This is a genomic window from Streptomyces sp. NPDC102279 (genome assembly GCF_044766365.1).
GTDB lineage: Bacteria > Actinomycetota > Actinomycetes > Streptomycetales > Streptomycetaceae > Streptomyces.
The window spans coordinates 1-113405 of the sequence record NZ_JBIWLU010000011.1 but is presented as its reverse complement, the minus strand read 5'-3'; the positions used below and the strand labels follow the sequence as shown (position 1 = coordinate 113405).

Here is a 113405-nt window from a genome sequence, read left to right as displayed (position 1 = left end):
AGGCCGTCCCGTCCGGCGTCCCGGGCGGTGTCGAGGACGTCCTGGACCAGCTCCTTGGGTACGGCGTCCGCCTGCTCGGTGAAGGTGACCTGGGCGTACGCGATCTCGCCGTTCCGGCTGATCTGCGCCGCGCCCCGCTTCCCCTCGTACGGTCCCGCGACCGCGCCGACGCCCTTCATGCCGGCGATCTCGTCCAGCGCGGGCTGGATCCGGGAACGGACGGACGCGTCCCCGACCGTCCCCTCGTCGACCTTCCACACCACCGTGTCGGTGTCCCCCGCGCTCTCCGGGAAGGCCTTCTCCATCTGGTCGTACGCGCGCTTGGAGTCCGTGTTCGGGAGGGAGAACACGTTCGCGTAGTCCGTGCCCGCGGTGGTCGCCGCGAAGCCCAGACCGAACAGTGCGCCCACCCACAGCAACAGGACCACCAGCCGATGCCGATAGCACCAACGTGCCAATGCCGCCACGCTCAACGCTCCTTATCCGGTAGGTCGATCGGTCGGTCCCCCAGGTCCTGCTCACCAGGATCGACGGCGCCGCACGCCCCGGGACACGACGCGCCCATGACTCTCAAGGAACTCCAAAGGGGGAACCGCCCCCGCTGGCGTCGGCCCCGCCGATACTGGGGGCATGAGCGCACACGAGGGATCCACCGTCCTCGTCGTCGAGGACGAGCCGAGCATCGCCGACGTCCTCACGATCGCGCTGCGCTACCACCGGTTCGAGGTGATGGCCGCCGGGACCGTCCGCGAGGCCCTCGAACTCGCCGAGCGCACCCGCCCCGACGCGGCTCTGCTCGACATCATGCTGCCGGACGGCGACGGCCGGGCCCTCGGCCGTGAACTGCGGGCGCGCCGCCCCGGACTGGCCATCGTGTTCCTCACCGCGCGGGACGCGCCCGCCGAGATCGTCGGCGCGCTCGGCTTCGGCGACGACTACATCACCAAGCCGTTCAACATCGACGAGGTCGTCGCCCGCATCACCGCCGTGCTGCGCCGGACGCGGCCCGACGACGTCCTGCCACAGCGCCCGCCCCTGCGGTACGGCGATCTGGAGCTGGACGAGACGACGTACCGCGTGCACCGCGCGGGCACCACCGTCGAGCTCACCCCCACCGAGTACGCCCTGCTGCGCTTCCTCGTCCGCAACGGCGGGCGGATCGTGCCCAAGGAGCAACTCCTGCGCCACGTCTGGCAGTACGAGCACCCCGCCGAGTCCACGGTCGTGGAGACGTACATCAGCTATCTGCGGCGCAAGCTCGAACCGCTGGGGCCACCGGTGATCCAGACCCGGCGGGGCGTCGGATACGGACTCGCATGAGGCCGCCCGCACGGCCCTCGCTCCCCCGCCCGCGCCGCCGGCACGGCGTCCACTCGCTCCGCGGCCAGCTCACGCTCGCGAACGTCGCGCTCCTCGCCCTCGGCATCGTGACGGCGACCGCCGTGAGCCTGATGGGCATGCGGCACTATCTGCTCGACCAGGTGGACGCCCAACTCGCCAAGACCCGCGAGTCGCTGGGCGTATCCCGGCTCACCATGAGCCAGATCGACTCGCTGACCGCCCTGGCCTTCGTCCGGGACCGGATCGGGCCCGTTGTGGACGAGTCGCCCAAACCGGACTCGCTCTTCGCCGCCGTCGACCGGCACGGCCGGGCCGTCGAGGTCGCCGGCTTCGAACCCACCGACACACAGCGCGCGTTCGCCGCCACCGTGGACGAACCCGGAGCACTCGCCCGCGACGGTGACCCGCACGACATCACCGTCCACGGCGCCGACTACCGGGCGACCGGGGCCCGCCTCGCCGACGGCACGTACGTCCTGTTCGCCTCCTCGACCGACGGACTGCACAAGGGCATCGCGAAGGCCCTCAAGCTCGATCTGACCGTCGGCACCCTGCTGTTGGCGCTTCTCGCCTGCCTCACCATGTTCAGCGTGCGCCGCAGGATGCTGCCGCTGGAGGCCATGGTGGAGACCTCGTCGGCCATCGCCGACGGCGACCTCACCCGGCGCGTGCCCTCCAGCCACCGCCCGACCCAGGAGGTCGAACAGCTTCGGCTCGCCCTCAACTCCATGCTCCAGCAGGTCGAGTCGGCCCACCGGACCCGCGAGCGCAGCACCGCCCAGCTGCGCCGGTTCGTCGGCGACGCCTCGCACGAACTGCGCACCCCGCTGGCGGCGATACGCGGATACCTCCAGCTGTACGACAAGGGGATGCTCACCGACCCCGTCGAGCGCAGACGCGCCTGGGACCGGATGAACGGCGAGGCCGACCGCATGAGCCGCCTCGTCGACGAACTCCTCACACTGGCCCGGCTCGACCAGCGGCCGGAACTGCGCTTCCGGAGCGTCGACCTGAGCCGGCTGGTGCGGGACGCCGCCGAGGACCTGCGTGCCCAGCAGCCCGGCCGTCCGGTGACCGTGGACGCCGAAGGCACCCTGCTCGTCCAGGCCGACGAGTCCGGGCTGCGACAGGTGCTGGGAAACCTCGTGGGCAACGTACGCACCCATACGCCCGCCGACGTGCCGGTGCGGATCGGGCTGGAGCGCGCGGACGGTGTCGTACGGCTGTGTGTCGCGGACAAGGGTCCCGGGCTCGCCGAGGAGGACGCGACGCGTGTCTTCGACCGCTTCTTCCGGGCGGGCGGCGGCGCGGGCAGCGGGCTCGGCATGGCCATCGTGCACGGCGTGGTGACGGCCCACGGGGGCGGCGTCGCCGTGCGCACGGCCCCCGGCGAAGGTCTCGACGTGACGGTGACCCTGCCGGTGCGGTGAGGCGGCGGTGTCCGCGGGCGCGTCGCGCCCGCCGGGGCTGAGGCACCTCTTCGGTACTGCTGTGACCTGCGGGAACGGACTTGGGCAGATGCTGACCCGGGCGATTGAACACCGGCCCGCACGGTCCCGTACACCACGCTGAAGGCGGCATCGGTCTCCACGCCCCGGTCCGTCACGCCACCACCGCGCCGCGCACGGAAGGACCGCCGGGTTGTCGTTCACATCGAGCTCTCGACAGCTGCCGAACACGGACGGGACGCCGGAACCGGAGACGCCCGAACCGGGCGCACCCTCCCCCGGGCCCGAGCAGACCACGCCTGTCCCCGACGGCGAGCGAACGCCCTCGGCCGCAGAGCCGGCACACGACGCGACCGACACCGAGCCGGGGCCGGACGCAGCCGTCCCGGAGGGTGAGCGGGAAGCGTCCTCCCCGGCGACCGAGGAGCACACCGAAGCGTCCGGCGGCGGGGAAGCCGCGGACGACGGAGACGGCGGCGACGACGGAGACGGGCGCCGGGACGCGGACCCCGCGAGCCCCTCGGGCCCGGGCGGCAACGGGGGCGAGGGTGTGGAGAGGGATGCGGGCCCGGTACCGGCAGCTGACGGGAGCGATGGCGGGAGTGCTGGAGAGGCGGCTGCCGCGGGTGGATGGCTGCGGAGGCGGTATCCGGTCGTCGCTCGCGTCCTCGCGTGGACGGTGACCGGTCTCGCCGCCGCGCTCGTGCTGTTCGCGCTGCTCATGCCCAGCCACGCGGACCAGTTCCACCCGGCACAGTTCCTGCGCGTGCCGGTGGAGGCCGTGTTCGGCGCGGCCCTGGTGCTCGTTCTGCCGCGCAGGCCGCGGATCGCCGTCGCCGTGGTCGCCGGGCTCGCCCTCGGCGTCCTGACCGTCCTGAACCTCCTCGACGTCGGCTTCAACGAATACCTGGGCCGGGGCTTCAACGTCGTCCTCGACTGGGCGCTGTTCAGCGACGCGCAGGCCTACCTCCAGGACACCTTCGGCAGGGGCGGAGCGCTCGGCATCGCGGTGCTGGCCGTGGTGCTCGTGATCGCCGTCCTGGCGCTCATCACGCTGTCGGTGGTCCGGCTGGGCAACCTGGTGGCCCGCAACCACGAGGTGGCGACGCGCGCCACGCTGGTGGCGGCCATCGTCTGGGTGACGTGCGCGGCGCTCGGCGTGCAGGTCACCGGCGTGCCCATCGCCTCCGAGCATGTCGCGCTGGCCCTCCAGGACCGGGCGCATCGGGTCCGCGACACGATCCGGGACGAGGCCGAGTTCGCGAAGATCGCCAAGAAGGACACCTTCGCGAACACGCCACCGGACCAGCTCCTCACGGATCTGCGCGGCAAGGACATGATGATCACCTTCATCGAGAGCTACGGCCGCAGCGCCATCGAGGACCCGGTGATGGCTCCCGGCGTCGACGCGACCCTGACCGCGGAGAACAAGAAGCTCACCGGGGCCGGGTTCGCGGCGAAGAGCGGCTGGCTCACGTCGGCGACGTACGGCGGCAGCAGCTGGCTCGGCCACTCGACGTTCCTGTCGGGCCTGTGGATCAACAACCAGCAGCGCTACCGCACCGTCACCGCGGGCGATCACCTGACGCTCCCCGGCGCCTTCGAGAAGACCGGCGACTGGGACACCGTCGGCGTGATGCCGGGCGTCCAGAAGGCGTGGCCCGAGCAGAAGTTCTACGGCATCGACAAGCTCTACGACTCCCGCGACCTCGGCTACCAGGGCCCGAAGTTCAGCTGGTCCACGATGCCCGACCAGTACGCGCTGACCGCGTTCGAGCGCCTGGTGCACGGCAAGAAGCACGACAAGCCGCTCATGTCGACGGTCATCCTGACGTCGAGCCACCAGCCGTGGGCCCCCATCCCCAAGACGGTCCCCCAGGACCAGGTCGGCGACGGATCGGTCTACGACGCCATCGAGAAGGCCGGCAAGAGGCCCGGGGACATCATCACCAGCTCGCAGAAGTCGAAGGAGGAGTACGGCAGGTCCATCCAGTACTCGGTGACGAGCCTCATCGACTACCTGGTGAAGTACGGCAGCAAGGACACCGTGCTGATCTTCCTCGGCGACCACCAGCCGATCGCCCGGGTCAGCGGCAACCACGCCAGCCGTGACGTACCCGTCTCGATCGTCGCCAAGGACCCGAAGGTGCTCGACCGGATCGCCGACTGGGGCTGGACGGACGGCCTCCAGCCCGAGCACGGCGCGCCGGTCTGGAAGATGAGCGCGTTCCGCGACCGCTTCCTGACGTCGTACGGATCGACTCCGCACTCCTGACGGCCGTCCCGTGGCGACGCCCCCGGCGGCGCCACGGGTGCCGGCGGGGCCGTCAGATCCAGACCAGCCTCCAGAGCCGGAAGACGCCGGTGCCGTCGGACAGGTACTGGCCGCCGCCGACGTCCTCGCTGCTGAGGACGTAGTCCTTGCGCTGCCAGAGCGGGACCAGCGGAACGTCCTGTGCGACGGACTCCTGGAGGTGACGGAACGCGTCGGTCGCCCTGCTGCGGTCCTTCTCCTGCTGGCTCTCCCGGATCAGCCGGTCGACGTCCTTGCTGCTGTAGCCGTTCTTCATGGAGTTGCCGGTGCCGACGAGCGGTGCGCCGAAGGTGTCGGGGTCGGGGTAGTCGGCGACCCAGCCGACCGCCCAGGCGTCCAAGGAGCCCTCGGCGTACCGCTTCTGGAAGTCCGTCCACTCGTAGCCCTTGGTCGTCACCTTGAACAGTCCGCCCGCCTCCAGCTGCTGCTTGAGCTCGGCGGCCTCCTCGCCCGCCGCGCCCCGGCCCTCGGCGTATCCGTAGGTGAACCGCACGGGCAGCGTGACGCCGGCCTCGGTCAGCAGGGCGCGCGCCTTCTTGGCGTCCGGTTTCGGGTAGGCGTCGAAGAAGGACGTCGAGTGACCCGTGATCCCCGCCGGTATCAGCCCGTACAGCGCCTCGGCGGTCCCCTTGTACGTCCGCCCGACGAGCTGCTCGCGGTCGATCAGCGAGGCGACGGCCTGGCGGACCCGCGGATCGTGCAGCGGCGAGGACGCGCGCACGTTCAGGACGAGGTTGCGGGTCTCGGCGCTTTCGGCCTCCGTGACCCGCTGCTTCGGGTCGCTCGGCGAGAGACCGGCGAGCATGGCGGGCGGCAGCTGACGGGCGGCGACGTCGAACTCCTTCGCCTTCCAGGCGGCCTCCAGGGCCTGCGAGTCGGGGTAGTAGCGCAGTACGACGGGCTTGCCGAGATCCTTGACGGCGCCTTCGTAGCCGGAGTTGGGCGTGAGGACGGCCTGCTGGTTCTTCGCGTACTTCTTCAGCGTGTACAGGCCGGTGCCGTCCGCGTCGGTGCCGGTGCGCAGGGCGCGCTTGGGATAGCGGGTGTGGTCGACGATCGACCCCGCGCCGGTCGCCACCTTGAACGGGAAGGTGGCGTCGGGCGAGGACAGGTGGAAGGTGACGGTCTGCCCGCTCGCGTCCACGCTGCCGAGGGTCGACAGCAGGGAGGCGGGCCCCACCTCGGAGTTGATGCGCTTGACCCGTTCGAAGGAGAACTTCACGTCCTCGGCGGTCATCCGGCGTCCGCCCGGGAACGTCACGTCGTCGCGGAGCGTGCAGCGATAGGTCCGCAGCCCGGAATCCGAGAACGCGCAGCGCTTCGCGGCGTCCGGTACGGGTTCGGCGCCACCGGGCTCGAACGTCAGCAACGACTGGAACAGGTTGCTGAACAGGGCCCAGGACCCGGCGTCGTAGGCACCCGCCGGGTCGAGCGAGGTGACGGCGTCCGTCGTGCCGACCGTGATGGTGCGGTCGGTGTTCTCCTTCTTCGGCAGCAGCTGCCAGCCCGCCACACCCACGCCCGCCAGGACGAGTAGTACGGCCAGAACTCTTACGCGAACCGATCGCATCGGTTGCCCTCCCCAAAGGCCACCGCAGGCCACTCCCCTGGTGACGCGGATCACCTAATCACAGGAGTTTCCGGAGGGAAGGCGGTTTCGGGAGAGTGTTCGACAACGATGCGGGCAGCCTCGGCGGACGCCTCACAGCAGGCTCTCAGGCTTCTCGCGAGGCCAGCTCCACGACCGTGATGTCCGAGGGCGCGCCCACCCTGGTCGGCGGCCCCCAGGCGCCCGCGCCCCGGGAGACGTAGAGCTGGGTGTCGCCGTAGCGCTCCAGCCCCGCGACGGTCGGGTTGGCGGCGGCCGCGATGAAGTTGCCGGGCCACAGCTGTCCGCCGTGGGTGTGTCCGGACAGCTGGAGGTCGACGCCGTGGCGTACCGCGTCGTGGATCTGGACCGGCTGGTGGGCGAGCAGGACACAGGCCCGCGCGGTGTCCCGGTCGCCGAGCGCCCTGCCGAAGTCGGGACCGTGTCCCTCGCTCTCGCCCTGTACGTCGTTGACGCCGGCGAGGTCGAATCCGGCCAGCTCGGTGCGGGCGTTCTCCAGGGGGTGGATGCCCAGCTCCCGTACCTCCCGGACCCACTGCTCGGCCCCGGAGAAGTACTCGTGGTTCCCGGTGACGAAGTAGGCGCCGTGCCGGGCCCGCAGTCCGGCGAGCGGGGCGGCCGCGGGGCCGAGGTTCTTGACGCTGCCGTCGACCAGGTCGCCGACGACGGCGATCAGGTCCGGCTGCGTGGAGTTGATGGTGTCGACGACCTTCTGCGCGAAGCCGCGCCCGAGCACCGGCCCGAGGTGGATGTCGCTCACGACGGCGATCCGGAACCCGTGGGCGGACCGCGGCAGTTTGGCGAGCGGCACGGTGACCCGCTTCACCGCGGGCCCGCGCAGCACGCCGTACGTGCCGTATCCGACGGTCCCCACCGCGGCGGCGGCGACGGCTCCGCCCACGACGCGCGAGACGAAGAGGCGGCGCGACGGAGCCGCAAGGGGGCCGTCCACGGGGGCCGCCGTGTCCCCGGGTGCGACCGGCTCGGCCGGAGCGGGGGGCTCGGCGGGCTCACCGGGCTTCGTCGAGGCCGGTTCCTTCGGGACGGCTTCCTTCGGGACCGGCGCGCCCGGGGTGCGGGACGGTCCGGCCGACGTGGCATGCGACACGGCGTCGGTGTCGGTGTCGGCACCGGCTTCCGTTCCGGTGGCCCGTCGTGTCGCGGCGCGGCGGTCGAGGGCTCGTCGGAGGAGAGGCCGTACGAGCTCGCCGACCAGCAGCGCGAGCAGAAGATAGACCGCCAGGGCCATCCACAGGAACCCGGGCCAGCCCAGGGTCCGCTGCAGCCAGAAGGGGGCGCCCGCCCGCTCGCTCACCACGGCGCCGAGCATCAGCAGCGGTCCGGCGACGAAGACGGCGGCACCCAGACGGCGGGCCGTTCCGGGGCCGGCCGTGGTGTCCCGCACCAGGCGGCGCCAGGCATACCAGTGGAACCCACCGAGTACGGCCAGCGCGGCCACACCCACCAGCACGAACACGAGGACCATGGCGCCCGTCCCCGTTACGAGGTCCGGCGCGAAGCGCGTACGCCGCGCAACCCGATGCCCCCGACGACCGTCCCCAAGACAAAGGAGACGACGGCCAGGGTCAGATGCACCCAGAAGTAGGCCGTCGGATCACCCGCGTCGTCGAACGCGAGCCCGCTGCCGTCCTTGTACAGGTTCTTGATGAAAGTGACCCAAATGACCCAACTCCACACCCCGAAGGCGAGCAGGAACCAGGAGATGGGGCGGCTGAGCTTCATGGGTTCAGTATCGCCGTCGTCGACCGCGACCCGGCGCCGGGGTGTGGAGGGCGCGGACACGTCCCCGTACGGCGGTGGGACTTCCCGCCCTCAGCCATGTAATTTCTCGACCGTGCCCGCCTCGAAAAAGACCATCAAGCGATCCCTGTTGGTCACTTCAGCCACCTTGTTGACCCTGTCCCTCACCGCGCCCGCGTTCGCGGACGCCGACACGAGCCCCAAGGCCTCCCCGTCGGCCTCACCGTCCGCCACTCCGCCGGCGAACATGTCGACCGTCGGCGGCGAGCAGCTCGGCCTCCCCGGGAGCCAGGTGAACCTCGGCGACGGTGTGCCGGTGCTGCCCAAGGACGTCACCGCCCGCTCCTGGATCGTCGCCGACGCGGAGTCCGGTGACGTCCTCGCCTCGCACAACGCGCACTGGCGGCTGCCCCCGGCCAGCACGCTGAAGATGCTGTTCGCCGACACGCTGCTGCCCAAGTTCCCGAGGAGCACCTCGCACAAGGTGGTCTCCTCCGACCTGGCGGGCATCGGCTCGGGCTCCAGCATGGTGGGGATAAAGGAGAACGAGACCTACTCGGTCCACGACCTGTGGCTCGGTGTCTTCCTGCGGTCCGGCAACGACGCCGTGCACGTGCTGTCCGCGATGAACGGGGGCGTCGACCAGACGGTCCGGGACATGCAGGAGCACGCCGAGGACCTCCAGGCGCTCGACACGAACGTGGTGAGCCCGGACGGCTACGACGCGAGCCGCCAGGTGTCGTCGGCGTACGACCTGACGCTGTTCGCCCGTTCGGGTCTGCAGAAGAAGGACTTCCGGGAGTACTGCTCGACGGTGCGCGCGAAGTTCCCCGGCGGGACGGCCAAGAACGCGAAGGGCCGGACGACCCGCGAGTCCTTCGAGATCCAGAACACCAACCGGCTGCTGACGGGTGACAGCGATGTCACCACGTACCAGGGCATCGCCGGGGTGAAGAACGGCAACACGACCAACGCGGGTGCCACGTTCACCGGTGTCGCGGAACGGGACGGCAAGGTGCTGCTCGTCACGGTCATGAACCCGGAGAAGAGCGAGCACAACGAGGTCTACAAGGAGGCGGCACGGCTCCTGGACTGGGGCTTCCAGGCCTCGGGAAAGGCCCAGCCGGTGGGTGAACTCGTGCCGCCCAAGGGCGTCGACACCTCCGCGCAGCCGGGCGCGAAGGCCTCGGGCGGAGCCACCCCGGACGCCTCGAAGAAGCCCGTGACGGCCTCTTCCGCCTCCGCGAAGGGCGGTTCGAGCGGTGTCGGCATCGCGCTCGCCATCACGGGCGGCGTCCTCGTCCTGCTCGCCGCGGGCCTCTACCTCGTGAACCGTCGCTGGCCCGGACGCTCCAAGAGCTGACCCGCCGGCGCAGCCGACCTGCCGGGTACGAGGAAGTCCCGGCGCCTGACAGGCGCCGGGACTTCCTCGTACCCCGGGCGTCACGGTTCCGCCCCCACGGGGATCACGCGGTCCGGCGGCCCTCCGAGCCGGACGGCGTGCGGGGACCGGCCGCCGGTTCGTCCGGGCCGGGCTCCTCGGCCGCCTCGGCCTCCTCCACGTCCTCTCCGGACTTCCTCGGCGCGTCGGCCTCCGCGAGCTCCTCCTCCTGTCCCAGCTCCTCCTCCTTGCTCCCCGTCGCCGTCCACGCGGAGCAGAAGAGGAGCAGTTTCGAGGTGAAGTTGATCCACAGGAGCAGCGCGATCGGCACCCCGAAGGCGCCGTACATGCTCTTCGAGGCCACGCCCCGCATATAGCCGCTGAGCAGCAGCTTGAGCAGTTCGAAGCCGATCGCGCCGATCAGCGAGGCGACGATCAGCCGGCGCCGCGGCGGCTGGACACCGGGCAGCAGCGTGAGCACGTACAGCAGGACGAGGAAGTCGGCGAGGACGGCCACCGCGAAGGCGATGGCCTGGAGCAGCACGCTCCCCCAGCCGTTCTCGTCGATGCCGATCTGTCGCGACGACCAGCCCACCGCCGTGGACGCGAGCGTGGAGACAGCGATGGTGAGGAGCACGGCGCCGCCCAGGCCGAGGAGCACACCGCCGTCCTTGCCCTTGCGCAGCAAGGGGTTCTCCTCGCTGTCCGGCAGTTCCCAGACCGCGCGGAGGCACTCCCGCATCGAGCCGACCCAGCCGATACCGGTGACCAGCAGCAGGGCGCCCGCGATGAGTCCGATGGTGCCCGCGTTCTGGACGAGGCTGTTGATGTCGAGCTGGTCGGAGATTCCCGGCACCTGCTCGGCGAGCTTGTCCTGAAGGTCCTTCTGCTGCTGGGTGCTCAGCGTCGCGGCACCGATCGCGGCGGCGACGGTCAGCAGCGGGAAGAGGGCCACGAAGCTGATGAAGGTCATCGCCGCGGCGAGCCGCGTCCACTTCACCCGGTCCAGCCGCTCGTACGAGCGCCACGCGTGCGTGGTCATCAGGCGCACGACCAGAGGCCCCACGCCGGGAATCTTTTTCAGCCAGTCCATGATCCGACTCTGCCCTCGCCTCGGAAAACCAATGTGCGGGTACCCCAAAATCGCAGGACAGTGGCGATCGCCATGCCGATTCCCGCCCCGGAGACGGTGTCGGCGCGCCGCGAGGTGAACCCGAGCCCGTAGTGACTGACGGCGATGCACAGCAGCTGCACCAGCGCGCCCGCGATGTTCACGGCGAGGAAGACCGCGTACCGGCGCGACCCCCGGGCCGCGTGCCGGTAGGTGCCGAGCGCGTTCCCGGCGTACGCGACCGAGCAGCCCGCCAGGAACGAGAGCGCCTTGGCGGTCAGCGGATCCAGATCCGCGGGACCTCGCAGCCAGAGGAAGAGGCCGAGGTCGGCGGCGTAGGCGAGGAGTCCGGCGGTGGCGAAGCCGGCGACCTCGCGGAGGAACCGCGCGCGGGGGCCCGGTCCGGCCGGGCCGGCCGCTCGGACGTCCGGTTCCGCGGCGGCTTCCCCGGGGGCGGCGGGCCCGGGGCCGGCGGGGAGCTCGGCGACGCTCACCACTTCGCCACCGCGAGTCCGTACATCGCGAGCCACACGAGGCCGATGACGGCGAGCGCGCGGTCGTGCAGGACCACGTCCTCCGGCTCACCCGCCGTTCCCCGGTCGGCGAACACGGCGTAGCGCAGGACGGCGAAGATGAACGCGACCATGGACAGCTGGCGCCAGGGCAGCGCGTCCGTGCTGGGCACGCTGCCGGCCTCCAGGGCCCACAGGCAGTAGCCGAGGACGGACACTCCGGCCGCCAGCTGCCAGACGAAACGCAGGTAGCCGGTCGTGTACTCGGTGAGCAACGCGCGCGTGGCGCCCGCTTTCCCGGCCATCTGCACGGCCTCGGAGTATCGCTTCGCCGACACCATGAACAGCGCCCCGAAGCCCGTGGTGATCAGGAACCAGCGCGACAGGGGGATGCCGAGGGCCAGGCCGCCGACCATCGCGCGCATCAGGAACCCGGCGGTGACGACGACGAGGTCCACGACGAGCACGTGCTTGAGGCTGACGCAGTACGCCAGCTGCATGCCGATGTACGCGGTCAGCAGCGCGCAGACGGCCGGTGGGCAGAGCCAGGCGGCGAGGGCGGGCGCGAGGACCGCGAGGGTGCCGCCGACGGCGTAGGCGACGGGGACGGGGACCTGGCCCGCGGCGACCGGGCGGTGGCGCTTCACGGGGTGGGCACGGTCCGCGGCGGCGTCCCGGGCGTCGTTGATCAGGTACACGGCGGCGGCGCAGGCCGTGAACAGGGCGAAGACGATCGCGAGTCGGCCGAGCGCGTGGAGGGAGAACAGCCGGCCCGCGGCGGCCGGGGCGGCCACGACGAGCACGTTCTTCACCCACTGGCGGGGGCGCGCGGTCCCGAGAAGGCCCCGGACGAGACCGGTCAGGCTTCTCGGTGGCGGCGCGAGGGCGGCGGCGCGCTCCAGGAGCGCCGTGCGCTCAGCCATGGCGCACCCCGATCCACCGGGCGCCCAGTCCGGCCGCCGCGGCTCCCAGGGCGGCGCCCGCGGCGACATCCGTCGGGTAGTGGACACCGACGACGAGGCGCGAGAGGCACATCGCGGCGGCGAGCGGCGCGGCGACGGGTGCCACGGGCGCTCCGAAGGCGACGGCGGCGGCCACCGCGGAAGCGGCGTGCGAACTGGGGAAGGAGTGCCGTCCCGCCGTGCGCACCAGTGGTGTCACGTGGGTGGGGCGCGGGCGGCGCACGATGCGCTTCACCGCCATGCTCGCGAGGTGCGCGGTGGCCGTGAGGGCGCTCGCGCGCAGCCAGGCGCCTCGGCGTTCCCGGTCGACGGCCGCTCCCGCCAGTCCGGCGGCGAGCCAGAGCGCGCCGTGTTCGCCGCTCCAGGACAGGGCACGCGCGGTGGCCGCGACGCGCGGGTCGTCGCCGTAGGCGTGGATCATGGACAGCAGCCGCCGGTCCACGCCGTCGAGCCGCAAGGCCGTACTGTCGCCGCCCCGGTCCATGCTGTCGGTGCCGCGGTCCATGGCGTCACGGGAGTGGTCAATGCCTCCACGATGACGATCAAGGTGGCCAATGTCATCAAGCCGGCGATCGACGGCGTCACGCTGTCGGTCCATGCGGTCGCGCTCGTCATGGTCGTCGCGTGGTCGGTCTCTCTCGCCACCACGGTGGCCATGGCCGTCAAGCCGCCGATCCATCTCGTCACGGTCGTCAAGTTCGTCCATGTGATCTCACTCTTCTAGTGAGCAGCCGCAGAATTACGGCAATCTAGGACGACATCCCATTAATCACCCATTTCGGTGAGGAGCCGTGAGGGGCTGGGGAGATTGCCCCGGTGTGCACCCTTGGCGGCGCTACGGTCACGGGCATGCCTGCCGACACCGTCTCCGTCACGGGTTGGGGCCGCACCGCCCCGACCGCCGCCCGTCTGGTACGCCCGCGCAGCTACGAGGAGGCGGCGACCGCCGTCCGGGAGTGCGGGACCAGGGGAGGGATCGCCCGGGGGCTCGGGCGGGCGTACGGCGACGCGGCGCAGAACGCGGGCGGGGCCGTGCTCGACATGACGGGCCTCGACCGGATCCACGCCATCGACGTGGGCGGCGGCACGGTCCTGTGCGACGCCGGGGTGTCCCTGCACCGGCTGATGGAGGTACTGCTCCCCCTCGGATGGTTCGTGCCGGTCACCCCCGGGACCCGCTACGTGACCGTGGGCGGGGCGATCGGCGCGGACATCCACGGCAAGAACCACCACGGGTCCGGCTCGTTCGCCCGGCACGTGCTCTCCTTCGAGCTGCTCACCGCGGACGGGGAGGTCCGGACGGTCGGACAGGGCGAGCCCCTCTTCGACGCCACGGCGGGCGGCATGGGCCTGACCGGCGTGATCCTCACGGCGACCGTCCGCCTCCAGCCGGTGGAGACCGCGCTGATGTCCGTCGACACGGAGCGCGCGGTGGACCTGGACGACCTCATGGCCCGGCTGACCGCCACCGACCACCTCTACCGCTACTCGGTCGCCTGGATCGACCTCCTCGCGCGCGGGGCGACGATGGGCCGCTCGGTCCTGACCCGCGGCGACCACGCACCGCTGAACGCGCTGCCCCCGCGGGCGCGCCGGCACCCGCTGGCGTTCCGCCCCTCACGGCTGCCGGCCCCGCCCGCCTTCGTACCGGAGGGGCTCCTCGGCCGGACGACGGTGGGCCTCTTCAACGAGCTCTGGTACCGCAAGGCGCCCCGCGCGCGTACCGGCGAACTCCAGCGCATCCCGACCTTCTTCCACCCTCTCGACGGGGTGCCGCACTGGAACCGCGTCTACGGGCGCGGCGGGTTCGTGCAGTACCAGTTCGTCGTCGGGCACGGGCGGGAGGAGGCCCTGCGGCGCATCGTGGGGCGGATCTCCGAGCACCGGTGCCCGTCCTTCCTCGCCGTCCTGAAGCGCTTCGGGGAGGGCGATCCGGGCTGGCTGTCCTTCCCGATGCCCGGCTGGACCCTCGCCCTCGACATCCCGGCGAACCTGCCGGGCCTCGGCGCCTTCCTCGACGAACTCGACGAGGAGGTGGCGGGCGTCGACGGGCGCGTCTACCTCGCCAAGGACGCGCGGCTGCGGCCCGAGCTGCTGGCCGCGATGTACCCCCGGCTGGACGCGTTCCGCTCGCTGCGGCGCGAGCTGGACCCGCGGGGCGTCTTCACCTCGGACCTGTCCCGCCGCCTGGGCCTGTAGGGCGCGTTCCCGGCCGCCCCGCCCCCTCGTCGTTTCGTTCCCCGTCTCAAGGAGCTGTCATGAAGGACGCATTCGGTATCCCCCAGTCCCTGCTGATCCTCGGTGGCACGTCCGAGATCGCGCTCGCCACCGCGCGCCGGATGATCGTCCGGCGCACCCGCACCGTGTGGCTGGCCGGACGGCCGACGCCCGCTCTGGAGAAGGCGGCCGAGCAGTTGCGCGCACTCGGCGCGGACGCCCGTACGGTCGCCTTCGACGCCATGGATCCGGAGTCCCACGAGGAGGCGCTCGGCAAGGTCTTCGCCGAGGGCGACATCGACATGGTCCTGATGGCGGTCGGGGTGCTCGGTGACCAGGCGCTGGACGAGCGGGAGCCGGTCGCCGCGGCGCGGGTCGCGATGACCAACTACACGGGGGCCGTCTCCTCGGGCCTGGTGTGCGCGCGGGCCCTTCAGACGCAGGGGCACGGTTCCCTGGTGGTGCTGTCCTCGGTCGCGGGCGAGCGTGCCCGCCGCTCGAACTTCATCTATGGCTCCAGCAAGGCCGGTCTGGACGCCTTCGCGCAAGGGCTCGGCGACGCCCTGCACGGCACGGGCGTGCACGTGATGGTCGTCCGCCCGGGGTTCGTCCGCACCCGGATGACGGCCGGGCTGCCGGAGGCGCCGCTGGCGACCACTCCGGAGGCGGTGGCCGCCGCGATCGAACTGGGACTGCGGCGCCGGTCCGAGACGGTGTGGGTGCCGGGGGCGCTGCGGGTCGTGATGTCCGCGCTGCGGCACGCGCCGCGCGGGCTGTTCCGCCGGCTGCCGCTCTGAGCAACTCCCGGCGCGCCACGCCCCCGGAACCCTGAACCGGGGGGCACGCGCGCGTGCGGAAGGACGCTAGAGCGCCGGCAGGGTCGTGTTGGTGCCGCGCTCCGAGGGGCAGGCCTGCGGGGGCACCACGGCGCCGCCGAAGACGTACTCGCGGAGCTTGCGCCACACCGCGTCGGGGCCCTGCTCGTAGAGCGCGAACCCGGTGCAGGGCCACTGGGCCTCGTAACCGGCGAGGGCCTCGAAGGCGCGGTCCATCGCCTCGTCGTCGATGCCGTGGGCCACGGTGACGTGCGGGTGGTACGGGAACTGGAGCTCGCGGGCGCAGGGGCCGGAGGCGTCCCGGACCTGCTTCTGGAGCCAGGTGCAGGCCTCCGTGCCCTCGGCCACCCGGACGTAGACGACCGGCGACAGGGGGCGGAAGGTGCCCGTGCCGGACAGTCGCATGGGGAACGGGCGCCCGGCCGCCGCGACGTCGAGGAGGTGCGCCTCGATCGCGGGCAGCGCCGACTCCTCGACCTCGGTCGGCGGCAGCAGCGTGACGTGCGTGGGGATGCCGCAAGCCGCGGGGTCGCCGAAGCCCGCGCGCCGCTCCTGGAGCAGGCTGCCGTGAGGCTCCGGGACCGCGATCGACACGCCGATCGTTACGGTCCCCACGTCGTCTCCTGTCGTCGTTCCATGGTCCGGTCGGTGGTGGTGCGGGGCGGACAGGGACGGTTGTACGGCCTGTCCGGCTATCGACTGTACGGCGGCGAGGCCCTCAATCGGCGGCCGTACGAGTGTCGCGCTCGTCTCGTACTGACTGCCGAAGGCGCTGTGGTAGGGGCCGTCGTACGGGCGGGGGCCTCCGCCGCTGCGGCGGCCCCGTCCGTCAGTGCTTGGCGGGCAGGAAGCCGACCTTGTCGTACGCCTGGGAGAGCGTCTCCGCGGCGACGGCACGCGCCTTCTCCGCGCCCTTGGCGAGGATCGAGTCGAGGGTCTCCGGGTCGTCCAGATACTGCTGGGTGCGCTCACGGAACGGCGTCACGAAGTCGACCATGACCTCGGCCAGGTCCGTTTTCAGCGCACCGTAGCCCTTGCCCGTGTACTTCTGCTCCAGTTCGGCGATACCGGTCCCGGTGAGGGTCGAGTAGATGGTCAGCAGGTTGCTGATACCCGGTTTCTCCGCCGTGTCATACCTGACGACCGTGTCCGTGTCGGTGACCGCGCTCTTGACCTTCTTGGCGGTCGCCTTCGGGTCGTCGAGCAGGTTGATGAGGCCCTTGGGCGTCGACGCCGACTTGCTCATCTTGATCGCCGGGTCCTGGAGATCGAAGATCTTCGCCGTCTCCTTGAGGATGTACGGCTTCGGGACCGTGAACGTCTCGCCGAAGCGGCCGTTGAAGCGCTCGGCGAGGTCGCGGGTCAGCTCGATGTGCTGACGCTGGTCCTCACCGACCGGCACCTCGTTGGCCTGGTACAGCAGGATGTCCGCGACCTGGAGGATCGGGTACGTGAACAGGCCGACGCTCGCCCGGTCGGCGCCCTGCTTGGCGGACTTGTCCTTGAACTGCGTCATGCGGGAGGCCTCACCGAAGCCGGTCAGGCAGTTCATGATCCACGCGAGCTGCGCGTGCTCCGGCACGTGGCTCTGCACGAAGAGCGTGCAGCGCTCCGGGTCGAGGCCCGCGGCGAGGAGCTGGGCCGCGGCGAGCCGGGTGTTGGCCCGCAGGTCCGCGGGGTCCTGCGGAATCGTGATCGCGTGCAGGTCGACGACCATGTAGAACGCGTCGTGGGACTCCTGCAGGGCCACCCACTGGCGGACCGCGCCGAGGTAGTTGCCGAGGTGGAACGAGCCTGCCGTGGGCTGGATTCCGGAGAGCACGCGAGGACTGTCAGAGGCCATGCTCACCATTCTCTCAGGTACCGGGCCCCGCTCCGGAACTGGCTGGAAACAGCGGGGACACGAGAGGGAACCGATGGGCCCCGAGCGGTGTACCAAGAGTGTGAGGACGCGGGAGGGGGGCCGCATCGTCGTCGACGAGGCCGAGGTCATCGCCCGCGTACGCACCGGAGAGCCGGAGGCGTACGCGGAGCTGGTCCGTGCCCACACGGCTATCGCGATCAGGGCGGCCAGGGCACTCGGCGCGGGTGCGGACGCGGAGGACGTGGTGCAGCAGGCCTTCATCAAGGCGTACTGCTCGCTGGAGCGCTTTCGGGACGGCTCGGCGTTCAAGCCGTGGCTGCTGTCGATCGTCGCCAACGAAGCGAGGAACACCGTGCGCACGGCGGTGCGTCAGCGCACCCTGGCCGGCCGGGAGGCCGCGCTGACCGAGGCGGAACCGCTGATACCGGAAGCGACGGACCCCGCGCTCGCGGCCCTGGGGGCGGAGCGCCGGGCGGCGCTGCTGGCGGGCCTGGAGCAGCTGAGCGAGGAGCACCGCCTCGTCGTCACCTACCGCTATCTGCTGGAGATGGACGAGCCGGAGACGGCCCAGGCACTGGGCTGGCCCCGCGGCACGGTGAAGTCCCGGCTCAACCGTGCCCTGCGCAAGCTGGGCCGGCTCCTGCCCGCCCTCGAACCCCGCGAGCGCCGACAGGGGGGTGCCGATCATGCGTGAGCCGTACGAGGACGAGGGCGCCGGCGGCGCGGGTTCGGGCCTCGGCCGCGGGAGGCGTGAGCACGCCGACGCCGCCCGGCTGCGGGACGAGCTGCTGGCGCTCGGCAGAGCACTGGACGGACCGGGCACGGACGGCGCCGATCCGGGCGAGTCGATGGCCGAGCGCGTGCTGTCGGAGCTGCTCGCGATGGAGGCGTCCCCCGCCCCCGCGCCGCTGAGCGAGGAGACCCCGGCCGCGGTGGCGGGCCCGCCGGGGTCCGGCGCGCCGCTGCCGTCGGTGCGTCGCCGGCTGCGTGAGCGCCGGCGCGTCCTGATGGCGGCCCTGTGCGGTGCCGTGACGGTGCTCGTGCTCACCCCTCCGGTGCGCGCGGCGGTCGTCGACTGGTTCGACTTCGGCGGCGTCGAGGTGCGGTACGACCCGTCGGCCGCGCCCTCGGCCGGTGCCCGGGTGCCGGGCTGCCCCGGTCCCTCCCTGACGTCGGCTCAGGCCGCGCGCCGGGCGGGGTTCACCCCTCCCGTACCCGGCGCGCTCGGGGCGCCGGACACGATCACGGTGACGCCGGAGCCGCAGGGACGCCTGCTGATGAACCTGTGCTGGCGTGAGCACGGGCGCACGGTCCGGATCGACGCGTTTCCGGCGCGGCTGGACATCGGATTCACCAAGACGGTGCGGGAGCCGCCCGAGTGGCTGAGCCTCGACGACGGGGAGACGCCCGGCAGCCCCGCGCTCTGGTTCGCCCGCCCGCACCGCCTGAGTTTCCGGCTCCTCGACGCGGACGGCGACAGCTTCAGCCACGCCGAGCGGACCGCCGGCCCGACGCTGCTGTGGACGCACGACGGCGAGGTGACGCTCCGACTGGAGGGGGTGTCGTCCAGGGCGCGGGCGCTGGATATCGCGCGGTCGCTGAAGTAGCGAGCCCGCCTCCCGCGGTAGCGCTCGGAGGTCGACGGCTCCGGGTGGGAACTCCGAGGGGCCGAGCGGTGTACCAGAAGTGAGACGTCCCGTGCGGACCCCACCGTCCGGGGGCGGGCGTGCCGGGCGGAGGTGCGGTGCCGTGCGGACGAGGGGAGGGACGGATGACATGGGGGGACGGATGACGCGCAGGGGTGAGCGGAGCAGGGCGAGGATGTGGGGGCTGTTCCTCGTGTCCGTGGCGGTGGCCTTGTCGGCGTCGCTCACGGTCGGCGCAGCAGCGGCCCGGGCCGCGGACGGTGCCGGGGGCTCCGGCGGGGGTGACACCCCGGACCTCGCGCTGGTGATCGCCGGCGGCACCGGGCGGACGACGACGCTGCACTCCGGGGAGCGGGACTTCGGACGGCTGTGGCGGCTGTTGGCGCCCCGGTTCACGGGGACGGAGCGGGTGCCCGACGCGTGGGCGCGTGGGGATTATCCGGAGGTGCGGGCCACCGTCGTCTGGGGGCTGACCGGTGTCGGGGGCTGGCCGCAGACCAGTCGGGCGCCCGGCGGGGACGTCGCCGTCGAGCGGCAGGACCAGGTGTTCCTCGCGCGGGACGGCACACCGTGGGTGCGCACGGACGTCTCACCCGACGTGGCGGACGACGACATCCGCTGGCACCGGGCGCCGCGCTCGGTGTTCGGGCAGCTGGCCCAGGAGGGGAAGCTGTTCGGCCCGGACCGGACAGCGCCGGTGGCTGCAAAACCAGCGGCGCTGGAGCGGGCGGACTGGGCGCTGGCAGGACTCGCGGCGGGTCTGCTGCTGGGCGGCGGGATCCCGTGGTGCATACGCCGCGCGGCGACCCGGCGAGAGAACGCCGGATCGCCGCGGGAGCCACGACAGGAACTGATCGACCTGTAGGGGCCGGTCGTTCGACGGCTGTCAGCCGAGGTCGATCTCCGGGTAGAGCGGGAACGGCGCCAGCAAATCGGTGGCGCGGTGGGCGATCTCGTCGGAGACTTTCGCGTCGAGGACGTGCTGGGCCTTGGACGGGGCGCCCTTGGCGGTGGTGCCGGCCTCGGCGGCGGTGAGGACGCGGTCGATCAGACCGGCGATCTCGTCCATCTCGGGCGCACCGAGACCACGGGTGGTCAACGCGGGCGTGCCGATACGGATACCGGAGGTGTACCAGGCGCCGTTCGGGTCGGCGGGGATGGAGTTGCGGTTGGTGACGATGCCCGAGTCGAGCAGGGCCGATTCGGCCTGACGACCGGTGAGGCCGTAGGAGGAGGCGACGTCGATGAGGTTGAGGTGGTTGTCGGTGCCGCCGGTGACCAGCGTGGCGCCGCGGCGCATCAGCCCCTCGGCGAGGGCACGGGCGTTGTCGACGACGGCCTGCGCGTAGTCGCGGAACTCGGGGCGGCGGGCCTCCGCGAGCGCGACGGCCTTGGCGGCCATGACGTGCGGGAGCGGGCCGCCGAGCACCATCGGGCAGCCGCGGTCGACCTGCTCGGCGAGGGTCTCGTCGCACAGGACCATGCCGCCGCGTGGGCCACGCAGCGACTTGTGCGTGGTCGTGGTGACGATCTGGGCGTGCGGCACCGGGTCGAAGTCGCCGGTGAGGACCTTGCCCGCGACGAGGCCGGCGAAGTGGGCCATGTCGACCATGAGGGTGGCACCGACCTCGTCGGCGATCTCCCGCATGATGCGGAAGTTCACCAGGCGGGGGTAGGCGGAGTAACCGGCGACGATGATCAGCGGCTTGAACTCGCGGGCGGAGGCGCGCAGGGCCTCGTAGTCGATGAGGCCGGTGGTGGGGTCGGTGCCGTACGAGCGCTGGTCGAACATCTTGCCGGAGATGTTCGGGCGGAAGCCGTGGGTGAGATGGCCGCCGGCGTCGAGGGACATGCCGAGCATGCGCTGGTTGCCGAAGGCCTGGCGCAGTTCGGCCCAGTCGGCCTCGGTGAGGTCGTTGACGTTGCGGACGCCTGCCTTGGCGAGGGCGGGGGCCTCGACGCGGGCGGCGAGGACGGCCCAGAAGGCGACGAGGTTGGCGTCGATGCCGGAGTGCGGCTGGGCGTAGGCGTGCTCGGCGCCGAAGAGTTCGCGGGCGTGCTCGGCGGCGAGGGCCTCGACGGTGTCGACGTTGCGGCAGCCGGCGTAGAAGCGGCGGCCGACGGTGCCCTCGGCGTACTTGTCGCTGAACCAGTTGCCCATGGCGAGCAGGGTGGCCGGGGAGGCGTAGTTCTCGGACGCGATGAGCTTGAGCATGTCGCGCTGGTCGGCGACTTCCTGGCCGATGGCGTCGGCGACGCGGGGCTCGACGGCCCTGATCACGTCGAGGGCGCTGCGGAAGGCGGTGGACTCGGTGGAGAGGGGCTCTGGCATGACGGCCTCCGGACGTGGCGTTCAGCGTTCACGGGTCGGCCCAGGCGCACGGCACTCGGTTGCCGCGGCTTCCCGCCCGGACACCACCGGGCCCCCTCGTACGGCCGGATGCAGCGGCCGGGGGTCCGGGACGGTTCCCGGAGAAGTCACAGCGTGGGTGCCGCTCCCCGATGGTCGGTCCCATCCCAGCGCGCCAGTCACGGCCCCGCCGGTCAGCCTACCGGGCGCGCCGGATCACCGGGTTCCCCCGTCCACCATGCGAGCGACGATAGGAAGGGGGCCACAAGCCCACCCTTCGCGGGTCGGAGAACGGAGTTCCGGTGACCGCCATGGATGCCCTGGAGACGACGGAGGCGTTCATCGCCTCGGCCGACGCGCACAGCGCGCACAACTACCACCCGCTGCCCGTCGTCGTGACGACGGCGGACGGAGCGTGGATGACGGATGTCGAGGGGCGCCGCTTCCTCGATCTGCTGGCCGGCTACTCCGCGCTCAACTTCGGCCACGGCAACCGGCGGCTGATCGAGGCGGCGAAGGCGCAGCTGGACCGGGTGACGCTGACGTCGCGGGCGTTCCACCACGACCGGTTCGCGGACTTCTGCCGGGAGCTGGCGTCGCTGTGCGGCATGGAGATGGTGCTGCCGATGAACACGGGCGCGGAGGCGGTGGAGACCGCGGTGAAGACGGCCCGGAAGTGGGGGTACCGGGTCAAGGGGGTGCCCGAGGGGCGAGCGAAGATCGTCGTCGCGGGCAACAACTTCCACGGGCGTACGACGACGGTCATCAGCTTCTCGACGGACCAGGAGGCGCGGGCGGACTTCGGCCCGTACACGCCGGGATTCGAGATCGTGCCGTTCGGGGATCTGACGGCGATGCGGGCGGCGGTGTCGGAGAACACGGTGGCGGTGCTGCTCGAACCGATCCAGGGAGAGGCCGGGGTGCTGGTGCCGCCGCCCGGCTATCTGCCGGCGGTGCGGGAGCTGACGCGGGAGCGGGGTGTGCTGTTCGTCGCGGACGAGATCCAGTCGGGGCTCGGGCGCACGGGACGGACGTTCGCGTGCGAGCACGAGGGTGTGGTGCCGGACATGTACGTCCTCGGGAAGGCGCTCGGCGGCGGGGTGGTGCCGGTGTCGGCCGTGGTGTCGAGCGCGGCGGTGCTGGGGGTGTTCCGGCCCGGGGAGCACGGGTCGACGTTCGGCGGGAATCCGCTGGCGTGCGCGGTGGCGCTGGAGGTGATCGCGATGCTGCGGACGGGCGAGTACCAGCAGCGGGCCGCCGAGCTCGGCGCGCATCTGCACCGCGAGCTGGCGCTGCTCACCGATTCCGGGCACGTGACCGCGGTGCGGGGGCGGGGGCTGTGGGCGGGCGTCGACATCGCCCCGGAGTTCGGCTCGGGGCGGGAGATCTCCGAGAAGCTGATGGACCGGGGTGTGCTGGTCAAGGACACCCACGGTGTCACCGTCCGGGTCGCCCCGCCCCTGGTCATCGGCAAGGAGGACCTGGACTGGGGGCTGGGGCAACTGCGGGACGTACTGGGTGCGTAGGGAGAGTTCCAGGGGTCCCGGCCGGGTCGGGCGCTAGAGGATCACGTGGGGCAGGAAGCGGGCGTACTCGTCGGTGATCGGGCCGGAGGACTCGCGGATGCCGAGGCCCGCCGACGCGTCCTCGACGACCCAGGCGCCGAGGACGACCCGGTTGCCGTCGAAGGACGGGAGCGGCGCCAGTTCCTGGTAGCAGCAGGCCTCTTCGCGGACGACGGGGGCCTCGCCGGGCTCGTGGATGGTCACGCCGTCGCCCTCGCGGCCGAGGAGGGGCTTGGTGACGTACCCGTTCGTGCGGGCCAGTTCGCGGGGGCCGTCGAGGTAGGCGGGGAGGAGGTTCGGGTGGCCCGGGTACAGCTCCCAGAGGATCGCGAGGAGCGCCTTGTTGGAGAGGAGCATCTTCCAGGCGGGCTCGATCCAGAGCGTGCTGCCGGTGCCGCCGCCGTTGTCGAGGGTGTCCAGGACGTGGTCGGCGAACCGGTCGGCGGTGAGCCATTCCCAGGGGTAGAGCTTGAAGCAGCTGCGGATGAAGCGGAGCCGGTTGTCGACGAAGCGGCCGGAGAGGGGGTCCCAGCCGATCTCCTCCATGGAGATCCAGTCGGTGTCGAGGCCTGCCTGTTCGGCGGTCTCCTTCAGGTAGGCGACCGTCATCAGGTCCTCGCCGAGTTCGTCGGCGGCGGAGTGCGCGAAGTGGAGCGGGCTGCCCGGCGGCAGGAGGGCTCCCTGCTTCTTCCAGGCGGCGACGAGGCGTTCGTGCAGCGAGTTCCACTGGTCGGCGCCGGGGAAGCGGTCCTCCATCCAGAACCACTGGGGGCTCGCGGCCTCCACGAGTGAGGTGGGGGTGTCGGCGTTGTACTCCAGGAGCTTCGCCGGACCGGTGCCGTCGTACCGGAGGTCGAACCGGCCGTAGACGGAGGGGAGTTCGGCACGCCGGTGCCAGGCCTCGGCGACGGCCGCCGCGACCCGCCGGTCGTCGATGCCGAGGTCGGCGAAGCGGTCGTGCTCGACGATGTGGGCGGCGGCCGCGAGGCACATGCCGTGCAGTTCCTCGACGACCTCCTCCAGCGCCTCGACCTCGGGCAGCGAGAAGACGTAGTGGGCGCTCTCGTCCCAGTAGGGGCGCAGCGAGTCGTCGGGGTGACGGGTGAGCGGGTAGACGAGCCCCTGTTCCTCGACGGTCTGCTGCCAGCCGGGGCGGGGGGTGATGGTGCGGCGTTCCATGGGTGCGGGGTCTCTGCTCGGCGGGAGGGGACGCGGGCGGTTGTCCCGGGTCAGCCGCCCGAGCCGCCCTTGCCGCCGCCGAAGCCGCCGCGGTCGACACCGCCGCCGTGGCTGCCGCCGCTCGAACTCCCCGATCCCTTGGCGGGCTTGGTGAAGGAGCCGCCGTCCATCCGGCCGCTCTTGTTCGTGCCGCCGTAGTACCAGGTGCCGTGGGCCGAGGACTTGGTGGAGGTGCAGTTCTTGTCGGAGACGACCTCGTAGCCCTTGCCGAGCCGGTAGCTGTCGCGGTCGACGCACCGCTTGTCGGGGGCGTCCGAGGAGCAGGCGGTGAGGGCCGCCGCGAGGAGTCCCATGCCGCCGAGGACGACCGTGCCCGATCGCAGCCGGCGCTGTACGTCTGCCATTCCGTTCCCCCGTTTGTTCTGTCCAGATCATGTTTTGGCCGGAGTCCAGATTAGGCATCGGGTGCGCCGCGCCCGCGTCGGCCCCCCGCGCCGCACTGTCCCCTACAGTCGCTTCGTGCTCTTTGGAATGTTGTGCGCCCTTGGTGCCTCGGTGTGTTTCGGTACGGCGACGGTTCTCCAGGCGATGGCCGCCCGCGCCGCCGGTGAGGGCGGGACCGACAGCGGGCCCGCGGGGGCGGCGACGCTGCTGCTGCGGGCGTTGCGGCAGTGGCGCTATCTCGCCGGACTCGCTCTGGACGGTGTCGGGTTCGTGCTGCAGATCGCCGCTCTGCGGTCCCTTCCGATCTACGCGGTCGGGGCGGCCCTCGCCGCGAGCCTCGCCGTGACCGCGGTGGTGGCCTCGTGGCTGATCCATGTGCGGCTGAAGCGTGTCGAGTGGGGCGCGGTGGCGGTGGTGTGCGCGGGGCTTGCGATGCTGGGCCTGGCGTCCGGGACGGAGGGCGACCGGACGGGTTCCCTCGGGCTGAAGTACGCGATGCTGGGGATCTCCGTGGTCGTCCTGCTGCTGGGGCTCGTCGGCGGGCGGCTGCCCGACCGGGGGCGGGCGCTCACGCTGGGTCTGGGGGCGGGGTTCGGGTTCGGTGTCGTCGAGGTGGCGGTGCGGCTGATCGAGGACCTCGACCCGGGGAGCCTGCTGAGCAACCCGGCGACGTACGCGCTGCTCGTCGGTGGCGGAGCGGCCTTCCTGCTGCTGACCACGGCCCTGCAGCGGGGTTCGGTGACGACGGCCACCGCCGGGCTCGTCATCGGGGAGACGATCGGGCCCGCGCTGGTGGGGGTGATCTGGCTGGGCGACCGTACGCGCGAGGGGCTGACCTGGCTGGCGGTCCTCGGGTTCGCGGTGGCCGTGGCGGGCGCGCTGGCGCTGGCCCGGTTCGGTGAGGCGCCGAGCACGGAGACGGAGTCCGGGTCCGCCGGGTCGCCGCAGGGGTGAGCGCGGGCGCGTCCGAGCGGCGCCGGTCTCATGGCAGGGCCCGGCACAACGCGTCCAGCGCGCCGGACCACGCGTGGTCCGGCGGGGTGCCGTAGCCGACGACCAGGGCGTCCAGTGGAGGGACGGAGGCGTCGGGGTGCCGGTGGCGGGCGAGGCCGTGCACGGCGAGTCCCTGCCAGGCGGTGGCCTGGACGACCGACCGCTCGGTGCCCGGCGGGAGTTGGAGCACGGCGTGCAGGCCGGCCGCGATGCCGGTGGCGCGGACGGCGGGCGCGCGGGTGGCGAGCGCGGCGACGAGGGCGTCGCGGCGGCGCCGGTACCGCAGCCGGGCGGCGCGCACATGGCGGTCGTGGGCGCCGGAGGTGATGAACTCCGCCAGGGTCAGCTGGTCGAGCACACCGGTGGACCAACCGCCCTCCGCCTTCAGGGAGACGACCTCGTCGACGAGCGACGGCGGCAGGACCAGCCAGCCGAGGCGGAGCCCGGGCGCCAGCGACTTGCTCGCGGTGCCCATGTGGATCACGTGGTCGGGGTCCAGACCCTGCAGCGCGCCGACGGGCTGTCGGTCGTAGCGGAACTCGCCGTCGTAGTCGTCCTCCAGGACCAGTCCCCCGGTGCGACGGGCCCAGTCGACGACGGCGGCCCGGCGGTCCGGGTGCAGGGGCACGCCCATCGGGAACTGGTGGGCGGGGGTGAGGAGGACAGCTCGCGCGCCCGCCATGTCCCGTGTGTCCGTGCCGAGTTCGTCGAAGGGGAGCGGGGTCGTACGCAGACCCGAGCGGTGCAGGAGGTTCCAGTGCGCGTCGAGGCCGTACGACTCGACCGCGACCGACCGCAGTCCGCGCCGCCGCAGGACGGTTCCGAGCAGGGTCAGCGCGTCGGCGAAGCCCGAGCAGACGACGATCCGGTCCGGGTCGGCACGGACGCCCCTGGCGCGGGAGAGGTAGCCCGCGAGGGCGGCGCGCAGTTCGGGTCGGCCGCGCTGGTCGCCGTAGCCGAATGCCTCGTGGGGCGCGTCGGTCAGGGCGCGGCGGGCGGCCTTGAGCCAGGCGGTGCGCGGGAAGGAGGCGAGGTCGGGGCTGCCGGGGACGAGGTCGTAGACGGGGCGGCCCTGCTCGCGGCGGCGCTGCGCGGGCTCGGGCGCCTGCGGTGTGACGGTCCGCTCGGCCACCCGGGTGCCGGATCCCTGGCGGGCGGTGAGCCAGCCCTCGGCGACGAGGTCGGCGTAGGCGTCGGCGACCGTGTTGCGGGCGACGCCGAGGTCGGTGGCGAGCGAGCGGGAGGACGGGAGGCGGGTTCCGGGGGCGAGTCTGCCGCCCCGGACGGCCTCGCGCAGCGCGTCCGTCAGCCCCTTGCGGACACCGGATCCGGTCGGTTCCACATGGAGGTCGACTCCCAGAGTGGCCCATGTTTTTGCCATGGGAATGGACCATACCCCTGGGCTACTCCCCTCGTAGTGTCGGTGCCACGACGACGCGGGACACGACCGCGGACCACCGGGAGGAACGCCATGACCAGCGGGACGACGACGGAGACCACCACCACGCCCGGCGAGGGTGCGGCGTACGCGCCCGAGCACACGCCGCGGCTGAACTGGGCCCAGCTCGCGCCCGACGTCTACAAGGCGATGGTCAGGCTCGACGCGGCGGCCCGGCGCGGGGTGGACCCCGTGCTCCTGGAACTGGTGAAGATCCGCGCCTCGCAGCTGAACCACTGCGCGTTCTGCCTCGACATGCACACCAAGGACGCGCTCGCGGCCGGTGAGAGCGTGGAGCGGATCGTGCAGCTCGGCGCGTGGGAGGAGTCGCGGCACTTCTACACGGAGCGGGAGCTGGCGGCCGTCGAGCTGACCGAGGCCGTCACGGTGCTGACGGACGGCTTCGTGCCGGACGAGGTCTACGAGCGGGCGGCCAAGCACTTCGACGAGGCCGAGCTGGCCCAGCTGATCGCCTGCATCACGGTCATCAACTCCTGGAACCGCTTCGGCGTGACCTGCCGCATGGTGCCCGGTCACTACCAGGCCGGTCAGCACAAGTGACCGCCGCCGGAGCCCGGACCACCGCGCTTCCGGCCGGGACCACCACGTGGTGAGCGAGGTGGAGCGGTTCCGGGCGCTGCACCACGGTCGCCTGCCGGACGATCCGCTGGTGCTGCCCGGGCCGTGGGACGCGGCGAGCGCGCGGGTGTTCGCCGACGCCGGGTTCCCCGCTCTGGCCACACCGAGCGCCGGCGTCGCCGCCTCCCTCGGGTACGCCGACGGGCGGACACCGGCCGCCGAGATGTTCGCGGCTGTGGCGCGGATCGTCCGGGCGGTCGACGTGCCGGTGTCGGCCGACGTGGAGGGCGGCTACGGGCTCGCGCCGAAGGAACTGGTGGAGCGGCTGCTGGAGGCGGGCGCCGTCGGCTGCAATCTGGAGGACTCCGAGGGCGGTGTCCTCAAGGACGCGGACCGGCACGCCGCGTGGCTGGCGGAGGTGCGGAGCGCGGCGGCGGACCTGCTGTTCGTGAACGCCCGCGTCGATGTGTTCGAGTACGGCGACGGGGACCCGGAGCGCGTCATCGAGCGGGCGGCGCTGTACGTGTCCGCGGGGGCGGACTGCGTGTACCCGATCGGGGCGCCGGCCGGCGTGCTGCCGCTGCTGCGGTCCGGCATCCGCGGTCCGCTGAACGTGTTCGCCCGGCTCGACGGCGTACCGACGGCCGAACTCGGTGCACTCGGCGCCACCCGGGTCACGTTCGGGCCGGGGCTGCAGCGCAGGGCGGCCGAGGCGCTGGGGGACATCGCGGCGGGGCTGAGGTAGTCCACTGCGGGCCGGCGCAAAGGGTGGGGGGGCGGGGCCGCGTCGGTCGGCCCCTCCCCCCACCCCTCACACGTCGGCTACGAAGGCAGCCACGCCCGCCACGTCGACCGGTGCTCGTCGACCCACTTCTTCGCGGCCTCCTGCGGCGACAACTTCTCGTTGGCGATCATCAGGGAGACCTCGTTCTGGTCCTCGGTGGTCCACTTGAACTTCTTCAGGAAAGCGGCCGCCTTCCCGCCCGTCTTCGCGAAGTCGGCGTTGAGGTACTTCTGCAGCGGGGTGTGCGGATAGGCGCAGGCGACCTTCGCCGCGTCCGCGTCACAGCCCTCCTTGTAGGCGGGCAGCTTCACCTCGGTCATCGGGACCTTCTCGAACAGCCACTGCGGGGAGTACCAGTACGTGAGGAAGGGCTTCTTCTCCTTCGCGAACTGCTTCATCTGCGTGATCTGCGCGGCTTCCGAACCGGCGAACACCACCTGGTAGTTCAGCTTCAGGTTGTCCACCAGCGCCTTGTCGTTGGTGACGTACGACGGGGACCCGTCGAGGAGTTGTCCCTTACCGCCGCTCTCGGGGGTGCGCAGCTGGTCGGCGTACTTGTTCAGGTTCTTCCAGTTCGTGACGTCGGGGTGCTGCTTGGCGAAGTACGTCGGGACGTACCAGCCGATGTGCCCGGTCACTCCGAGGTCGCCGCCGGGGGCGATCGTCTTCTTGTCGTCGACGTAGCGCTTCTCCTGGTCCGGGTGGCCCCAGTCCTCCAGGATCGCGTCGACACGCCCCTGGCTGAGCGCGTCCCAGGCGGGCACCTCGTCGACCTGGACGGTGTCGACGCGGTAGCCCAGCTCGTGTTCCAGCAGGTACTGCGCCACGCCCACGTTGGCCTGGGCGCCGACCCAGGACTGCACGGACAGGGTCACCGTCTTCGCGCCCTGGGCGTTCGCGAAGGGCGAGGCCTGCTTGGTCATGTCGGCGGCGCCACAGCCGGTGAGCAGCAGCAGGGCCGATGTGCCGGCGACGGCGGCGGATGTCGTACGGAGTCGCATGTCAGGCTCCCTTCCTCACGCGGCGTTCGGTGGGCTGGGTCACCCGGTCGAGCATCAGGCCGAGGCAGACGATCGCGCCGCCGGCCACCAGGCCGGTGGCCAGGTCGCCCTGCGCGAGGCCGAACACGACGTCGTAGCCGAGCGCGCCACCGCCGACGAGGCCGCCGATGATGACGACGGCGAGGACCAGGACGACGCCCTGGTTGACGGCGAGCTGCAGGGCCGGGCGGGCCAGCGGGAGCTGGACCTGGCGCAGTTGCTGCGTGGGGGTCGCGCCGAGGGAGCGGGCGGCCTCCATGGCCGCCGGGTCGACGGCGCGCAGTCCCTGGGTGGTGATGCGGACGACGGCGGGCAGCGCGTAGACCACGGCGGCGGCGACGGCGGGTGCGCGGCCGACGCCGAACAGCGCGACCACGGGGATGAGGTACACGAACTGCGGCATGGTCTGGAAGACGTCGAGGACCGGCCGGAGCAGTCGCTCGAAGCGTTCGCTGCGGGCGGCTGCGATGCCGACGGCGAAGCCGATCACGAGGGTCACGGCGACGGCGGCGAGGACCTGCGACAGCGTGTCGAGGGACGGCTTCCACACACCGAGCACACCGATCGCGGCCATGGCGAGGACGGCGGTGATCGCGGTGCGCCAGGTGCCGATGAGCCAGGCCAGGGCGGCGACGATCAGCAGCACCGACCACCAGGGCAGCCACTGCAGGCCGTCCCGTACGGGGTCGAGGACCCACGTGGTGAAGTGGCCGGCCCAGTCGGCGGTGCCGCCGATGTAGGGGACGCCCGAGTACAGGTGGTCGGTCATCCAGTCGACGGCGTTGTTCACCGGCTCGGCGATGTCGACGACCCACGCGTCGGGCCAGTCCAGCCGGCCGACGAGTCGGCCGGCGACCGCGACGACCACCGCGGCGGCCGCCCCGAACAGCCAGGGGGTGCTCGTGCGGGCCTCGCCGAGGCGTTCGCCGGCCGCGCCCGTGACGCGGTCGAGGACGACGGCGAGGAGCACGATCGGGATGCCCGCGGAGAGGGCGGCGCCCACGTCGACGGAGGCGAGGGCCTGGTAGACGCGGTCACCGAGACCGCCGGCGCCGATGACGGAGGCGATGACGGCCATGGACAGCGCCATCATGATCGTCTGGTTGAGGCCGAGGAGGAGTTCCTTGCGGGCCAGCGGGAGGCGTGCGGTGAGCAGGCGCTGGCGGGCCGTGGCGCCGAGCGAGGCGACGGCCTCCATCACGCCCTCGTCCGCGTCGCGCAGACCGAGCGCGGTGAGGCGGGCCATGGGCGGGGCGGCGTAGACGACGGTGGCGAGGACGGCCGCGGGGACGCCGATGCCGAAGACCAGCACGACCGGCAGCAGGTACGCGAAGGCCGGGAGCACCTGCATGGTGTCCAGGACGGGGCGCAGCGCGCGGTGGGTGCGGTCGGAGAGCCCGGCGGCGAGGCCGAGCAGGGCTCCGAGGACGACGGAGGCGAGGACGGCGACCACCATGACCGCGAGGGTCTGCATGGTGGGCACCCACATGCCGAGCAGTCCGCAGGCGAGGAACGCGGCGCCGGTGCCGAGCGCCAGCCGGACACCGGCCGCGCGCCAGGCCACCACGGCGGCGACGGCGGCGACTCCGGCCCAGCCTGCCGCGAGGAGCAGCAGGTAGACGCCGTGCACGGAGAGGACGACGGCGTTGCTGACGTAGCCGAAGAAGTAGAGGAACAGCGGGTGGCTGTCGCGGTTGTCGATGATCCAGTCGCTGGCCTTGCCGAGCGGTTCGGTCAGGTCGACGGTGAGGGCGTGCGGCCAGCTGCCGCTGGCCCAGTGGGCGTCTGCGAGCGGTACGAGGACCGCGGCGACGACGGCGAGCAGCAGGAGTTTGCCGACGGCGGGGTGCCGGAGGCGGGCGGGCAGGACGGTGCGGGGAGCGGACGCGGTGACTGTGGCCATCACACCGCCTCCTTCCGCAGGTCCGCCCCGCCGCGTGGGTCCGCGCCGGTGCGGGCGTCCGCGCCGGCGGTCAGGTCCGATCCGGCGACGACGGCGAGCAGCCGCTCGTGGTCGACGACGCCGAGGCAGCGGCCGTCCTGGACGACGCAGGCGGCGCGTCCGCTGCCGGAGACGGTCCGGATGGCGTCGGCGACGACGGTGCCGGGGGCGAGGGCGTCGGGGTGCTCGGTCGCGCCGCAGTCGCCGGGCCGCATCGCCGTGCGCACGGTCATGACCTGTTCGCGGGGTACGTCCCGGACGAACTCGCGGACGTAGGCGTCGGCCGGGGAGCCGACGATCTCCTCGGGGGTGCCGAGCTGGACGATCCGCCCGTCGCGCATCAGGGCGATGCGGTCGCCGAGGCGCAGTGCCTCGGAGAGGTCGTGGGTGATGAAGACCATCGTGCGGCCCTCCTCGTGGTGCAGCCGGACGACCTCCTCCTGCATGTCCCGCCGGATCATCGGGTCGAGCGCGCTGAACGGCTCGTCGAAGAGCAGGACCTCGGGGTCGACGGCGAGGGCGCGGGCCAGCCCGACGCGCTGCTGCTGGCCGCCGGACAGCTGGCCGGGCCTGCGCTGTTCCATGCCCTCCAGGCCGACCTTGGCGACGACCTCGGCGGCCTTCGCGCGGCGTTCCTCACGCGGGACGCCCTGGATCTCCAGGCCGTAGGCGACGTTGTCGAGGACGGAGCGGTGCGGCAGCAGGCCGAAGTGCTGGAAGACCATGGCGGCGCGGTGGCGGCGCAGTTCGCGCAGCCGGCCCTTGTCCATGGCGAGGACGTCCTCGCCGTCGATGGCGAGCCGGCCCGAGGTCGGCTCGATCAGCCGGGTGAGGCAGCGGACGAGCGTGGACTTGCCCGAGCCGGACAGGCCCATGACGACGAAGACCTCGCCCTTGCGGACGTCGAAGCTGACGTCGCGGACGGCGGCGGTGCAGCCGGTGGCGGCGCGCAGTTCGGCGGCGTCGAGCGAGGCGAGTTCGGGGTCGCCCGGTACGCGGTCGGCCTTCGGCCCGAAGACCTTCCACAGGTTCTGTACCGAGAAGACGGGCTCGGTCTCGTTGCCGCTCATCTCGACTCCTTCGGCGGGCGGGGTGGTGGTGGTGCCGACTGCCGTGCTGTCGTCCGCGGCGGACGGGTTCACGTCGGTGGTCGTACTCATCACGCACCGCCCCCGATCAGCTCGGCGGCCTTCTCGCCGACCATGAGCACCCCGATCATCGGGTTCACGGCGGGCATGGTCGGGAAGACGGAGGCGTCGGCGATCCGGATGCCTTCCAGACCGCGGACCCTCAACTCCGGGTCGACGACCGCGTGTTCGTCGGACATCCCGCCCATCCGGCAGGTGCCGGCCGGGTGGTAGACGGTGTGCGCGACCTGGCGTGCGTACGCGCCGAGTTCCTCTTCGTCCGTGACGGCGGGGCCGGGGCAGACCTCGCGCTTGAGCCAGCCGGCGAGCGGCTCGGCCTTGGCTATCTCCCGGGCGATCTTGATGCCGTCGACGAGGGTGCGTCCGTCGTAGTCGTCCTCGTCCGTGAAGTACCGGAAGTCGAGGGCGGGCTTGACGGCCGGGTCGGCGCTCGTCAGGTAGAGGCGGCCGCGGCTGCGCGGCTTGGGGATGTTGGGGGTCATCGAGACGCCGTGCGCGGGGCGTTCGTAGCCGAGGCGCTCCGGGTTGTCCGTGAACGGGATCTGGTAGAAGTGGAACATCAGGTCGGGGCCCTGCTGTTCGGGGTCGCGGCGCACGAACAGGCCCGCGTCGGAGTCCATCGCGGAGTTCTCGGGGATCGGCCCGTTCGTCTCCCAGACGATCACCGACTCGGGGTGGTCGAGGAGGTTCTCGCCGACGCCGGGCAGGTCGTGCACGACCGGGATGTCCAGCTCCTCCAGGTCACCGGCGGGGCCGATGCCGGAGTGCAGCAGCAGGCGCGGGGAGTCGACGGCGCCCGCGCAGAGCAGCACCTCGTTCTTCGCGCTCACGAGGACCTCTTCGCCGTCCTTCGTGCGGACGTGCACGCCGGTGACGCGGGTCCCGTCGAGTTCCAGCTTGTAGGCCCAGGTCTCCAGCAGGAGGGTCAGGTTGGGGCGTTCGTCCATCACGGGGTGCAGGTACGCGACGGAGGCGCTGGAGCGCTTGTTGTCCTCCGGGTGGTACGCGAGGTCGAAGAAGCCTACGCCCTCGGTGAACGGCTTCTGGTTGAAGCCCTCGACGCGGGGCACGTCGAGCGCGGTCTGCGCGGCGTCCACGAAGTCGCGGGCGATGGCGTTCCGGTCCTTCTCGTCGACCGGCACGATGTTGTTGAGGAGCCGCGCGTAGTACGCCTCCATCGGCACCGCGCCCCAGCCCTTGGCGCCGGCCGCCTCCCACTCGTCCCAGTCGGACGGCAGCGGCTTGAACGCGATCAGCGTGTTGTGCGACGAGCAGCCGCCGAGCACCCGGGCACGGCTGTGCCGGATGTGGGAGTTGCCGCGCGGCTGCTCGGTCGTCGGGTAGTCGTAGTCGAGTTCCCCGCCGAGCAGGCCCATCCAGCGGCGCAGGGTCAGGACGTCGTCGCGGCCCACGTCGCTGGGCCCGCCCTCGATCACGGCGACGGTGACGTCGGGGTTCTCGGTGAGGCGGGACGCGATCACGGAGCCCGCCGTGCCGCCGCCGATGACGACGTAGTCGTACCTGTTCTCGTGCTGGGACATGAGGGGTGCTCCAAGGTGCCTTGTGCGGTGGGGGGTTGGGGAGGGGGGACGGGGACGAAGCCGGGGACGGGGGACGGCGGGGTACGGGTCCGCGCCGGGCGGCGGATCGGGTCGTCGCCCCCGGGGGCGGTGAACCGGCGCCCGGCGCCGTGCCGTCGGCCGCCGGGCCGGCGAGCGGGGCCGGCCCTGCGGGGTTCAGCCGGCGAACCAGCGCACGGGCTGCGGCGCGAGGTTCTGGTAGACGTGCTTGGTCTCGCGGTACTCGGCGAGTCCGGCCGGGCCGAGTTCGCGTCCGACGCCGCTCTTGCCGAAGCCGCCCCACTCCGCCTGCGGGAGGTAGGGGTGGAAGTCGTTGATCCAGACCGTGCCGTGGCGCAGCCGGCCGGCGACACGTCGGGCGCGGCCGGCGTCCGCGGTCCAGACGGCGCCGGCGAGGCCGTACTCGGTGTCGTTGGCGAGGGCGACGGCCTCGTCCTCGGTGGAGAAGGTCTCCACGGTCAGGACGGGTCCGAAGACCTCCTCGCGGACGACGCGCATCTCACGGTGGCACTGGTCGAGGACCGTCGCCTCGTAGAAGTAGCCGGTGGCGGGCCGGACGTCGGACGGCTCGGGCCGCTTGCCGCCGGACCGCAGCACCGCTCCCTCGGCCAGCGCGGAGGCGACGTACGCCTCGGTCTTCTCGCGCTGCTGCTCGGAGACGAGCGGGCCGCACTCCACGCCGTCCTCGGTGCCGCGGCCGAGCCGGATCGCGCCCGCCCTGCGGGCGAGTTCGGCGACGAAGCGCTCGCGCACGGACTCCTCGACGATGAGCCGTGAGCCGGCCGAGCAGACCTGGCCACTGTGGATGAAGGCGGCGTTGAGCGCCTGGTCGACGGCGGTGTCGAAGCCCTCTTCGGTGGCGCAGGCGTCGGCGAAGACGACGTTGGGGTTCTTGCCGCCGAGTTCGAGCGCGACCTTCTTGACCGTGTCGGCGGCGGCGTGCGCGACCTTCGTACCGCTGACCAGTCCGCCGGTGAAGGAGACGAGGTCGACGTCGGGGTGCTCCGCGAGGCGGGCGCCGACCGTGTGGCCGGGGCCGGTGACGATTCCCGCGACCCCGTCGGGGAGGCCCGCCTCGGCGAGCAGACCGAGCAGGGCGACGGTGGTCAGCGGGGTGATCTCGCTGGGCTTGACCACGAAGGTGTTGCCCGCGGCGAGCGCCGGAGCGATCTTCCAACTGGCCTGGAGGAGGGGGTAGTTCCAGGGGGTGATCAGCGCGCAGACCCCGACGGGTTCGTGCACGACGACGCTGTGGATGTCGGCGGAGCCCGCGTCGACCACGCGTCCGCCGCCCTCACCCACGACGAGGTCGGCGAAGTAGCGGAAGGCGTCGGCGACACAGTCGATGTCGACGCGCCCCTCCTCCACGGTCTTGCCCGCGTCCCGGCTCTCCAGCAGGCCGAGTTCCTCGCGGTCACGGACGAGGAGGTCGGCGACGCGGCGCAGCAGAGCGGCGCGGTCGGCGACGGGGGTGTGCGGCCAGGGGCCCTCGTCGAAGGCGCGGCGGGCCGCGGCCACCGCGAGGTCGGTGTCCTTCTCGTCACCCTCCGCGACCACGGCGAACGGCTTGGCATCGGCGGGGTCGAGGATCTCGCGCGTCGCGCCGGAGAGCGCCGCGCGCCACTCGCCGCCCACGTGGATGGTCTGTTCTGCCTGTTGCTGTCCGGCCATGATCGGTGTTGCCTTCCGTTCCTGTTCGACGCCCCTGAGTCACACAGGTGTGACCCCCGGGGGCCGTGAGCACATGCCCCTCGGCCCGGGATGCATGCACAACCGGACACCGAAAGTGCGCCAGGTCACGGAAAAACCCACCAAAACAGGATGAGAAGGGACGAATTACAGGTCAGCTGGTGGTGATCAGCTGCTGCAGGCGGTCCCGGTCGGGCAGAAGGAGTCCAGGGCCGTGGTGAGCTGGTCGCTCATGTCCGTACCGGCGGGGCCGCTGGCGACGATGGCGTACGGCGTGCCGTCCGCGGCCTGGAAGCGGTGGTCGATGGTCCCGGTGGGCCCGAACTGCCTGCTGTCGTAGCGGTAGCTGAACTCCGTCCAGTCGGCGCCGCTCCGACGGTTCAGGTACCGGTAGCCCTTGAACCCCTCCGCGATGTCCTGGGCCTGCGCCGAGGAATCCGTCACGGAGACCTCCTTGACCTCGAACACCATGAGCTTGCGATCGCCGCCGGGGGCCGTGTAGGTGACGACGGGCGCCAGCTTCCCCTGCGTCTGGTCGCGCGCCCAGCCGGCGGGCACGTCCACGGTGTAGCCGAGCGGATCGACCGCCCTGGTGTACCCGGGGGACGGCGCCGGGGCGGTGGGCGAGACCGGGTCGGCGTAGGCGCCCTCGTCGCCGGTGCCGTACGGGCCGTCCGAGGGGACACCGGTGGTCGCGGTGACGGTCACGGCCGGTCCGGCCGATCCGCCCTCCGTCCGGCCGCCCGCCTCGTCGTCCCTGGTGAGGGCCCAGAGCCCGCCTCCGACACCGCCCGCGAGAACGGCCACGGCGACGATCACCAGCAACAGCCGGCGCGAGTCCCCGGGCCCCTGCCCCCGGCCCCCGCCGGGCGCGGGAGCACCACCCCCGGGCCATGGCTGGACGGGCGGCGACCAGGCGGGGGACTGCTGCTGGGGCGGCCAGGACTGCGGCTGCGACGCCGGCGGCCCGCCCGGCGGCCCGGGCGTCCCGGTGGGCTGGGGCCGGTGCAGGTCGGGCCGCACGGCACCGGCCTGCGTGGCGGCGGCCCACCACTGCTCGCCGTTCCGCTGCTCCCCGTCCCCTTGCCCCCGGCCACCGTCGGAAGGGTCCGTACGGCCGCGGTCCTCACGGCCGTCACCCTCGTCACCGTCGTCGACCCACTGTCGACGGTCCGCGTCCCATCGCTGCGCCATCCCGTCACCCCCGCTCCGTCACGGCCACGCCCGTCGGCCGGGCCCCGGCGCCTGATCGCCGGCGCCTGCCGCGCCCCTGTCCCCGGCCGGACCGTAGGGACGACGATAGTGACGTTCGCGCCCAACGCACCCCTCTTTATGGCGACAAAGCACGTCCGTTCGATGCGTACTTTCCGTACGCCCCACCAGCCCCGCCCGCCCGCACAGCACTTCGCGCGCTGCTCACACGTGTCCTGCACCGGCCGGTGCCCGAGGGCACGGTCACCGAGGCCGAACCGGTGGCCGCGCGCGTGCGGCGTCCGCGCGTCGAGGCCCCCCGGCCGGGCGATCCCTTCCGGGACAACAGGCGCGGGTCCTGGTGGAGGGCACATCGACCCGGCGTACGTACGCGGTCCGGCGGCGCTACGACCCGGTGGGCGCCGTCGAGTTGTGCGTGCTGGACCACGATGGCGGGGGCCCGGGGCGCGCCGGGGACGGAGCGTGCGTAGCGCCGACACGGGCCGGTTCGGCAGGTCCGAGGGGTCGTTCGTGCCGTGTCCCGATGCCGCGCACCATGTGTTCGTCGGGGACGAGGCGGCGTCGGTCGCGTTCGGGTCGATGCCGGCGGCGCTGCCCGGGTCGACGGCCGTCTCGGGCTGTCCGGAGACGCGGATCCCCGAGGACAGGCTCCTGCACGCGGAACGCCCCGACTGGACGCTGCCCGGCACCGGTTCCCTCGCCGACGCGGTACCGGGCCGAACCCGCCGCCGGACGGCGTCGCGTACGTGGGGGCGCGGCCCGGAACGTGCAAGGCGTGAACGGGATCCTCGTCCAGGGACCGGGCGGGACCGCCGCACGGTGGTGACGAAGCCGTTCTCGGCCGCCGGGAAGCGGGAGTTGGCGTAGACCCGTCGATCAGGGACCCCGACACGGCGACGCCCGGACGGCTTTCGCCGTCCGGGCGTCGTGGTCACCGCTGGGGACCGGCCTCGGTGGAGGCGGTCCGGGCGGGTCAGATCAGGCCGAGGCCGCGGACCGCCTCGCGCTCCTCCTCGAGCTCCTTGACGGAGGCGTCGATGCGGGCGCGGGAGAACTCGTTGATGTCCAGGCCCTGGACGATCTCGTAGCGGCCGTCCTTCGTGGTGACGGGGAAGGACGAGATGAGACCCTCCGGGACACCGTACGAACCGTCCGACGGGATACCCATGGAGGTCCAGTCGCCGTCCGCCGTGCCGTTGACCCAGGTGTGCACGTGGTCGATGGCGGCGTTGGCCGCGGAGGCGGCCGAGGACGCGCCACGGGCCTCGATGATCGCGGCGCCGCGCTTGGCGACGGTCGGGATGAAGTCCTCGGCGAGCCACTTCTCGTCGTTGACGACCTCGGCCGCGTTCTTGCCGCCGACCGTGGCGTGGAAGATGTCGGGGTACTGGGTGGCCGAGTGGTTGCCCCAGATCGTCAGACGCTGGATGTCGGCGACCGTGCTGCCGGTCTTCTTCGCGAGCTGGGTCAGCGCGCGGTTGTGGTCCAGACGCGTCATCGCCGTGAAGCGCTCGGCGGGTACGTCCGGGGCGGCGGCCTGCGCGATGAGCGCGTTCGTGTTCGCCGGGTTGCCGACGACCAGGATCTTGACGTCGTCCGCGGCGTTGTCGTTGATCGCCTTGCCCTGCGGCTTGAAGATGCCGCCGTTGGCGGAGAGCAGGTCGCCGCGCTCCATGCCCTTGGTGCGGGGGCGGGCGCCGACGAGCAGGCCGACGTTGGTGCCGTCGAAGGCGACGTTCGGGTCGTCCGTGATGTCGATGCCCTGGAGGAGCGGGAAGGCGCAGTCGTCGAGCTCCATGGCGGTGCCCTCGGCGGCCTTCAGCGCCGGCGTGATCTCCAGGAGGCGCAGCTTGACCGGCACGTCCGCGCCGAGCAGCTGGCCGGAGGCGATGCGGAAGAGCAGGGCGTAACCGATCTGGCCGGCCGCGCCGGTGACGGTGACGTTCACGGGAGTGCGGGTCATGGCGTTCTCCGTATGACAGCAGGCGGTGGGGCGTCCCTGCCCCGGGTGCAGGATCGTCCTCGGCAACCGCCGCAATGATCGATCAAGGGTTTCGATGATCGATCTCTCGGCGTCAAGAGAGATCCGCCGTCAGGCTATCGCGCATCCGGGACCCCGTACGTCCGGGTCCGTGTGGCCCACCCCACAGATCTCGGGGGGAGGCGGTCGCCGGGCCCGGGAGAGGGGGTGAGCTCGGCGACCGCCATGAGGGTGCCGGGGGTCGGGGGAGGCTGTTCTCCCTCTCCCGACAGCACCGGATCCCGTGGGGGTACGGTCCGCCTGCCCCCTTCGCGCGAACTCATTCCCCCCACCCGGGGGATTTCTCAGGCGTCCCCCGGCAGACCTTCTTTCGGCCCCGCCGCCCCAGCCTTTCCCACCCCTGGCGCCACGAAGGGTCCAGCTCCTCACGCGGAGGAGCTGGACCCTTCCCGATAGAGGACGCCTACTTCGTGCAGCCCTTCTGCCCGGTCTTCAGCGTCGCGCAGGCCCGCGCGTCCCCCGCGTCCTTCACCGCGACCATCGGCGTGTACGCGTCCGCGTCCGCGTCGACCGCCCCCGTCTGCTTCGCCGCGGTCCCGGACGACACGTCGACCCGATCCCCCCGAGCCGCCTGCGTGATCCGTGCCCACGCGGCCCCGCACGTCTTGCTGTAGCGCACCTCCACCAGCGCCGTGCCGACCGTCACGCTGGTCGTGGTCGTGGCCAGTTCACCGCCGCACCCCATGTTCTCCGGGTCCTTGCCGGTGCACGGGGCCCCGGCGCACTTCACGCCGGGCGGCAGATCGGGCTGGGTGCTCGCGGACACCGCCGGGGCCTTGCGTGTACCGCCGGCCTCCTCCTTGTCCCCGCCGTGGGTGAGGTACACGGCCACCGCGACGACCACCAGCGCCCCCACGACCCCGGCGAGGAACATCGTCAGCCGCCGCCTGCGCCGCGCACGGTCCTCCCCCGCCCCGACGGGCCGCGCGTCCTGCGGCGACGGCCCCCCGGCCGCACCGCCCGCGCCACCCGTATCACTCGCACCGGGCGCACCGGGCGCACCGGCTGCAGCCCCGCCGCGTGGCGGCGCGACAACTCCCCAGCCACCACCGCCACCGGGGCCCGCTCCCGAGCCCGAGCCGGACCGGGACGACGACGTCCCCCCGTACGACGGTTCGCCCCCGTCCCGCCCGGTCGGCTGGAGCGGCACGGACGGCGACACCGAGGGTGTCGTCGCCGGTGTCGCCCTCGGCGGAATCGTGGGCGAGACCCCCGCCGGCCCGGCGATCCCCGGCGTCGCGGTCGCGCTGCCGGCCCGCCGGCCGGACGCGATTTGCTGCCCGCCACCCCCGCTCGCGGCGCCCCCCTTGGCACCGGCCGCCGGCCCGAACTCCCCGAGCGCGGCGCGCGCCTGGGATATCCGGATCGCCTCCATCGTCATGTCGTGCCGCATCTCCGAACGGCTCCAGGCGCGCTCGGCCAGCTCCCACATGGTCGTGAGGTGAACGGGACTCGCCCCGGTCACCTCGGACAGCGCGACGATCGCCCCCTTCGGCGCGAGCAGCCGCCCGTTGAGATAGCGCTCCCAGGACGTCTTGCTGTAGCCCGTGCGGTCGGCCACGGCGGCGATGCTCAGCCCGCTCCGGTCGACGAGCCGTCGCAGTTGGCCGGCGAACTCCTTGACCTGCGGATCGAGTTCATCCGGCAAGCCTTTCCAACGAGGCATTTCTTCCCCCCTCTTCCCCCGTTTCGTGCACGACGTTTCCCCCGCGTGCGACTCCCCCGGCTCCCGGTTGCCGTGTCCGGCGGAGACGACACCGTCTCCGCCGTGTCCCCGTTCTGGCTACCCACAGGGATGCGCCCGGTCCGGCTTCCAGTTCCCGGAAAGGGGGCGCACGGGTGCATTCAGGCCGGGGCGGGCACCGTCGTGCGCCACCCGGACCACGATCCAGTGTTCCATCGGCAGCCCGTACGAACAGGCCGTTCGGCGCACATCACCAAACTTGTCAACACATCGACACAACGAGGACACATGGGGGATCTCAGAGGCCACAGAAGCGGTCAGGAGTCGCAGGGCGGCCGACCGGTCCGGGGAGAAGGCGGCGTCCGCGCGAGGTACCCCCCGGCCGCGCGGCGGGCGATCCCGCGGAGCACTTCCCCGCTCGACCCAACTGCCTCTCGACCGGCCGAAGTCGGGCGGTTCCCGCGGCAGCGCGCGGAGACCGTACCGGAACGGTCACTTCCGTGCCACAGGGAGCGGCCGACTGTTGAACGGGCCGTGCCCGGTGCACAAGGGTTGACCCCAGGCGGTCCACCCGCCCGATCGCGGCCCGTCCTTACTCGGGGGAGAGGACGGGCCGCTGTCGTACCCGGACCGGCCGCCCGCACCCCCTGCCGGCCCCGCCCTCACTCACCGCCCCGGCGTGACGAGTCCCGTCTCGTAGGCGACGACGACCGCCTGCGCCCGGCTGTCCAGGGCGAGTTTGGTCATCGTCCGGTTGAGGTGGGTCTTGACCGTGGCCTCGCTGATGTACAGGCGGTCGGCGATCTCCAGGTTGGACAGGCCGCCGGCGATGAGCTTGAGGACCTCGACCTCGCGGGAGGTCAGCGCGGCGAGGTCGGGCGGCGCCCCGGCGCCCGGGGCGGGGCCGGCCTGGCGGGCGAAGGCCTCGACGAGACGGCGGGTGACGCTGGGTGCGAAGAGCGCGTCGCCGCCGCCGACCGCGGCCACCGCGGCGAGCAGCCGCTCGGGCCCCGAGTCCTTCAGCAGGAACCCGGACGCGCCGGCCCGCAGCGCCCCGTACACGTACTCGTCCAGGTCGAAGGTGGTCAGGACGAGGATGCGGGGAGCGGGGTCGGCGGCCTCGGCGAGGATGCGTTCGGTGGCCAGGATGCCGTTCGTGCCGGGCATCCGGATGTCCATGAGGATCACGTCGGGCCGGGTCGCGGCGGCGAGCCGTACGGCTTCGTCGCCGTCCTCGGCCTCCCCGACGACCTCCACGCCGGGCGCGGCGTTCAGGAGCCCGACGAGACCGGCCCGGATCAGGTACTGGTCGTCGACGACGAGCACTGTCGTCATGCCGTGGTCTCGTCCCCCCGCCGTGCGGCCCGCGCGGTGGCTGGCAGGGTCAGCCGCACGGCGAATCCCCCCTCGCTCCGCGGGCCGATACTGATCGTCCCGCCGTAGAGCTTGGCCCGCTCGCGCATACCAATCAAGCCGTGTCCGCCGCCGACCGGGAGTCTGTCCGGAATCACCCCCTCTCCGTCATTTGCGATCACGACGGTCATCTCGTGTTCCCCGTAGTGGAGTTCGACGGCCGCGACCGCCCGGTCGGCGTGCTTGAGGATGTTGGTGAGGGCCTCCTGCACGACGCGGTACGCGCAGAGTTCGACGCCCGGGGCGAGCGGGCGCGGGGTGCCCTCGACGCGCAGTTCGACGGGGACTCCCCCGGCGCGCACCCGCTCGACGAGGTCGCCGAGCCGGGCGAGACCCGGCATGGGCGCCTCGGGGCTGCCGTCCGGGTCGCGCGGGTCCTCCTCGCGCAACACCTGGAGCATGCGGCGCAGTTCCTCCAGGGCGTCACCGCTGGCGTCCCCGATGGCGCGGAGCGCGGCGCGGGCGGTGGGCGGATCGGAGTCGAAGACGAAGCGGGCGAGCCCCGCCTGCACGGAGACCACCGACATGTGGTGGGCGACGACGTCGTGCAACTCCCTTGCCATGCGCCCGCGTTCCTCGGCGACCTCGCGGCGGGACCGTTCAGCCTGTTCGGCGCGGAGTTCACGGGCGAGTTCGGCGGCGCGCCGGGCCAGATAGCCGAAGCGCCACAGGACGCAGGAGAAGACCAGCGCCTGCGCCACGACGGACGCCATGGCGTCGCTGTCGCTGACCACCCCGGCGTAGATCCACACGGCCACGAAGACGCCCGCGCACACGGCCGTGGTGCGGGCCTGCCGCACCGAGGCGACCGTGTAGAGGGCGAGCATCGGGCCGAACGTGCTCACCACCGGCCAGTAGCCCGCGGAGATGTACGCGACGCTCGCGGCCTCCACGACGGCGAGGACGACGAGCGGTGCCCTGCCGCGCAGCGCCACCGGGAGATGCGCGAGGACCACCAGGACGTAGGCGGTGCGGTCGAGTTCGGGCCAGCCCTGGGCCGCCGACTCCTGGCCGAGGAGTACGGCCACACACACCATCGCGAGGGCGGTCAGCGTGTCGACGGTGAGCGGGCGGGGCGGCCGGAAGCGCATCGGCGCAGCGTAGCGCCGTGGCCCGGTACGGGCGTCAACCCCAGGCAGTACCACGGTGGTTGCGGAGGTGTCGTCCACTACTTCCCCTGGTGGGCCGGGAGTTCCAACCGGCGCGGGACGCGGCCCGCACGCGGTGGCCCGTAGGTTCTGGAACACGACGGACCGGCCGACCACCGGACCGCATCCGAAGAGGGGAATCGGATCCATGAGTACAGGGACGACGACCAGCACGACCACCGCCACGAACAGGAGTCTCCGGGGCCGCGTGGCGGTCGCCCTTGCCACCGCCGCGCTTCTCGGCGGCGGCCTCGCCATGGCCCCCGGGGCCAACGCCTCGGTGCAGGCGCCGGCGGCCGACTCCTGCACCCAGAGCTGGTCCGTCTCCAGCGGCCAGGGCTACGCCAACGGCTGGTGGTGCAACTACGACACGAAGGTCACGGGGACGGTCCACGACACCAAGTCGGACGGCCGCTGCCCGTTCGTCCGCGGAAAGCTCACCAACGGCGGCCACGTCGACAGCAACTGGGCGGGCCCGAAGGGAGACTCCTCGCCCGTCACGCTGAAGGCGCCGAGCGGCACGTCGTTCTCGTCGCTGACGATGTCGTACATCGTCTGCTGACCTACCGCACCGCACCGACCACCCGAAAAGACCGGTGGCCCGTCCTCCCCGGGGAGAGGACGGGCCACCGGCACGTGCGCCTGCGTGAGGCCGCGGTTCAGCGGACCGTGAAGTGCAGGGTGTCGTCGAGGAACGGGATCACGAGCACTGGATTGGGCTGCGCCATCAGCGCCAGCAGCACGATGGCGATGCCGAGGACGCCGTACGTGACCATGTCCGTGAAGCGGGAGCGGACCGCGAGCATGCCCACGCTCGGCAGGATCCAGCGCATCACGGCGCCCGCGATGAGCGCGGCGCCGATCAGGATCGTGCCGGCCCGGAACTTGTCGAGCGCGGTGAGGAACAGGCCGAGTCCGACCGCCGACAGGACGGTGAGGATCGGCCACTGGCGCGCGGGGGCCGGGGCGTCTCCGGACGCTGCCCGGCCACCGCCCTCGGGACGCGCGGTGTCCCGGGTGAACAGCGGGAAGCGCCGCGTGGTGCGACGCGGCCTGCCCTCGGCGTCGGGAGCACTGATGGCGTCCCGCACCGTGGTCTCGGCGTCGGAGTCGGACTCGTCGACCGCCACGCCTTCCGCCTCGTCCGGGTCGGCCGCTCCAGCCTCCGCCGGGGCCGGAGCCCCGGCCTTCGCCTCGGCGTCGGCGGCCCGCTCGGCGCTAGCCCCGCTCTCCGCTCCGGGAGCGGCCTCGGCACGCGCGTCGGTACGCACCGCGGACCGTTCGTCGGTAGCGGTCTCGGCGTCGTCGGCTGTGTGCGCGCCGTTGGCCGCGCCCTCGCCGGACCGGTGGGTGCCGCCGTCAGCCGACACTGCGCTCCGCCGCTTCCACCACGTTGACGAGCAGCTGGGCGCGGGTCATCGGGCCGACGCCGCCCGGGTTCGGGGAGATCCACGCGGCGACCTCGGCGACGTCCGGGTGGACGTCCCCGACGATCTTGCCCTCGGCGCTGCGCGAGACGCCGACGTCGAGGACGGCGGCGCCCGGCTTCACGTCCTCGGCCCGGACGAGGTGCGCGGAACCGGCCGCGGCGACGATGATGTCGGCGCGCTTGAGGTGCGCGGAGAGGTCCCTGGTGCCGGTGTGGCACTGGGTGACCGTGGCGTTCTCGCTGCGCCGGGTCAGCAGCAGCGGCATCGGGCGCCCGATGGTCACACCGCGGCCGACGACCACCACCTCGGCGCCCTTGATCTCCACGCCGTGGCTGCGCAGGAGCGTGAGGACGCCGTTCGGGGTGCAGGGCAGCGGGGCCGGCTCGTTGAGGACGAGGCGCCCGAGGTTCATCGGGTGCAGGCCGTCCGCGTCCTTGTCCGGATCCATCAGTTCCAGAATGCGGTTCTCGTCGATGCCCTTGGGGAGCGGCAGCTGGACGATGTAGCCGGTGCAGGCGGGGTCCTCGTTCAGCTCGCGGACCACCGCCTCGATCTCCTCCTGGGTGGCGGTCGCGGGCAGTTCGCGCTGGATGGAGGCGATACCGACCTGGGCGCAGTCGCGGTGCTTGCCCGCGACGTACTTCTGGCTGCCGGGGTCGTCCCCGACCAGGACCGTCCCGAGGCCGGGCGTGACGCCCTTCTCCTTCAGGGCCGCCACGCGGACGGTCAGGTCGGACTTGATCGCGGCTGCGGTGGCCTTGCCATCGAGAATCTGGGCGGTCATGACCCCATCCTCCCGGATGACGGGGTCATGGTTCCAATCCGGGGCACCCCCTGGACGCGGCGAGGCGGCACAACCGCCCGAAGAGCGTGATCAAGCAGATTGCGACTGCACAACAGCTCATCTCACGAGCTGGACAAAATGCGCCCTTCCGATCACGATGAACGACGCAGTATCGCGGTCAGTGTTGGGGGGCAAACCGCTCATATCGTCATGTTCCTCCTCGCAATCCGCTTCGTCCCCGCATTTGCAACGGAGGAAATTCGCCATGTCTTTCGGCGCGCCGGACAACCCGTACGGACAGCCGCAGAACCCACAGCAGGGCTACGGCCATCCGCAGCAGGGACAGCCGCCCTACCCCCAGGGCCAGCCTCCCTACCCGCAGGGCCAGCCCCCCTACCCGCAGGCACCGGGCGGCGTTCCGCAGCAGGGTTACGGCTACCCGCAGCAGGGACAGCCCGGCTACGGCTACCCCGACCAGGGCCAGGCCGGTTACGGCTACCCGCAGGGCCAGCCCGGCTACGGCTATCCGGCCGGCCCCGGCCCGCGGGTCGCCTCGATGGGCCGCCGGTTCGGCGCCCGCGCGATCGACGGCGTGGCCTTCCTCGTCATCTACGTGGTCCTCGGCTTCATCGGCGTGGCCGGCTCCGTCGGCTCGGCGACGGACTGCGACCCGAACGCGGCGGACTACAACACCTGCATCAACAACGCGAGTTCCGACATCGCCGCCAAGTTCGGCGCCGTGATCGGCATCCTCGCCGTCGTGGGGCTGCTCTACGAGTGGCTGATGACCGGCCTGGTCGGCGGCACCCTCGGCAAACTCGCCGTCGGCATACGCGTGGTGAAGGCCGACACCGGCCAGAAGCCCGGCCTCGGCGCCTCGTTCATCCGCTGGATCATCCCGCTCGTGGGCGGCATCGTCTGCGGCATCGGCCAGCTGGTGGTCTACCTGTCGCCGTTCTGGGACAAGTCGGGCCGGCAGCAAGGCTGGCACGACAAGGCCGCGAGCACGATGGTCATCCAGCACTGACCTCACGGACGGCCGTCGCGAACGGACCGCCGCGGTACGACCGAGGCCCCCGGCCCTCCCTGAGGAGGGCCGGGGGCCTCGGTCGTACCCACAGTGCTCAGTGCTCAGCGCTCAGTGGAAGAAGTGCCGCGTCCCGGTGAAGTACATCGTCACGCCGGCCTTCTTCGCCGCCTCCACGACCAGCTCGTCGCGGACCGAACCGCCGGGCTGGACCACGGCCTTGACGCCCGCCTCGGCGAGGATCTCGAAGCCGTCGGGGAACGGGAAGAACGCGTCCGAGGCGGCGTAGGCACCACGGGCGCGCTCGGCGCCGGCCCGCTCGACCGCGAGCTTCGCGGAGTCGACGCGGTTGACCTGGCCCATGCCGACGCCGACCGAGGCACCGTCCTTGGCGAGCAGGATCGCGTTGGACTTCACGGCGCGGCAGGCACGCCAGGCGAAGGCCAGCTCGTCCAGCTCACCCTGGCTCAGCACGTCACCGGTCGCGAGGGTCCAGCTCGCCGGGTTGTCGCCGTCGGCCTGGAGCCGGTCGGTGACCTGGAGCAGCGCGCCGCCGTCGACGGGCTTGATCTCGACCGGAGCGGACGGGGCGTTGTGGGCCCGCAGCACGCGGATGTTCTTCTTCTTGGTGAGGGCTTCGAGCGCGCCGTCCTCGTACTCGGGCGCGACGATGACCTCGGTGAAGATCTCCGCGACCTGCTCGGCCATCTCCTTGGTGACCGGGCGGTTGACCGCGATCACACCGCCGAACGCGGACAGCGGGTCGCAGGCGTGCGCCTTGCGGTGCGCCTCGGCGACGTTCGACGCGACCGCGATGCCGCACGGGTTGGCGTGCTTGATGATCGCGACGCAGGGGTCCTCGTGGTCGTACGCGGCACGGCGGGCGGCGTCCGTGTCCGTGTAGTTGTTGTACGACATCTCCTTGCCGTGCAGCTGCTCCGCCTCGGCGAGGCCACCGGTGCCGGAGGTGTAGAGCGCGGCGGGCTGGTGCGGGTTCTCGCCGTAGCGCAGCGTGTGCGCGCGCTCCCAGGTGGCGCCGAGGAAGTCGGGGAAGCGGGACTCGTCGACCGGCGCGTAGTCGGAGGCGAACCAGGAGGCGACGGCGACGTCGTACGCGGCCGTGTGCTGGAAGGCCTCGGCGGCGAGGCGCTTGCGGGTCCGCAGGTCGAAGCCGCCGCTCCGGACCGCGGCGAGGACGTCGCCGTAGCGGTCGGGGCTCGTGACGACGGCGACGGAGGGGTGGTTCTTGGCGGCGGCGCGCACCATCGAGGGGCCGCCGATGTCGATCTGCTCGACGCACTCGTCCGGGGTCGCCCCGGACGCGACCGTCTCCCGGAACGGGTAGAGGTTGACCACGACCAGGTCGAACGGCTCGACGCCCAGCTCGGCGAGCTGCTGCCGGTGGCTTTCGAGACGCAGGTCGGCGAGGATCCCGGCGTGGACCTTCGGGTGCAGCGTCTTGACGCGGCCGTCGAGGCACTCAGGGATGCCGGTCAGCTCCTCCACCTTAATGACGGGCACACCGGCCGCGGCGATCTTCGCGGCGGTGGAACCGGTGGAGACGAGCTCGACGCCGGCGGCGTGCAGCCCGCGGGCCAGCTCCTCGAGGCCCGTCTTGTCGTACACGCTGACGAGCGCGCGCCGGATGACCCGCTTGGTGCCCTCGGTGCTCTCGGCCGTGACTGTGCTGTCGGCGGTCACTGGATAACTACCTTTCGTCCCTCAATGCGATAGCCGTTGCGGGCGAGCCGCCCCACGACATCGACGAGCAGCCTTCGCTCGACTTCCTTGATGCGCTCGTGCAGAGCGCTCTCGTCGTCCTCGTTGCGGATCTCGACCACGCCCTGGGCGATGATCGGTCCGGTGTCGACGCCGTCGTCGACGAAGTGGACGGTGCAGCCGGTGACCCGGGCTCCGTACGCGAGCGCGTCGCGGACGCCGTGGGCGCCGGGGAAACTGGGGAGCAGCGCCGGGTGGGTGTTGACGAACCGTCCACCGAACCGGGCGAGGAACTCCTTCCCCACGATCTTCATGAACCCGGCGGAGACGACGAGGTCGGGCTCGTACGCGGCGGTCGCCTCGGCGAGCGCGCGGTCCCAGTCGTCCCGGCTGCCGTGGTCCTTGACCTTGCGGACGAAGGTGGGGAGCCCGGCGCGCTCGGCGCGGGCGAGCCCCTCGATGCCGTCCCGGTCGGCGCCGACGGCCACGATCTCGGCACCGTAGGCCGCGGGGCCCGCCTCCGCGACGGCGTCGAGCAGTGCCTGCAGATTGGTGCCTGATCCGGAGACCAGCACGACGAGGCGCTTGGCCTTGGCCACGACGGGGCCCTTTCTCGGGGGAGCGTTTGTACGGTCGTACGAATGCTTCGCGCCCCGGGATACGGGGAAGTCTACGAAGCGGCCGACCGTCAGCAACGATACCGGCACACCGGGCGGCCCCCACGGGACGGGGGCGGGGCCGGAAGGTAGCGTCTGGGGAGGATCCACCCGGGAACACCGCCCGGCGCGGGGAACGCCCTGCGCACACGGGACGTTGACCTGGGACGAGCACCACCACGCACGGGGCAGCCGGCCCCGGTACCACCAGTTGCACCCGCACCGGAAACGCCCGGGGCGCGCGCCCGGGGGCCCGGAGCCCGCTGCCGTGCGCACACGCCGCCCGCCAGAACCACCAAGGGGAAGACGCTCACCTGATGCCGGACCGCAGTCTCCGACTCCCTCCGCTCCTGCTGCGCGAGCGGCGCCCTTCGTCCACCCCGCCCAGGTCGGGAGGGGACGGCTCCGTAGGCGGCGGCCCCGGCTCCGCGGGCGGCAACGGCAGCGGCTCGGCAGGGGGAAGCGACGGCGGCTCCCCGGAAGAGCACGGCCCCGACACCCCGGACACTCCCCCGTCGGGCCCGGCCGATCTCTCGAAGCCGACGAAGCCCTCGAGTTCCCCGGACTCCGACGACAACCCGTTCGCGCCGCCGCCCGAGGGGACGCCCGACCGTCCCTGGCAGCCGCGCCGGCACGGCCAGGGATCCGGGCAGAACGGCGAGGGCGGGGACCAGGACGGGTCCGAGCACTCGTCGTGGGGCAGTCACTGGAGCGACCGGCAGCCCGGTCCCTCCAGCGGCGGCGGCTTCGGTGACCGGCCCGGAACACCGCAGGGCCAGAACACCCCCGAGGGCCAGAGCGGCCCCGGCGCGAACATGCGCTGGGACCCGACGGACCCCTCCCAGCGCCGCGCCCGCTACGCACTGCTCTCCGGCATGTGGGCGTTCTTCTTCGCCCTCTTCAGCTGGCCGTACGTGGCGCTGCTGCTCGGCGCGCTCGCCCTGTACTGGGGCGTCAGCGCCCTCCGCGGCAAGGCGCGTGTCCCGGCCCCGGACGCTCCGGCACCCGATCAGAGCGCCCGCCCCCAGCAGGCCGCCTCGAACGCCCGCCCCCAGACGACCGCGGCGGTGAGCGGCCTGGTCACCGCCTCGCTGGCCATCCTGATGGTCGGCGCGACGTTCACGGCCCAGCTCGTCTACAGCGACTACTACTCCTGCACGAACGACGCCCTGACGAACGCGGCGAAGAAGTCCTGCAACGACCTGCTCCCGAAGGAGCTGCGCGGAGTGCTCGGCACGAGCGACTAGCACCGCGCGCCGGGTCCTCCCGGAGCACCGGACGCAATGGGCCGGCTCCCCTCCCGACGGGGAAGCCGGCCTTGTCGTTCACCCGCCGGACCTCCTGACCGACTCTCGGGCGGACGGGCGGTCGGGCGGTCGGGCGGTCGGGCATCGTCTCAGCCGGAGTGGTCCGCGGCGCCGGTGTTCTCGCTCCCGGTGTGGCTGAGGCCGTCCGGGTCCGGGTGGTCCGCGTCGTCCCCGCCGGACGGCTGCGGGTCGTCGCGGACCGGACGGGGCGGGTCGTCCTGGACAGGTCGGGGCGCGTCGCTCGGGTCGTCCCGGGCGGCCCGAGCGTCGTCCGTGTGGGCGTCGGCGTCGGCCGGGTCGTCGGCCCCGGCGGTCTTTCGCAGTGCCGCCCAGCGCTCTTCCCCGGACGTGCCCTCGTGCCACGCCGCCGGGGTCGCCTCGCCGGGCAGGAAGTCGTACGGCTCCAGGTCCTCGAGGACCGACTCCAGCACCGCCGGTTCGACCCGCTGCGCGGATCCGGTCCGGACGGGCGGGGACGGTGACGGGACGGGTGCCGGGGCGGCCGCGGGCGACGGAGCGGACGCGTCCTTCGAGCGCCACGGCGTCCACGCGGGCATCCGCAGCCGCGGAACCCACGCGAAGCGGCGTCCATCGAGGCGGGGTGGCGCACTCCGGGGAGCGGCCGTGCGCTCCGGCGCCGGGGCACCCCGGGCCTTCCACGCGCGGACGCCCACCGCGACGGGAATCCCGACGGTCGCCGTCCACACCGCGGCCGCCGGTCCCACCTGCCACCACACCGGCCCGAAGTGCGCCAGGGCGGCCACGCCGAGCGGGCCCCCGGCGAGCCCGGCGAGCAGACCGAGCACGACACCGCACAGGCCGGCCGCGAGAGCCACGACGGACACCGTCCGACCGCGCGACCAGACCTCGTCCCGACCGTCGGTCCCGCGCGTGGTCCCCGCCTTCACCACGAACCACGCCACCGTCACCCCGGCGGCCACCGGCACCGCACCGCTCACCCAGTTCAGCGGCTCCCCCGCGCCCGTCCCGGGCACCGCCGCGAGCAGCGGGAACGCGGGGAGGAGATCGGTCGGGCCGCGCGTCCCCGAGGCCGCCGCGGTGAGGGGACCGGCCACATGCCCCGCGGTCAGGACGACGCCCGGCCCGAGCCCGTACGACGCGCCCCACACGGCCGCGTTCGGGACCAGCGCCAGGCAGAGCAGCAGGACGGCGAACCGTCCGGACCACACGCCGGTGAGCTGGAGGAACGAGCCGCGGGCCGCTCCCCCGTGCCACACCAGGGACACCGCCACCAGCAACGCCCCGCCCCCGACGAGGACGGCCACCCCGGCCGCGGCGGCCCGTGCCGCTCCGCCGAGCACCCGGTCGTCGTCCCCGGCGGCGAGACGTCGTACGCCGGAGAAAGGACCTGCCCGGGTGAAGGGCGCGGCGTCCACGGCCCGCCTCAGCCACAACGGCAGCGGTCCCCACGGGCGCCCGTACGCCGTCCAGATCCCCGCTCCCGCGGCGCTCGCGGCGAGCAGGGGCAGGCAGACCACGGCCCACGGCCAGGAGGGACGCAACGCGCCGCCCGAGGCGTAGATCGCGGCGGCCCAGCCGACGGACAGATAGCCGGCCACGACGCCGGCCCAGGCCGTGCGCGGTGACGCCTCCGACGTCACATCGGCCGCCTCGCGCGCGGCCCGGTGCAGCAGCCACGCCGGGAGGGCGAGCAGCAGGAGCGGGGTCACCCCCACCGGCATCGCCACACCGGAAGGGGCGTCGGTGCGGATCAGCTCGACACCGTGCGCGAGGAGCCAGAGCGCGGCGGCGACATGCAGCGCTCCGTCCGGCCCGCTGTCCGGGTAGGGCGAGCTGATCCACAGCACCACGACGAGGACGGCGAACGAGCCGAGTCCGAGCCCCGCGGCGAGGGCGCCACCCAGGAGGCTGGCGGCCAGTCCGGGGGATCTGTCGCGCATCCGAGTGAGCAGGGGCGACAACGAGAGCCTGCGGTCGGTGATTTGGGTCACGCACGTCATGCTCCCAACGACACGCGCTTTCTCGTCGTAACAGGCGAACCTCCGATGTGTCGCTCAATATGCAGTTATGTACTTCTTCGTACGAAAGGGCGCCCGGTGGGATCCGACATGACACAGGGCTCCGCCACCCCGCTGCCCGCGCCGAAGGAGCGCCGCCGTCTGCGGGAGGCCCGGGCGTTGACGCAGGCGGAGCTGGCGGCCCTGATCGGTGTCAGCCGGTCGACGGTGCGCTCGTGGGAGACCGGCCGTACGACACCGCGCGGCCGCAAGCTGGAGGCGTACGTGAGGCTGCTCGGCGTAGGGACGACCCTTTCGGACGACGCGGTGAGCAGCCGTCAGGAAGACTCCGTACCCGCCCTGGTGGGAGCGGGAGCACCACCGGCCCGGGAGACAGACGTCTACGAGGACCTGACGGCCGACGGCCCGGAGGCCGCCGAACCCGCGGACCGGGTCGGCGTGGACGTCGACGTGCACCCGGCCCGCGAAGAGGGTGAATGGGGCGGCGCGGACGAGGACTCCGGCGTCCGCGCGCCGTCGCTGACGCCCACTCAGGCCTTCGACGCGCTCTACGCGTTTGCCGCCCCCGCCCTCGTACGGCAGACCTATCTGCTGACCGGGCGGCGCGAGCTGGCCCGCGAGTCCGTGGAGCGGGCCTTCCAACTCGCCTGGTACCGCTGGCCGGAGGTGGCCGTGGACCGGGACCCGGCCGGCTGGGTACGGGCGACGGCGTACGAGTACGCGCTCTCCCCCTGGCACCGGCTGCGCCCGCGCCACCGGCACCCGGAGGCACCGCCCGCCGGCGCCTCCGACCGCGTCCTGCTCGACGTCCTGCTCAATCTGCCGCCCGTGTACCGGCGCACGCTGCTGCTGTACGACGGTGTCGGGCTCGGGCTGCCGGAGACCGCGGCGGAGACGGAGGCGAGCACGCCCGCGGCCGCCAACCGGGTGCTGCACGCACGCGAGGCCGTCGTGGCCCGGCTGCCCGAACTGGCGCTCCCCGAGGACCTGCACCGGCGGCTCACCGAACTCGCGAGCACGGAACGGCTGCGCGCTGCGAAGCCCCGTACCGTCCGCGATCACGGCGAGCACCGCGCCCGGCAGTGGACCCGCGCGGCCATCGCGTTCACGGTCCTGCTCATCGGCGTGACGGCGCTGACGCTGCGCACCGCGCCGGACCACTACGAGGCGCCGCTGTCCCCGCCGGAGACCATCCACGGTCTGCCGCCCCGCTCCGCGCCCGGCCCCCTGTCCGACGAGGAACTGGTCCTGCGCGCCAAGCTGAGGTCCGAGACGTCGAGCGGTCCCGAGCGGATCGTCCCCGATATCCGCTGACATCCCGGACCGGGAGCGCCGGTGACCGGAAACGCCGGTGGGCCCGCACCCTGGGGTGCGGGCCCACCGGCGTGTGTGCCGTTGCGGCAGCTCAGCCGGCGAGGATCTCGCGCGCGAGCTTGGCCGTCTCGGTCGGCGTCTTGCCGACCTTGACACCGGCGGCCTCGAGGGCCTCCTTCTTGGCGGCGGCCGTGCCGGAGGAGCCGGAGACGATGGCGCCGGCGTGGCCCATGGTCTTGCCCTCGGGCGCGGTGAAGCCCGCGACGTAGCCGACGACCGGCTTGGTCACGTTCTTCGCGATGAAGTCCGCGGCCCGCTCCTCGGCGTCGCCACCGATCTCGCCGATCATGACGATCAGGTCGGTGTCGGGGTCGGCCTCGAACGCGGCGAGCGCGTCGATGTGCGTCGTACCGATGACCGGGTCGCCACCGATACCGACGGCGGACGAGAAGCCGATGTCACGGAGCTCGTACATCATCTGGTACGTCAGCGTGCCGGACTTCGAGACCAGGCCGATGCGGCCCGGCTTCGTGATGTCGCCCGGGATGATGCCGGCGTTGGACTGGCCCGGGGTGATGAGACCGGGGCAGTTCGGGCCGATGATGCGGGTCTTGTTGCCCTTCGCCTTCGCGTACGCCCAGAAGGCGGCGGAGTCGTGGACCGCGATGCCCTCGGTGATGACGACCGCGAGGGGGATCTCCGCGTCGATCGCCTCGACGACGGCGGCCTTCGCGAAGGCCGGCGGCACGAAGAGGACGGACACGTTGGCGCCCGTCTTCTCGATCGCCTCGGCGACCGTGCCGAAGACCGGGATCTCGGTGCCGTCGATGTCGACGGACGTGCCCGCCTTGCGCGGGTTCACGCCACCGACGATGTTGGAGCCGTCCGCGAGCATGAGCTTGGTGTGCTTCATACCCGTGGCACCGGTCATGCCCTGGACGATGACCTTGCTGTCCTTGTTCAGGAAGATAGCCATGGCTGTTTAGTCCCTCGTCCCTTACTTCGCAGCCGCGAGCTCGGCGGCCTTGTCGGCCGCGCCGTCCATGGTGTCCACGCGCTGGACCAGCGGGTGGTTGGCGTCCGACAGGATCTTGCGACCCAGCTCGGCGTTGTTGCCGTCGAGACGCACGACCAGCGGCTTGGTGACTGCCTCGCCCTTGTCGGCGAGCAGCTGGAGCGCCTGGACGATGCCGTTGGCGACCTCGTCACAGGCGGTGATGCCACCGAAGACATTGACGAAGACGGACTTGACGTCCGGGTCGCCGAGAATGATCTCCAGGCCGTTCGCCATGACCGCGGCGGAGGCGCCGCCGCCGATGTCGAGGAAGTTGGCCGGCTTCACGCCGCCGTGGTTCTCACCGGCGTACGCGACGACGTCGAGGGTGCTCATGACGAGACCCGCGCCGTTGCCGATGATGCCGACCTCACCGTCGAGCTTGACGTAGTTGAGGTTCTTGGCCTTGGCGGCGGCCTCGAGCGGGTTGGCCGCGTCCTTGTCCTCGAGCGCGGCGTGGTCCGGCTGGCGGAACTCCGCGTTCTCGTCCAGGGACACCTTGCCGTCGAGCGCGATGACCTTGCCGGAGGCGACCTTGGCGAGCGGGTTCACCTCGACGAGGAGGGCGTCCTCCTTGATGAAGGTGTCCCACAGCGTCACCATGATCTCGGCGACCTGCTCGGCGACCTCGGCCGGGAACTTCGCCTGGGCGACGATCTCGCGGGCCTTCTCGATCGAGACGCCCTCGTTGGCGTCGACCGGGACCTTCGCGAGGGCCTCGGGGTTCTCCTCCGCGACGACCTCGATCTCCACGCCGCCCTGAACGGACGCCATGGCGAGGAAGGTGCGGTTCGTGCGGTCGAGGAGGTACGAGACGTAGTACTCCTCGACGATCTCGGGCGCGGTCTCGGCGATCATCACCTTGTGGACCGTGTGGCCCTTGATGTCCATGCCGAGAATGTCCGTCGCCCGGGCGACGGCCTCGTCCGGGGTGGCGGCGAGCTTGACGCCGCCGGCCTTTCCACGGCCACCGACCTTCACCTGCGCCTTGATGACGGACTTGCCGCCAAGACGCTCGGTCGCCTCGCGGGCTGCCTCAGGCGTGTCAATGACTTCACCGGCCAGCACCGGTACACCGTGCTTGGCGAAGAGGTCCCTCGCCTGGTACTCGAACAGGTCCACGCGCGTCCGTCCCTATCAGTGATCTCGCGGTTCGTTGTCTGCGTGGGCGTGCCGCGAAGGGCAACGTGACGTCCGCTTGTCACAAGGGTGGCGCACACGGTGTCCGAGCGCGCGGCATGTCCGTCCCGCAGGTTATCGCCGCAGGACGCGGGTCCCTAAATCGCAGATCACACCTGAGCGGTGATACCTGTCACAGATCGGGCCGGACGGGGCCTCACCGGGCTGGGGTTTGCCTGGTGAGGCCCCTCTGACGGCCCCGAAGGGCCCAGGGCGGACGACCCCCACCCCAATGGGGACCGTCCGGCCCTTCCGCGGGGTTTACGGCCCGAGGGATCCGGTGGATTCCGGCCCTCCGGCCCATGGCCCCGCGGAAGCGGATGGTGTGCCGCGCGGCGGTCCCGCGGTGTCGCCGCGGTCCGGTGCGGTGCGACAGGAGTGCGACGCCCGGCCGGACGTCGCACGGAGGCGATGCTCCGGACGCTGTACGGGCCGTGCGGGTTGCACTGGCCGTACGGGTTGCACGGGCCGTACGGTTTGCACGAGCCGCACGGGGAACCGCAAATCGGAGTGTCCGCGCACGCTGTCCGGCCCGCGCTCCCCCCGGCTGCGGGGTGCCGAGCTAGCCGGGGAAGACGGGGATGTCCCGGTACCGGTCGCCGGTCCCGGACGCGGAAGTCGCCGTGGAGGTGCCGCGTGCGAGGCATTGAGGCGTCCGACGGCTCGGGGCGACGGCGGGGACCTCCGCGTGCCGCGGGGCCGCGTTGTCGACGGCGGACTGGCTGCCGGTCGCACCGCTCACTCCGCCGGGAGGCGTCTTCGGGCCGGAGACCCGACCGAGGCCTGCGCCGTCCGTGCGACGGCGAACCCCCTCACCCCCGCTCCGCGCACCGAGCCGACCCGGCCCGTACGTCGGCTCCCCGGTCGCCGCGACGGCTGGACCGGACAAGGAGGCGGCGTCCACGACTACGCCGTCCCGGCCGCCGGAGCGCTCCTCCACGACGCCGCGCTCCGCCTGCGGAGTCCCGGCCTGAGGCGGATTGGCCGGATCCTGCGGGACGACGCCGGGGAACGCCGGGAGTACGGCAGTCTCCGGAACCCCCGGGAGGAAAGCCCCGGGAACTGCCGGAAGCGTCGGAAGGTGCGTCTGCGGGAGGGCGGGGAGAACAGGAAGAGCGGGAAGCTCAGGAAGCACGGGGAGCCCCGGAAGGGCCGGCAGGGTGTCCGGCGGGGTCGGCAGTCCGCCATTCAGCACGTCGGTGAGAGCACCGCCGGGCCGCCCGAGGACTCCGGTGACCGTTCGCACGACGGTCGCCTCGACCGGCCGGGTCACCCCACGGGCCGGCCCCACGACCCTGGGGACCGCCCGCTCGACACCCTCGGTCACCGGCCGCCGCCCGACGGCGCGGCCCGCGTACGCGCTGCCGGGAGGCGTGCCCCGACCCGAGTCAGCCCCCGTACGTGTGCGTGTGCGTGTGCGTGTATGTGCCCGGGGCGAGCCGGCCGGCGACGCTGCCGCGCCCGTCAGATGCTCGACGTCGGCGCCGACGTCGACGTCGGTGAGGGAGAGCGGGGTGGCGTCGCCCTCAGGCCGGTGGGCGCTCGCGGCGTGCCCGGTCCGGTGGGCCGTCTTCGGGAGGCGGCCCGGCGCGGCGCGGGGCGCGGAAACGGTCGGGGCCGGTGCCGCATGCGAGCCGCGCGTCCCGGTGACGTCGCGGAGCGGTACCGGATGGGTCAGCCGGATCGGGTGCGCCGGCCCGTCGGCGGCGTGCGCCTGTCCTCCGAAGAGGAACCCGAGCGCGGACAGCCCGCCTGCCAGCAGGACCCCTTGGAGCGCACGCCGACCGGCCGCACCGCGCGCCGGGCGCGGAACAGCACCCGACGATGGCGCTGACCGGGTCAAGACGGGGAGGGTCCTCCCGTGCGAAGGGATACGAGGGGCCGCGGACGAGCACGAAGGCTGGCAGTGCCCACGCCGGGCACGGCCCGCCAAGGAGCGGCGGAACGGGACCCTTTGGCCGCTTCGATCCTCCATGGGACGCCCGAGGTCGCGCAAGCCCCCTGTTACCGATGGGTATTCATGTCCGGATTACGGATCCTTCTCACCTCGTGTCCGGTATCGGCAGGGGCCGCTTCTCGATGGCCGCCGCCATGACCTCGGGAAACAGGTCGGGCGTGCAGGCGAACGCCGGGGCGTCGAGCGCGGCGAGGGCGGCGGCGTGCTCCCTGTCGTAGGCGGGCGCCCCTTCGTCGGACAGCGCGAGCAGCGTCACGAACTGCACCCCGGACGCCTTCATCGCCGCTACCCGCTTCAGCATCTCGTTGCGGATGCCTCCTTCGTAGAGGTCGCTGATCAGGACGACGACGGTGTCGGCGGGCCGGGTGATCTGCGACTGGCAGTACGCGAGCGCCCTGTTGATGTCGGTGCCGCCGCCGAGCTGGGTGCCGAAGAGGACGTCGACCGGGTCGTCGAGCTGGTCGGTGAGGTCGACGACCGCCGTGTCGAAGACGACGAGCCGGGTGGCGATGGACCGCATCGAGGCGAGGACCGCGCCGAACACGGAGGCGTACACGACGGACGCGGCCATCGACCCCGACTGGTCGATGCAGAGGATGACCTCCTTCTTCACCGACTGGGAGGCCCGCCCGTAACCGATCAGCCGCTCGGGCACGATCGTGCGGTACTCGGGCAGGTAGTGCTTGAGGTTCGCCGCGATCGTGCGGTTCCAGTCGATGTCGTGGTGGCGGGGTCTGCTGATGCGGGCGCTGCGATCGAGGGCGCCGGTCAGGGTCGCCCGGGTGCGGGTCGCGAGCCGCTTCTCCAGGTCCTCGACGACCTTGCGCACGACGGCCCGCGCGGTCTCCTTGGTCGTCTCCGGCATGGCCTTGTTCAGCGAGAGGAGCGTGCCCACCAGGTGCACGTCGGCCTCCACCGCCTCCAGCATCTCGGGCTCCAGGAGCAGGGCGGAGAGCCCGAGCCGGTCGATGGCGTCCCGCTGCATCACCTGGACGACGGAGGACGGGAAATAGGTGCGGATGTCGCCGAGCCAGCGCGCGACCGAGGGCGCCGACGCACCCAGCCCCGCCGAACGGTCCTTCCCCGACTGCCCTTTGCCTCCCTTCCCGTACAGCGCGCCGAGCGCTCCGTCCATCGCGGCGTCGTTCCCTGAGAGCACGCATCCGGTGCCGTCGGCCTCGTCGCCGCCGAGCACGAGCCGCCATCGGCGCAGCCGCTCGTCCCCGGCGCTCAGCACGGACTCGGTCATGGAGTCACCCTCACAAGGTCGTTGTCGTGACGTGCTCGGTCCGGCCGCCCGCCGGGTGCGGCGTCGGCGCCCGGGGTGTCGGCGCCGTCCGCGCCGCCGGGTGCGCCCAGGCCGAGCAGCAGGCTCAGCACGGGCAGGACGGCGTCCGCGCGCCCGGCGTCCAGGTCGGGGGCGAACCCGGGGATTCCGGAGCCGGCCGCCGCGGTGTCCGTACGGGCGCCCGGGCCGCGCCGGACGAGTTCGCCGAGCGTTCTGCGCACTCCCGACTCGTACGCCGAGAACGTCCGGCGCAGCAGGGGCAGCACGTCGGTGAACGCGTCCGCGGGCACGCCGGTCAGCCAGGTGTCCACGAGTCCGAGGAGCCGCTCGTCGTGCACGAGCAGCATCCCACCACCCGAGCCGCCTCCGACGAACCCCTCGATCCAGGAGGCAGCGTCGGCGGGCTCGGTACCCGGCGACAGCACCAGGCCCATGAGCCGCGCGGCCTCCTCCTGCGCCAACTCGCCCTCGTCGAGCAGAAGTCGGACCGTCCGTCCTCTGATCACGCCGGGAACGGTGTCGCGCACGGCGAGGGTCCGCAGGACGGAATGCCAGCGCCCGCGTATGCCCCCGCGTGTGCTGTCGGCCGGGGTCGCGTCACCGGTCGTCTCCCCGAGCAGCGCCACCGCCCCGTGCACGGCGTCCACGTGCAGACGCATCTCCGCGGCGGCGTCACTGTCGAGGGCGGCGCAGGCTGGTGGGAGGCCCACGAAGACGCGCTCGGCGAGACCGGCGGCGACGTCGGCGAGGGCGTGGGTGTCCGTGCCGCGCACGTCGCCGTAGCGCAGCGAACGGACGAGTGCGGGCAGCGCCTGGGCGAGGTGGCCGACGTCCGCGTCGAGGGCGGCCCGGTCGGCGAGCACCTGCATCACCACGGGCAGCGCGTGCGGGAGTTCGGCGAGGAGACAGCGCTCGGCGAGTGCGGTGACGTCGGCCAGCGAGGGTGCGCCCACGGCGTCCGCCTCGGCCTTGGCCGTCGCCGCGGCCAGGACGGTCGTGCCCCACACGCCCGCCTCGGCGACCCGCACCGACAGCTCCGGTTCCCAGCGCAGCCGCCAGGTCTCGCGGAAGGTGCCGGTGCTGCCGCGGGACGTCGTGGGCTCGCCCCAGCCGATACCGAGGAGGCGCAGCCGGTGCAGCAGTCTGCTGCGGCCCGCGTCGGTCTCCTTGCGCAGGTCGAGCTCCAACTCCCTTTCCAGCGCCTCGGGCTTCAGCCGCAGCGAGCGCTGCGACCGCGCGAGGTCCCGCTGCAGGGGCACCGCCGGGGCGGACTCCGGCACCTCGCCCAGTACGTCGCCGACGACGAGCCGGTCGCGCACCAGCGCCAGCGGCACGTCCGAGCCCTCGCACATCACCGCCCGTACGGCGTCCATCGTCTCGGTCAGTCCCGGCAGCGGGCGCCCGCGCATCGCGGCGAGCGTGTCGGCCAGCCGTACCGCCTCGATGACATGGGCCGACGACACACTGCGGTCCTCGTCGCGCAGCAGCCGGGCGACCTTCGTCATCCATCGGGCGATCGGACGGTCGGGGGCGCTGAACAGATGCCCGTACCAGCCCGGTGAGTCGATGCCCGCCCCGTATCCACTGGCCCGGGAGAGCCTGCGGTGCGTCCAGGGCACCCAGGTCAGGTCGGCCTTCACCTTCGGCAGGCCCTTCAGCAGGGCCCGGTCCGCGCCGACGGTGGCCTTCTGCCGCAGCGCGGGTACGTGCCAGGCCCCGCACACCACGGCCACGCCGTCCCCGAACTCCCGCTGCGCGGAGCGGATCTGGAGCCGCATGTACGCCTCGCGCACCAGATCCCGGTCGTGTCCCCCGACGCCGTACGCCTCGCGCAGCGCGGTCATCGCCTCTTCCAGCACGCTGAACGGAGCGAACGGATCGCCGGCGGTCGCCGCCCGGTGCTCGACCACGTCCTCCCACCAGCGCTCCGGGTCGTCGTACCCCGCTGTCTCGGCGAGCACGGCGAGAGGATCGATCCGCACGGCCTCGGCCGGCCCCTCACCGGGTTCCGTGGTCCCCTCCGGCGTGTCGTCCGGTGTGTCCTCCGCTGTGTCCGGCTCTCCGCCCCCGGCCGGCCGGGCGGCGTCCGCGGGTGCCCCGGGGCCTGGGTCGCCGGGCAGGGCCGCGTCGGCCTCGGCGGGCCGGTCCAGCGCGGCGGGCGGTGTGCCGCCCGGCCGCTCGGCCGCCCGGTCCTCGTCCGCCTTCCCCCAGGCCAGGGTGTGGGCCGCAGGAAGGTCGATGAAGCGGACCGGCACGCCGTGGTCCACGGCCCAGCGGATCGCCACCCACTCCGGTGAGAACCCGGCGAGCGGCCAGAAGGCCGACTGACCGGGCTCGTCCACGACGTGGGCGAGGAGGGCGACCGGCGGCCGCATGTCCTTGTCGGCGGCCAGGTGGACCAAGGGGTCCGCTTCCGGGGGCCCCTCGACCAGCACGACCCGCGGGGCGGCGGCCTCCAGCGCGGCCCGCACGGCCCGCGCCGACCCCGGCCCGTGATGGCGCACGCCGAGCAGGAGCGGCCCCGCACCCGGGACGGCCACCGGGGGCCGCGGCCCGGTCAGCGCGTCGTCCGGCACTTCGCTCATGCGCTCACCTCGCGGCAGGCCCGGTAGAAGTCCTTCCAGCCCTCGCGCTCGCGGACGACGGCCTCCAGGTACTCCTGCCAGATGACCCGGTCGGCCGCCGGGTCGCGGACGACGGCACCGAGGATGCCGGCCGCGACATCGGCCGCCCGCAGGACGCCGTCACCGAAGTGGGCGGCCAGGGCGAGGCCGTTGGTGACGACGGAGATCGCCTCGGCCGTGGACAGGGTGCCGCTGGGCGACTTCAGCTTCGTCCGTCCGTCGGCCGTGATCCCGTCGCGCAGCTCGCGGAAGACCGTGACCACACGGCGGATCTCGTCGACGCCCTCGGGAACGGCGGGCAGGTCGAGGGAGCGGCCGATCTGGTCGACCCGGCGCGACACGATGTCGACCTCGGCGTCGGCGCTCTCCGGCAGCGGCAGCACCACCGTGTTGAAGCGGCGGCGCAGCGCGCTCGACAGTTCGTTGACCCCGCGGTCGCGATCGTTGGCCGTGGCGATCAGGTTGAAGCCGCGGACGGCCTGCACCTCCTGGCCCAACTCCGGTATCGGCAGGGTCTTCTCCGAGAGGATCGTGATCAGGCTGTCCTGCACGTCCGCCGGGACGCGGGTCAGCTCCTCGACGCGCGCCGTCATGCCCTCGGCCATGGCCCGCATGACGGGGCTCGGCACGAGCGCGTCCCGGCTGGGGCCGTGCGCGAGCAACTGCGCGTAGTTCCAGCCGTACCGGATGGCTTCCTCCGGCGTCCCCGCCGTGCCCTGGACGAGCAGGGTCGAGTCGCCGCTGACGGCGGCGGCCAGATGCTCGGAGACCCAGGTCTTCGCGGTGCCGGGCACACCGAGCAGGAGCAGCGCACGGTCGGTGGCGAGGGTGGTGACGGCGACTTCGACGATGCGGCGCGGCCCCACGTACTTGGGGGTGATCACGGTGCCGTCCGGCAGTGTGCCGCCGAGCAGATAGGTGGCCACCGCCCACGGCGACATCCGCCAGCGGACCGGGCGCGGCCGGTCGTCCTGCGCCGCGAGCGCGGCGAGTTCGGCGGCGAAGGCGTGCTCGGCGTGCGGTCGCAGCGCCTCGCCCTGCGCGCTCGCGCCGCTCCCTCCGCCTGCTCCCGCGGGTGTCTGCCCGCTCGCTCCCGCGGGTGTCTGCGCGGACGTCGGTTCAACGGACACGGACATGGCTCGGTCCCCCTCCAGCTCGGCCGGTTCGGATCTGGTTCCACCGTGCACCACGCCACTGACAATCGACTCTGACCTGCGCGGACGCGTTCGTCGCGGTCGATTGTCAGTGGCGGGATCTACCTTCGGACGCATGACACAGCAGGCGGTGCGCTGGACGGCGGATCAGGTGCTGGCACTGGCGCCTGACGTCGCGTCACGCAAGGCGGGGAGCAAGCTCGGCGCGGCCGGCCCGTGGTCCGAGGCGGGCAGTTCTGACGAGGGGGCGGTATGGGGACTGTGCAGGGGAAGCGGCAGCAAGCCGTATCAGACGGTCGTGGACATCGCGGACTCCGCCGGTCCCGCGTACAAGTGCAGTTGTCCGAGCCGGAAGTTCCCGTGCAAGCACGCGCTGGGGCTGCTGCTGCTCTGGTCGGGCGCGGACGGCGCGGTGCCGTCGGGGCAGGCGCCGGGCTGGGCCGAGGAGTGGATGGCGGGGCGGCGCGAGCGCGCGGAGGGCAGGAGGACGGCGGGCGGGGGATCTGGAGCGCCCTCGTCGGGTGACCCCGAGGCCGCCCGGCGCAGGGCGGAGCGCCGTGCCGAGCGGATCAGCGCGGGTGCCGCGGAGTTGGAGCAGCGGCTGGCCGACCTGCTGCGGAGCGGTCTCGCCTCGGCGGAGCACTCGGGGTACGGGATGTGGGAGGAGACGGCGGCCCGGATGGTGGACGCTCAGGCGCCCGGACTGGCCTCCCGGGTGCGGGAGTTGGGCGCCATCCCGTCGTCCGGATCGGGTTGGCCGGTGCGCCTGCTGGAGGAGTGCGCGCTGCTCCACCTCCTCGACCGGGGCTGGCTGCGACGCGAGGAACTGCCGGACGGCCTTGCGGCGACGGTCCGTTCCCGCGTCGGGTTGTCCGGCTCGGCCGACGGGCCACCGGTGCGCGACCGCTGGCTGGTCCTCGCGCAGTACGACACGGCGGACACCAAGCTCACGACCCGCAGGATCTGGCTGCACGGCGCCGAGTCGGGGCGCACCGCGCTCCTCCTCTCCTATGGAGCGGCCGGCAGGGCACCCGAGCCGGCGCTTCCCGTGGGGCTGGCCTTCGAGGCCGAGGTGTCCTCCTACCCGGGCGCCGGGCAGTTGCGGGCGGCGCTGGGTGAGCGGTTCTCGCCTCCCGCGCCCGCGGCGATACGACCGAAAGGCCTGACCACCTCGGAGGCGGCCGCTCGCTATGGAGAGGCCCTGCGCACCGACCCCTGGCTGGACTCCTACCCGGTCACGCTGGGCGGGGTCGTCCCGACACCGGACGGCGACTCCTGGCAACTGGCGGACGCGGGCGGCGACTTCGCCCTCCCCCTCACTCCCGCCGCTCGGTCGCGTCCCGATCTCTGGCGCCTGGTCGCTCTCTCCGGTGGAGCGCCCGTCACGGTCTTCGGTGAGTGCGGCCACCGCGGCTTCACTCCCCTGACGGCGTGGCCGGAGGGCGGGGGCGAGGCGGTGCCGCTGTGCTGAGGGACCACGCCCGGTGCGCCGTTCCGGCCACGACGGCCGGCGGACCGCTGCCGCTGCGCTCCACCTGGAATCTCACCTGGTCCCGCGACCGGGACGGTCACCGAAACCGGGTCCCCGCCTCACGCCCGTGCCCGTCTCCGGGACCGTCGGCGCCGCCGATCGCGGGTGCCCCGGTGACGTCGTCCACAAGGAAAGGACGCTCATGAACACGACCTCGGCTTCGGCGGACACTCCCGTCGGCGGTTCCTGGGAGGATCTCGTCACCGTGGCGCTCCTGGGGACCGACCGACGGACGCCGCCGTTGCGGGAACCGGGACAGGAGCCTCCGGTGGCCTTGCTGGACGCGGCCGCGGTGGAGACCGTGCGGCGCCGGGCCGGAGTGCGGCCGGCGCGTGCGGCGGCCCCACCGGAGCCCGCCGCGCCCGATCCACGGACCGCGCTGCCGCCCGCCGCCACCCGCAGGCTGGCGATGCTTCTCGCGGACCGGCCCGGCACGGGGGGTGGCGGCCGCAGAGGAGTGGCTCCCGATCTCATGGAGCTGCTGCCCCAGTGGCTGGCCGCGGCGAACACCCATGGATTCGCCGCCCCGCCGCAGACTCTTCCCGCACTGCTCGACGCCGCCCGGGGACGCACGGACCTGCGTCCCGCTGCGCTGGCGTTCGCCGGGCCGCGCGCGCTGTGGCTGGCCCGGCTGAACCCGGAGTGGCGGTTCGCGCTGCGCTCCGCACCGGGCGGTGGCGCCTCACTGCCAGGACCGGGGGAGACCGAGAAGGTCCAACAGCTCTGGCAGGAGGGCCTGTTCGCCGAGCGGGTCGCGCTGCTGGCGGCGGTCCGGGCCGAGGAACCCGCCGCCGCACGGGAGTTGCTCGTCTCGACGTGGGCCACGGAGCGGGCCGAGGACCGGCTGATGTTCCTCGACTCACTGCGGTCCCGGCTGTGCGCCGACGACGAGCCGTTCCTGGAGCGGGCTTTGTCAGACCGCAGTCGCAACGTACGGGCGACGGCGGCGGAGCTGCTCTCCGCGCTGCCGGGTTCCGCGCTCGCCGCGCGGATGGCGGCCCGGGCCGGTTCGTGCGTGGCCGTCGACCGTACGCGCGACACGCCCGTCATCGTGGTCGAGGCGCCGCACGAGTGCGACGCCGAGATGGAGCGGGACGGCGTGGTGCCGAAGCCTCCGGGGGGCCGGGGTGAACGATCCTGGTGGCTCGGCCAGTTGGTCGAAGCGGCGCCGCTTCGGACCTGGCGGGAGCGGTTCGGTGGGCGTTCGCCGGAGGAGACGGTCGCGCTGCCCGTGGCGGACGACTGGCAGAAGGAGCTGCACGCGGCGTGGTGCCGGGCGGCGGTGCGGCAGCGTGATCCCGGGTGGTCGCGGGCGCTGCTCGGATCGCCCTCCGCACCGGAGGCCGGGGGGCCGGGGGCCGTGTCGCTGGCCGAGCGCTCCAAGCTCCTCGCGACGCTGGGCGCCGGCGAACGGGCCGAGTGGGTGGCGGGGTTCATCGGGACGCACGGGCTGTCCGAGGCGTTCCAGTTGCTCGGGGTGTGCGCGGTTCCCTGGGCCGGGGACCTCGGCGGGGCGGTGGTCGACGCGCTCGACATCGCCCGGGACGCGGGCAGCTACCCCTGGAGTTTCAGCGGGGTGATGGGGCTGGCCGAGCGGTGCCTCGACCCGGCGGAGGCGGGGCGCCTCGACGGTCTCACCTCGGTCCCGGACGAGACGGAGAACATGACACCCGGCGCCGGAGGCTACTGGGCCGAGGCGTTCCAACGCCTGGTGACGACCCTGCGCCTACGAGCGGCGATGGCCACAGAGCTGACGCCCCCGACAGAGACGGGGTGACACCACCGTGCCGCGTGGGTCCCGCGCTCGCCCGCCCTGGACGGGCGACGCGGTGAAGAGCCGCCCGCCGACCCACGGACGAGCGGTGGGCGACCCCCGTGATGCCGCCGCTCATCGCCCGGACGAGCCAAGCCGTGATGCGGTCGCTTGCCGGCCCCTGGACGGGCGGAACCGAAGACCGCCGCTCTCCGCCCCCACGGACGAGCGGTGCCGCGTGGCCGCCGCTCGCCGGCCCATGGACGCACGGTCCCGCCGAGGCCGCTCGCCGCCCCGATGGAGCCGGGGCCCCCGATCTCCGGCTCGCCGGAGACGACGGCAACCCGGGGGTTCCCCGGAGGCGCAGGCACTCCGGGCCCCCGAGTATCCCCGCGCCCTGGCACAGGGCGCGGGGATGGCCGGGTCAGGCGCCGGCCGGTTGCCTGACGTTCTCCCGGACCCAGTCCACGATCGCCGTGGTCGTCGCGCCCGGGGTGAAGATCTCCGCGACGCCCTTCTCCTTGAGGGGCGCGATGTCCGCCTCGGGGATGATGCCGCCGCCGAAGACCTTGATGTCCTCCGCTTCGCGCTCCTTGAGAAGCTCGATGACGGCCGCGAAGAGCGTGTTGTGGGCACCGGAGAGGATGGACAGGCCGATCGCGTCGGCGTCCTCCTGGATCGCGGTGTCGACGATCTGCTCGGGCGTCTGGTGGAGCCCGGTGTAGATGACCTCCATACCGGCGTCGCGCAGCGCCCGCGCGATCACCTTGGCCCCGCGATCGTGGCCGTCGAGCCCCGGCTTGGCCACCACCACGCGGATCGGTCCGGCTGCCACACCCATCACTGCCTCCATGAAGCAAGAACACGACTCAACGACTGCACAACGACGAACACGAAGGACGGCGACGATCGACCGGCGACTACAGAGAGCCACCGCCATCACCAGGCGTAAGTGTTCCGTCACTGCCGACGCCGTCGACACCTAAGGACCACTGACACCTATCGCACGTTCAGCCCCTCGCCACACCCGGCCTTCCGGATCGCTCCGAAGGACCGGACATGCCAGGCGGCACAAGCGTTCCGGGCCATTGTCGACCACGGAAGTGAACGAACGTTATCGCCAGCATCCCGTAACCGGCAGTTTCACGGCGGAGACCGAGGGGGAAATCACACAGTGGGACAAGTTCGCCGCGCGGGTTCCGCATCGCGGCACTGGCGCCGCACGGGAGTGCGGCGTACGGGCCTCGCCGGAGCCGGCGCAAGGAGAGCCGCCGATTCAGGTGGCCCCGCCACCGCGTCGTCAGCGGGACTCCGCGGTGATGGGGCACATCGGCGAGGGCACGACAGCGCCAGGTACGCGCCGTCCGCCACCGCCGTCACCGACGTCACGGCTTTCCACTAGGGCACACGGGGGACAGAGCGGTCCTGCCGCGTGCCGACGGGAGGTCGGCCATGAAGGTCCCTGGGACGGTATCGCCCTTTCTTCCCCTCTGTCAGCGTCTGTTTCCGACAAAGCTCGCAGGACTCTCGGTGGCCCTGCTGAAGGCCACGGCCCTGGAGTTCGCGATCCTCGCCGGGCACCTCCTCCTCTATCCCTCCGGCATCACCCAGGAACGCCGTGTCGTACCGGCGCTCCCCTCCCCGGACGACGACACGACCAAGCTGCCCTCGCAGGCCAAGCCCCCGGTCGTCCTGCTGCACGGCTTCATCGACAACCGCTCGGTCTTCCTCCTGCTGCGCCGCAACCTCGCCCAGCACGGACGGCAGCACATCGAGTCGCTGAACTACTCGCCGTTGACGTGCGACATCCGCACGGCGGCGGAGCTGCTGGGCCGCCACATCGAGGAGATCTGCGAGCGCACGGGCCACGACCGCGTGGACATCGTGGGCCACAGCCTCGGAGGCCTGATCGCCCGCTACTACGCGCAGTGCCTCGGCGGCGACACCCACGTCCGCACACTCGTCACGCTCGGCACCCCGCACTCGGGCACCCGGGTCGCCCCGTTGATGAACGCGCACCCGATCGTCCGCCAGATGCGGCCGGGGTCCACGGTGATCGAGGAGCTGAGCCGACCCGCCCCCGGCTGCCGTACGCAGTTCGTCAGCTTCTGGAGCGATCTGGACCACCTGATGGACCCGCTGGAGTCGGCCTGCGTCGAGCATCCCGACCTCCTCGCGCAGAACGTCCGGGTGAGCGGAGTCGGTCATCTCGCGCTCCCGGTGCACCCGGCCGTCGCGACAGGGATCCGGCAGGCGCTCGACGCGGAGGAGCCGACGGCCCGTCCCGCGGCCCGGAGGGGCGGTCTGACGGTCGCCTGACCGCGTCCCATCACACCAAAACTTCGAACATTCATCGAACGCCAGGCCAAAGCCTCGCCCGCCCTCCCCCGAAACACGGCCGAATGCCCGTTTCCTACGAAGGGGAAACCTGCCGAAGATTGTCGCGCCCGCATACCGCCGGGTACAGTCACCGCACTGCTCTGCCAGCCCCTGTTGTCGAGGCGAAAGAGAAGTTGGTGAACGACCGTCACCCGTCGGGGACAGCAACTCCCCCGGCCCCGGCTTCCGATGCCGCCTCGGCGCTCTACACGCCGTACAGCGGGCAGGAAGCCCAGTACGGCGACTTCACCCCGTACGGCGACCACTCGGTCGGCGCCTACGATCCCGGTGCGATCGCGAACACCACCGGCGCCTACGCCACCGCGAGTTTCGCCACCGACCCGCTCTTCGGCGACATGCCGGGGCAGGCCGGCGGCACGGGTTCGTACGACGCCACGCAGTGGAACACCGGCGCCCACCAGACGTTGAACTACGACCCGTACGCGGCGCAGCACCAGGCTGCTTACGACACCGGCGCCTACGACACGACGGCCTGGGCCGCCGGTTACCAGCAGCTCGCCGACATCCCCGCGCAGCACCCGGGCCCCGACTCCTCGGGCCAGTGGGACGCGAGCGCCTGGCTCCAGCCCGGGCAGCAGCTCGACGGGACCCAGCAGTGGAACGCCGCGACGCAGGAGACCGGCGCGTACGACGCGACGCAGTGGAACACGGTCGGCGGCCAGGACCCGTACGGTCCGTACGAGCACCCGCAGACCGAGACGTACGGGCACCCGCAGACCGAGACGTACGACCAGTCGCGCACCGAGATCTACGAGCAGCAGCCCGAGCAGGCGGCCCCGGTCCCCTTCGACCAGCAGGCGACCGCCACCTTCGACCCGGCCGCTTTCGGCCAACTCGGCCCCGAAGAGGGCGCGTTCGACGAGGCCGGGCACTCCGCCGACGCGGACGGCTCCTACGAGGAGCGCGAAGAGCACGGCACGCAGGGCGACTTCGAGGCCTACGAGGCCTACGGCGACGAGCGTGAGACCCCGCTGCTCGACGACATGGAGGAGATCACGCCGACGCCGCACGCCGCGTCGCGCACCTCCTCCCGCTCCCGACGTCGCAGTCCCGCGAAACGTTCCGCCCTGCTGACCATCGCGGTGCCCTCGGCCTGTGTGATGGGTGTCGCGGGGATCGCGGCGGCCTCGGTGGGCGGTGTCGGCGGCGACGACGCGAAGGACACCACGGCCAGCGCCTCGGACGTGACCTCGGTGAAGCCGTCGACCGCGAACAACAAGCTGGACACGCAGTTGCAGAGTCTGTCCGCGGGCGCGGACGACTTCGCCGACCGGGCGAGCCGCACCCAGGAACGCATCGACCTCAAGGCCCAGCAGGTCCTGGAGAAGAAGAAGGCGGCGGAGGCGGCGGCCCGCAAGGAGCGGCTGCGTCCGAAGTTCGCCCTTCCGGTCGCGCAGAAGGGCCTCAGCGCCTACTTCGGCCAGGCCGGCATCAACTGGATGTCCGTCCACACGGGCATCGACTTCCCCGTCTCGTACGGGACGACGGTGCTGTCCGCGACCGACGGGACCGCCCGGACGCAGTGGAACAGCGCGTACGGCAACATGATGATCGTGACAGCGAAGGACGGCACGGAGACGTGGTACTGCCACCTCTCCACGTACAAGGTGCCCTCCGGTACCACCGTGAAGGCCGGGGACCAGATCGCCTTCTCCGGGAACTCCGGGAACTCGACCGGCCCGCACCTGCACTTCGAGGTCCGCCCGGCCGGCGGTTCGGCGATCGACCCGCTCCCCTGGCTGCGCAGCCACGGTCTGGATCCCACGTAACCCACGCCGTCCAAGGCGGTCCGGACCTCGCGCCGAGGTCCGGACTCCGTCGAGCCGCTCGGGCTACAGCTTCTCCACCGGTGCGTACCGCAGCAGAAGTCGCTTCGGCTTGGGCTCGCCGAAGTCGACCGTCGCCTCCGCGTTCGCGCCCGTGCCGTTCACCCCGACGACCGTGCCGAGGCCGAACTGGTCGTGCGTGACGCGGTCGCCGACGGCCAGCGCGACCACCGGCTTCTCGGAGACACCGCGGCGGGTGGCGAACCCGGACGCGCCCGAGGCCGCGGACCGCGAGCGCGAGGACGAGAGCGAGGCCGCGACACCCGAGACCGGTCCGGCCGGCTGGGACGAGATCGCCCCGGTGCGCTTCCAGTCCAGATGCGCCGGCGGGATCTCCTCCAGGAACCGGGAGGGCGGGTTGTACGAGGGCTGCCCCCACGCGCTGCGCATCGAGGACCGGGTGAGGTAGAGCCGCTCGCGCGCGCGGGTGATGCCGACGTAGGCCAGACGGCGCTCCTCCTCCAGCTCCTTGACCTGCCCGAGGGCGCGCATGTGCGGGAAGACGCCGTCCTCCATGCCGGTCAGGAACACGACGGGGAATTCGAGGCCCTTGGCGGTGTGCAGGGTCATCAGGGTGATGACGCCGTTGCCGTCCTCCTCGTCCGGGATCTGGTCGGAGTCGGCGACGAGCGCGACCCGCTCCAGGAAGGCGGGGAGCCCGGCGGGGGTCTCGCCCTCGACGGTCTCCTGCTCGAACTCCAGGGCCACGGCGGCGAGTTCCTGGAGGTTCTCGATGCGGGTCTCGTCCTGCGGGTCCGTCGACGCCTGCAACTCGGCCAGATAGCCGGTGCGTTCCAGGACGGCCTCCAGGATGGTGGCCGGGCCCGCGCCGGACTCGACGATCGTCCGGAGGTCCTCCATCAGCGTGTTGAACCGCCGGACCGCGTTCGTCGAACGGGCGGCCATGCCGTAGGCCTCGTCGACGCGGCGCAGGGCCTGCGGGAAGCTGATCTTCTCGCGCTGCGAGAGGGCGTCGATCATGGCCTCGGCGCGATCGCCGATGCCGCGCTTGGGGACGTTCAGGATGCGGCGCAGCGGGACCGAGTCCTCGGGGTTGGACAGCACCCGCAGGTAGGCGAGGACGTCACGGACCTCTTTGCGCTCGTAGAAGCGGACGCCGCCGACGACCTTGTAGGGCAGGCCGACACGGATGAAGACCTCTTCGAAGACACGGGACTGGGCGTTCGTCCGGTAGAAGACCGCGACGTCGCCGGCCTTGGCGTCGCCCGCGTCGGTGAGACGGTCTATCTCGTCGGCGACGAACTGCGCCTCGTCGTGCTCGGTGTCCGCGACGTAACCCGTGATGTTCGAGCCCGCGCCCGCGTTCGTCCACAGGTTCTTGGGGCGGCGGGATTCGTTGCGCTCGATGACCGCGTTGGCGGCGGTGAGGATCGTCTGCGTGGAGCGGTAGTTCTGCTCCAGGAGGATCGTCGTCGCGTTCGGGTAGTTCTCCTCGAACTGCAGGATGTTGCGGATGGTCGCGCCGCGGAAGGCGTAGATCGACTGGTCGGCGTCGCCCACGACGCACAGCTCGGCGGGCGGCAGGTCTGCGTCGCTGGGCGGTACGTCCTCGGGGTGCTCGGAGGTGCCGACGAGCTCCCGCACGAGGGCGTACTGCGCGTGGTTGGTGTCCTGGTACTCGTCGACCAGCACGTGCCGGAAGCGGCGGCGGTAGTGCTCGGCGACGTCCGGGAAGGCGCGCAGCAGGTTGACCGTGGTCATGATCAGGTCGTCGAAGTCGAGCGCGTTGGCCTCGCGGAGGCGCGACTGGTACATCGCGTAGGCCTGGGCGAGGGTCTTCTCGAAGCCGTCGGTGGCCTGGGCGGCGAAGTCCTCCTCGTCGATCAGCTCGTTCTTCAGGTTCGAGATCTTGGCGCTGAACGACTTCGGCGGGAAGCGCTTGGGGTCGAGATCGAGATCACGGCAGACGAGCGCCATCAGGCGCTTGGAGTCGGCGGCGTCGTAGATGGAGAAGGACGAGGTGAACCCGAGCTGCTTGCTCTCGCGGCGCAGGATGCGGACGCAGGCGCTGTGGAAGGTCATCACCCACATCGCGTTGGCCCGGGGGCCCACGAGCTGCTCGACGCGCTCCTTCATCTCGCCCGCGGCCTTGTTCGTGAAGGTGATCGCGAGGATCTGGCCGGGGTGCACATGGCGCTCGCCGAGGAGATGGGCGATGCGGTGGGTGAGCACGCGGGTCTTGCCGGAGCCCGCTCCGGCCACGATGAGCAGCGGGGAGCCGGAGTGGATCACGGCCGCGCGCTGGTTCTCGTTCAGCCCGTCGAGCAGGGCGGCGGGGTCCACGGCGGGCCGGTGGGCGCCGTCGCGGTAGTACGCGTCACGGCTCGGCGGCACGTCGAACCGGCCGCCGAACAGGTCGTCCGCGACCGGCTCCGGCGCGTGCTCGTCCTCGGGCGGCGGCGGGTGCTCGTCCTCGTGGGCCGCGGAGGGCTTGAGGTCCGCCAGGAAGCTGTCGTCAAAGAGGCTGCTCATCGCTCTCCGAGTCTAGGCCGCCCCACTGACACACCGCGGCCACCCCGAGAACTCGACCCGGACTCGTGACGCGCGCGCGTGACCGGACCGTGACGGTAAGTGCACGTCGGAGCGGGTGCGACGCGTCTCCGCCACGGTCGCGACGCCAGGAGGAGCCGCACCCGAGGCGGCCTCACAAAGTGGCACACACCACTCATGTCCGGCGCCTGGGGCGGTGCACATGGCCAAGGTCACGAAAATGTATCGGGCATATCGCACTCGAACCTTCACACGGGCCACACGAGTTGGCTAGCGTGCTGGAAGGCCGCCCGACCGCAACCGGCGAACGTCGCCGGGCCGAGCGGCCTCCGCCGAGTTCGGCCCGCCCACAAGGCGGCCGGAGCCGGGGACCCACCGACCTGGGGTGAATCGGTCCGACCGCCCCGTGGGGCCAGGACCGTAGGGCAAACCTTCCGGAACCACCCGCCCGAACCCGACAGCTAACTCGGTAGGCGGATGACGGAAGGAGTCGCCTCTCTTGGCGTCGCACCGCAAGTCGCGTCCTACGGGTTCGCGCATGGCAGGCATACGGACCCCGGCCCTCGCGACGGCGGCCCTCACCTCCGTGGCCCTGCTCTCCCAGACGGCGAACGCCGCGCCCCCGGCCGAGCCGAGGCCCAGCCTCGAAGCGGTCGAGAAGAAGGTCAACGACCTCTATCACCAGGCCGAGACGGCCACCGACAAGTACAACGCCGCCCGGGAGAAGACCACCAAGCAGCGCAAGCGCGTCGACACCCTCCTCGACGACGTCGCCGAGCGCACCGAGAAACTCAACTCCGCGCGCGAGGAGCTGGGTTCGTTCGCCGCCGCGCAGTACCGCACGGGAGCCTCCACGCCCGGCACCGCGACGCTGCTGCTCGCCGACGACCCGCAGGACTACTTCGACCAGACGCAGCTGATGAGCCGTCTGACGACCCGGCAGAAGGCGGCCGTCGACGACTACGTCACCGAGCAGGCGGCGACCACCAAGAAGCGTACGGAGGCCGGCGAGAGCCTCCAGTCGCTGACCACCTCGCAGAGCGCGCTCAAGACGTCCAAGGCGACGGTGCAGCGCAAGCTCTCCGCGGCCCGCGACATGCTCTCGAAGCTGACCGCCGAGGAGAAGGCGCGGCTGGCGGCGATCGAGAAGAAGAAGCGGGAGCAGGCGGCCGCCAAGGCGGCGGAGCTGGCACGGCAGCAGGCCGCGGCGGAGAAGGCGGCCAAGGAGAAGGCCACCGAGCAGGGGTCGTCGTCGGGCGGCACGACCGGCTCGTCGGGCTCGACGGCCACGGACCCCTCGTACGCGACGAAGGCCGGCAAGGCGCTCGCCTTCGCCCGCGCACAGGTCGGCAAGCCGTACGTGTGGGGCGCGACCGGGCCGGACTCCTACGACTGCTCGGGCCTGACCCAGGCCGCCTGGAAGGCCGCCGGTGTCTCCCTGCCGCGTGTCACCTACGACCAGGTGAACGCCGGCACGACGGTCTCCCTCGCCGACGCCAAGCCCGGCGACCTGGTCTTCTTCTACGAAGACATCAGCCACGTCGGGCTCTACATCGGCAACGGCATGATGATCCACGCGCCGAAGCCGGGAGCCTACGTCCGCGAGGAGTCGATCTACTACGACGGCACCTCGGCGATCCACAGCGTGGTGCGCCCCGCCTAGACCCCTTCCACTTCCACGGGGCACGCGTGCGTGAAGGCCAAATCGGCGCCACGCACGCGTGCCCCACCGGCAACCGGTCCCGCGGTCCCTAGCATCGGGCGCATGCCCGAAATGCCGGATGCGCCCGACCGTCCTCAGATCCCCGCCTGGTGGGCGCGGCGGGCGCCCGCCGCCGGGGCCGCCGTCATGGCCACCGGCATCCTCTCGGTCGGCCTGTACCTGACGGACCACGAGACCCTCTCCCGGATCGCGCTGGCCCTGGCCTCCGTCGCCTGGCTCGCGCTCGCCGCGGACTTCGCCGTCCGGCTGGTCCGGGACCGGGCCCGGTGGCTCCGGGAGGCCGGCACACCGGCCGGACTGACCGCCGTCGCGGCGACCACCGTGCTCGGCATCCGGTTCTCGGCGCTGGGGTGGCAGACCCTCGCCCAGGCCCTCCTCGCGCTCGCGGCCGTGCTCTGGCCCGTGCTGCTCGTGGCCGTCGTACGGCACTGGCGCAGGCGCGCGACGGGCGGGGTGTTCCTCGTCTGCGTGGCCACGCAGGGCCTGTCCGTGCTGGGCTCGGCGGTGGGGGCGGCCGAGCACTGGGACTGGCTCGCGCATGCCGCGATGGTGCTGTTCTGGCTGGGGCTCATCCTCTACGTGATCGCGTACACGCGGTTCGACGTGCGGGAGGTGACCCGGGGCGCCGGGGACCACTGGATCGCGGGCGGCGCACTCGGCATCTCGGCGCTGGCGGGGGCCGCGCTCGTCGCCGCGCACCATGTGAACCCGTACCTGTGGAACGACGACGACCAGGGTGCGCTGCGCGCGACGACCACGGTGCTGGTGACGCTGGCCCTCGTCGGGTTCTGCGCGCTGGTCGTCGCGGAGGTGGTGTGGCCGCGTCCGCGCTACGCCCTGGAGCGCTGGGCGACGGTATTCCCGATGGGGATGACGGCCGTGGCCGCCCTCGCCGTCTCGGCCGCTCTCGACGTCTCCTGGCTCAAGGGGCTCGGAGAGGTCCTGTTGTGGATCTCGGTGGCGGCGTGGCTGGCGGTCGCCGCGGGCGCGGTCCTGGCCGCGCGGTCGGCGCCGCGGGGCTGACGCCCTCGGGCGGCCGGCAGGACCCCGCGGGGACCGCGCGGGTCCGTCAGGTCCAGAGGACGGCGATGAAGATGTTCGCGACGGTGAGCAGACCCACGAGGCCGAAGAGGTTCTTGTCGACCTTCTCGTCGTCCCGCTTCACGTAGACGAGCCCGAGGATCACGATCAGCAGGGCCAGCTTCACGCCGATCTTGGCGGTGTCGACCGTGTTGTCGTCCGCCTGGTTGAGGCCGACGAGGGCGACACCGGTGACCAGCATGGTGAGCGCGCCGTGCAGCATCGCAGGGACGAAGCGGGCGGTGCCGCGGCCCATCGCCTTCATCTGGGTCAGGAAGCCGCCGAGGAGCGCGGCGATGCCGATGATGTGCAGGCCGACGAAGAGATGGATGAGTACGTCCATGAGGCCGGAGCCTAATCGGACACCCTCACGCGTCCTCCCACCGGGCCACCCCTTCGCCCCGGCCCCTCCGGTCACCGGGCCCTCCCCCGTGCTCGGGGGCACCGGCCGTCAGCTATAGCACCGGAGTCACTCCGGTCGTCCGGGATTCGCCGCTTCGGTCAGCGCGCTGTGCGAAGTCGGTGAGTCCGGGCGGAAATACCGGTCACGTTCGGCCACCGGACGGTCCAGTGGCGGCAGTTCCGTACATGGAGTTACCGACGCCGCACTCACAGGTTTAGCGTCCTCCCCCAGGTGACCGGCGTCCCACCAAACCGCCCGGGCCAGGGGCGGCCTGCCGGACACCACCGCCGAGAAGGTCCGGCGGCGGCACGCTCCCCCTGTGTGAGCCGCCGCCGGACATGTCACCGCTTGACCGGCCCGGAAGGGGCGGTCGTACGGAAGGATGTGGGCCCTCGTGGCAGCGCACCGCAGGACCAGGCAGCGCTCTATCGGTGGAAACACGGCCCGCACAGCAGTCACCATCGCCCTCGCGGGCGCGGCGACGGCGACCGCCTTCGACGGGGTCGGACATGCCGAGCCCCAGCTCTCACCGGCGCAGGTGAAGGCCAAGGTCGACACGCTGTACAAGGAGGCAGAGGTCGCCACCGAGAAGTACAACGGCGCCCAGGAGAAGGCCGAGACGGCGGAGAAGCACCTGCGGACCCTGCGCGACGAGGCGGCCCGCAAGGAGGACCGGCTCAACTCGGCCCAGGAGGCGCTCGGTTCGATGGCGGCGGCGCAGTACCGCAGCGGCGGCATCGACCCCGCCGTGCAGCTCGCGCTCTCCGACGACCCCGACCGGTACCTGGACGGCGCCGCGTTCGCCGAGCGGGTCGGCACCCGGCAGTCGGCGGCCGTCGCCGGGGTGCGCGAACAGCTGCGGGAGATCGAGCAGCTGCGCGGCGCCGCCCACGTCGAACTGACCTCGCTCAAGGCGCGGCAGACCGAGCTGAAGCGCCAGAAGAAGACGATCACCGGGAAGCTGGAAGCGGCCCGCGAGCTGCTGGACCGGCTCACCCCCGCGGAGCGCACGCAGTACGGGGAGCGGGGCGCGGCCGGCGAGGGGCAGCACGCCTCGCGCTCCTCGGCCCGCGGACCCGCCCCGTCGACCGCCGCCGAGGCGGGTGCGTCCGGCTCGTCCGGTACGGCCGCGGCGCCCACCACGCGTGCGGCGGAGGCCGTCGCCTTCGCCTACGCGAAGCTGGGCAGCCCCTACGTGTGGGGGGCCACCGGCCCCAACGCCTTCGACTGCTCCGGCCTCACCCAGGCCGCGTACCGCTCCGCCGGCGTGTCCCTGCCCCGGACGACGTACGCCCAGATCAACGCGGGCCAACGAGTCTCCCGCTCCGAACTCCAGCCCGGAGACCTCGTGTTCTTCTACTCGGGCATCAGCCACGTCGGCATCTACGTGGGCGACGGCCAGATGATCCACGCCCCGAACCCGTCCGCGCCGGTCCGCCTGGCCCCGATCGACCAGATGCCGTTCGCGGGGGCCACCAGGCCGGTGTGACCGGCGGGCCCGTCGTTCACCGCGGGAAGAGCAACCTCGGTTCAGCGCAGTCCACTTGACACCTGCGGGTAGCGACGGCGGCGCGGCCGCGCGCCACGTGACGGCGGACGTCGGGGGTGGACTCCGCCGTCACGGAGGGCGTGACCGATGACGTCGGGGACGGACAGCGGAACCGACCGCCTCACACCAGCCGTCGCGCCGTCGCCCACCGGGTCAGTTCGTGCCGGTTGGAGAGCTGGAGCTTGCGCAGGACCGCCGAGACGTGGGACTCGACCGTCTTGACGGAGATGAACAGCTGCTTGGCGATCTCCTTGTACGCGTACCCCCGGGCGATGAGGCGCAGGACCTCGCGCTCGCGCTGGGTGAGACGGTCCATGTCCTCGTCGACGGGCGGGGCGTCGGTGGAGGCGAACGCGTCGAGGACGAAGCCGGCGAGACGCGGGGAGAAGACCGCGTCGCCGTCCTGGACGCGGAAGACGGAGTCGACGAGGTCCGTGCCGGTGATCGTCTTGGTCACGTAGCCACGGGCGCCGCCGCGGATCACGCCGATGACGTCCTCCGCGGCGTCCGACACGGACAGCGCGAGGAAGCGGACCGGCTGTTCGGCGTCGGCCATCAACGGGGCGCAGCGGCGCAGCACTTCGACACCGCCGCCTCCGGGCAGGTGCACGTCCAGGAGGACGACCTCGGGCCGGGTGGCGGTGATGACCGTGACCGCCTGGTCGACGTCCGCGGCCTCGCCGACCACCTCGACGCCGGTCCGCTCGGTCTCCCCGATCTCGGCCTGCACGCCCGTACGGAACATGCGGTGGTCGTCGACGAGGACCACACGCACCCGGCGTCCGTCCTCGGTGCCGCCGGACTCAACAGGCTCGTTCGCGTCGCTCATGACGTCTTCTCCGCCCTCTCCATCTCCAGTTCGACCTCCGTGCCGCCGTCCGGCACCGCGCGCAGTCGCGCCGTGCCGCCGTTGCGCTCCATGCGGCCGATGATCGATTCTCTGACGCCCATGCGGTCGGCGGGTATCGCGTCGAGGTCGAAACCGGGGCCGCGGTCGCGGACGGACACGAAGACCGTCCTTCCCTCGACTTCGGCGTAGACCTGTACGGCGCCGCCGTCGCCACCGTACTTGGCCGCGTTCACCATCGCTTCCCGCGCGGCCTGCATCTGCGCTCTCAGGCCCTCGTCGAGCGGGCAGTCGCCGACGACGACGACCTCGATGGGGACGCCGTGCTTGTCCTCTACCTCAGCGGCGTCGCGCCGGACGGCCTCGGCGAGGGTGTCTGGCTCCTCGTCCTCGTCCTTCCCCGTCCCCTCCGGTTTGTAGAGCCAGGCCCGCAGGTCGCGCTCCTGGGCGCGGGCGAGGCGCCGCACCTCGCCCGCGCTGTCCGCGTTGCGCTGGATCAGCGTCAGGGTGTGCAGCACCGAGTCGTGGACGTGGGCGGCGACCTCGGCCCGCTCCTGCGCGCGGATGCGCATCAGGCGCTCCTCGGAGAGGTCCTGGGTCATGCGGACGAGATAGGGACCGGCGAGCAGCGCGACGCCGACCAGGACCGCGAGGGCCGCCTGGAGCACCGAGCCGAGATGGGCGGCCGAGCCCTGGAGGACGAAAATCCCGGAGACACCGGCGGTGACCAGCAGGACACCGGCCGCGGACCGCAGCAGCGTGAGCGTGCGGCGACGGCGGCCGACCTCGGCCCAGCGGGCCCGGCGCGCGTTGTCCGCCTGGCGCCAGACCAGGGCGACACCGGCGCCGACGAGGACCGTGGGCCACAGGTACGCCTTGGTGCCGCCGCCGAGATTCACGTTCCCGACGAAGACCAGGGCGACGACGACCATGAGGAGGAGGGCGACGATCTGGCCCTTGTCGGGTTTGCGGGCCACGAGCCTGCGGCGCCCGTCCGGCGAGGTCTCGGCGGTGAACGCCGGGGCGCGTCCGGCGCCGACACCGCCGACGCCGAGCGGCACGAAGAACCAGAACGCCGCGTACAGCAGGGCGCCGAGACCGTCCGCCATGAACAGGCCGACGAACATCAGACGCAGCCAGATCACGGGCAGCCCGAGGTGCCCGGCGAGCCCGCGCGCCACGCCCCCGAGCCAGCGGCCGTCGCTGCTGCGGTAGAGCTTGCGCGAGGGCCGCGGGTCGTCGACGGGCAGAGTTGCGGCTTCCGGCATGGCATCGATGGTCACACGCCCGGCGGGCCCGGGCATCAGGGTCCGCCCCGGATACTCCCCTGATTCTTCCGCGATCGGCGCTCGAACGGCCCCCGCCCCTGCCCTCGGGGCCGGATCTCAGGGTTCTGCCAGGGTCGTCCCGACTGCCGCCCGGCCCTCCCGCCCGTCACCATGGACGCATGACAGATCAGCAGCACGCGGCGGCGGGGCCTGGTTCCGGTCCCGCGCCGGGTGATGAGCCGCGCGCTCCCGGTGAGGGCGGCACGGCGGGACGGGGCGGCGCGACCGCGGTCTCCGACGTCCCGGCCCGGTTCCGGCGCGACCGCCGCCAGAAGATGATCGGCGGGGTCTGCGCCGGGCTCGGCCGGCAGTGCGACATGGATCCGGTGATCTTCCGGATCGTGCTCGCGGTGCTCTCCGCGACCGGCGGCATCGGCCTCATCTTCTACGGGTTCGCCTGGCTCTTCGTCCCCTACGACGACGACGAGGAGAACGAGGTCCGCAAGCTCCTCACCGGCCGCGTCGACGGACAGGCGCTGGCCGCCGTGCTGTTCGCGCTGGTCGGCTGCGGTGTCTTCCTCTCGATGCTCAACAACGGCAGCGTGCTGACGTTCGCCGTGGTCCTCTCGCTGCTGCTGGCGGGCGCGGGGTACTGGTCGCGGCACCGCGACGCCCCCGACCCCGATCCGCTCGCCGCCCAGGCGGCAGCCGACGCCCCGCCGGAGGCACAGGCCCCGCCGGTGCCGGCGTCGTACCCGTCCTGGTGGCGCGACCCGATCGTCAAGGACGGCTCGCACGTCGGGGGCACCGGCTATCTGTGGGGGCCCGGGGAGACCCAGGACCGGGACGTGGCGGCGGCGCTCAACATCGCCCGCGGCACCTCACGGGCCGACCCGCGCACGGGCCGGGAGCGCAGACAACGCGGCTCGCGCTGGATCGGCGGCTGGGTCTTCCTGTTCGCGCTGCTGGCCGGCGGCCTCGGCACCGGCCTGACCTGGGACGACCAGGCACTCGGCACCAGCCTTCAGGCCGGCCTCGCCGTCGCGCTCGTCGTGTTCGGCCTGGGCATCGCCCTGAGCGCCTTCCTCGGGCGTACGGGCGCGGGGTCGGTCTTCCTGGCCGTGGTGACGGCGGGCCTGCTGGCCGCCTCCGCCGCCCTGCCGAAGGACATCACCACGCACTGGGTGCGGACCGACTGGATCCCCGTGTCGGCGGCCGACGTCCGGCCCGACTACGACCTCGGCACCGGCGTCGGCACGCTCGACCTGAGCAACGTCGACCTCGCCAAGGGGCAGACCGTGAAGACGAGCGCGCAGGTGGGCGCCGGCCGCCTGAAGGTGATCGTTCCCAAGGACGCCACGGTACGGCTCACCATCGAGGTGGGGGTCGGGGACATCCAGTTGCCGGGCGACAACGAGAAGGACGTGGACGTGGAACCGGGCAAGCACAAGCAGCTGACCCTGCCTCCGGCGACGGTCGTCAAGGACGGCGGCACCCTCGACCTCGACCTCCAGGTCGGCGTGGGCCAAGCGGAGGTGGCCCGTGCCGCGTCATGAGTTCCAGCCGGGGAAGCTGGTCGCGGGCCTCGCCCTCACCGGCGCGGGCATCGCGTTCGCCGGGGACGCGGGCGGCTGGTGGGTCACCCCGTGGTTCGTGATGATCCCCGTCGTCGTCGGCGGGCTGTGCCTGGCGGGTGCGGTGGCCTCCGTGACCCACGCGGTACGCGGACGCCGCGCGGACGGGCGCCCGCGCGGCGTGGGTTCTTCTTCTTGACCGGGCTCTAGTTGTAGGTCCCGGCGCGTTGCCTGCGCCGGGACCGCAGAGCCGCGTCGATGGAGAAGACGGAAGCACCCGCCAGCACGAGGGGTATCCACGCCATCAGGTAGATCAGGTCATTTCCGTAGTAGTACGGGTCCGAGGCCCAGCTCACGGTCAGCCACAGGCTGAGCGAGATGAGGGCGCCGCCCAGCGCGGCGATGCGGGCCAGCAGGCCGATGAGGGTGCCGATGCCGACGGCCAGTTCACCGAACGCGATGGCGTACCCGAAACCGACGGGGCTCTTCAGGGACAGGTCCACGAGGGCCGGGATCGCGGAGGAGTCGCGGACCGTGCGCATCATGTCGCCGATCGAGCCCGAGCCGGAGGACTGCAGGAAGGCGCTGTCGGTGAGCTTGTCCAGGCCGGCGTAGATGAAGGTGACGCCGAGGAAGATACGTAGGGGGAGCAGGGCGTAGCGGCTCGCGGTGTCCCGCCAGCTTCGCCTCTCCTCGAGATACGGGTCGTGCGTGTCCGACCGCATACCGTGAGTCATCGCTCTCCGCCGCCTCTCACCCGTGTTCTGTTGACCCCTCAACAGACCATACGTACGAAGGCGCTTCTTCGCTCAATGCCGGCCCCCTTTTTCCTGCCCCGGCCTCCAGGATCTCCGGCTCCGCCCGACAAACCGCCTTTCGCCCCCTCCGCCCCGACCCTTCCCAAGCCTGGGGCTCCGCCCCGGCCCCCGCTCCCCAAAGGCGCCGGAGGGGCTGAATTCTCCCCCCGGGGCTGCATCGTTGGCGGCGAAGGACATCGGCCGGGTGTCCGCGGACGCGACCGACGGAAGTGACCTCCCGGCGGCCTACCGCCCGCACCCGGCATGCGGCGGGAGGGCCGTGCCGGAACAGCGGAAGCCCGTCACTCACGTCCGGATCGAGCAGCTCCGCGTTGACGACCCACGTCTGATTCAGCGGCGACGGGCGGATGTACCGGCACGGCCCCGCCCCCCCCACCGGGCCGGAACCGCGAACCGCGAACAACCCCCCGGCCTACTCCGTCACATCGATGCCGTACCGATTCGTCTCCACGCCCGCCGCCGTCACCACCTGGACCTCGACCCGTCCGGCCTCCACATCCACCGGTACCGGCACGGTCAGTACCGCGTCCGTCGGGTTGCTGAAGCCTCCCGGCACCGGGACCAGCGGGACGTGGACATGCACCGCCCCGATCCGCACCACCATCCGCGACAGCCGGGCAGCGCCCTGCGCCCCCGGCGGCACGAACCCGGCACCCCGGATCTCGATGTCGTCCCCGGTGCGGATCGGCGCGTCCAGGTCGCCCGCCTCGCGGGAGCGGACCACGGAGAGGATCACCGGCCGGCCGCCCTCGGCGTACTTCCCTGCGAGATAGGTGGCCGCGGACACCAGCACCAGCCCGGCAAGACCCCACGGAAGGTCCGGCAACTGCGACGGCTGCCGCGCCAACCGCACCACCGCGAAGACGAGAGCGACCCCGCTGATCACGACGTACTGGATGTCCGCGAAGCTGCCGCGCCCGGAGTCGTCGGTCAGCAGGTCGGCCGCGCGCGGCCGGTCCGCGCGCACCTTCTGCAACTGCTGCCCCACCACCCGCAGCCCCACCACCCTGCGCACGAGCACCGCGACTCCGCACGCGACGGCGACGACGGTCACGACCCCCGCGCCCCGGGCGAGTTCGAGCCCGGCGATGAGTTCGTCGCGCCGGCCGTGCGCGGAGGCGACGGCCACTTGTCCCACCAGCACGAGTACGGCGTACACGGCGAGCAGCACCCAACCGGCGGCCACCGCACGGGAGGTGGAGAGACGGTTGTCCTCACCGATGACCGGCGCGATGGCACCGCCCCGCGCCCGGTGCAGCCACGCCGCCCCCGTCAGCAGTCCCGCGAGCACGACCGCGGCGAGCAGCCCGGCGGTCCGCGCCGCCGTCCAGCCCGCGCCGATCGCGGTGAGCGCCTGCACCAGGAGGAGGGCGAGAGTGGCGCCCCAGACCGTGTACGCGGTGTACCGCCACAGTCGTCGCAGCCAGGCCACGCCGTCGAGGCGTCCGCGTTCGGCGACGAGGTCCGCGGACTGGGTGAGTTCGTCGGACACCCACTGCCGGGACGCGGAGGCGGAGTGCGCGAGGCCGGCGGGCAGCCCCCGCCCGGACGCCAACGCGTCGCGTTTGGCGAGGAATTCGGCGACGGCGCGCCGGTGCCCCGTACGCGCCCCGTGCGGGCAGTCCCCGCACGTGCAGCCACCTTCGTGCACGCCCGCTCCCCCGCCCCGTGTACCGCCCTGTGCGCCGCCCGGGCCGCCGCCCCGGCCCGCGTCGCGCCCGCCGCCCTGCCCGGTGCCCGATCCGGCACCCGACCCGGCACCGTGCCCCGCACCGTGTCTCGCCTCCTGCACCGCCACGTCCACTGCCGCCTTCCCGCGCCGGAACTCTCGTACAGCCGACCCACAACTGCCCCTTATTGCCAGCGAATTGTGCCGTACGGAGCACTGGGCGCACTCGTCAGGTCGGGTCAGCGCGGGTGAAGTGCGGGACTCCGTGTTGACCCGGCTGCGAGAATTTCCCCATGGCCGAGATCATCCAGCGTGACGGGACCTGGGCCTTCGACGGCAGCACGGTGCGGATCACGCCGGGACTGCACCGCAGCGTCCCGCTGTTCCGGCAGACGTACGGCGAGGTCTCCGTCCCTCTGGAGGCGGTTGCGGGCGTCACCCACGAACCCGAGCGCAAGCGCGGCCGGCTGAGGCTGCGGCTGCGTGAGGGCGCCGATCCGCTGCTCCAGGCGACCGGGGGCCGGCTCCCGGACGCGGCGGACCCCTACCGGCTGGCGGTCGACGTGGACCGTTCCGGGGTCGCCGCGTACGTCGCCGAGGAGATCCGCCGCGCGCTGCTCCTGGACCAGATCCCGAAGGAACCGGCGACGGCGTATCTGCTCACGGGCCCGCCCGTCCCGGTGTCGGTCCGGTCCAGCGACGGGACGGTGTCCTTCGACGGGGCGCAGGTGCGGATCGACTGGGCGGAGACCTCGGACCGGGTCAAGCGGGCGACCGGGCCGCGGATCATCGCGACGGCCGACCTGGTGCGGGTCGAGTGGCTGCCCAACTCCGGCTTCGAGGACGGTTTCCTGCGCTTCGTGACGCGGGACGCGGTGTTCTCCAAGCTGCCGCCGGAGAAGGACCCGTACGCCCTCCACCTGTGGGGCAGCACCCGCCGTGACCTGCTCGCGGCCCTGGTCGCCACGGCGGTCACGGCACGGCTGCCGCATCCATCGACGCGCACCGGAGAGGTCTCGGACGGTCCCCCGACGGCAGGGGTCGTGCCGCCGCGCGCCGACCACCACGACGTACTGCTGCGCCGCCTGCGGGAGTTGGGCGACCTGCACCGCGACGGCGTCCTGACGGACGAGGAGTTCGCGCTGACGAAGGCGGCGGTCCTGCGCGGCTTCTAACCACGCCCCGACGCCCGACCCGGGACGGCAGGCCTAGGGCCTGTCGTTTGGATCATGCGGCGGGACGCGGGGCAGGGCACGCACCCTGCCCCACTCGACCCGATCGACAAGGCACCGCATGCCGGCGCCACCTGACCCGGACGACAGGCCCTAGCTCAGCAGGTCGGGTTCGCTGCGGCTGATGTCCTGCCACAGGGGCTGGTAGTTGATCCAGGCGACCAGGTCGCCGCCGAGCTGTTCGCGGGTGGCGACGGCCTGCTTGTGGTCGATGACGAGGGGCCGGCCCGCGGCCTTCGCGGAGAGCTGGACCTGGCTGGAGCGCTCCATGGACAGGAACCACCAGGCCGCGGCGTCCACCGAGTCCCCGACGGTCAGCAGCCCGTGGTTGCGCAGCACCAGCGCCTTGCGGCTGCCCAGCGCGTTCGCGATCCTGCGGCCCTCCTCGGCATCGACGGCGACGCCGGTGTAGGCGTCGTAGAGGGCGTGGTCCTCGTAGAAGGCGCAGCTCTCCTGGGTGATCGGGTCGAGCAGGTCGCCGAGGGCGGCGAGGGCGCGGCCGTGCACGGAGTGGCAGTGGGCGACGGCGACGACGTCGGGGCGGGCCGCGTGGACCTGGGAGTGCACGGTGAACGCGGCCTGGTTGACGTGATAGCGGCCCTGGACGACCTGGCCGTCCTGGTTGGCCATGACCAGGTCGCTCACGGTGACGTGCTTGAACGGCATGCCGAACGGATTGACCCAGAAGCAGTCGCTGTACTCCGGATCGCGTGCGGTGATGTGCCCGGAGACACCGTCCTCGAAGCCGAGCCGCCCGAACAGGCGCAGCGCGCCGGCCAGCCGCTCCTTGCGGTGCTGCCGTTCGTCGTCGAGTGACTCGTGCATCGGCGGCATGGCGAACCGCAGCTGGTCGGTGGGGCGGGGCAGGGGCGGGGTGGGCCCGTGCATAGGTCCTCCAGCACTGGCGTGTTCGGTACGGAGCGGAAGTTACCCGGGGTCAGCGCAGGAGAACAGGGGTGTCCGGGGGAGAGATGGTGTTCCGGGAGAGAAAAAACGGAACGGGAACAGGACTCGTCGAAAACACGACAGAAGATGTCGGGTATGGGCGGCAGACTCGGGACATGAACTGGGCAGCCCTCCGCACGGCCGAACCCGACCTCGCCGCCACGGTCGAGGACCGTTTCGGCGCCTTCACCCACCACATCCTCGCGACCCTCCGCCGGGACGGCTCACCCCGTACCTCCGGCATCGAGGTGCGCTTCGTCGGCGGCGAGCTGTGGCTCGGCATGATGCCGGACTCGCTGAAGGCCCTCGACCTGCGCCGCGACCCGCGCTTCGCGCTCCAGGCGAACCCGGGGGCCGGCACGGGCATGGGCGGCGGCGACGTCCGCGTGAGCGGCCGGGCCGTCGAGGTCGGCGACGACGACCCGGCGAAGGCCGCGTACGTCAAAGAAGTGGAACCGCCGCAGCCGTTCCACCTCTTCCGCACCGAGCTGACGGAGGTCACGCGGACCCACGTCGAGGACGACACGTATCTGGTCGTCCAGGTCTGGAACCCCGGCGCGCCGGTGCGCACGCTCAAGCGGACCTAGGAGCTTCTACGCCCCTCGCGGGAGGACTACTCCCACTCGATGGTGCCCGGGGGCTTGCTCGTCACGTCGAGCACGACGCGGTTGACGTCCGCGACCTCGTTCGTGATGCGCGTCGAGATCTTCGCCAGGACGTCGTACGGCAGCCGGGACCAGTCGGCCGTCATGGCGTCCTCGCTGGACACCGGACGGAGCACGATCGGGTGGCCGTACGTCCGGCCGTCGCCCTGGACACCCACGCTGCGCACGTCCGCGAGCAGGACGACCGGGCACTGCCAGATGTCCCGGTCGAGACCGGCGGCGGTCAGTTCCTCGCGGGCGATGGCGTCGGCGGCGCGGAGCAGGTCCAGCCGCTCCTTGGTGACCTCGCCGACGATGCGGATGCCGAGACCGGGGCCGGGGAACGGCTGGCGCTGGACGATCTCGTCCGGCAGGCCGAGCTCCTGGCCGACCATCCGGACCTCGTCCTTGAACAGCTGGCGCAGCGGCTCGACGAGCTGGAACTCCAGGTCTTCGGGAAGGCCGCCGACGTTGTGGTGGGACTTGATGTTGGCCGTGCCGGTGCCGCCGCCGGACTCGACCACGTCCGGGTACAGCGTGCCCTGGACGAGGAACGCGACGTCCTCGCCCTCGGCGGCCTCGGCGATGATCTCCGCCTGGGCCTGCTCGAAGACGCGGATGAACTCGCGCCCGATGATCTTCCGCTTCTCCTCGGGGTCCGAGACGCCCTTGAGTGCGGTGAGGAAGCGCTCCTCCGCGTCCACGACCTTGAGCTGGACGCCGGTCGCGGCGACGAAGTCCTTCTCGACCTGCTCGGTCTCGCCCTGGCGCATCAGACCGTGGTCGACGTACACACAGGTGAGCTGGGAGCCGATGGCCTTCTGGACGAGGGCCGCGGCGACCGCGGAGTCCACACCGCCGGACAGACCGCAGATGGCGCGCTTGGTGCCGACCTGCTCGCGGATGAGGGCGACCTGCTCCTCGATGACGTTGCCGGTCGTCCAGGACGGGGTGAGACCCGCGCCGCGGTACAGGAAGTGCTCCAGGACCTGCTGGCCGTGCGTGGAGTGCATGACCTCGGGGTGGTACTGGACGCCGTAGAGCTTCTTCTCGTCGTTCTCGAAGGCGGCGACCGGGACGACGTCCGTGGAGGCCGTGACGGTGAAGCCCTCCGGGGCGGCGGAGCAGGCGTCGCCGTGCGACATCCACACGGGCTGCTCGTCCGGGGTGCCCTCGAAGAGGGTGGAGCCGGACTTCGAGACGTGCAGCGGCGTACGGCCGTACTCGCGGGCGCCGGTGTTGTCGACCGTGCCGCCGAGGGCCGTCGCCATCAGCTGGAAGCCATAGCACATGCCGAAGACGGGGACGCCCGCCTCGAAGAGCGCGGAGTCCAGGCGCGGGGCGCCCTCCGCGTACACCGACGAGGGACCGCCGGAGAGGATGATCGCGGCCGGGTTCTTGGCGAGCATCTCCTGGACCGGCATGGTGCTCGGCACGATCTCGCTGTAGACCCGGGCCTCACGGACGCGACGGGCGATGAGCTGGGCGTACTGCGCACCGAAGTCGACGACCAGGACGGTGTCGGGGGCGGCGGGGGACGCTTCTGGCACGGTCTGCCTTCCGGCGGTGAGCAAAGGGTGTGTGGGGGCGATTCTACCGGGGGCGACGGTGCGGGTGGCGCCGCCCGCCTTCCCGGCCCGGGTCTCACGATCCGAACCGGCTTGGCCGCGGCTCCCGTACGCGTGCATACTGCGGTCATGCTCACGCACACGACGTTCCTGTTTACCTATGGCAACCGGCCCACCGGCTGCCATGGTCGTGCTGCTTGAGCAACTGACAAGCGACTTCCCAGGCGCCCCGGGCCGACAAGGCCCGGGGCGTCTGCCGTTTCCGGGCCCGACGGCTCCGGGGCACCCCTTCCACCGAGGAGCCCCGCCATGACCGACGTACTCGACAAGACCGGCGCCCGCACCGACGACGCCGCCGACGTGATCACCGGCGCCCGTGAACGCATCGACGCTCTCGACGACCGGATCATCGGTCTCGTCCAGGAACGGATGGCCGTCTCGGCGGTGATCCAGGAGGCCCGGATCACCTCGGGCGGCCGCCGGGTGAACCTCTCGCGCGAGATGGAGGTCCTCGGCCACTACCGGGAGGCGCTCGGCAAGCCGGGCACCTCGCTGGCCATGACGCTCCTCGAACTGTGCCGCGGCCGGGTCTGACCCCCGCGGCGACAGGGCGTCGGACCGCCTGCGTCCAAGGCGGACGGCCCCTTACCCGGCGTACGCACGTACGCATTCCCTCTCACCCGTACGGCGCGTGACCGGGGCGCGGCGGGCTTCGTTTCTCCTGGTGTCCGTGCCAGCCAGGGGCGGGTCCGAAAGAACCACGCGTGGCTCCGCTGGAGCGATGAGACGTACGGATCGTGCCGTGCGTCGTGGGACCTCGCTCCAGGTGGTGTGACCGGACGGCAGGGGACAGCAGCCCGGTCACTCATAGACGGTCGGCTCCGGGGACGCCCGGGGCCGCCCGGCGGAATCTGTTCAGGGATGCCGGACGGTTGCGGAGGCCGTCGCGACATCCGCACGAGCGAGAACAGCGCACAACCGAGTCCGTGCCGCGGCCCCCTTGCCGCGGCCACCCCGTGACCAGCGGCGCACCCCCCCGGCGCCGCCTCGAGGCACCGGCGCTGCCCTGACGTCGGTGCTGACGGAAGAAGGGCCCCGCGGACACCGTTCCGCGGGGCCCTTCCCCGTGCCCGGGTACGAACACGGCGAGGGCGCGTGCGGGCGCGGAGACTCTCAGGTGCGGGACACCGTGCCGCAGGTCCCATCGGCGGAGCTCCGGAGGCCGCGGCTGCGGTCGTAGGGGTCGACGGTCGGGCCGGTCGGCGGCGCGCCGGAGGGACCGGTCGAGTCGAAGTGCGGGTGCAGGAAGCCGTCGTAGACGTCGCAGGCCGAGTTGCCGATGTCCTCCCTGTACTCGCGGATCTGCAACGTGCCGGGCGTGACCTGGAACTTCCGCGGATCGGAGAACGCGACGTCGAGGACGCGGCGCACGATGGTGCGGTCGACCTCGGTGGAGTTCCCGTCGGCCGGGGTGACCGGATAGACGAAGGTGTAGTCGGCGTGGATGGCGACGGACGCGTTCTTGCCGGCCGTGAACGTGGTCCGGCCGCGCGTCTTGACCACCTTCCCGACCAGGCGGACCTCGTCGGGGTCGAAGCGGCTGAAGAGAACCAGCGGATCGTGCTTCCGGTCCGGTTCGCGCAGCCACTGGTTCACGTCGTGGACCATGCCCGGTTGCCTGGGGTCGAGGACGGCGATCGCCGCGGCGGGGCGCTCCCCGCGCAGCGCCGCCGGGTCGAGGTTCGCCCCGGCGAGCAGCGTCTTCGTGTTGTCCAGCGCGGTGTCGACCTGCTCCTCGGTGAGCGAGCCGACCGGGGTGGCCTTCGGCAGGACGATGCCGGCCGCGCCGTCGGCCCAGCGCTCGGCGGGCGACCCGGCGAACGGCCGGTCCAGGGTGGGCGTTCCGGAGTCGCCGGAGGACGGCGGCGTGGTCGGTGCCGCCGTCTCGACGGGCAGCGGAAGGGTGTCGACGGCGGCGTCGGACGAACTGCCGAAGGGGTCACCCGGCAACAGGGACGGCTTCATCGCGACGACCACGACGGCGACGGCGAGCGGGACGCCGAGAATCGCCCACAGCCTGCGGCGCCGGGCGGCGCGTCCGTCCATCTCACGCCAGGCGGGACCGGTCCGCCAGCCCTCGGGCTGCGCGGGTCGCGGCGGGCTCCTGCGGAAGATCCGCCGGGGGGCGCGCTCGGCGTTCCGGGCGTCCTCCTGGCGCAGCCGCTCGGTCACCAGGCGCGCCCGCGCGGACGGCTCCTTCGGCGCGGAGCTCCGGATGTCGCGCTCGCTGTCGAGGGCGAAACGCTCCCACACATCGTCAGGAACCGCTGGTGGCCCGGTTTCCTCGGGCTGCTTGTCAGACACGAGGGTCAGTTCTAAGCGGTTCGAATACATGTGCACAAGGCGCGCATGGATGTGACTCAGCCCACATAAGAATTCTGTGAAGGGCGGGGCAACCCTTCCCGGCCTTCGCAGGTCACACCTGCAGAACCAACGGCCACACCCGCGCCCCACAGCGGAGGCCTCGTCCGCACCACCCACCCGTGCGCCTCGTCGACGCGCACCGGACTCCCGAGGTCTTCATGAAGATTCGCCGTGCCCTGGCCACCGCGGCCGCGACGGCTGTCATAGCCCCGCTCGCGCTGCTGTCGGTCGCCCCGGCCGCGTTCGCGGAGGAGAGCGCCACCCCGAGCGCGAGCGTGTCGGAGTCCCCGTCCGAGTCGGCCTCGCCGAGTGCGACGCAGACGACGCCCGAGCCCACGGACACCGCGTCCGCCTCGGCGACGGCGACCACGCCGGGCGGCTCCGGCCCCTCCGCGTCGGCACCGGCGTCCGCCTCCGCGTCCGCCTCGACGTCCGCGTCCACGTCCACGTCACCGTCCTCCTCCGCCTCGCCGAGTCCGAGTGGAAGCACTCCGGCCGACATCTGCGTCGACGAGAACGGTGAGGACGTCAGCGAGCTGAGCGCCGACCTCACCAGCAGCCTCACGGGCCTGCCCCAGCGGATCGTCGCGGGCAGCGGCTGGACCGGCTTCAAGTACAACGTCTCCAACCACGGGGACCGCGCCATCGCGGACATCACGCCGCTGATCGGCGTCGCGGCCGCGGGCTGGGACGGCAGGGACTACTCGGGCAAGATCACCGTCCAGGTCCTCGACAAGGCCTCCGGCTCCTGGAAGGAGGTCGCGGGTGCGGCGGGCGAGGGCGGCACGTTCACCCCCTTCTCGCTGAACGCGGGCACCTCCACCTCGTACCAGCTCCGGCTGAGCGTCAGCGGCAAGGTGCCGGACGCCATCGGCATCACCGCGGGCTTCGCGCAGTACGCGGACGACGCGGGCTGCTGGATCGCCGACGACCCGAACGGCTGGATCTACGAGTTCGCGATCCTGGCCGCCGGTTCCGACGCGGGCGACCCGCCGGACTCCAAGCCGCAGACCGGTGGCGCGAAGGAGATCAAGGACGTCAAGACGGTGGACGCCACCGGCTCGCTCGCCGAGACCGGCTCCAGCTCCGCCCTGCCGACCATCGCCCTCGCCGGCGGTATCGCCGTCGTCGCCGGTGCCGGTGCGCTGGTCGTCGTCCGCCGCCGCAAGTCCGGTGGCGCGACCGCGTAGCACGAACGGACAGCACGCACGCGGGCCCGGCCCCGTACACGAAGAAGGACCTGCGCTCGGAGGGGGGCGCAGGTCCTTCTTCGTGTGGTCCTTCTTCTCGGTTCCTCCGCGTCCGGGCTACGCCTTCGGCGGCACCGCCGGCATGCCGAGGAACGGGAGCCGCAGCGCGCCGAACGCGTCCGACGGGACCGCGGGCCGGAGCGGCTCGACCGCCTTGAGGCGCTCGTACGCGGCACCCGGCGCCGGACGCGCGTCGGCCTCGCCCTTGTTGGGCCAGAACGACATCGCCCGCTCGGCCTGTGCCGTGATGGTCAGGGACGGGTTGACGCCGAGGTTCGCGGAGACGGCCGAACCGTCGACCACGGAGATCCCCGGGTGGCCGTACAGCCGGTGGTAGGGGTCGATGACCCCGTCCTCCGCCCCGGCACCGATCGGACAGCCACCGAGGAAGTGCGCGGTCAGCGGCGTGCCCATCAGCTCGCCGACGTTGCTGCCCGCGAAGCCGTTGATCTCCTCGGCGAGGGTGGTGGCCGCCTGCGAAGCCGCCTTGATCTGCTTGGGGTTGGGAGCCCCGTGCCCCTGACGTGCCGTCAGCAGCCCCTTACCCGCGCCCTTCGGCTTCAGGTACGTCGTCAGGGAGTTGTCCAGCGACTGCATGACGAGCCCGATGATGGTGCGCTCGGACCAGCGCCGGTTGGACAGCGACCGGAGCACGAGGAGCGGGTGCCGGGCCGCGTTGGCGAACCAGCCCGCCACCCGCGACGAGCCCTCCGCGTAGGGGACCTGGAGGATGGACAGGCCGCCCATCGCGTTGGATCCCCTGCCGTAGCGGACGGGTTCGATGTGCGTGTTCTCGTCCGGGTGGATCGAGGACGTGATCGCGACACCCTGGGTGAAGTCGGCCTTGGGCGTCCCGTGCAGCTTGCGGTACCGGCGGTCGTCGGTCTGCGCGCCCACCAGCGCCTCGGAGTTGGTGCGGGTCAGCTCGCCCAGCCGCTTCGACAGGTACGGAAGCCGGCCGCTCGCCTTCATCCGGTGCAGCAGGGTCTGGGTGCCGTACGTGCCGGCCGCGAGGACGACCCGGCGCGCGGTGAGCGTGCGCCCCGCCCCCTTGCGCCGCTCGTCCGTCGGGAGGGTCTGCACGGCGTACCCGCCCCGCGAGTCGTCCGTGACGGACACGACCGTCGTCATGGGATGGACGACGGCACCCGCCTTCTCGGCGAGGTAGAGGTAGTTCTCGTTGAGGGTGTTCTTCGCGCCGTGGCGGCAGCCGGTCATGCACTCGCCGCACTCGGTGCACGCCTTGCGCGCGGGGCCCGCGCCGCCGAAGTACGGGTCGGCGACCTCCTGGCCCGCCGTCGCCTTCGCCGATCCGTCCGCGTCCTGCCCGTCGCCGAAGAACACGCCGACCGGAGCCAGGTGGAAGCTGTCACCGACGCCCATCCGCTCGGCGGCCGCCTTGAGATGGACGTCCGACGGGGTCATCGTCGGGTTGAGCCGCACACCCAGCATGCGCCGGGCCTGGTCGTAGTACGGCTTCAACTCCTCCTCCCAGTCGGTGATGTCCTTCCACTGCGGGTCCTCGAAGAACGGCTTCGGCGGTACGTAGAGGGTGTTGGCGTAGTTGAGGGAACCGCCGCCCACTCCGGCGCCCGCGAGGACCATCACGTTGCCCAGCAGATGGATGCGCTGGATGCCGTACATGCCGAGCCGCGGGGCCCAGAGGTAGTTCTTGATGTCCCAGGAGTTCTTGGGGAGCGCCTCGCGGGTGAAACGCCGGCCCGCTTCGAGGACACCGACGCGGTACCCCTTCTCCGTCAGCCGCAGGGCGGTGACGGAGCCACCGAAGCCGGAGCCGACGACGAGGACGTCGTAGTCGTACGTTCCCTCGCCGGTGTCCGCTCCCGCGTCCGGCTGTTCCTGGACAGAGCTCTCCTGTGACACGTGCTGCTCTCCTCGTCGAGAACGGTTGGGACGCGTGGGGAATCCGCTGCGAGAACGGGTGGGATTGGGAAGGCCGCCGGTTACCGCAGCCGGAACGCCTTCATGACCTTCAGGCTCCGGCTCATGAACGCCGCGTACTTCTCGTCGTCCATGCCGAGGGACGGGGCCATCGGCAGCAGGCGCTGCTGGGCGACGGTCTGTGCCTCGGTGTACTTGAGGATGCCCTCGGAGCCGTGCCGGCGGCCGAGGCCCGAGTCCTTCATGCCGCCCATCGGCGACTGGACACTGCCGTACGCGGGCGCGTACCCCTCGTTGACGTTCACCGTGCCGGTGCGCAGCCGGGCCGCGACCGCGCGGCCCCGCCGGCCGTCCTTCGTCCAGACGGACGAGTTGAGCCCGTACGGCGTGGAGTTGGCGAGTTCGACGACCTCGTCCTCGGTGGAGAAGCGGTACAGGGAGACGACGGGCCCGAAGGTCTCCTCGGCGCAGACGGCCATCGGCGCCTCCACGCCGTCGAGGATGGTGGGCTCGAAGAAGTACGGGCCGATGTCGGGGCGGGCGACACCGCCGGCGAGGACCGTGGCGCCCTTGGCGACGGCCTCCTCGACGTGTCGCGTCACGGTCTCCAGCTGACGCTCGCCGACCAGCGACCCCATGTCCGCCCCGTAGGCGAGGGAGGTGCCGAGGCGCATGGCGCGGGTGCGGGCGGCGAACCGCTCCGCGAACGCGTCGGCGACCGACTCGTGGACGTACAACCGCTCGATGGAGATGCAGAGTTGGCCGGCCGAGGAGAAGCAGGCGCGGACGGCGCCCGCGGCGGCCTTGTCGATGTCGGCGTCCTCCAGGACCACCATCGCGTTCTTGCCGCCGAGTTCGAGGGAGACCCCGATGAGCCGGGCGGCGGCACCCTGGGCGACCTCGCGGCCGGTGCGGGTCGAGCCGGTGAACGAGACGTAGTCGGCGTGCCGGACGACCTCGGGTCCGACGACGGGCCCGTCCCCGAGGACGACCTGGAAGACCTCGGCGGGCAGCCCGGCCTCGATGAGGAGGTCGCGCGCCCACAGGGCGGTCAGGCAGGTCTCGGTGTCGGGCTTCATGACGACCGCGTTGCCCGCGACGAAGGCGGGCAGCGCGTCGCCGACCGACAGCTCCAGCGGGTAGTTCCAGGGCGCGATCTGCCCGACGACGCCGCGCGGGTGGCGCAGTTCGGTGACCTTGGTGAGGGTGGGGACGGCGCCGGTGTGCCGCTTCGGGCGCAGATAAGCGGGCGCCTTGCGGCCGTAGTGCCGGGCGGCGACGACGACGGCCTGGACCTCTTCGTGCGCGTGCAGCCGGGCCTTGCCGGTCTCCAGCTGGATGAGGTCGAGCACCTCGGCCTGGCGGGCGAGCACGAGGTCGTGGAAGCGCAGCAGGACGGCGGCGCGCTGCCGGACCGGGGTGGCGCCCCAGGCGACCTGGGCGGCGCGGGCCCGCTCGAAGGCCTTCTCGACGTCCTCGGGGGTGGACTCGGGCAGGTCGGCCAGCTTCTCGCCGGTGAACGGCGTGTGGTTGGCGGTCCGCCCGGACCCGACGACTCCCTTGGTGAGCTGTGCGACCAGCTCGGGGGTCACGACATCCGCCGCGGTGCGCGCCCCGGAGGGGGCGGGGGCGAGGGGGTTGGTCCCGACGGGAGCGGTCTTCCCGCCCGTCTCGTCCGCGGCCGGGGTGGCGGCGACCGGGTCCGCGGCGGCGTCCGACGTCCCGGCCACCGCTGTCGGCACCGCGTCGGGTGCCTCGGTGGCGGGGGCCGGATCCGCGTCGGGCAGCGCGCCGGCTCCGGCCGCCACGTCGGCGGCGGCCGTCTCGTCGGTGCCGGTCTTTTCCGTGGCCTGCTCCGCGGCCTGCGAGTCCGTCATGAGCCGCAGGGTATGCCCGCTCGCCCCCTTTGGGTACCCGTCGGTAACGTCCTTTCACGGACCACTCACACACCGCCAGCGATCACTGGCAGCAAACACGCTGATCAGGGCGTTGTCAGTACGGCCGGCGCCGGGGCGGCACTTTTTTCGCTCACAGCTTGTCCACGTCCAGGTTCGCGATGGCCTGCCGGGCGACCTCACGGCCGCGTTCGGTGAAGTCACCCTTGCCCGGGTAGCTGACCGTGAGCTTGTACATGTCGCCGGCCGCCGACTTGTAGTAGAAGAGCCGCAGCTCGCGCGGGCGCGGACTCTGGCTGTCGGTGGTCGTGTAGGTCAACGTGTTCTCGGCGGACTTCCTGCCCCGGTAGGTCGTGTCCCCCTCGGTCTTCGTCTTCGGGCCCTCGGGCATGCTCAGGCTGTACTCGCCGCTCTCCTTGAAGTCGCCGTTGTCGGCGTACATCTCGGCCGCAGCGGAGTCCTTGATCTCCTTGTTCGCGTCCTCGGACTTCCTGGCCAGGGTCAGCCCGATCCAGATGCTGCCGCTCCAGTCGGTGTACGTGACCCAGTGCCCCTTGTCCGAGGACCGGTCCGGCTTGGACTCCTGGTACGCGGCGGGCACCGCCAGCGTCGCGGCGACATCCGTCACGTGACGCTTCTTCCACCCGTCGGGCAGTGGACCGGCGAACGGATCGGCGATCACCAGGTACGCCGCCACCGCGACGGCGACGACCGCGGCACCCAGGCCGATCAGCGTCCTGCGTCCGATCCGGAGGCCCGGACCGCCGGAGGCCCCCGGGCCCATCGGGCTCGCGACGGTGACAACCTGCGTCGGCGCGGGCGCCGGAGGCCGCGCGGCCTCCTCCAGGAGGCGCCGGACCCGGTCCGCGCCGGGGCGGTGCGAGGGTTCCTTGGCGAGCAGGCCGTTGATCACCTCGGCGAGCGGACCCGCGGCCGAGGCGGGCGCGGCCGGCGTGGCGTTGAGGACCGACTGGAGGGTGGCGGGCGTGTTGCTGCGACGGAACGGCGAGACGCCCTCGGTCGCCGTGTAGAGCACCACACCGAGCGACCAGAGGTCGGACGCGGGACCCGGCCGCTGGCCCAGCACCCGTTCCGGGGCGATGTACTCGGGCGAGCCGACGAAGCCGCCGGTGTCGGTGAGGCTGGTCTCGCCCTCGATCTGGGCGATCCCGAAGTCGGTGAGCACGACCCGGTCGTGCCGGCCGAGGAGCACGTTGTCGGGCTTGACGTCCCGGTGCAGGATGCCGGCCGCGTGCGCCGCCTCCAGCGCGCCGAGGACCTCCAGGCCGATCCGGGCGGCCTCGCGGACACCGAGGGTGCCCTCCTGGAGGGCGTCGCCGAGCGAGCGGCCCCGCACCAGTTCCATGACGATCCAGGGCTGGCCGTCCACGACCGCCACGTCGTGGACGTTCACCACGGCGGGGTGGTCGAGCCGCGCCGCCGCGCGCGCCTCGCGCCGCATCCGCTCGTACACATTGGCGCGTTCACGCTCGGGAAGATGGTCCGGGACGCGCGGCTCCTTGACGGCGACCTCGCGGTCCACGGTCTCGTCCTTGGCCCGCCACACCGTGCCCATGCCGCCGTGGCCGAGCTTGGACAGCAGCCGGTACCGGCCGGCGATGAGCCGCCCGGCTCCCGGTTCCTGCACGGGCTGTGCCGGACGCGCCTGCTGCTCCGGCTGTGTCTGCTCCGGGACGACCCGGGTGGGCGTGGCGTACGGATTGCCCGGGTACGGAACGGCGGCCTGCTCCTCCGCCTGCCGTCCCGGCACGGCGGGCCGTGGTGGTTGCAGACCGAAACTCGTCGGTTCTTCGCCCCCGTGAGGGACTCCCCCGTTGTCGCTCATGGGTCCATCTCTATCGCGGCGGGGCCGTCGGCATCCAGCCCTGTCGCCCGCCGGTCACAGACCCGTGACGCGCACCATCCCTTATCTCCCGTTTATGCACCTACGGGTGAACTGCAGCACCACGGCGGTCTGTTCAGGCGGTCATGTGCGGGCGAAGGTGTCCACGGCGACGTCGAAGTACTCCTTCGCCTCCGTCAGCCGCCCTACCGGCGCCGACACCCACACGTCGTACATCCGGCCGCCCTCCTCCCAGCACAGGTCGTAGGTGTGCCGGGCGCCCTCGGCCGCGGTGAAGCCGTTCCAGGTGAACTCCCAGAGGGCGGCGGGGTGTCCGCCGTGCGTGGTCCGGGTGACCCTGCCGTCGCGGTAACCGGGGTTGGTGGAGGACCCCGTGGCGGCGGCCCGGCGCATCACGCCGAGCGGGCCGCCCGACGCGGGTTCGGACACCTTGACGCCGAGACGCAAGACCTGACCGGGCGACATGTAGAAGACCCGCTCCCCCTCGGGGTCCCGGGTGAAGTCCTCGGGCACGGCGAGCGCGAAGCCGTACGGGTCGGATGCCAGGCGGTATCCGGAGGGGGGCGCGGGGCGGGAGCCGGTGGCGGTCGCGGGTTCGCGCCGGGTGACCGTGGGGGCGGCACTGGCGGGCGACGCCGGGTGGGTGCCGGACGCCGAGGGACCGCTGCCGGGAGTGCGTGACGTGCTGACCGGCGCGCTCGACGAGGGCGGCGGGCCGTTTCCGTCACCGCCGTCGTGCATCAGCAGGGCGGCCGCCGACACCCCCGCCCCGGCCATCGCGGCGACCAGCGCGGCGGCGACCAGCAGACCTCGCGCGGACTGCTTGGGCGGGCGCTCGTCCGTCGTGCCGGAAGGAGGCGACGGCCTGGGCGCGGGCCGGTGCAGCGGATTGTCCCGCCGGGTGGGCGTGTACGGGGCGGACCACCGCGGGGTGCGGCCGGTGTCCCGGAAGGCGCGCAGCAGCCGCTCCGCCTCGGCCGTGTCGATCCGCCGCTCGGGGTCGCGCTCCAACAGGCCCCGCACGACGGGCAGCAGGGGTGTGGCCTGGGCCGGGGGGCGGATCTCGTCGACGACGACCGCGTGCAGGATGCCGCCCAGCGAGTCACGGCGGAAGGGGGACGCGCCGCTCAGCAGCGTGCACAGCAGCGCGCCGAGCGACCACAGGTCGGACTCGGGCCCGGTCCTGGCCCCGGACATCCGCTCGGGCGCGGTGTACTCCGGTGAGCCGACGAACGCGCCGCTCTCGGTGAGCGTCGTCGCGCCCGCGACCTGGGCGATCCCGAAGTCGGTGAGGACGACACGGTCGGTGCCGGCCTCGACGAGGACGTTGGCGGGCTTGAGGTCCCGGTGCAGGACACCGGCCTCGTGCGCGCGGCGCAGGGCCCCGAGCAGGTCGATGCCGATCCGGGCGGCCTCACGGGCGTCGACCGGGCCGCGCGCCGAGATCCGCTCGGCGAGCGAGCCGCCGTCGATCAACTCCATGACGATGTACGGTCGTTCGTCGTCCACGACGACGTCGTGCACGACGATGATGTGCGGATGGTGCAGCTGGGCCACGGCGCGCGCCTCGCGCAGGGTGCGGTCACGCTGGAGGCGGGTCTCCTCGGCGGAGAGCGAGTCGTCGAGGACGAGTTCCTTCACGGCGACCTGACGGCCGAGCAGTTGGTCGGTGGCACGCCAGACGACGCCCATGCCGCCCCGGCCGATTCTCGCCTCCAGCCGGTAACGGCCCGCGATCAAACGGACGTTCTCCCCCTCGGTCCCCATGGGCCCCATGATGCACCAACGGACTGACGCCTTCCGTGGCAGCGACCGGCCAAGTGTGCCGCCGGACTCCTGGTCCACGGATTCCCGAGAGCAAGCGTCTCGGCAACGACGCCCCAGGGGCGCGCGACGGCCCCCAGGAACCGGTGAGTTCGGCCAATTCGTCGGCTGCGCGACCAGGGTAAGCCTGACACTCAAGAGGCGATCATTTTCGGCCACAATCTGTTCAGGAAGGGCTACAAGGCATCGAAAACCGCCAAGGAATATAACCCATACCGGGCAATACGGGCGACCGAAATCATGCTGTCATGTGAATCATGGAAGCCTTACCTTTCCCTTATGGGAAACATATTGAAACGCCTTTCCGTCACGAGCGTCGCAGCGGTGGCGATATTCGCCATGACCACAGTGACCAATGCCAGCGCGGCGAGTGGCGGAGCCGCGTGCTCGGTGACGGGAGCCTCCGGGAGCCTCACGTTCACCAACTGGACAGCTCACCATGTGGACATCAAGGGTTGGGTCAAGGACACCGCTGCCGACGGTCACCATGTGTCCATTCGGCTCGTTTCCATAGACGAAGGCGTCGGATACGTAACAGAGTGGGCCTGGCATTCCGAATTCGACGGAAACGGAACGACAGCCTCCTTCGCGACGTACGCGTCACCCACCGGCGATGATCTCGACTACATCGGCGCACAGGTGGCGGTCATTGAAGGGGGTACGGTGGTCCGTATTTGCACGGACTATGCCTGAGTTCCCTGCGGCCCGCACGGGCTGAGCCTCGGCCGGAGCAGGCGGATGAGCGGCCGCCTCCAGCAACGCCCGCATCTGCCCGGCGTTCGGGCGATGGGAAGGCCCTTCCGCAGAGGCCCGGCCGGCGCCCTTTGCCGAAGCCGGGCCCGCGGGCGTTGCACGACGGCTTTACCCGACACCCGCCCCGGGCCGATGAATACGACCACGGTGACAGCGGAACCTTCCGTCTCCTCCGATCACCCCTCCTGGAAGCCCCGCAGGATCGAGTCGAACTGCTTTCGGGTGGTGGCCCAGTCGTCGGCCGGCGAGGCAGCGTAGATGGCGTACTCGGTGCCGTCAGCCTCCATGTACCCGACGTCGATCGCGCGGTAGGGCCCCGGAAAGTAGTGCGGCGCGTCCTTGGCCAGCGCGTTGAACGTGTACTCCCAGCGGACACCCGGCAGGTCGCGGAAGACCTCCTGCTTGAGACTCAGCTGCTCGTAGTCCTGCAGCCGCCGTGAGATCCGCTGGTCCAGGTTACGCATGTGCTCGTACGAGGTCGGGAAGTCCGGCGCGGTGTCGACGGCGACGCGCACGAGGTGCTTGCCCTTGTCGGGCGAGTAGTCGACCTGCCGGAGGCCGTCCTGGTCGATGGAGACCGACCGCTGCCACCCTTTGGGCAGGGAGATACTGAAACCCACCGGGTCCTTGCGCCGCTCCCAACCGGCGGGAACTGCCCCCGGGCCGCCCTGGTCGGTCGGCGTGGAACTGGCACTCGGACTCGGCGATACAGAGGCGGAGTCGCCAGGGCTGCCCGTGCCGAACTGCTGCAGCGCGACCGCGACACCCCCGCCGACGATCGCCGCGAGGGCGACAACCAGAGCGAACGTACGCAGGCGGTGCCGCTTCGGCAGCGCGGGCACAGCCCCACTCGTCACCGGCGGATACGGCGTGGAGGGGGCCGTCTGCGCGCGGGTACCGGTTCCGGTCCCCGTCTCCGTGGGGTCGTACCCCCCCTGCTCCGTAGGCACATACGGCTCCGCCGCACTCGACGGTCGTCCCGCCGCCACCTCGGTAAGCATCTGCTCGGCCTGCGCCGCGCTAGGCCGCTCGGCCGGATGCTTGCGCAGTAGCGCGGCGAGGACGGGCCCCAGCGCACCCGCGTTGGCCGGTTCGGCGGGTTCTTCCTCGACGACCGCCTGCATCGTGGTCAGCGGTGAGGTGCGGCGGAACGGCGAGCGTCCCTCCACCGCCGTGTACAGCGTGGCCCCGAGGGCCCACAGGTCGGAGGACGGGCCGGGATCGTGGCCGCGTACCCGTTCGGGCGCGAGGTAGTCGACGGACCCGACGATCTCGCCGGTGCGCGTGATGGTCGTGTCCCCCTCGACCTGCGCGATCCCGAAGTCGGTGAGCAGCACACGCCGGTCGGGCGACAGCAGGACGTTGCCCGGCTTCACGTCACGGTGCAGCACGCCGGCCGCGTGCGCGGCGCGCAGCGCGCGCAGCACCCACAGCCCGATCCGCGCCGCCTCGGCCGGTTCGATCCGGCCCCGGTCCTTGACCTCGTCGGCCAGCGAGTTGCCCTCGACCAGCTCCATGACGATCCAGGGCCGGTTGTCGTGATCCAGCACGTCGTGGATGGTGACGACGGCCGAGTGGTTGATCCGGGCCGCGGCCCGCGCCTCGGCATGCGTACGGGCGAGCAGCCGGGCACGGTCGCCCTCGGCGGCGTACAGCGCGGCGGTCAGCTCTTTGACCGCGACCGTGCGGTGCAGCACCTCATCGTGCGCACGCCACACCCGGCCCATGCCACCGCTGCCGATGGCGTCCACAAGCCGGTAGCGGCCCGCAAGGAGCAGGCCCTGCATCTGATTCACGTTTCCCCGCAATGGTCTTGACAGGGTCAGACTAAAGATCGGTCACCGCACAGGGAACAAGCGGGGTCGTACGGAGACAGCACTGTGACGGTTCTCCCTTCCGTGTACGGGAGGGAACCGTTCGGTGTTCAGCCGTCCTCAGCTGCCTGAACGCGGCCTCACGCGGCACGAAACCGTGCCGGATGGTCAGAGGGCCTGCTCAGCCCGTGACTTGGTAGGTGTCGGCGGCCTGCTCGTACAGCCGTGTCACCTCGTCGCGTTCGGCCTCCGGGCCGCGCAGCTGCACCACGTGGTAGTGCCCGCCGACGATGATCGCGAGATTGCGTACGTAGAGCGACCGCCCCGCCGAGTCCTGCCAGGTGAACTGGCCCTCGGCCATCACCCGGCCGCCCACGTCGATGCGCCGCATCCCGCTGGACGTGGCCCACGTCGAGTCGCGGAAGGGCTGCAACTCCTTCTCGCTCTCGCGCTGGTACGTCATCGGGTCGCTGCCGAAGGTACTCGTGCCGTCCCGGCCGGGAACGACGATCAGCTCGAAGTCCCCGTGGGAGTAGACGACCTGGCCGCGTCCGTTCTTCGGCGTACGGTCCCAGCCACTCGCCACGGCGACCCGGAATCCCGCGGGGTCCTTGCGGAGCGTGAAGCCCTGCGCGACATCGGGATCGCCCGTACTGCCCCCGGAGGTCGAACTCGCCTTCCCTGAGGGGCTCTTGCCGGGCGTCGGCGAGGTCTGGTCGGGCCGCGGCTCGCTGCTCGCGTCGGTGCCACTGGTGTCGGGGGCGGGACTGACCTGCCCGACGGCTCCGGTGCCCTGATCGTCCGTGCCGTCCTCACCGGACTTGGGCATGTAGACCATCGCGTACGCGACCGCCGCGACCAGCAGGAGCAGTACCAGGAGGACGAGGTTGCGCCCCAGGCTCCGGGGCTTGCCGGAGCCCTCCCGCTTGGCGCGCTTGTGCCGGGCGTGCGGGCTGGTCGCGGGCAGTCCGGCGCGGCGCCTGCGGACCAGCTCGCCCCGGCGCCGGACGATCGGCAGCCGGCTCGGGTCGACCGGCGGCGCTGCCACCACATGTGCCCCGGCCTCGGGCTCCGGCGCGGAGCGGACCAGCGACCGCAGCCAGCCGCGCAGCTCCTCGAAGTCCAGCCGCTCGGTGGGGTCCTGACGCAGCAGCGACTCGACGACGGGACGCAGCGGGCCGCATTCCTCGGCGAAGGCGGGCGGCTCCGCGCACACCAGCTGGACCAGTTCGGCCGTGTTCTCCTCCGGGTAGGGCGCGTGGCCCTGTACGGCCCGGAAGAGCAGGGCGCCCAGCGCCCACAGGTCGGTCGCGGGTCCGATGGGGGCCGCCAGCTGCCAGTTCTCGTGGACGGGACCTGCCTGCTCCGGTGCCCAGCGCTCGGTGACCGACCCGACCACGGCCATCCGTGCCTGCCGTGCCCGCTCGGCGGCGAGCGCGGTGGCCGGGCCGCGGCGCGGCGGCGCACCGGCGACCAGCTCACCCCAACCACCGCTCGCACCCTGCGTGCTGTGCGAGGCGGGGACGATGAGCTGGGGGGCTCCGGGGGCGCGGGTGTGATCCGGGACCGGCGCGGCCGGGGAGGCGCCGGGCACCCGGGTGTGCGCGGAGTCGATGAAACCGCGCTGCTGACCGGGGACTTGAGCGGCGCGGAGGCCGCCGGGTCCGTGGCTGTCGTCAGGAATCCAGCCCTCGGGAACCCGGTTGCCGGGCGTCAGGCCGCTGTCGGGGGCACCCGCGGACCCGGGCATGCCGGGACGGCCGCCGTACTCCGTCGCGGAGGGCTGCTGCGCCGGCCCCAGCGTGGGGTTGCCGTACCCCGTGGCCCCCGGGTCCGGCCTGCCGGCCGTTCCACCGGGCGGCGTGGGACGTCCCTGACCGCCGTCCCCGCCGTTGCCTCCGCCGACTCGCGCGGAGCGCGGCTGCGCGCCGTGCCAGCCGGCACCGCCGACCCCGTACGGGTCGGCTATCTGGCCGGGGGGCGCGGTGGGCGGACGCTGCTGCCCGGCCTGGGCGGGCAGTTGGGGCACGCCGTACGCCTGAGTCTGCTGCGGATCGGCCGAGTGGCCGTACGCCTGGGCCTGCCGGGGGTTCACCGACGGGTCGTACCCCTGGCCCTGCTGCGACGGGGCCGCGGCGCCGAACTGCCCCTGCTGAAGGGGTTGCCCGTACTGACCCTGCTGCGGGTGCTGCCCGTGCGGCTCGGTCTCTCCGGTCCGCTCGCCGTCGGCCTCGGGCCGGGGTGCCGGAAGGGCGAGCGGGTCGCCCCGCTGTTCCTCCTGCACGCGGGCGGCGGCACGCGCTCCGGCGCGGTACGCGGCGATGGCTCCGGCGCGCGCCGCACGGACGTCGCCTCCGGGACCGTCCGCTCGACCGCCCTCCTCCGACGGCTCGGCCGGTCCGCCGGGCCCTGTCCGCCGGGCTCCCGGACGGGCGGGGCCGCCCGCTTCGAGAGCGCGCGGGCCCCCGGCCGGGGCTCCTGGCGCGGGCCGGCCCGGTACGGGCGTGCCCTGCTCGGCGCGGGCCTCGATGGCCGCGCGGCGTGCTTCTTCCGCGTCGGCGCCGGAGGTGGCCGCGACGGCGACCCCGTGCGCGGTGCCGCCTCCGAATCCGATGCCGCCCGCGGGACCGTGCCCGCGCGGACCGCTCCGGTCACCGGCGCCCCGCTGCGCCCCCGGGCCCGCCTGGCCGCCGGGCCCCGGCTGTCCCGCGGTCCCCGCGAAGCCACGTCGTGCGACGCTCTCGGTGCCCGTCGCGGCTCCGGGACCGGAGCCGGGCGAGCCGGGCTCGGCGCCGAGGTCGTCCTCGCGGACCGGCACCGGGTCGTACCCGCACAGCGCCTCCTCGGCGGCGCCCGCCGCGAGTCCGGTCAGCAACACCCGGCCGTCGTCGCAGACGAGGACGGTGCGCGCGGTGATGTTCCGGTGCACCCAGCCGTGCGCGTGCAGGACGCGCAGCGCGGTCAGGACGTCGGAGGCCACCTCGGCGGCGCGGTACGGGCTGAGCGGCTTCTCGGCGAGCAGGGCCGCCAACGACCTCGCGGGCACCAACTCGCTGACTATCCATAGCGACCCGCCCTCGGCGAAGACGTCGAAGACCTGGTCGAGCCGGGGGTGGTCGGGGATCTGCGCGGCGGCCTGGGCGGCCTCGATCGCACGCCGCACGGCCGGTTCGGCGGGCCGGCGCGTGGTGCGCGCGGACGCCCGCCGGGCTCCGCCGTCCCGCGCGACGAAGCCCTCGGGCAGGCCGTCCGCGTCGAGCATCTCGGCCTCGACGACCTCCGGCAACGGCACCTGCCGCACCAGGACTTCCTGCCCGCTGTACGTGTCGAAGGCCCGGCTCTCGGCGAGTTCGTACTCGTCGGACGGCGGCAGTGGCAGGCGGTAACGGTCCGCGAGTACTCGTCCCGCGTATTCGTCCACGATGCCTCCCCCAGCCGACCGGTCGGTCAATTCCGTTCGCCCTGCGTCCCGTTACGGCTTCGTACGGTCCGCAACCACTCACGATACGTGCCCGAGGCAACCCGCAGAGCGGTGATGCGAGATCTCAGGCCGTCCATCCGTGGCGGAACGTCACCTCGGCGAGCGGTACGTCACGACTTCGGCTGGAACGTCTGGCTCAGCGTCTTCCACGTCTCCTTGCGCAGAGTGCTGTCCCAGGCGGAGGCCTTCGCCGTGTACATCAACGCGTACCCCTGATGCGCGTTCACAACGAACCCTCGGTCTATCGACCGGTACTTGGTGCCGCCGTCCACGTAGGTGAACTCCCAGTCGGCCGCGTTCCAGCCGCGGTAGTCCACCTTCTCTATGCGCAGGCGGGTGTACTGGGAGCGCGTCATGTAGCGCTCCTGGTTGCGCCAGTCCGCGACCGGGTCGTCCTTGGGCGTCGTCGTCCAGCCGACGAGGAGCTTCTGTCCGTCGGGCCCGGAGAACCGCGCCCCGGCAGAGTCCGCCGACTGGTACTTCCAGCCCTTCGGCAGCCCTATCGAGAACCCTTGGCTGCTCCTGTACGTCGACTCCGCGGTGGATCCCGACGCCTTGCCGTCGCCGCCCGAACCGTCCGACGCGCCGGCGCTCGGATCCGACGTGGTGCCCGAGGACTCCTTCGAGCCCGAGCCGGAGTCCGAGCCGGAGCCCGAGGTGTCACCGCTGCCGGAGTGCTCGGCGCCCTTGTCGTCCTTGTCGTCGCTCTTCGTGTCGTCGCCCTTGTCGCTGCCGGCGCTCGCTCCGCTGGACGCGGCCGGCTTGGCGCCGCCATTGTTGTCCTTCGTGCCGCTGCCGTCCCCGCCGCCGAGAGTGAGGGCCAGCACGGTGCCGAGCACCGCCAGCGCCACGACCACGGCGATGATCACCAGCGTGCGCCGCGGCACGACGTCCGTCAGCGGCGCCCTCGGCACCGGACGCGGCGGCCGCTCGGGGGCAACCGGCCAACCGGATCCGGCGGTGGCGCGCGTACCGGCGGCACCCGCCGCCCCGGCGTCCCCGGCCGAACTGGAGTTCACCGACGAACCGTCACGACCGGTGTCCTCGGCCTTGTCCGACGCCGCGGGCCCGGACAGTCCCGCGGACGGGGACGCCACGGAGGTGTCAGCGGCCGCAGCCGTACCGGACGCGGCGCCCGTGCTCTTACCCTTGCCCTTGCTCTTGTCGGGGTCGGCCGTCGCGGACGCGTCGCGCGCGCCGGGGGTCTCCGCGGACCCGCCCGTGGACTTCGCACGCGTCGTCGCCGCGGCTGTGGCCGCCCCGGCTGCCGACGCGGCCTTGCGCACCGAACGCAGCGCTCCGCGCAACCGCTCGGACGGCTCCTCGCCCTTCCGTGCTCCGGAATCCGTACCGCTGCCCGAACTCCGCCGGCCCGAGCCCTGCTCGGGAAGCGGCGGCAGGGTCACGACCTTCGTCGCGTCCATCGGCTCCGGCTCGGCGGCCTTCGGCTCGGGCTCGCGCAGCACCTCGTTCAGCAGGGCGCGGGCGCCCGCGTCGTCGAGCCGCTGCTCGGGGTCCTTGGCGAGCAGACCGTAGATCACGCTCTCCAGCGGGCCCGCGTTCTTCGGCTGCTCCACCGGCTCCGTCATCACGGCGGTGAGCGTCGCGATCGCGGAACCCTTGTCGTACGGCGGCACGCCTTCCACCGACGCGTACAACAGTCCGCCCAGCGACCACAGGTCGGCCGCGGGGCCCGGCTTGTGACCGCGCGCTCGCTCGGGCGAGATGTAGGAGGGCGCTCCGACGAGCATGCCGGTCGAGGTGATGGACGGGTCGCCCTCCACCTGCGCGATACCGAAGTCGGTGAGCACGACCCGGCCGTCGTCGGACATCAGCACGTTCGACGGCTTCACGTCCCGGTGCAGGATGCCCTGCCGGTGCGCCGCGCGCAGCACGTCGAGGATGGCGAGGGCCACCTCGGCGGCGCGCTTCGGCGTGAGCACGCCGTCCTCACGGATGGCCTCGGCGAGGGACTTGCCCTCGATGAGCTCCATGACGATCCAGGGCCGGTTGTCCTCGTCGACCACGTCGAAGACGGTGACCGCGCCGGTGTTCCGGATCCGCGCGATCGCCTTGGCCTCCCGCAGCGTGCGCGTGATGAGCCGGCGCTTCTCCTCGTCGTCGATGCTCGACGGGAACCGCAGCTCCTTCACGGCGACCGTGCGGCCCAGGGTCTCGTCCTGCGCGCGCCACACCGTGCCCATGCCGCCGCGGCCGAGAACATCCCCCAGCCGGTACCGCCCGGCGAGGAGACGTTCGCTCTTGTCCTGACGGGATGCTCCCGCCCGCTCCGCCTCCGACATGCGTCCCCTCATGCAACCCGCCCTGACAGAGCCTTCATTGTCCCTCACCCGACAAGTGCCCGACGCCCTGGGGGCCCCTGGAACCGCAACAGGTCAGCCAGTGAGACGTCCGGCCCCCGCCGACGCCCTCACAGCGGTCGCACCCCGCCCAGGGCGACCGTCCGGCCCCCGGAGTCCCGCACACGCGCCCCACCTGGCCTCCCGCACAGAAACGTCCCCCATGATGGGCCGCGACAAGGAGGTCCCCGCCGATGCCGCAACCCCGGACACCTCGGACACTCCTGGCGATACCCGTTTCCCTGGCCCTCCTCGGCATGGCCCAAACCGGCCTGCTGGAACCGGTCCTCGCCTCCTCGCAGGGCCCCGTCACCCCGGCCTCGGACACCGCGCTCGCCCGCCTGGTGACCCGCGGCGGCGCTCCGGCCGCCGCGCTGCTCGCCGACGAGGGACCGGGTTCACGCTTCGCGAGCGCGGGTGACGGCATCGCCCGCGCCGACCACTTCCGCGCGGGAAGCATCACGAAGACGTTCGTCGCGACGGTGGTCCTGCAACTCGCCGCCGAACACCGCTTGTCCCTGTCCGACTCCGTGGACGACCATCTGCCGGGTCTGGTGCGCGGCGCGGGCAACGACGGCCGCCGCATCACCCTGCGCTCCCTGCTCCGCCACACCAGCGGCCTCCACGACTTCACCTCGGACACCGGGGGCACGGTCCCCCTGACAGCGCTTCAGGCCGTACGCGTCGCACTCACCCATCCCTCCACCGGCCGTGGCCGCTTCGTCTACTCGAACACCGACTACGTCGTGCTCGGCATGGTCGTCGAGCAGGTCACCGGCCGCTCGTACGCCGCCGAGGCCGAGCACCGCATCATCACTCCCCTCCGTCTGACCGGCACCTCCTTCCCGGGTGCCCGCGTCTCCCTTCCCCTGCCGCACGGCCGCGCGTACACCGCGGACGGCTCCGACGTCACCGAGCTCGACCCGCGCGTGGCCGGCGCGGCGGGTGAGCTGGTGACCACGCTCGCCGACCTCGACCGCTTCTACGCGGCACTGCTCGGAGGCGGGCTGCTGCCCTCGCACTGGCTGCGCGAGATGCTCGACACCCGTGCCGCACACGGCGCGTACGGCATGGGGCTGTTCCCGGTGAAACTGCCGTGCGGGACCACGGTGTGGGGACACAACGGCCGCATCTCCGGCAGCTACGTGCGCAGCGCGGCCACCGTCGGCGGTCGTCGTGTCCTCACCTTCCGGGTGAACACGGGCGGGGTCACGGACCCGGCACTCGAACCGGCCGTGCTCGCCGCCGAGTTCTGTCCCCGCACCCCGTAGAACGGCCGGCCCGCGGGCAAAGATCCCAGCTCACGGCACACTTTCGAGTGACAGCTGCGGGAACCGGCGGGCAGCGACCGTGCGAACACGGGTGAGGGGCGGCTCCGTCGGCGGCCACCCCTCACCCGTGTCCAACTCCGGTCAGAACGACACGATCTCCGGCGCTCCCAGCCGCGCCGCGTCCGCCGTCAGGTCGTCCGGCTGGCGCTGGGACTCCCGCTCGGCCTCGACGCGCTTCTGGTAGTGCTCGACCTCGCGCTCGATCTGGTCCTTGTCCCAGCCGAGGACCGGCGCCATCAGCTCGGCGGCCTCGCGGGCGCTGCGGGTACCGCGGTCGAACGTCTCGATGGAGATGCGGGTGCGCCGGGTCAGCACGTCGTCGAGGTGACGGGCGCCCTCGTGCGAGGCGGCGTAGACGATCTCGGCCCGGAGGTAGTCCTCGGCGGCCGGCAGCGGTTCGCCGAGCGTCGGGTCCTCCACGATGAGGTCGAGGAGTTCCTCGGCGAGCGATCCGTACCGGTTCAACAGGTGTTCGACGCGCACCACATGGAGGCCGGTGCGGGCCGCGATCCGCGCTCGCGCGTTCCACAGCGCGTGGTAGCCCTCGGCGCCCACCAACGGCGTCTCCTCGGTGACGCATTCGGCGACACGCTGGTCGAGCCCGTGCACCGCCTCGTCCACGGCGTCCTTGGCCATCACGCGGTACGTCGTGTACTTGCCGCCCGCCACGACGACGAGTCCCGGCACCGGGTGGGCCACGGTGTGCTCGCGCGACAGCTTGCTGGTGGCGTCGGACTCCCCGGCCAGCAGCGGCCGGAGGCCCGCGTACACCCCTTCGACGTCGTCGCGGGTGAGGGGGACCGAGAGCACCGAGTTCACGTGTTCCAGCAGGTAGTCGATGTCCGCGCTGGAGGCCGCCGGGTGCGCCTTGTCGAGGTCCCAGTCGGTGTCGGTGGTGCCGATGATCCAGTGGCGGCCCCACGGGATCACGAAGAGCACGGACTTCTCGGTGCGCAGGATCAGTCCCGTCGAGGAGTTGATCCGGTCCTTCGGCACGACCAGGTGGATGCCCTTGGACGCGCGGACGTGGAACTGGCCGCGCTCCCCCACCATCGCCTGGGTGTCGTCGGTCCACACGCCCGTGGCGTTGACGATCTGCTTGGCGCGGATCTCGTACTCGCCGCCGCCCTCGACGTCGCGCACCCGGGCGCCGACGACCCGCTCGCCCTCGCGGAGGAATCCGGTGACCCGGGCGCGGTTGGCGACCTTCGCGCCGTACGCCGCGGCCGTGCGCACCAGGGTCGCCACATAGCGGGCGTCGTCCATCTGGGCGTCGTAGTACTGGAGGGCGCCGACCAGGGCGTCCTTCTTCAGGGCCGGGGCGACGCGCAGGGCGCGGCCGCGGGAGAGGTGGCGGTGGGTGGGCAGTCCGCGTCCGTGGCCGCGGGCCATCGACATCGCGTCGTAGAGCGCGACGCCGGAGCCCGCGTACAGGCGCTCCCAGCCCTTGTGCTGCAGGGGGTACAGGAACGCGACGGGCTTCACGAGGTGCGGCGCCAGCCGTTCGAGCAGCAGGCCGCGCTCCTTCAGCGCCTCACGCACCAGCGCGAAGTCGAGCATCTCCAGATAGCGCAGCCCTCCGTGGATCAGCTTGCTGGACCTGCTCGACGTCCCGGAGGCCCAGTCACGCGCCTCGACCAGGCCGGTGGACAGGCCGCGTGTCACGGCGTCCAGAGCGGTGCCCGCGCCGACCACACCCGCGCCCACCACCAGCACGTCCAGCTCCCGCTCGGCCATTCCCGCCAGTGACTCGGCTCGCTCCGCCGGCCCCAGTGTCGCTGTCCTCACCGCTGCCTCCCGCTGTTGTCGCGCTGGCCGCACCTGCCGGGCGACGCCCGGCTCACATCCCCCTGCCCAAGTCTGACCGTCTTGCCCCTCATCGGCCACCGTCCATCCTCAGCCTGTGGACAACACTCGGCGACTCGTAGGGAATCTTGGGCAGACAATCCCGCAAATCGGTCATATTTACTCCTAGTCTGACATTGCTCTCGCCCATCCTGTCCACAGGGCTTGCGCACCTGTCCCGCTTCGGTTACTGGGAAGGACGGCCCACTCCATGCCCGCAGACCTCGCCGTCATCGGACTCGGTCATCTCGGCCTGCCCCTGGCCCAGGCCGCGGTCGCCGCCGGCATCTCCACGGTCGGCTACAAAACGGGGCCGGAAGGCGGCTCCCTCACCCCCGCCGAACTGCGCCGGATGCTCTCGGGAGGCTTCCGGACGACCGCGAACCCGGCCGAGCTGGGCCGCGTCCGCACCGCCGTCATCTGCGCGCCGACCCCCCGGGGCGCCGACGGCAGCCTCGACCTCACCCAGGTGGAGACCGCGGCCCGCACCCTCGCCGCCCAACTGCGGCCGCACACCACGGTGATCATGGAATCGGCCGTGCACCCCGGGACCACGGAGGACTTCCTCCGCCCGCTCCTCGAATCCGGATCCGGCCTGCGCGCGGGGCGCGATTTCCACCTCGCGTACTCGCCCAGCCGGGTCGATCCCGGCAACCGCGACGTCACCCCGGCCGGCACACCGAAGGTCATCGGCGGCCTCACGCCCGCGTGCACCGAGTCGGCGGCCGCTTTCTACGGGCGCCTCACCGACAAGGTCGTACGCGCGCGTGGCCCGCGCGAGGCGGAGACCGTGCAGGTCCTGGAGACCAACTTCCGGCACGTGAACATCGCCCTCGTCAACGAGATGGCGGTGCTCTGCAACGACCTCGGCGTCGACCTGTGGGACGTCATCCGGTGCGCGGAGACCAAGCCGTTCGGCTTCCAGGCGTTCCGGCCCGGCCCCGGCGTCGGCGGCCACGGGATCCCCCAGGACCTCGCAGGACACTCGGGCCGCCCCCTGCGGATGGTCGAGCTGGCCCAGCAGGTCAACAGCCACATGCCCCAGTACGTCATCCAGCGCGCCGCGACCCTGCTCAACGAGCACGGCAAGTCCGCCCGCGCCGCGCGCGTGCTCCTCCTCGGCGTCACCTACAAGGCCGACGTCGCCGACCAACAGGGCGCCCCCGCCCACGAGATCGCCGTACGCCTGATGGAACTCGGCGCGTCCGTCAGCTACCACGACCCGCACGTCCCGGCCTGGAGCGTGCTCGGCCGGCCCGTACCCCGCGCGGACTCCCTCTACGAAGCCGCGGCCGACGCCGACCTGACGATCCTGCTGCAGCAACACCGCACGTACGACCTGCAAGGACTGTCCGTGAAGGCCCAACTCCTCCTGGACACAAGGGGAGCGACCCCGACCGGCGCGGCACACCGGCTCTGACCCCGGAAATTCCCCTCACGGACTGTCACTCCCGCCTGCTAATCTGCGGCAGCTCTCGCACACAAGTGCGCCCGCGTCCCGGGCGTCCCGCACGTGTGCGCGAACGCTTCTCGCGCGCCACACAGGTGTGCCCACATCCCTGGGGGGATCCCACATGAGCCAGACCACGCCGCCGCCCGGTCCGCCGGTCGACAATCCGTACACCGGTCAGCCCGCCGCACCGGTCGAGAACAACCCGTACGCGGGTCAGCCCGCCCAGCCGACCGCGCCGCAGCAGGGCTTCCCGCAGCAGGCCGGCCCGCAGGGCGCGCCCCAGCCGGGCTTCCCGGTCGCACCCGTCGCCCCGGCCGCGCCGGTGCGCAACAACCTGGTGCTCGGCGTCGTCGCCGCCCTCGGCGCCGGCGTGATCTCCGCGATCCTGTACGGCCTCATCATCGGCGCCACCAAGCACGAGATCGGCTACGCCGCGGTCGGCGTCGGCTTCCTGGTCGGCATCGCCGCGGGCCGCCTCGGAGGCCGCAACCAGACCCTGCCGGTCCTCAGCGTCATCGTCTCGGTCGCCGCGATCTACCTCGGCCAGTTGATCGGCGAGGCCATGATGGGCGCGAAGCAGCTCGGTGTCGGCTTCAACGAGGTCTTCTTCGACCACTTCGACGTGGTCCAGCAGGCCTGGAAGGCCGAGGCCGACCCGCTGACCTTCGTCTTCTTCGCGATCGCCGCCTACGTTGCGTTCCGGAGCACGCGCAAGGCCGGGCTCTGAGGCTGCCCAGCTACGTGTTCCTGATGGCGTTCGGCCTGCCGGCGGCGGTGGCCGGGTGCTGGGTCGCCTTCAACGTGCGGGGTTCCGCTACAGCGATGGAAGCCTCCCAGCAGCGCGGCCACGACCTGCGTGCCGCGTCGACCGGCGACCTCTCGGAGCCGGTCGGATGGGTCACCGCATCCGGCTTCCGGACGTTCGGGGCGGCCGTCGGCCTCGGCGGCATCGTCCTGATCCTGGCGAGCGTCGCCGAACTGCTGACCAGCGGCTGACGGACTCCGCGGACACGAGAAGGGCCCCCCCCCCCGCCCGGGGGGGGGGCCGTATCACAAACCGCGGGGAGTCGTCACAACTAACGCGGGTGCGGCGCGGCCGCCACCCGCACCACGCCGCCCGGGGACACCTTTGGCTCGCGGGAAC

Annotated in this window: 90 protein-coding genes and 1 riboswitch (1 of these 91 running past the window's edge); of the genes, 38 read left to right on the top strand and 52 right to left on the bottom strand. The window is 72.3% G+C overall.

The window, feature by feature from the left end; translation table 11 throughout:
* Positions 1–458, bottom strand: the start of a protein-coding gene (locus ACIRQH_RS27620; protein ID WP_404227565.1) for an MMPL family transporter. The gene continues 1960 nt to the left of window position 1, outside the view; the window shows 458 of its 2418 coding nt (coding positions 1–458); the start codon lies at positions 456–458; its stop codon lies off the left edge, out of view.
* Between the two features lie 172 nt (positions 459–630).
* Here ACIRQH_RS27620 and ACIRQH_RS27615 point away from each other — a divergent pair, with 172 nt between their 5' ends.
* The 3 genes from ACIRQH_RS27615 (at position 631) to ACIRQH_RS27605 (ending at position 5064) form a co-directional block, all read left to right on the top strand.
* The gene (locus ACIRQH_RS27615) at positions 631–1320 is read left to right on the top strand and encodes a response regulator transcription factor (protein ID WP_081219006.1); all 690 of its coding nucleotides are present in this window, start codon (positions 631–633) and stop codon (positions 1318–1320) included.
* The gene (locus tag ACIRQH_RS27610; protein ID WP_404227310.1) at positions 1317–2771 is read left to right on the top strand and encodes an ATP-binding protein; all 1455 of its coding nucleotides are present in this window, start codon (positions 1317–1319) and stop codon (positions 2769–2771) included. Before ACIRQH_RS27615 ends, ACIRQH_RS27610 begins: the two co-directional genes overlap by 4 nt.
* 211 nt (positions 2772–2982) lie before the next feature.
* Positions 2983–5064, top strand: coding sequence for a sulfatase-like hydrolase/transferase (locus tag ACIRQH_RS27605; protein WP_404227307.1), 2082 nt, complete (start codon positions 2983–2985; stop codon positions 5062–5064).
* Between the two features lie 52 nt (positions 5065–5116).
* On the opposite strand, the gene ACIRQH_RS27600 is transcribed toward ACIRQH_RS27605, so the two are convergent.
* The 3 genes from ACIRQH_RS27600 to ACIRQH_RS27590 form a co-directional block, all read right to left on the bottom strand.
* A complete protein-coding gene (locus tag ACIRQH_RS27600; protein WP_404227305.1) occupies positions 5117–6673 on the bottom strand; it encodes an ABC transporter substrate-binding protein in 1557 nt (518 codons plus the stop codon).
* A 145-nt stretch (positions 6674–6818) separates the two neighbouring features.
* The gene (locus ACIRQH_RS27595) at positions 6819–8198 is read right to left on the bottom strand and encodes a metallophosphoesterase (protein WP_404227302.1); all 1380 of its coding nucleotides are present in this window, start codon (positions 8196–8198) and stop codon (positions 6819–6821) included.
* Between the two features lie 14 nt (positions 8199–8212).
* Entirely contained in the window at positions 8213–8455 is a 243-nt protein-coding gene (locus tag ACIRQH_RS27590) for an SCO4848 family membrane protein (protein ID WP_358816504.1), read from the bottom strand.
* A gap of 112 nt (positions 8456–8567) precedes the next feature.
* On the opposite strand from ACIRQH_RS27590, the gene ACIRQH_RS27585 reads away from it, so the two are divergent.
* Positions 8568–9836 (top strand): D-alanyl-D-alanine carboxypeptidase, encoded by a 1269-nt coding sequence (locus ACIRQH_RS27585; RefSeq protein ID WP_358816503.1) that lies wholly within the window; start codon positions 8568–8570, stop codon positions 9834–9836.
* A gap of 103 nt (positions 9837–9939) precedes the next feature.
* Here ACIRQH_RS27585 and ACIRQH_RS27580 read toward each other — a convergent pair whose 3' ends face one another.
* Genes ACIRQH_RS27580 through ACIRQH_RS27565 form a run of 4 tightly spaced genes read right to left on the bottom strand, consistent with a single transcriptional unit; the run spans position 9940 to position 12944 of the window.
* Positions 9940–10947, bottom strand: a complete 1008-nt coding sequence (locus ACIRQH_RS27580; protein WP_388869312.1) for a YihY/virulence factor BrkB family protein — start codon at positions 10945–10947, stop codon at positions 9940–9942.
* Positions 10935–11459, bottom strand: a complete 525-nt coding sequence (locus tag ACIRQH_RS27575) for a GtrA family protein (protein ID WP_404227298.1) — start codon at positions 11457–11459, stop codon at positions 10935–10937. Before ACIRQH_RS27575 ends, ACIRQH_RS27580 begins: the two co-directional genes overlap by 13 nt.
* Positions 11456–12400: a decaprenyl-phosphate phosphoribosyltransferase gene (locus ACIRQH_RS27570; protein WP_404227296.1), complete on the bottom strand. Its 945-nt coding sequence runs from the start codon at positions 12398–12400 to the stop codon at positions 11456–11458. The genes ACIRQH_RS27575 and ACIRQH_RS27570 overlap by 4 nt, the downstream gene beginning before the upstream one ends.
* Entirely contained in the window at positions 12393–12944 is a 552-nt protein-coding gene (locus ACIRQH_RS27565; RefSeq protein ID WP_388929588.1) for a phosphatase PAP2 family protein, read from the bottom strand. The genes ACIRQH_RS27570 and ACIRQH_RS27565 overlap by 8 nt, the downstream gene beginning before the upstream one ends.
* A 30-nt stretch (positions 12945–12974) precedes the next feature.
* Between ACIRQH_RS27565 and ACIRQH_RS27560 the strand changes: the two genes are divergently transcribed.
* The 3 genes from ACIRQH_RS27560 to ACIRQH_RS27550 all read left to right on the top strand — a co-directional run bounded on the left by ACIRQH_RS27560 (position 12975) and on the right by ACIRQH_RS27550 (position 15453).
* Positions 12975–13163 carry a hypothetical protein gene (locus tag ACIRQH_RS27560; RefSeq protein WP_388869304.1) on the top strand — a complete coding sequence of 63 codons (189 nt, stop codon included), beginning with the start codon at positions 12975–12977 and terminating at the stop codon, positions 13161–13163.
* Between the two features lie 125 nt (positions 13164–13288).
* A complete protein-coding gene (locus ACIRQH_RS27555; protein ID WP_358821875.1) occupies positions 13289–14638 on the top strand; it encodes an FAD-binding oxidoreductase in 1350 nt (449 codons plus the stop codon).
* A 59-nt stretch (positions 14639–14697) separates the two neighbouring features.
* A complete protein-coding gene (locus tag ACIRQH_RS27550; RefSeq protein ID WP_404227292.1) occupies positions 14698–15453 on the top strand; it encodes a decaprenylphospho-beta-D-erythro-pentofuranosid-2-ulose 2-reductase in 756 nt (251 codons plus the stop codon).
* Positions 15454–15519: 66 nt separating this feature from the next.
* Here ACIRQH_RS27550 and ACIRQH_RS27545 read toward each other — a convergent pair whose 3' ends face one another.
* Both ACIRQH_RS27545 and trpS read right to left on the bottom strand, forming a co-directional pair.
* Positions 15520–16107: a 2'-5' RNA ligase family protein gene (locus ACIRQH_RS27545; RefSeq protein WP_358821873.1), complete on the bottom strand. Its 588-nt coding sequence runs from the start codon at positions 16105–16107 to the stop codon at positions 15520–15522.
* Positions 16108–16321: 214 nt separating this feature from the next.
* Positions 16322–17335: a tryptophan--tRNA ligase gene (trpS, locus tag ACIRQH_RS27540; protein WP_358821872.1), complete on the bottom strand. Its 1014-nt coding sequence runs from the start codon at positions 17333–17335 to the stop codon at positions 16322–16324.
* A gap of 100 nt (positions 17336–17435) precedes the next feature.
* Here trpS and ACIRQH_RS27535 point away from each other — a divergent pair, with 100 nt between their 5' ends.
* The 3 genes from ACIRQH_RS27535 to ACIRQH_RS27525 all read left to right on the top strand — a co-directional run bounded on the left by ACIRQH_RS27535 (position 17436) and on the right by ACIRQH_RS27525 (position 19867).
* Positions 17436–18050, top strand: coding sequence for an RNA polymerase sigma factor (locus ACIRQH_RS27535; protein ID WP_388869299.1), 615 nt, complete (start codon positions 17436–17438; stop codon positions 18048–18050).
* Positions 18043–18963: a hypothetical protein gene (locus ACIRQH_RS27530; RefSeq protein ID WP_404227288.1), complete on the top strand. Its 921-nt coding sequence runs from the start codon at positions 18043–18045 to the stop codon at positions 18961–18963. Before ACIRQH_RS27535 ends, ACIRQH_RS27530 begins: the two co-directional genes overlap by 8 nt.
* A gap of 181 nt (positions 18964–19144) precedes the next feature.
* The gene (locus ACIRQH_RS27525; protein ID WP_388929586.1) at positions 19145–19867 is read left to right on the top strand and encodes a hypothetical protein; all 723 of its coding nucleotides are present in this window, start codon (positions 19145–19147) and stop codon (positions 19865–19867) included.
* A gap of 21 nt (positions 19868–19888) precedes the next feature.
* Here the strand turns inward: ACIRQH_RS27525 and ACIRQH_RS27520 are convergent, their stop codons facing one another.
* Positions 19889–21334 carry a glycine hydroxymethyltransferase gene (locus tag ACIRQH_RS27520; protein ID WP_404227285.1) on the bottom strand — a complete coding sequence of 482 codons (1446 nt, stop codon included), beginning with the start codon at positions 21332–21334 and terminating at the stop codon, positions 19889–19891.
* Between the two features lie 329 nt (positions 21335–21663).
* Here ACIRQH_RS27520 and rocD point away from each other — a divergent pair, with 329 nt between their 5' ends.
* Positions 21664–22878 carry an ornithine--oxo-acid transaminase gene (gene rocD, locus ACIRQH_RS27515; protein WP_388869652.1) on the top strand — a complete coding sequence of 405 codons (1215 nt, stop codon included), beginning with the start codon at positions 21664–21666 and terminating at the stop codon, positions 22876–22878.
* A 33-nt stretch (positions 22879–22911) separates the two neighbouring features.
* Here the strand turns inward: rocD and ACIRQH_RS27510 are convergent, their stop codons facing one another.
* Entirely contained in the window at positions 22912–24096 is a 1185-nt protein-coding gene (locus ACIRQH_RS27510; RefSeq protein WP_388869287.1) for a glutathionylspermidine synthase family protein, read from the bottom strand.
* A 50-nt stretch (positions 24097–24146) separates the two neighbouring features.
* A complete protein-coding gene (locus ACIRQH_RS27505) occupies positions 24147–24500 on the bottom strand; it encodes a hypothetical protein (RefSeq protein WP_358821866.1) in 354 nt (117 codons plus the stop codon).
* Positions 24501–24627: 127 nt separating this feature from the next.
* On the opposite strand from ACIRQH_RS27505, the gene ACIRQH_RS27500 reads away from it, so the two are divergent.
* Positions 24628–25494 (top strand): hypothetical protein, encoded by an 867-nt coding sequence (locus ACIRQH_RS27500; protein WP_358821883.1) that lies wholly within the window; start codon positions 24628–24630, stop codon positions 25492–25494.
* Between the two features lie 28 nt (positions 25495–25522).
* Here ACIRQH_RS27500 and ACIRQH_RS27495 read toward each other — a convergent pair whose 3' ends face one another.
* Positions 25523–26914, bottom strand: coding sequence for a PLP-dependent aminotransferase family protein (locus ACIRQH_RS27495; RefSeq protein ID WP_388869283.1), 1392 nt, complete (start codon positions 26912–26914; stop codon positions 25523–25525).
* A 90-nt stretch (positions 26915–27004) separates the two neighbouring features.
* On the opposite strand from ACIRQH_RS27495, the gene ACIRQH_RS27490 reads away from it, so the two are divergent.
* Positions 27005–27532 carry a carboxymuconolactone decarboxylase family protein gene (locus ACIRQH_RS27490; protein WP_358821864.1) on the top strand — a complete coding sequence of 176 codons (528 nt, stop codon included), beginning with the start codon at positions 27005–27007 and terminating at the stop codon, positions 27530–27532.
* Positions 27533–27581: 49 nt separating this feature from the next.
* Positions 27582–28295 (top strand): isocitrate lyase/phosphoenolpyruvate mutase family protein, encoded by a 714-nt coding sequence (locus ACIRQH_RS27485; RefSeq protein ID WP_358821863.1) that lies wholly within the window; start codon positions 27582–27584, stop codon positions 28293–28295.
* 77 nt (positions 28296–28372) lie between these two features.
* Here ACIRQH_RS27485 and ACIRQH_RS27480 read toward each other — a convergent pair whose 3' ends face one another.
* From ACIRQH_RS27480 to ACIRQH_RS27455, 6 genes are all read right to left on the bottom strand, one after another.
* Entirely contained in the window at positions 28373–29335 is a 963-nt protein-coding gene (locus tag ACIRQH_RS27480) for an ABC transporter substrate-binding protein (RefSeq protein ID WP_358821862.1), read from the bottom strand.
* Between the two features lies 1 nt (position 29336).
* Positions 29337–31277: an ABC transporter permease gene (locus ACIRQH_RS27475; protein WP_388929583.1), complete on the bottom strand. Its 1941-nt coding sequence runs from the start codon at positions 31275–31277 to the stop codon at positions 29337–29339.
* Positions 31277–32386, bottom strand: coding sequence for a glycine betaine/L-proline ABC transporter ATP-binding protein (locus ACIRQH_RS27470; RefSeq protein WP_388929759.1), 1110 nt, complete (start codon positions 32384–32386; stop codon positions 31277–31279). Before ACIRQH_RS27470 ends, ACIRQH_RS27475 begins: the two co-directional genes overlap by 1 nt.
* 89 nt (positions 32387–32475) lie before the next feature.
* A complete protein-coding gene (locus ACIRQH_RS27465; RefSeq protein WP_388929582.1) occupies positions 32476–34005 on the bottom strand; it encodes a GMC family oxidoreductase in 1530 nt (509 codons plus the stop codon).
* Between the two features lie 195 nt (positions 34006–34200).
* A complete protein-coding gene (locus tag ACIRQH_RS27460) occupies positions 34201–35715 on the bottom strand; it encodes an aldehyde dehydrogenase family protein (RefSeq protein ID WP_388869273.1) in 1515 nt (504 codons plus the stop codon).
* 186 nt (positions 35716–35901) lie between these two features.
* Positions 35902–36927, bottom strand: coding sequence for a hypothetical protein (locus ACIRQH_RS27455; protein ID WP_404227279.1), 1026 nt, complete (start codon positions 36925–36927; stop codon positions 35902–35904).
* A 480-nt stretch (positions 36928–37407) separates the two neighbouring features.
* On the opposite strand from ACIRQH_RS27455, the gene ACIRQH_RS27450 reads away from it, so the two are divergent.
* Complete coding sequence (locus ACIRQH_RS27450) at positions 37408–37812, top strand: hypothetical protein (RefSeq protein WP_404227277.1); 405 nt, start codon at positions 37408–37410, stop codon at positions 37810–37812.
* Positions 37813–37918: 106 nt separating this feature from the next.
* On the opposite strand, the gene ACIRQH_RS27445 is transcribed toward ACIRQH_RS27450, so the two are convergent.
* The 4 genes from ACIRQH_RS27445 to ACIRQH_RS27430 all read right to left on the bottom strand — a co-directional run bounded on the left by ACIRQH_RS27445 (position 37919) and on the right by ACIRQH_RS27430 (position 43174).
* Complete coding sequence (locus ACIRQH_RS27445) at positions 37919–38908, bottom strand: malate dehydrogenase (RefSeq protein WP_358821856.1); 990 nt, start codon at positions 38906–38908, stop codon at positions 37919–37921.
* Between the two features lie 481 nt (positions 38909–39389).
* Entirely contained in the window at positions 39390–40652 is a 1263-nt protein-coding gene (locus tag ACIRQH_RS27440) for a DUF2690 domain-containing protein (protein WP_404227274.1), read from the bottom strand.
* 684 nt (positions 40653–41336) lie between these two features.
* Positions 41337–42005 (bottom strand): response regulator transcription factor, encoded by a 669-nt coding sequence (locus ACIRQH_RS27435; protein ID WP_358821854.1) that lies wholly within the window; start codon positions 42003–42005, stop codon positions 41337–41339.
* A complete protein-coding gene (locus tag ACIRQH_RS27430) occupies positions 42002–43174 on the bottom strand; it encodes a sensor histidine kinase (protein ID WP_404227271.1) in 1173 nt (390 codons plus the stop codon). The genes ACIRQH_RS27435 and ACIRQH_RS27430 overlap by 4 nt, the downstream gene beginning before the upstream one ends.
* A gap of 205 nt (positions 43175–43379) precedes the next feature.
* Between ACIRQH_RS27430 and ACIRQH_RS27425 the strand changes: the two genes are divergently transcribed.
* Positions 43380–43793, top strand: a complete 414-nt coding sequence (locus ACIRQH_RS27425; RefSeq protein WP_388869258.1) for a hypothetical protein — start codon at positions 43380–43382, stop codon at positions 43791–43793.
* A gap of 97 nt (positions 43794–43890) precedes the next feature.
* Here ACIRQH_RS27425 and ACIRQH_RS27420 read toward each other — a convergent pair whose 3' ends face one another.
* Together ACIRQH_RS27420 and ACIRQH_RS27415 are read right to left on the bottom strand one after the other, a co-directional pair.
* Entirely contained in the window at positions 43891–44361 is a 471-nt protein-coding gene (locus tag ACIRQH_RS27420) for a DUF3017 domain-containing protein (RefSeq protein ID WP_404227562.1), read from the bottom strand.
* A 229-nt stretch (positions 44362–44590) separates the two neighbouring features.
* Complete coding sequence (locus ACIRQH_RS27415; RefSeq protein WP_358821852.1) at positions 44591–45445, bottom strand: bifunctional methylenetetrahydrofolate dehydrogenase/methenyltetrahydrofolate cyclohydrolase; 855 nt, start codon at positions 45443–45445, stop codon at positions 44591–44593.
* Between the two features lie 265 nt (positions 45446–45710).
* Here ACIRQH_RS27415 and ACIRQH_RS27410 point away from each other — a divergent pair, with 265 nt between their 5' ends.
* A complete protein-coding gene (locus ACIRQH_RS27410) occupies positions 45711–46472 on the top strand; it encodes an RDD family protein (RefSeq protein WP_358821851.1) in 762 nt (253 codons plus the stop codon).
* Between the two features lie 111 nt (positions 46473–46583).
* Here ACIRQH_RS27410 and purH read toward each other — a convergent pair whose 3' ends face one another.
* Both purH and purN read right to left on the bottom strand, forming a co-directional pair.
* The gene (purH, locus tag ACIRQH_RS27405) at positions 46584–48173 is read right to left on the bottom strand and encodes a bifunctional phosphoribosylaminoimidazolecarboxamide formyltransferase/IMP cyclohydrolase (RefSeq protein ID WP_404227268.1); all 1590 of its coding nucleotides are present in this window, start codon (positions 48171–48173) and stop codon (positions 46584–46586) included.
* Positions 48170–48790, bottom strand: coding sequence for a phosphoribosylglycinamide formyltransferase (purN, locus tag ACIRQH_RS27400; RefSeq protein WP_081218971.1), 621 nt, complete (start codon positions 48788–48790; stop codon positions 48170–48172). Before purN ends, purH begins: the two co-directional genes overlap by 4 nt.
* Positions 48791–49164: 374 nt before the next feature.
* Here purN and ACIRQH_RS27395 point away from each other — a divergent pair, with 374 nt between their 5' ends.
* Positions 49165–50094 carry a hypothetical protein gene (locus ACIRQH_RS27395; protein WP_404227265.1) on the top strand — a complete coding sequence of 310 codons (930 nt, stop codon included), beginning with the start codon at positions 49165–49167 and terminating at the stop codon, positions 50092–50094.
* 149 nt (positions 50095–50243) lie between these two features.
* On the opposite strand, the gene ACIRQH_RS27390 is transcribed toward ACIRQH_RS27395, so the two are convergent.
* A complete protein-coding gene (locus ACIRQH_RS27390; RefSeq protein WP_404227262.1) occupies positions 50244–52136 on the bottom strand; it encodes a DUF6350 family protein in 1893 nt (630 codons plus the stop codon).
* Positions 52137–52244: 108 nt separating this feature from the next.
* Between ACIRQH_RS27390 and ACIRQH_RS27385 the strand changes: the two genes are divergently transcribed.
* Complete coding sequence (locus tag ACIRQH_RS27385) at positions 52245–53468, top strand: helix-turn-helix domain-containing protein (RefSeq protein ID WP_388929575.1); 1224 nt, start codon at positions 52245–52247, stop codon at positions 53466–53468.
* Positions 53469–53559: 91 nt separating this feature from the next.
* On the opposite strand, the gene sucD is transcribed toward ACIRQH_RS27385, so the two are convergent.
* Together sucD and sucC are read right to left on the bottom strand one after the other, a co-directional pair.
* On the bottom strand, positions 53560–54444 hold the full coding sequence (gene sucD / locus ACIRQH_RS27380) for a succinate--CoA ligase subunit alpha (RefSeq protein ID WP_358819750.1): 885 nt from the start codon (positions 54442–54444) through the stop codon (positions 53560–53562).
* Positions 54445–54465: 21 nt separating this feature from the next.
* On the bottom strand, positions 54466–55644 hold the full coding sequence (gene sucC, locus ACIRQH_RS27375) for an ADP-forming succinate--CoA ligase subunit beta (RefSeq protein ID WP_358819749.1): 1179 nt from the start codon (positions 55642–55644) through the stop codon (positions 54466–54468).
* Between the two features lie 1726 nt (positions 55645–57370).
* On the opposite strand from sucC, the gene ACIRQH_RS27370 reads away from it, so the two are divergent.
* Entirely contained in the window at positions 57371–57535 is a 165-nt protein-coding gene (locus ACIRQH_RS27370; RefSeq protein ID WP_388929574.1) for a hypothetical protein, read from the top strand.
* 208 nt (positions 57536–57743) lie between these two features.
* On the opposite strand, the gene ACIRQH_RS27365 is transcribed toward ACIRQH_RS27370, so the two are convergent.
* Genes ACIRQH_RS27365 through ACIRQH_RS27355 form a run of 3 tightly spaced genes read right to left on the bottom strand, consistent with a single transcriptional unit; the run spans position 57744 to position 62706 of the window.
* Complete coding sequence (locus tag ACIRQH_RS27365; RefSeq protein ID WP_355876879.1) at positions 57744–58907, bottom strand: VWA domain-containing protein; 1164 nt, start codon at positions 58905–58907, stop codon at positions 57744–57746.
* Positions 58904–61531, bottom strand: a complete 2628-nt coding sequence (locus ACIRQH_RS27360) for a DUF5682 family protein (RefSeq protein WP_388869242.1) — start codon at positions 61529–61531, stop codon at positions 58904–58906. Before ACIRQH_RS27360 ends, ACIRQH_RS27365 begins: the two co-directional genes overlap by 4 nt.
* Entirely contained in the window at positions 61528–62706 is a 1179-nt protein-coding gene (locus ACIRQH_RS27355) for an AAA family ATPase (RefSeq protein ID WP_358819746.1), read from the bottom strand. Before ACIRQH_RS27355 ends, ACIRQH_RS27360 begins: the two co-directional genes overlap by 4 nt.
* 133 nt (positions 62707–62839) lie before the next feature.
* Here ACIRQH_RS27355 and ACIRQH_RS27350 point away from each other — a divergent pair, with 133 nt between their 5' ends.
* Complete coding sequence (locus tag ACIRQH_RS27350; protein ID WP_404227257.1) at positions 62840–64195, top strand: SWIM zinc finger family protein; 1356 nt, start codon at positions 62840–62842, stop codon at positions 64193–64195.
* Between the two features lie 202 nt (positions 64196–64397).
* A complete protein-coding gene (locus tag ACIRQH_RS27345) occupies positions 64398–66032 on the top strand; it encodes a DUF5691 domain-containing protein (RefSeq protein ID WP_404227255.1) in 1635 nt (544 codons plus the stop codon).
* Positions 66033–66432: 400 nt separating this feature from the next.
* On the opposite strand, the gene ACIRQH_RS27340 is transcribed toward ACIRQH_RS27345, so the two are convergent.
* Positions 66433–66849, bottom strand: a complete 417-nt coding sequence (locus ACIRQH_RS27340; RefSeq protein ID WP_081218962.1) for a cobalamin B12-binding domain-containing protein — start codon at positions 66847–66849, stop codon at positions 66433–66435.
* A 611-nt stretch (positions 66850–67460) separates the two neighbouring features.
* On the opposite strand from ACIRQH_RS27340, the gene ACIRQH_RS27335 reads away from it, so the two are divergent.
* Entirely contained in the window at positions 67461–68327 is an 867-nt protein-coding gene (locus tag ACIRQH_RS27335) for an esterase/lipase family protein (protein ID WP_388869233.1), read from the top strand.
* A gap of 83 nt (positions 68328–68410) precedes the next feature.
* On the top strand, positions 68411–70177 hold the full coding sequence (locus tag ACIRQH_RS27330; protein WP_388869230.1) for a M23 family metallopeptidase: 1767 nt from the start codon (positions 68411–68413) through the stop codon (positions 70175–70177).
* A gap of 63 nt (positions 70178–70240) precedes the next feature.
* On the opposite strand, the gene pcrA is transcribed toward ACIRQH_RS27330, so the two are convergent.
* The gene (gene pcrA, locus ACIRQH_RS27325; protein ID WP_388869227.1) at positions 70241–72727 is read right to left on the bottom strand and encodes a DNA helicase PcrA; all 2487 of its coding nucleotides are present in this window, start codon (positions 72725–72727) and stop codon (positions 70241–70243) included.
* A gap of 338 nt (positions 72728–73065) precedes the next feature.
* A riboswitch (cyclic di-AMP (ydaO/yuaA leader) is annotated at positions 73066–73237 on the top strand.
* Positions 73238–73244: 7 nt separating this feature from the next.
* On the opposite strand from pcrA, the gene ACIRQH_RS27320 reads away from it, so the two are divergent.
* Entirely contained in the window at positions 73245–74408 is a 1164-nt protein-coding gene (locus ACIRQH_RS27320) for an NlpC/P60 family protein (RefSeq protein ID WP_388929568.1), read from the top strand.
* Positions 74409–74519: 111 nt separating this feature from the next.
* Positions 74520–75491: a tellurite resistance/C4-dicarboxylate transporter family protein gene (locus ACIRQH_RS27315; protein WP_388869643.1), complete on the top strand. Its 972-nt coding sequence runs from the start codon at positions 74520–74522 to the stop codon at positions 75489–75491.
* 46 nt (positions 75492–75537) lie between these two features.
* Here ACIRQH_RS27315 and ACIRQH_RS27310 read toward each other — a convergent pair whose 3' ends face one another.
* On the bottom strand, positions 75538–75891 hold the full coding sequence (locus ACIRQH_RS27310) for a hypothetical protein (RefSeq protein ID WP_358819738.1): 354 nt from the start codon (positions 75889–75891) through the stop codon (positions 75538–75540).
* A 454-nt stretch (positions 75892–76345) separates the two neighbouring features.
* Here ACIRQH_RS27310 and ACIRQH_RS27305 point away from each other — a divergent pair, with 454 nt between their 5' ends.
* Complete coding sequence (locus tag ACIRQH_RS27305) at positions 76346–77440, top strand: NlpC/P60 family protein (RefSeq protein WP_404227250.1); 1095 nt, start codon at positions 76346–76348, stop codon at positions 77438–77440.
* Between the two features lie 181 nt (positions 77441–77621).
* Here ACIRQH_RS27305 and ACIRQH_RS27300 read toward each other — a convergent pair whose 3' ends face one another.
* Together ACIRQH_RS27300 and ACIRQH_RS27295 are read right to left on the bottom strand one after the other, a co-directional pair.
* Positions 77622–78329, bottom strand: coding sequence for a response regulator transcription factor (locus tag ACIRQH_RS27300; RefSeq protein ID WP_164373289.1), 708 nt, complete (start codon positions 78327–78329; stop codon positions 77622–77624).
* Positions 78326–79615, bottom strand: a complete 1290-nt coding sequence (locus ACIRQH_RS27295; protein WP_358819736.1) for a PspC domain-containing protein — start codon at positions 79613–79615, stop codon at positions 78326–78328. The genes ACIRQH_RS27300 and ACIRQH_RS27295 overlap by 4 nt, the downstream gene beginning before the upstream one ends.
* 179 nt (positions 79616–79794) lie before the next feature.
* On the opposite strand from ACIRQH_RS27295, the gene ACIRQH_RS27290 reads away from it, so the two are divergent.
* Positions 79795–81171, top strand: a complete 1377-nt coding sequence (locus ACIRQH_RS27290) for a PspC domain-containing protein (protein WP_404227247.1) — start codon at positions 79795–79797, stop codon at positions 81169–81171.
* Positions 81158–81388: a hypothetical protein gene (locus tag ACIRQH_RS27285; protein ID WP_358819734.1), complete on the top strand. Its 231-nt coding sequence runs from the start codon at positions 81158–81160 to the stop codon at positions 81386–81388. Before ACIRQH_RS27290 ends, ACIRQH_RS27285 begins: the two co-directional genes overlap by 14 nt.
* Before the next feature lie 7 nt (positions 81389–81395).
* Here the strand turns inward: ACIRQH_RS27285 and ACIRQH_RS27280 are convergent, their stop codons facing one another.
* Positions 81396–81926, bottom strand: a complete 531-nt coding sequence (locus ACIRQH_RS27280; protein ID WP_358819733.1) for a DoxX family protein — start codon at positions 81924–81926, stop codon at positions 81396–81398.
* 493 nt (positions 81927–82419) lie between these two features.
* The gene (locus ACIRQH_RS27275) at positions 82420–83658 is read right to left on the bottom strand and encodes a hypothetical protein (protein ID WP_358819732.1); all 1239 of its coding nucleotides are present in this window, start codon (positions 83656–83658) and stop codon (positions 82420–82422) included.
* 311 nt (positions 83659–83969) lie between these two features.
* On the opposite strand from ACIRQH_RS27275, the gene ACIRQH_RS27270 reads away from it, so the two are divergent.
* Entirely contained in the window at positions 83970–84851 is an 882-nt protein-coding gene (locus ACIRQH_RS27270; RefSeq protein ID WP_388869212.1) for a DUF4429 domain-containing protein, read from the top strand.
* Between the two features lie 150 nt (positions 84852–85001).
* Here the strand turns inward: ACIRQH_RS27270 and ACIRQH_RS27265 are convergent, their stop codons facing one another.
* Entirely contained in the window at positions 85002–85796 is a 795-nt protein-coding gene (locus ACIRQH_RS27265; protein ID WP_358819730.1) for a class II aldolase/adducin family protein, read from the bottom strand.
* A 173-nt stretch (positions 85797–85969) separates the two neighbouring features.
* Here ACIRQH_RS27265 and ACIRQH_RS27260 point away from each other — a divergent pair, with 173 nt between their 5' ends.
* The gene (locus ACIRQH_RS27260; RefSeq protein WP_358819729.1) at positions 85970–86440 is read left to right on the top strand and encodes a pyridoxamine 5'-phosphate oxidase family protein; all 471 of its coding nucleotides are present in this window, start codon (positions 85970–85972) and stop codon (positions 86438–86440) included.
* 26 nt (positions 86441–86466) lie between these two features.
* Here the strand turns inward: ACIRQH_RS27260 and guaA are convergent, their stop codons facing one another.
* Positions 86467–88047, bottom strand: coding sequence for a glutamine-hydrolyzing GMP synthase (guaA, locus tag ACIRQH_RS27255; protein WP_358819728.1), 1581 nt, complete (start codon positions 88045–88047; stop codon positions 86467–86469).
* 327 nt (positions 88048–88374) lie between these two features.
* Between guaA and ACIRQH_RS27250 the strand changes: the two genes are divergently transcribed.
* Positions 88375–88659, top strand: coding sequence for a chorismate mutase (locus ACIRQH_RS27250; RefSeq protein WP_358819727.1), 285 nt, complete (start codon positions 88375–88377; stop codon positions 88657–88659).
* Positions 88660–89238: 579 nt separating this feature from the next.
* On the opposite strand, the gene ACIRQH_RS27245 is transcribed toward ACIRQH_RS27250, so the two are convergent.
* Positions 89239–90429: a hypothetical protein gene (locus ACIRQH_RS27245; RefSeq protein ID WP_404227240.1), complete on the bottom strand. Its 1191-nt coding sequence runs from the start codon at positions 90427–90429 to the stop codon at positions 89239–89241.
* A gap of 179 nt (positions 90430–90608) precedes the next feature.
* On the opposite strand from ACIRQH_RS27245, the gene ACIRQH_RS27240 reads away from it, so the two are divergent.
* Complete coding sequence (locus tag ACIRQH_RS27240) at positions 90609–91679, top strand: LAETG motif-containing sortase-dependent surface protein (protein ID WP_388929564.1); 1071 nt, start codon at positions 90609–90611, stop codon at positions 91677–91679.
* Positions 91680–91796: 117 nt separating this feature from the next.
* Here the strand turns inward: ACIRQH_RS27240 and ACIRQH_RS27235 are convergent, their stop codons facing one another.
* From ACIRQH_RS27235 to ACIRQH_RS27220, 4 genes are all read right to left on the bottom strand, one after another.
* Positions 91797–93623, bottom strand: a complete 1827-nt coding sequence (locus tag ACIRQH_RS27235; RefSeq protein ID WP_358819724.1) for a GMC family oxidoreductase — start codon at positions 93621–93623, stop codon at positions 91797–91799.
* Between the two features lie 80 nt (positions 93624–93703).
* Positions 93704–95518 (bottom strand): succinic semialdehyde dehydrogenase, encoded by a 1815-nt coding sequence (locus ACIRQH_RS27230; RefSeq protein ID WP_388869199.1) that lies wholly within the window; start codon positions 95516–95518, stop codon positions 93704–93706.
* A 151-nt stretch (positions 95519–95669) separates the two neighbouring features.
* The gene (locus tag ACIRQH_RS27225) at positions 95670–97382 is read right to left on the bottom strand and encodes a serine/threonine-protein kinase (protein ID WP_404227237.1); all 1713 of its coding nucleotides are present in this window, start codon (positions 97380–97382) and stop codon (positions 95670–95672) included.
* Positions 97383–97523: 141 nt separating this feature from the next.
* A complete protein-coding gene (locus tag ACIRQH_RS27220; RefSeq protein WP_404227236.1) occupies positions 97524–99167 on the bottom strand; it encodes a serine/threonine-protein kinase in 1644 nt (547 codons plus the stop codon).
* Between the two features lie 336 nt (positions 99168–99503).
* Between ACIRQH_RS27220 and ACIRQH_RS27215 the strand changes: the two genes are divergently transcribed.
* The gene (locus ACIRQH_RS27215) at positions 99504–99917 is read left to right on the top strand and encodes a hypothetical protein (protein WP_358819720.1); all 414 of its coding nucleotides are present in this window, start codon (positions 99504–99506) and stop codon (positions 99915–99917) included.
* 236 nt (positions 99918–100153) lie between these two features.
* Here the strand turns inward: ACIRQH_RS27215 and ACIRQH_RS27210 are convergent, their stop codons facing one another.
* The 3 genes from ACIRQH_RS27210 to ACIRQH_RS27200 all read right to left on the bottom strand — a co-directional run bounded on the left by ACIRQH_RS27210 (position 100154) and on the right by ACIRQH_RS27200 (position 107575).
* Positions 100154–101764: a serine/threonine-protein kinase gene (locus tag ACIRQH_RS27210; RefSeq protein ID WP_388869640.1), complete on the bottom strand. Its 1611-nt coding sequence runs from the start codon at positions 101762–101764 to the stop codon at positions 100154–100156.
* A gap of 208 nt (positions 101765–101972) precedes the next feature.
* Positions 101973–105212 carry a protein kinase gene (locus ACIRQH_RS27205; protein ID WP_404227233.1) on the bottom strand — a complete coding sequence of 1080 codons (3240 nt, stop codon included), beginning with the start codon at positions 105210–105212 and terminating at the stop codon, positions 101973–101975.
* A gap of 170 nt (positions 105213–105382) precedes the next feature.
* Positions 105383–107575, bottom strand: coding sequence for a serine/threonine-protein kinase (locus ACIRQH_RS27200; RefSeq protein ID WP_404227557.1), 2193 nt, complete (start codon positions 107573–107575; stop codon positions 105383–105385).
* Positions 107576–107826: 251 nt separating this feature from the next.
* On the opposite strand from ACIRQH_RS27200, the gene ACIRQH_RS27195 reads away from it, so the two are divergent.
* Positions 107827–108903, top strand: a complete 1077-nt coding sequence (locus tag ACIRQH_RS27195) for a serine hydrolase domain-containing protein (RefSeq protein WP_388869187.1) — start codon at positions 107827–107829, stop codon at positions 108901–108903.
* Between the two features lie 141 nt (positions 108904–109044).
* On the opposite strand, the gene ACIRQH_RS27190 is transcribed toward ACIRQH_RS27195, so the two are convergent.
* Positions 109045–110751, bottom strand: coding sequence for a glycerol-3-phosphate dehydrogenase/oxidase (locus ACIRQH_RS27190; RefSeq protein ID WP_358819716.1), 1707 nt, complete (start codon positions 110749–110751; stop codon positions 109045–109047).
* Between the two features lie 268 nt (positions 110752–111019).
* Here ACIRQH_RS27190 and ACIRQH_RS27185 point away from each other — a divergent pair, with 268 nt between their 5' ends.
* The 3 genes from ACIRQH_RS27185 (at position 111020) to ACIRQH_RS27175 (ending at position 113257) form a co-directional block, all read left to right on the top strand.
* A complete protein-coding gene (locus tag ACIRQH_RS27185; protein ID WP_388869184.1) occupies positions 111020–112228 on the top strand; it encodes a nucleotide sugar dehydrogenase in 1209 nt (402 codons plus the stop codon).
* 154 nt (positions 112229–112382) lie between these two features.
* Positions 112383–112988, top strand: coding sequence for a hypothetical protein (locus ACIRQH_RS27180; RefSeq protein WP_388869181.1), 606 nt, complete (start codon positions 112383–112385; stop codon positions 112986–112988).
* A 23-nt stretch (positions 112989–113011) separates the two neighbouring features.
* Entirely contained in the window at positions 113012–113257 is a 246-nt protein-coding gene (locus ACIRQH_RS27175; RefSeq protein ID WP_358819713.1) for a hypothetical protein, read from the top strand.
* Positions 113258–113405 lie beyond the last annotated feature (148 nt).

What these genes read in the sequence shown, in the direction of transcription:
- ACIRQH_RS27615 (WP_081219006.1), top strand. Translation starts at nt 631, where the DNA reads ATGAGCGCACACGAGGGATCCACCGTCCTCGTCGTCGAGGACGAGCCG.
- ACIRQH_RS27610 (WP_404227310.1), top strand. Translation starts at nt 1,317, where the DNA reads ATGAGGCCGCCCGCACGGCCCTCGCTCCCCCGCCCGCGCCGCCGGCAC.
- ACIRQH_RS27600 (WP_404227305.1), bottom strand. Translation starts at nt 6,673, where the DNA reads ATGCGATCGGTTCGCGTAAGAGTTCTGGCCGTACTACTCGTCCTGGCG.
- ACIRQH_RS27595 (WP_404227302.1), bottom strand. Translation starts at nt 8,198, where the DNA reads ATGGTCCTCGTGTTCGTGCTGGTGGGTGTGGCCGCGCTGGCCGTACTC.
- ACIRQH_RS27590 (WP_358816504.1), bottom strand. Translation starts at nt 8,455, where the DNA reads ATGAAGCTCAGCCGCCCCATCTCCTGGTTCCTGCTCGCCTTCGGGGTG.
- ACIRQH_RS27580 (WP_388869312.1), bottom strand. Translation starts at nt 10,947, where the DNA reads ATGGACTGGCTGAAAAAGATTCCCGGCGTGGGGCCTCTGGTCGTGCGC.
- ACIRQH_RS27570 (WP_404227296.1), bottom strand. Translation starts at nt 12,400, where the DNA reads ATGGCTGAGCGCACGGCGCTCCTGGAGCGCGCCGCCGCCCTCGCGCCG.
- ACIRQH_RS27565 (WP_388929588.1), bottom strand. Translation starts at nt 12,944, where the DNA reads ATGGACCGCGGCACCGACAGCATGGACCGGGGCGGCGACAGTACGGCC.
- ACIRQH_RS27560 (WP_388869304.1), top strand. Translation starts at nt 12,975, where the DNA reads ATGACGATCAAGGTGGCCAATGTCATCAAGCCGGCGATCGACGGCGTC.
- ACIRQH_RS27555 (WP_358821875.1), top strand. Translation starts at nt 13,289, where the DNA reads ATGCCTGCCGACACCGTCTCCGTCACGGGTTGGGGCCGCACCGCCCCG.
- ACIRQH_RS27550 (WP_404227292.1), top strand. Translation starts at nt 14,698, where the DNA reads ATGAAGGACGCATTCGGTATCCCCCAGTCCCTGCTGATCCTCGGTGGC.
- trpS (WP_358821872.1), bottom strand. Translation starts at nt 17,335, where the DNA reads ATGGCCTCTGACAGTCCTCGCGTGCTCTCCGGAATCCAGCCCACGGCA.
- ACIRQH_RS27530 (WP_404227288.1), top strand. Translation starts at nt 18,043, where the DNA reads ATGCGTGAGCCGTACGAGGACGAGGGCGCCGGCGGCGCGGGTTCGGGC.
- ACIRQH_RS27525 (WP_388929586.1), top strand. Translation starts at nt 19,145, where the DNA reads ATGACGCGCAGGGGTGAGCGGAGCAGGGCGAGGATGTGGGGGCTGTTC.
- ACIRQH_RS27520 (WP_404227285.1), bottom strand. Translation starts at nt 21,334, where the DNA reads ATGCCAGAGCCCCTCTCCACCGAGTCCACCGCCTTCCGCAGCGCCCTC.
- rocD (WP_388869652.1), top strand. Translation starts at nt 21,664, where the DNA reads ATGGATGCCCTGGAGACGACGGAGGCGTTCATCGCCTCGGCCGACGCG.
- ACIRQH_RS27510 (WP_388869287.1), bottom strand. Translation starts at nt 24,096, where the DNA reads ATGGAACGCCGCACCATCACCCCCCGCCCCGGCTGGCAGCAGACCGTC.
- ACIRQH_RS27505 (WP_358821866.1), bottom strand. Translation starts at nt 24,500, where the DNA reads ATGGCAGACGTACAGCGCCGGCTGCGATCGGGCACGGTCGTCCTCGGC.
- ACIRQH_RS27500 (WP_358821883.1), top strand. Translation starts at nt 24,628, where the DNA reads ATGTTGTGCGCCCTTGGTGCCTCGGTGTGTTTCGGTACGGCGACGGTT.
- ACIRQH_RS27495 (WP_388869283.1), bottom strand. Translation starts at nt 26,914, where the DNA reads ATGGCAAAAACATGGGCCACTCTGGGAGTCGACCTCCATGTGGAACCG.
- ACIRQH_RS27490 (WP_358821864.1), top strand. Translation starts at nt 27,005, where the DNA reads ATGACCAGCGGGACGACGACGGAGACCACCACCACGCCCGGCGAGGGT.
- ACIRQH_RS27480 (WP_358821862.1), bottom strand. Translation starts at nt 29,335, where the DNA reads ATGCGACTCCGTACGACATCCGCCGCCGTCGCCGGCACATCGGCCCTG.
- ACIRQH_RS27475 (WP_388929583.1), bottom strand. Translation starts at nt 31,277, where the DNA reads ATGGCCACAGTCACCGCGTCCGCTCCCCGCACCGTCCTGCCCGCCCGC.
- ACIRQH_RS27470 (WP_388929759.1), bottom strand. Translation starts at nt 32,386, where the DNA reads ATGAGCGGCAACGAGACCGAGCCCGTCTTCTCGGTACAGAACCTGTGG.
- ACIRQH_RS27465 (WP_388929582.1), bottom strand. Translation starts at nt 34,005, where the DNA reads ATGTCCCAGCACGAGAACAGGTACGACTACGTCGTCATCGGCGGCGGC.
- ACIRQH_RS27460 (WP_388869273.1), bottom strand. Translation starts at nt 35,715, where the DNA reads ATGGCCGGACAGCAACAGGCAGAACAGACCATCCACGTGGGCGGCGAG.
- ACIRQH_RS27455 (WP_404227279.1), bottom strand. Translation starts at nt 36,927, where the DNA reads ATGGCGCAGCGATGGGACGCGGACCGTCGACAGTGGGTCGACGACGGT.
- ACIRQH_RS27445 (WP_358821856.1), bottom strand. Translation starts at nt 38,908, where the DNA reads ATGACCCGCACTCCCGTGAACGTCACCGTCACCGGCGCGGCCGGCCAG.
- ACIRQH_RS27440 (WP_404227274.1), bottom strand. Translation starts at nt 40,652, where the DNA reads ATGCCTCGTTGGAAAGGCTTGCCGGATGAACTCGATCCGCAGGTCAAG.
- ACIRQH_RS27435 (WP_358821854.1), bottom strand. Translation starts at nt 42,005, where the DNA reads ATGACGACAGTGCTCGTCGTCGACGACCAGTACCTGATCCGGGCCGGT.
- ACIRQH_RS27430 (WP_404227271.1), bottom strand. Translation starts at nt 43,174, where the DNA reads ATGCGCTTCCGGCCGCCCCGCCCGCTCACCGTCGACACGCTGACCGCC.
- ACIRQH_RS27425 (WP_388869258.1), top strand. Translation starts at nt 43,380, where the DNA reads ATGAGTACAGGGACGACGACCAGCACGACCACCGCCACGAACAGGAGT.
- ACIRQH_RS27415 (WP_358821852.1), bottom strand. Translation starts at nt 45,445, where the DNA reads ATGACCGCCCAGATTCTCGATGGCAAGGCCACCGCAGCCGCGATCAAG.
- ACIRQH_RS27410 (WP_358821851.1), top strand. Translation starts at nt 45,711, where the DNA reads ATGTCTTTCGGCGCGCCGGACAACCCGTACGGACAGCCGCAGAACCCA.
- ACIRQH_RS27395 (WP_404227265.1), top strand. Translation starts at nt 49,165, where the DNA reads ATGCCGGACCGCAGTCTCCGACTCCCTCCGCTCCTGCTGCGCGAGCGG.
- ACIRQH_RS27390 (WP_404227262.1), bottom strand. Translation starts at nt 52,136, where the DNA reads ATGACGTGCGTGACCCAAATCACCGACCGCAGGCTCTCGTTGTCGCCC.
- ACIRQH_RS27385 (WP_388929575.1), top strand. Translation starts at nt 52,245, where the DNA reads ATGACACAGGGCTCCGCCACCCCGCTGCCCGCGCCGAAGGAGCGCCGC.
- sucD (WP_358819750.1), bottom strand. Translation starts at nt 54,444, where the DNA reads ATGGCTATCTTCCTGAACAAGGACAGCAAGGTCATCGTCCAGGGCATG.
- ACIRQH_RS27370 (WP_388929574.1), top strand. Translation starts at nt 57,371, where the DNA reads ATGGGTCAGCCGGATCGGGTGCGCCGGCCCGTCGGCGGCGTGCGCCTG.
- ACIRQH_RS27365 (WP_355876879.1), bottom strand. Translation starts at nt 58,907, where the DNA reads ATGACCGAGTCCGTGCTGAGCGCCGGGGACGAGCGGCTGCGCCGATGG.
- ACIRQH_RS27360 (WP_388869242.1), bottom strand. Translation starts at nt 61,531, where the DNA reads ATGAGCGAAGTGCCGGACGACGCGCTGACCGGGCCGCGGCCCCCGGTG.
- ACIRQH_RS27355 (WP_358819746.1), bottom strand. Translation starts at nt 62,706, where the DNA reads ATGTCCGTGTCCGTTGAACCGACGTCCGCGCAGACACCCGCGGGAGCG.
- ACIRQH_RS27350 (WP_404227257.1), top strand. Translation starts at nt 62,840, where the DNA reads ATGACACAGCAGGCGGTGCGCTGGACGGCGGATCAGGTGCTGGCACTG.
- ACIRQH_RS27345 (WP_404227255.1), top strand. Translation starts at nt 64,398, where the DNA reads ATGAACACGACCTCGGCTTCGGCGGACACTCCCGTCGGCGGTTCCTGG.
- ACIRQH_RS27340 (WP_081218962.1), bottom strand. Translation starts at nt 66,849, where the DNA reads ATGGGTGTGGCAGCCGGACCGATCCGCGTGGTGGTGGCCAAGCCGGGG.
- ACIRQH_RS27335 (WP_388869233.1), top strand. Translation starts at nt 67,461, where the DNA reads ATGAAGGTCCCTGGGACGGTATCGCCCTTTCTTCCCCTCTGTCAGCGT.
- ACIRQH_RS27330 (WP_388869230.1), top strand. Translation starts at nt 68,411, where the DNA reads ATGCCCGTTTCCTACGAAGGGGAAACCTGCCGAAGATTGTCGCGCCCG.
- pcrA (WP_388869227.1), bottom strand. Translation starts at nt 72,727, where the DNA reads ATGAGCAGCCTCTTTGACGACAGCTTCCTGGCGGACCTCAAGCCCTCC.
- ACIRQH_RS27315 (WP_388869643.1), top strand. Translation starts at nt 74,520, where the DNA reads ATGCCGGATGCGCCCGACCGTCCTCAGATCCCCGCCTGGTGGGCGCGG.
- ACIRQH_RS27310 (WP_358819738.1), bottom strand. Translation starts at nt 75,891, where the DNA reads ATGGACGTACTCATCCATCTCTTCGTCGGCCTGCACATCATCGGCATC.
- ACIRQH_RS27300 (WP_164373289.1), bottom strand. Translation starts at nt 78,329, where the DNA reads ATGAGCGACGCGAACGAGCCTGTTGAGTCCGGCGGCACCGAGGACGGA.
- ACIRQH_RS27295 (WP_358819736.1), bottom strand. Translation starts at nt 79,615, where the DNA reads ATGCCGGAAGCCGCAACTCTGCCCGTCGACGACCCGCGGCCCTCGCGC.
- ACIRQH_RS27290 (WP_404227247.1), top strand. Translation starts at nt 79,795, where the DNA reads ATGACAGATCAGCAGCACGCGGCGGCGGGGCCTGGTTCCGGTCCCGCG.
- ACIRQH_RS27280 (WP_358819733.1), bottom strand. Translation starts at nt 81,926, where the DNA reads ATGACTCACGGTATGCGGTCGGACACGCACGACCCGTATCTCGAGGAG.
- ACIRQH_RS27270 (WP_388869212.1), top strand. Translation starts at nt 83,970, where the DNA reads ATGGCCGAGATCATCCAGCGTGACGGGACCTGGGCCTTCGACGGCAGC.
- ACIRQH_RS27265 (WP_358819730.1), bottom strand. Translation starts at nt 85,796, where the DNA reads ATGCACGGGCCCACCCCGCCCCTGCCCCGCCCCACCGACCAGCTGCGG.
- ACIRQH_RS27260 (WP_358819729.1), top strand. Translation starts at nt 85,970, where the DNA reads ATGAACTGGGCAGCCCTCCGCACGGCCGAACCCGACCTCGCCGCCACG.
- ACIRQH_RS27250 (WP_358819727.1), top strand. Translation starts at nt 88,375, where the DNA reads ATGACCGACGTACTCGACAAGACCGGCGCCCGCACCGACGACGCCGCC.
- ACIRQH_RS27230 (WP_388869199.1), bottom strand. Translation starts at nt 95,518, where the DNA reads ATGACGGACTCGCAGGCCGCGGAGCAGGCCACGGAAAAGACCGGCACC.
- ACIRQH_RS27225 (WP_404227237.1), bottom strand. Translation starts at nt 97,382, where the DNA reads ATGAGCGACAACGGGGGAGTCCCTCACGGGGGCGAAGAACCGACGAGT.
- ACIRQH_RS27220 (WP_404227236.1), bottom strand. Translation starts at nt 99,167, where the DNA reads ATGGGGACCGAGGGGGAGAACGTCCGTTTGATCGCGGGCCGTTACCGG.
- ACIRQH_RS27215 (WP_358819720.1), top strand. Translation starts at nt 99,504, where the DNA reads ATGGGAAACATATTGAAACGCCTTTCCGTCACGAGCGTCGCAGCGGTG.
- ACIRQH_RS27210 (WP_388869640.1), bottom strand. Translation starts at nt 101,764, where the DNA reads ATGCAGGGCCTGCTCCTTGCGGGCCGCTACCGGCTTGTGGACGCCATC.
- ACIRQH_RS27200 (WP_404227557.1), bottom strand. Translation starts at nt 107,575, where the DNA reads ATGTCGGAGGCGGAGCGGGCGGGAGCATCCCGTCAGGACAAGAGCGAA.
- ACIRQH_RS27195 (WP_388869187.1), top strand. Translation starts at nt 107,827, where the DNA reads ATGCCGCAACCCCGGACACCTCGGACACTCCTGGCGATACCCGTTTCC.
- ACIRQH_RS27185 (WP_388869184.1), top strand. Translation starts at nt 111,020, where the DNA reads ATGCCCGCAGACCTCGCCGTCATCGGACTCGGTCATCTCGGCCTGCCC.
- ACIRQH_RS27180 (WP_388869181.1), top strand. Translation starts at nt 112,383, where the DNA reads ATGAGCCAGACCACGCCGCCGCCCGGTCCGCCGGTCGACAATCCGTAC.
- ACIRQH_RS27175 (WP_358819713.1), top strand. Translation starts at nt 113,012, where the DNA reads ATGGCGTTCGGCCTGCCGGCGGCGGTGGCCGGGTGCTGGGTCGCCTTC.